The following is a 115343-nucleotide window of genomic DNA, read 5'->3' as shown; positions in this document are numbered from 1 at the left end:
CGGCTTATTATTGCGATATCTACAATTGGATTCCTGTCATGAACGACCCTTCAAAATATTTTGCAACACCGCCAGTGAACTTGATTTATGCCTATAATGAAGGAATGAGACTCGTTCACGCAGAAGGCTTGTCGACAAGAATTATTCGCCATACGGCATTCGGCAAAGCGGTGCGAGCCGCGCTTTCTGAATATGGCATGAAAGCAATTGCCGATGAAAATGTAGCAGCATCAACATTGAGCTGTATCCTCTATCCTGAGGGTGTCGGCGACTCGGAATTCCGCGCAACGCTTGGTAAAAAAGGTGTGATTGTAGCAGGATCACTTGCTCATTTAGCAGGAAAAGCGTTCCGAATTGGGCATATGGGGAACACAACAGAGGAAATGTTGGAACAAGCGATTGAATTAATTGGTGACACGTTGAATGAAATGGGTCATTCAGTTGATTCGGCGAAGGCAGTTCAGCGGTTTAAGCAAGAAGTGCGTGTGGGTGTTTGAGATGGGGCTATCCTTTAACGGGTAGCCTTTTTTTATTGGAAAAAGGGGTGAGCGATTATATAACCCGGTAAGCAATCATATCCGCGTGCGACGCGATCATATCATCAGACACCCGATCATATCCGAGTGCGAACCGATCATATAACCCGGCACCCGATCATATCCGCGAGCGACCCGATCATATAACCCGGCAACCAATCATATCGGAGTGCGACCCGATCATATAACCCGGTAATCGATCATATCCGTATGTGGCCCGATCATATAACCCGGCACCCGATCAAATCCGAGTGCGTCCCGATCCTATCATCAGACACCCAATCAAATCCGAGTGCGGCCCGATCCTATAACCAGGTAATCGATCATATCCGCGTCCGCCCCGATCATATAACCCGACAACCGATCATATCCGCGTGCGCCCCGATCATAAAACCCGGCAACCGATCATATCCGCGTGCGCCCCAATCATATCCCCCGGCCACCGATCATATCCAACATCTAACTCTATTAATAAATTTCCTTACCCCCACTTGCCATTAACGTTAACGTCAATGTTAAACTACTCATATAGTTGAAAATTCCAACACTTCAAAGGGGGAGCTAAAGTGAAGGATATTACTGAAGTTGCCCAGGCATATGATGTGTCGACCCGTACAATCCGGTACTATGAGGAACTTGGTTTGTTGAAACCCGACAGGACCGCGGGAAATAGAAGGATTTACACGAAAGCAGAGGTCGTAAAGCTGCGACTGATTTTGCGCGGAAAAAGGTACGGATTCACGCTGGATGAAATAAAGGAGATGATTTTACTTTTTGACAAAGATCGGACTGGGATAAAACAATTGGAGCGGACAATCGATTTTGGCAATGAAAAAATCGGACAAGTGGAAGACAAAATTCAGGAGCTCACGGAAATGAAGATGGAAATGGAACAGCTGCTTATGCAATTCGCCGAAAAACTAACCAATTTAAAGGGGGATTAAGGAAATGAACAGTTCACAATTGTTGGAACGTAATGCAAGGAAATATCCTAAGACTGAAGCGGTTATTGGAATGGGGAAACGCTATACGTATAAGGAACTTGATCAGCTTGTGAATCGTTTTGCGCACGGCCTCAAGCTTCTTGGAATTGGGCGAGGAGATAAAGCTGTTCTATATATGCCAAACGTTCCGGAATTTGTTATCGCCTATTTTGCAGTTCAGCGGCTTGGGGCAATCATTGTCCCGATAAATGCCAAGATGACGCTGTCAGAAGTCGAATATGTACTTGAGAATTCTGATGCAAAAGCCTTCATCGCACATGACTTGCTGTTTGAATCAGTGAAAAACCTGGATAGCAATTTAGTGTTAATCAAAACAGGAGCTCCCCTAGACGATAAGTGGATCAGTTTTGAAACAGTATTCAATGACAATGATTCCTCAATCGAGTGCAATTTACCAGATTCCAGTGAATCGACCATTTTATATACTTCCGGCACAACAGGTAAACCGAAAGGCGTGTTATTCAGTTATAAAAACATCCTAACAGTTGCGCAAATGATTTGTGTTGAGATGGAAATTAAACCGGAGAGCCGCTTGCTCATCATGATGCCGCTTAGTCATTCTGCACCGCTCCATCTGTTTTTCATGGCGGGGTTAATAGTTGGTGCGACTAGCGTATTAACGCCAACATTCACACCTGATCTTTTAATTGATACTATTGAACAAGAAAAAACAACACACTTCTTCGGGGCACCCGTCGTTTATTTATTGACAGCGAAGAATCCGAAGATGGAAACAGCTGATTTGTCTTCAATGAAATGGTGGATTTACGGCAGCGCGCCTTTATCGCAACCGGAAGTTGAATTTGTGCAGAAAAAGTTCAAATCGGATAACTTCATCTGTGTCTATGGACTGACAGAAGCGGGTCCAAACGGCACGTTATTGAGCGCAAGTGAACATAAAACGAAAGCAGGCAGTATTGGAAAACGGGCGGCGCTTCACGCAGAGTTTAGGATTGTTAATCCGAACGGGGAAGACGTGCAACAAGGCGAAGTAGGGGAAATTCTTTTACGTGGGGAAGGCAATATGCTTGGCTACTATAACAATATAGAAGCAACGGCTGAAACATTCATAGGGGACTGGTTGAAAACAGGTGACTTGGCGAAAATAGATGAAGACGGTTACATTTGGGTTGTCGACCGGAAAAAAGATCTGATCATTTCCGGTGGAGTCAATATTTACCCGAAAGAAGTTGAAGAAGTACTAATTACACATTCGGCAATTAATGAAGTGGCAGTAGTTGGCGTGCCGCATCCGGAATGGGGCGAAACGGTTAAGGCTTATTTTGCGGCAAGTGAAGTGCTTAATCTAGAAGAGGTTAAACAATTTGCGCAAGAACAGCTTGCGCAGTATAAAGTACCGCGTTTGTATGAACAAGTTGAGGCTCTACCGCGTAATGCATCCGGCAAGATATTAAAACAACCATTGAGAGAAGGCGAAGTAAATGGTCTTACAGCAAAGGTCGGAAATTGAAACACCATTGAATTTCTTTGAGCACGATGAGACATTACAAACACTATTAAAAGAATCCTTGTCTCCTAAATTTTACGATTATGCCCATTCAGAATTAACGAAATTTGGTTCACTAGTTGCCAATGAAATCGATGAACGTGCCAAACATACTGACCGTGAAGGGCAACCCCGTCTTGAAATCTATGACAAGTACGGAGATGATCGTTCACATGTCTGGGTCAATGAAGGCTATAAAAAGACAGTGGAAGAAACGTATCGGACAGGGATTGTGGGCTATGTTCATAAAGATATCCCGGAACTCGGCCATAAAGGAAACTACCTCTACAGTTTTGCGCAAGGCTACTTATTATCACAAGCAGAACCGGGATTCCATTGTCCTGTGACGTTGACGCAAGCCACAGCTTATTTGCTAGATCATTATGCTAATGAAGAAGTGAAGGAGAAGTTCCTGTCGCATGTTTGTGCAACGGGTGATACGGAGTTATTTGAAGGTGCGACATTTTTAACGGAGCGACAAGGAGGTTCAGACGTAGGTGCTAATGTCGTGAAGGCAGTGGAAGACGGTGAAAACTATCGTTTATCCGGAGAGAAGTATTTTGCATCCAATGCTGGAATGGCAGGCGTCGCTATGGTTCTTGCTAGAATGGAAGGTTCAGCAGAAGGCTCGCGCGGACTAAGTTTATTTGCGGTGCCTTGGAGAAAAGACGACGGTTCACTAAATGGTATTAAGATTCGGAGATTGAAAGATAAGCTTGGCGTGCGGGCAGTACCATCGGGTGAAGTGGAGTTTGATGGTGCTCTAGCTTATGTCGTGGGTGATCCGAAAAAGGGCTTCTATTATATGATGGAAGCGTTAAATTTATCACGAATTTGTAATGCCGTCGCGTCACTTGGCATCATGCGCCGTGCGTTCAACGAGGCCTTGATGTATGCAGAAAGACGCAATGCATTTGGCAAAAAGTTGACTGACTTTCCGATGATTCAGGAAAGTTTAGCGACCATGAAATCGAAGCTCGAAGTCGAACTGGCAACAACATTCGATCTGGTTAAGCTCTTTGATAAAGTAACTTCTGGGAATGCATCCGACGAAGAAACTGCATTGAACCGCCTGAAGATTGCGCTCGTTAAAAAAGAAACCGCAGAACAGGCAATCCATTTCGCTCATGAAGCAATTGAAATGCATGGTGGAAATGGCTATATCGAAGACTTCGTCACACCGCGGTTACTTCGCGATGCACAAGTATTAACGGTTTGGGAGGGGACCGCGAATATTTTAGGATTGGAGCTCCTCAGGCTCGTCAATAAATTCAGTGCACACTTGCTATTTATCGACGAAATGACAGAGAGACTAGATTCTGTTCCCGAAAGTTCATGGAAACTACGGATATCCAATGCAGTGGAGACACTAGCAAAAGACCTCACGATATTTGCAAGTTTGAACCCTGACAATCAAACAATCGAAGCAAAGGGATTAATGCGTACTATGGCTTTACTCTATGAAGGGGTCGTTGCGCTTGAATGGGCGGAACAACATGGAGGTCGACATGAAAAGTTGATGGAGATTTTCATCGAAACGAATTGGCCTGAACGAACGATTGGGGAGGTGAAGAGGAGTGTGAAATATTTTAGTGATGTACTGTAACACGTGTTGATTAACCAAAAACAACCCGTAAATAACATGATCACCTACTTGTCGCTACATATTTGTTTCGGTAATCGTATGGTGGTCCTTCATCCGTCGCTCTCCAAAGGCATAGGTACACGAAGTGCTAAGGGTTTTGGGAACTAAAGAATAGCTAGCTTCTTACCTGGATAAAAGCCGCCAAAGATGCAATTTTGGCGGCTGTAAATTTCTATAAGGCATCACATGATTAGATGCATACTCTTTGCTAAAAGTAAGAAAGGAACGCATTGTAAAACGTGCAAGAGTGCCCGAAATTGCATCTTCGGGCACTTACTATCTGTATAGAATGTCATCTACTCATTACTTCCAAAGCAACCGCATTTTTCACTCAAACAGTGCAGCTACGCGACAGGCAACTATTCGTAACAGTATTACTGAAAAGAGTATGGCTAGAAGTGACAAAGTAACTTCTAGCCATACGGGGTCCCCTCAGAAAATCTGTCATGAATAGTTCGCCGAAAGCGGGACGGAAATGATCAAGTGAAAACGGAGTTTACCTATCCCTTTTTGTTTATTCGATCTCCCGTGATTTCTTTAAGACAACTAACTCGTATGCATCAACAGAAGTAAATTCACCTTTTACTTCCTGTTGCGCTGTGTTCTTATTAAAATTATTATTCGCCATCACTCTCCATATTGCCGATGAAGGTAAGCGCAACTCATAGGATTTTTTTGTTGGATTAATATAGATTGCAAAATCTTCGTTATCTCCAAGTAATGTGAAGCCAAAAACAGGAGCGGGCGTGTCTAATATATATAATCTTCTCCTAATATCTTGGTTAGAAGTAAGGCGAAATACATCATATTTTTTTCGAAGCGCAATCAGCGTTTTAATAAATTCAACATAGTCATTTTCTACTTCTCTTTTCCGCCAATCTAATTGATTGATCCAATCACTGGAAATATAGCTATTCTCATCGCCCTGTTTAGTTCTAAACCACTCTTGACCGGCATGGATAAACGGAATCCCTTGGCTTAATAACGTGATTCCGGAAGCAAGTTGGTGCATTTTCTTACGCGTCAAATCGCTGTCTTGATCATTGCTAAGTAGAAGCCGATCCCATAGTGTGTGGTTATCGTGACATTCGACGTAGTTAATTGTTTGGTTCACCTCGGACACAAATGGTGCACCAAATTCTTCTAAAGTGGTTCCAGATACGAGGTGGGGCAGCCTTTCGATGAAACGACCTTGACCATTTACATAACCAGTATCGTGTTTGTTAAATAACTGACCTTTGAGTGAATCGCGGAAGTAGTCATTGAAAAATTTGATATCTGTTAATTGATTGGAGTGCATGGAAGTAGCTTTTTTTTCGGAAGCTAATGCTGTTGGAAGATCCCAACCTTCTCCTAAAAGCATAATTGGCACTGATTCTTCTTTACAGCGCTCATGAATTTGGTTCATTGTCTCGATATCGATGGCCCCCATTAAATCGAACCGGAATCCATCTACATGATAGTCATTCAGCCAAAAATCAATTGTATCTAAAATGAATTTCCGGGCCATTGCTCGCTCTGTTGCAAAATCATTACCTACCCCAGTTCCGTTGCTAAGGCTTCCATCACTGTGATAACGGAAGTAATAGCCTGGAACAAGTTTTTCAAATGGTGATTCTTCCATGATAAAAACATGATTATAAACGACATCAAGGATGACCGCGATTTCTTCCTGATGAAACGCTTGAATCATCTTTTTACATTCAATGATTCTTGCCACGGGGTCATTAGGTGTTACGGAATAACTGCCTTCTGGTACTTGAAAGTATAATGGATCGTACCCCCAATTATAGCCATCGTTCGGACTAGTCTCATCTATGCGTGCAAAATCATTAATTGGTAAAAGTTGAACATGCGTGCAACCTAATTCTTTCATATAAGTGAGCGCTGTTGAAAAACCATTTTTTGTCGTTGTAGCTGTTTCTGTCAAACCTAAATATTTACCTCGATTAACGACACCGCTTTCTTCTTGATTGGTCGCGTCTCTTACATGTAATTCATAGATAATTGCATCTTGTAAATTCTGAAGTTTTGGCCTGTTTCGTTTGTTAAAGTTAGGTGGGTCAGTTCTAGCAGGGTCTATAATCACGCTTTTTTCACTGTTAGCAAGCATAGCTTTTGCATAGGGGTCATTCAAACGTGTCGTTTGTCCATTGACAATAACCTTATAATCATAAGAAAAACCATGCCAATCACCATCCATTTTTAGTTGCCATAGACCACTTTTTTGTCGATTTAATAAAAAATCACGATTATCTAAATTTAACTTTACAGAAGTAGCCGTCGGGGCCCAAATAGAGAATGTGGTTGCGGAGTGTTCATAGTCAGTCCCTAATTTAGTAGTCAAATCAGCATAGTGCTGATCAAACCAATCCGTTCGGACGATTGCTCTAGGGTAAACAGGGACCTTCGCTGTGCCCCATAAGAGCACAAGACTTTCTCCGATTGGCAGTTCTTCTAAAAGAATAATCCTTACGGTGGAATCGGCGTTTACTTTTTCAACCTTTGTCGAAAAATACTTCTCTTTTGCTGCCCAATAAATGACGGGAGGTTCTTCCGTGTGCAGCAATATAGATATATCGTTCACGATAACGGTTAACACGTGAACATCATCGATCCAAGCTACATGAGTTTCCACAAAAGCAACCCCTTTTCTTGTTTGAATCTAACATACAAGACGTATGGACGCCGAGTTCTCTATTGCCAATACCTAAAACCTACCTCCGCTTTTGCCATTCATACTTGCTTATTCCTAGTATATGTTCTACCCCTATTTTAAGAAACTTACTTGAATTTTAACCAGGAATTAATATATTTCCCTAAAAAATAGTTGTCACATTATTCTAAAACTAAGTAATGGAATTGATTTCTATATGGATGTGGAGTCAGAGTTAAGTCATTCATTCGACATTAATTTACATTAAATTTACCAATAAAAGAAATTTGTAGAACGATTTAACATTCATTTACATAATAATCTGCTAACATAGAATTTGGTATAACCCTTAGCAATAAGGTTTCTACGTAGCGTTTGTAGCTGCTTTAGATTGTGAAAGTTGATTCTTTTTATATCGAGCTATTACAAAGAAGTGAATAATAAAAGATCCACGACAAAGAAGAACTAGTCATATTCGTATACCATCCTGAATATAATCTTAATTGGCTCAAGAAAGGAGTCAGCACGATGTATTACAATATTTCAGAACAAGAACTATTTTTATTTCACCAAGGTACTAATTATCATAGTCACCAATTATTAGGTTGCCATACGATTGAATGGGAAGGTACTCAAGGCTATCGATTTGTAGTGTGGGCACCTAACGCTAAAGAAATTCATGTAGTCGGTGATTTTAATCAATGGAAAGGCAATTTACACCCATTAAAGAGAGTCACGAACGAAGGGTTATGGATTGGTTTTTATACGGATATTCCCGAAAACATCCCTTATAAATATGAAATTGAATCGGACAATGGTCAAGTGCTACTGAAAGCAGATCCATATGCTCTTCAATCTGAGCTTCGACCTAAAACGGCATCTTTAACCCCGATTCTATCCGGATATGAGTGGAGTGATGATGATTGGCAAGAAGAAAAGAAAACGTTTGATGTTTATTCATCACCCGTATCGATTTATGAAGTTCATCTAGGCTCTTGGAAAACAAATGTAGACGGTGAATTTTATTCATATCGCGAACTTGCTGATCAATTGGTTCCTTATGTAAAATCGCTAGGTTATACACATATTGAATTACTCCCACTTGCGGAGCATCCATTTGATCTGTCGTGGGGTTATCAAATAACTGGTTATTTTTCTGTCACGTCTCGTTATGGTCCACGTGATGAATTTAAATACTTTGTTGATCAGTGCCATCAACAGAACATCGGTGTAATTATGGACTGGGTTCCTGGTCACTTTTGTAAGGATGATTTTGCACTTCGTCAATTTGATGGGGAGGCATTATATGAATATGCCGATCCTCGTAAAGCTGAAAAAAAGTTGTGGGGAACATTAACCTTCGACTTTGGACGACCTGAAGTACAAAGCTTTTTAATCTCTAATGCACTTTTTTGGTTGGAAGAATATCATATCGATGGAATTCGTGTAGATGCAGTAGCTAGCATGCTCTATCTTAACTTTGATAAATCGGAAGACAAGGATAAAATCTACAATTCATACGGTGGAGATGAAAATCTTGAAGCATATGCCTTTATCCGCAAATTAAATGAAGTTATTTTTTCATATGAGCCTGGGGCAATGATGATGGCTGAAGACAGTTCAGATTTACCACTTGTTACGGCACCTACACATGTAGGAGGGCTTGGTTTTAATTTCAAATGGAATATGGGCTGGATGAACGACACGCTTACCTATATGGAAGCAGATCCAGTTTACCGAAAATGGCATCACAATCTACTAACTTTCCCATTTATGTATACACATACAGAAAACTTTCTACTACCGCTGTCACACGATGAAGTCGTTCATGGTAAAAAATCATTGCTCGATAAAATGCCTGGTGACCAGTGGCGGCAGTTTGCAAACCTGAGATTGCTTTATGGCTATATGATGGCGCACCCTGGTAAAAAGTTATTATTTATGGGAGGTGAGCTAGCACAGTATGCTGAATGGAAGGATCAAGAACAATTGGATTGGCAACTTTTAGATTATCCACTTCATAAAGCGATTTTTAACTATGTTAAAGCGCTCAATCATTTCTACTTGGAATATCCTGAACTTTATGAATTAGACCATAATACTGAAGGGTTTGAGTGGATTGATCCTCATAATATCGATCAAAGTGTGATTGCTTTTCGTAGACGTAGTACAAGCCCAGGGGAAGAACTAATCGTTGTCTGCAATTTCACACCGGAAGTCCTTTTTGACTATAAAATTGGTGTGCCAACTCCTGGAACTTATCAAGAAATTTTTAATTCAGATGCTAGTCAATTCGGGGGATCTGGACAGGTAAACGATGCTGACCATTTTAGTATTCCGCAAGAATGGCACAGATTATTACAGCATATAAAAATAAAGGTACCACCTTTAGCTATCACAATTTTTAAGTGCAAAAAAGTACCTGAATTTATTGAGGAGGCTAATTAATGAAAAATTGTGTAGGCATGTTGTTGGCTGGTGGAGAAGGGAAACGTTTAGGCAAATTAACGAACAACTTAGCGAAACCAGCAGTGCACTTCGGAGGTAAGTATCGAATTATTGACTTCACGTTAAGTAATTGTGCCAACTCAGGACTTCAGACATTGGGCGTGATGACTCAATATTCACCACTTGAATTAAATAAACATATTGGAAATGGAAAACCGTGGAACTTGAATCGGCAAAACACTGGTGTGACGATACTTTCCCCTTATACAGCGAAAGACGGAGGAGACTGGTATTCTGGTACGGCTGATGCAATCTATCAAAACATTCATTTTATCGACCGGCATGACCCAGAATATGTCCTTGTCATTTCGGGTGATCATATTTATCAAATGGATTACGCAGCAATGTTGGAAGAACATAAACAAACGGGCGCTGATGTCACCATTTCCGCAATTCCAGTGGTTTGGGAAGAAGCATCGCGGTTTGGAATTTTGAATACAACTGATGATATGCGCATCTACGAATTTGATGAAAAACCGCAAAATCCAAAAAGTAATTTAGCGTCTATGGGCGTTTATATATTTTCATGGGCAACACTAAGATCCTATTTGTTGGAGGATGCTGAAAATGGTCAATCCAGTCATGATTTCGGAAAGGATATTATTCCATCGATGGTTAATAATAATCTTCGTTTGTATGCATATCGTTTCGAAGGTTATTGGAAGGATGTCGGTACAATCGAAAGTTATTGGGAAGCCAATATGGACCTGCTGGATAAAGATTGGAGTCTCTTGTTAAATAATGAAAACTGGAGAATATACACCAACGAAACGAACATTCCCCCAGAGTATATCGGGGAAACTGCAGTTGTGAAGCAGTCATTGATCAATTCTGGGTGTTGGGTGTGTGGAACAGTTGATAGTTCTGTATTGTTTGAGAATGTAGTGATTCACCCTGATAGCATGGTTAAACAATCCATCTTGTATCCAGGCGTAGAAGTAGGGAAGAACTCGATTCTAGAACGAGTAATTGTAATGGAAAATACAAAGATTCCTGAAGGCACACATATTAGCATTGGACTTACTGAAGAGCCGCTCGTGATCAATCAAGATACATTGAGTGGGATTTTAGCGTTAAGTTATATCGGATAAGCAATAGAAGTATGATGGCTTGTTGGACTCTCTGTTGAAGTAATGTTGTGTATATTAGAACCATATATTCGGCACTACTTATTTGAAGTTAACTAGGTGGTATACCTCGCCAGTATAACGCGTAAATCTAGCGAAGGAGCGACAAGCGTGAGGCCATCACCAAGCGACAAAGCGATGTTGGAAGGACAATCTATTTGTTAAGTACCGACTATCTATACAATTTAAGGGGGAAAATAGATGAACACAATGATGGGCCTTATTAATCTGGAACACGAGCATCATTACTTTCATGAATTAACTTATTTTCGTAGTGGTGCCACAATTCCTTTTGCGGGTCGTTATCGTTTGATTGATTTTCCGCTTTCGAATATGGGGAATTCTAATGTAGAGTCAGTAGCGATTTTTACCCGCAATAAATATAGATCCTTAATGGATCATCTTCAAACAGGTGGTAGCTGGGAGATGGATGAGCGCAATGGTGGCTTGTTTATTCTTCCACCGGATTGGAACGATCCATCTGATATTTCAAAAGGCGATTTGAGTTTTTTTCATAATAACCGTGATTATTTTGCTCGTGGAAAATCTTCCTATGTACTGATTAGCGGAAGTCAATTTATATCAAATACGGATTATCAAGATGCATTTAAAAGTCATCTTGCTAATAAAGCAGATGTCACGCTGATTACTACTCATGTTGAGACGTTAAATACTGAACATGATTCTGCTTTTCGAATTGAAGCAGACGAAGATGGCTGGGTCACTACTATCACGAATGATAAGCAAGAAAACGACCTTTTCACGGGTGTTTATATAATCAATAAAGACTTATTAATGACGTTAGTTGATCAATGTATTGCACACCACCAAGATCATTTTTTTGTCCATGGCATTAAAGAGAATCTTGCTACGTTAAAGGTTCAAACGTATAAAAACAATGGCTACGGTGTGTTTATCAATTCGATCGAGAGTTATTATCGGCATAATATGAATCTATTATCAGAGGAGAATTATAAAGCATTATTTTATAAACTACCATTTATTCGGACGAAGGTTGGGAATCAGCCACCTACGAAATATCGTAATGAAGCGAGTGTCAAAAAATCAATTCTGGCAAATGGTTGCATTATTGCTGGCGAGGTAGAGGGCAGTGTATTGTTTCGAGGTGTAACCGTAGAAGAAGGTGCAACGGTAAAAAACTCGATTATCATGCAGCGTTGTAAAATTGAAGCAGGTGTCCATTTGGAGAATGTGATATTAGATAAAGACGTTCATGTGACCGCAAATCAACAATTAATCGGATCAAAGGATAAACCCTATGTCGTTGCAAAAAGACAAGTCATGTAAAAAAAGAAATCGTTGGTTGGAAAGGGAAGATTTCATATGAGAAATGTATTATTTGTAGCTTCGGAATGCACACCTTTTATTAAAACCGGTGGATTAGCAGATGTGATCGGGTCACTTCCACAAGCATTGAAAGAGAATGAAGGAGTCGAGGTGCGAGTGATTCTTCCACTTTATGATGAAATACCGCTAGAATGGCGAGATAAAATGGAGTATGTCATGAGCTTTAATGTACCGCTTGGCTGGCGTAATTCGGAAGCAAGTATGTATTCATTAGAACATAACAATATCATTTATTACTTCGTTTCAAATGAGTATTATTTCACCCGTAAAGGGGTATACGGGTATTACGATGACGGTGAACGATTTTTGTTTTTTAGTCGTGCTGTTATTGAAGCATTAGCCCATCTAGATTTTAAACCGGACGTACTCCATGCACATGATTGGCAAGCGGGTATGGCTGTTGCTCTTGCTAAAATTATTCAGCCAATATTCGATATGAAAACGGTCATGACAATTCATAATATTAAGTACCAAGGGCTGATGCCAATCGACATATTTGAGGATTTCTTTGATATGTCACGGGAGCATATCGGTGGTTTTGAATGGAATGGAATGCTGAACTGTTTGAAAAGCGGCTTGTTTCATGCAGATAAAATCACAACCGTTAGTCCGAGTTATGGAGAAGAAATAAAAGATCCTTACTATGGGGAAGAACTTCACCCATTTCTTTTGGAACGGTCCGCTGATTTAATCGGTGTGCTTAATGGTATTGATACTAAAGATTATAATCCTCAAACGGATCCGGCAATTGCAGTTAACTACCGTTCTTCAAGAGCTAAAAAGAAGGAGAATAAACTTATACTTCAAGAAAAACTAGGATTGCCAATCATAGCTGAAAAGCCGCTCTACATTATTATTACTCGGCTTGTTGAACAAAAAGGCTTGCATCTTGTTCAACATATTTTAGATGATTTTCTCCACGAAGATGTTCAATTCATAGTCTTAGGAACCGGGGATGAAGAATTTGAAACGTATTTTGCGGAAGCCGCTGAGAGTCATCCCAATAAACTTGTGACCTTGTTGGCTTTTGATGAAGGAGTAGCGCGACAATTATATGCAAGTGCCGATTTCTTTGTCATGCCTTCAAAGTTTGAACCTTGTGGATTAGCCCAACTCATTGCCTTACAATACAAAACGGTACCAATTGTGCGGGAGACAGGGGGATTGAGGGATACAGTTCTACCGTTTAACGAACTAACTGGTGAAGGAAATGGATTTAGTTTTACAAATTACAATGCTGATGATTTATTGGCTACCTTACGCTATTCTTTAAGAATTTATCATGATCCTATTCAGTGGCCGGTAGTGGTGAAAAATGTGAATAAAAGTCAGTTCAGTTGGAAGAGTTCAGCTCGAGATTATGCAACCATTTATGACCAGTTAACGACAATAAGTGTATAGGGGGCAGAATCTTGCTTGAACTAACTGTGGATGAGTTTAAAGAGCGGATCATAAGCAAATTACAAACAAACAAAAGTAAAGAAGTAGCAGGTGCGACCAATAAAGAAATTTATTATGTGATTGCTTCAATTGTCAATGAGGAGATCCTACCGCATTGGCAATCGACTAAAAAAAGATATAACGAGAAAAGCTGTAAACAAGTTTATTATTTATCGATGGAGTTTTTAGTGGGCAGTTTAATTGAAAGTAACCTGCTTAATTGTGGAATGCTTGAACAATCGAATGAGGCGCTGAAGCAGTTAGGGTTCGACCCTGATAACATCTATGCCCAAGAGCATGATGCTGGTTTAGGGAATGGCGGGTTAGGCCGATTAGCGGCTTGCTTTCTCGATTCATTAGCCTCACTTAAATATCCTGGACATGGTTTTGGAATACGTTATCGTTACGGGTTATTCGAACAGCGAATTATCCATGGTAACCAGGTTGAGCTTCCGGATTATTGGTTAAAGGATCAGTACGCTTGGGAAACACGAAAAGAAGACGAAGTTATTTGCATTCATTATCACGGAAACGTACATATGTTTCAGCGGAATGATGGAAATATTGAATTTAAACATGAAAATACAGATAAGGTAATGGCGATACCTTATGATATTCCTATTGTTGGCTATAAAAATGAAGTGATCAATACACTTCGTCTTTGGAGTGCAGAATCAGTTGGTAGAGATCGGGACGGCTCATCAGAAGAAGGAATGCATTATTACCATGATCTTGATCATAAGCATTCGATTGAACAAATTTCAGGATATTTATACCCTGACGATTCGAAGTATGAAGGAAAAGAGTTGCGCTTAAAGCAACAGTATTTCCTTGTTTCTTCCAGTATACAAAATATCATTAAGGACTTTAAAAAGAACCATCAAAAATCGTTGAAGTATTTACCTGAAAAAGTGGTTATTCAAGTGAACGATACGCACCCAACTTTAGCAATCCCTGAACTAATGAGAATACTTATGGATGAAGAGCACTTCAGTTGGGACAGTGCTTGGGAAGTAACGACGAAAGTAATTGCCTACACGAATCATACAACATTGAGTGAAGCGCTTGAAACCTGGCCTAAAGGCATGATGGAGCATCTACTTCCGCGTATTTATATGATTATTGATGAAATCAATGAGCGTTTTTGCAAAGGACTCTGGTTTGATCATCAGGAGCTTAGAGAGAAAATTCCGGAGCTAGCCATTATCGCTGATGAGCAAATCCACATGGCACGGCTCGCAATTGTTGGGAGCTTCAGTGTGAATGGTGTCGCGCAAATTCATACGGATATTTTAAAGGAAAAGGAAATGAAGAATTTTTATGAACTATTCCCGGATCGTTTTAACAATAAGACGAACGGAATCACCCATCGCCGTTGGCTGTTGCAAGCAAATCCTAAATTATCGGGACTTATAACAGAGTCAATTGGTCCACAGTGGATACAACGCCCCAAACAGCTTATTAGCTTATTAAAATATTCGAAGGATGCTTCATTTTTAGAGAAATTTCATCAAGTGAAGCATGAAAATAAGCAAATATTAGCGAACCTCATTCATGAGCGCACGGGTATTTTAGTGGATGATCAATCAATTTTTGATGTACAAATTAAACGGCTTCATGAATATAAACGTCAGTTACTTAATATTTTCCACATTATTTATTTATACAATGAATTAAAAGAAAATCCAAATCTAGATATGATTCCTCGCACATTTATTTTCGGAGCAAAGGCCGCACCTAGTTACCATTTAGCGAAAGAAGTAATCAAGCTTATTAATAAGGTCGCCTCGATTGTGAACCACGATGCGGCTATTCAGGGTAAACTAAAAGTTGTTTTTTTAGAAAACTATAATGTTAGCCTTGCTGAAAAAATTATACCAGCAGCCGATGTTAGTGAACAGATATCAACTGCGAGTAAGGAAGCATCAGGTACGGGCAACATGAAAATGATGATGAACGGCGCTTTAACAATTGGTACACTAGATGGTGCAAATGTTGAAATTAAAGAGGCTGTTGGCAATGAAAATATTTTCATTTTCGGTTTAAAAGCGGATGAAGTATTGAATTACCATCAACATGGCGGTTATAATGCTACGGATATTTACAATACGGATGACAGGATTAGCCGGATTTTAGATCAATTAAATCAGGGTGAATTTGGATCGCATGAAATTGAGTTCAAAGACATTTATTACAATATTCTATCCCAAAATGATCCTTATTTTGTCTTAAAAGATTTTGAACCTTATCTTGAAACTCATGAACTAGTGGAGCAAACGTACCGTGATAAATTATCCTGGCTCCATAAGAGTGTAACGAATGTCGCTCACTCAGGAAAATTTTCCAGCGACCGAACAATCCAAGATTATGCGACAGAGATCTGGAAGTTGAAAAAACAGGTTTGAATCAAATGGAAAGAAACCTTATCAAACACTAGGCGTTCAGTGTACAGTTGCTTTTAGATCACTTTGGATTGAACGACTCTTATCCGATTACCGAGATATTTTGATCTATGGGGATGCGACGCAGTCGCATCCCCATAGATCTTGTTTTTCGATAATCGCATGGTGGTCGTTCATCCGTCGTTCTCCAAAGGTATAAGTACACGAAGTTCTAAAGCTTTTTGGGATGAAAGAATAGTTAGCTTCTTAGTTGGATAAAGGCAGTCAAAAATACAATTTTGGCTGCTTACTCCTTCTCTATGGTTTTTCTTTTTTATTTTAAGGAAATGTTAATTTCTACAGGATATCACGTAATAACAAGTGTGATTTTGCTGAAAGATAAGTAAGGAACGCATTGTAGAAAATGCAAAAGTGCCCGAAATTGTATCTTCGGGCACTTATAACTTCTGTGAAAAGTAATCGATTCTTAATTTTTAAACAACTGCAGTTTTCACTTAAACGTTGTAGATACGCGACAGGCAACCCTCCTCTTCTCCTCAGTAAAACTGTCGTGATTAATTTAGCCGAAAGCGAGCAGAAAACGTACTAGTCCAAATGAAGAATTTTGCGCCTACCTTACAAGTAACTTATGCAATAAAAGTGGTTAATCAACAGATGTGAAAAAAGCTGACTCACAAGAGTTCAGCTTTTTTTATTGTGTGAAGAGGTAACCGACCGTATACAATCGTATCCAGAAAATGTGAATAAATAAATATTGAAAGACTATTGCGAAGTGGCGGAATTATAGTTACAATGTTAAGAATCAGATAAATGAAACTGCGTTTCAAATAATGAAACCATTGAGGGGTGTATTAATGGTTCGAACATTAATGGAAGTAGATAAATTACAAGTTGGTATTCAAGATGATGGAATAAAGACTGCGATTGTCAATGGAATTAGTTTTCAATTGAATGAAGGTGAGACGCTTGGAATCGTAGGTGAATCAGGTTGTGGAAAAAGTATGACAGCGCTTTCACTTATGGGATTGCTGCCACCGGGAGTTGAATGGCAAAGTGGGGATATCCATTTGAATGATCTTCATTTTAAAGACTTCAGTAAAAAGGACTGGCGTAAAGTTAGAGGGAAGAAAGTATCGATGATTTTCCAAGAACCGATGAGTTCCTTGAATCCGGTCTATACAGTCGGAAAGCAAATAATAGAAATGATTTTAAATCACGAAAATATCGATAAAAAGCAAGCGAGAGCCCGTGCGCTTGAAATGTTGCAATTAGTGGGAATACCGAGACCTGAACAAGTGCTGGATGAATATCCACACCAGTTGTCAGGTGGGATGCGTCAGCGTGTAATGATTGCGATTGCCATGTCTTGTAATCCGGAAATTTTAATTGCGGATGAACCTACGACCGCATTGGACGTTACGATTCAAGCACAGATTTTGGAACTGATGAAAAAACTGCAGCAACAGTTGAATATGTCAATTGTGCTAATTACACATGACTTGGGCGTTGTTGCTGAAATGTGTGACCGTGTCATCGTTATGTATGCGGGAGAAATTATAGAAGAGGCAAAAATTGTCGATTTATTTGATCAGCCGAAGCATCCCTATACGAAAGGGTTGCTTGCATCATTGCCTGATATTAATGAACAACAAGAATATCTATCTTCTATTCCAGGAATGGTGCCTGCACCAGGTAGTATGCCGAGTGGGTGTCGTTTTGCACCACGCTGCTCAATGGTCCATGAAAGATGTACACAAAGCCCACCGCTAATTGAAACTGAAAATAAAAACAAAGTGAGATGCTGGTTATATGATGAAGCAAAACTGGAGGTGATGACCAAATGATTGAACGGGAAGAACTACTCCGAGTTGAAAACTTGAAGAAATACTTCCCCATTAAAGGGGGAGTATTTGGCAACACGACGACACAACATGTAAAAGCGGTAGATGGAATTACATTCAACGTGAAGAAGGGTGAAACATTCGGAATTGTTGGTGAGTCGGGTTGTGGTAAAAGTACAGCTGGCCGAACAATCATGCGAATGATGGAACCGACAGAAGGGAAAATTTTTTTCCAAGGACAAGATATTACGAATATTAATAAAGATGAAATGCGAAAGTTGCGGAAAGATATCCAAATTGTTTTTCAAGATCCGTATGCATCATTAAATCCAAGAATGCGTGTCTATAAGATTATTGAAGAACCGTTAATCAATTTTGGTATAACGGATAAAGCAGAAAGGCATAGACGCGTGCTTGAAGTTGCTGACCAAGTCGGGTTATCACAGGCACAATTGAAAAGATTACCGCATGAATTTTCGGGTGGTCAGCGTCAACGAATTGGAATTGCACGTGCTTTAATTTCAAAACCAAAACTCATTATAGCGGATGAACCGGTTTCCGCATTGGACGTTTCTATCCAGTCACAAGTATTGAATCTTATGAAAGACTTACAAAAAGAATTTGGCTTGACTTATATTTTCATATCCCATGATTTAAGCGTCATTAAGCATTTTTGTGATCGTATTGGTGTTATGTATTTAGGTAAGATGGTGGAAGTTTCAGAGAAGAATAAGTTATACGACGATCCACTGCATCCTTATTCAAAAGCTTTGTTATCAGCGCTTCCTAGTCCGCACCCACTTCAGAAAAAAGAACGAATTATTTTAAGGGGGGATGTTCCGAGTCCAGCGAGTCCACCGAATGGCTGCACATTCCATCCAAGATGTTTTTCTTGTATGGAGGTCTGTAAAACGGTGAAGCCGGAACTTCAACTTATGGATGAAAATCATTCAGTTTCTTGTCATTTATACAAGACTGCCGAGGTAGAGCATGTATGAGTAAAACGATGGAAAAAGGGTTGCAATTGCTTGATTTATTTACAGAAGATCATCCCTACTGGCGGTTAGATGAAATTTCAGCTTATACAGAAATTCCGAAACCAACAGCACTAAGACTTTTGAGGACATTGGTAGAGGCAGGTTTCTTACAGCGGACACCTGTTGAAAGGAACGGCGCCATAATAGATGGTGACAGCTATTCGCTTGGTTTGAAGTTACTACAGCTAGGCGAACGTGTGGCAAGCGGTTTGGAAATAAGAAATATTGCACTTCCTTTTATGCGGCAATTGCAAATGCAGTTCAATGAGGCTGTTCAACTGATTACACGGGAAAATAATAATGGCGTTTACATTGAAAAAGTGGAAAGCACTCGGCCAGTTAGATTGTACACGCGTGTCGGCAGACATGCCCCGCTTTATGCAGGAGCATGCACGAGGACATTACTATCATTTTTGCCAGATGAAGAAATAGACGCGATATTATCAATGCCTCTTACGAATTATGCCAGCCAGACTCCAAAGTCGGCAGAAGAAGTATGGTCCTTGATTAAGCAAGTTAGAAGTGAAGGATACGCTTATAGTCTGTCGGAGCTTGAAGAAGGAACTGTTTCGATTGCAGTTCCAATATTTAATCGTCATGGCGAGGTAGAATACTCAATCAGTATTGCAGGGTTTCCTGTATCCCTGCCTAAAGAGAACGCGAATCACTTCTTACAATCTCTTTGGGATGCAGCGGCAAATATATCGGAGAAAATAGGCTATACCGATCTGTATCCGTATAGAAATGCACTTAAAAAATCATAGTATGGGGGAGAAATTATGACGAAGAATAAAAATCTAGTTGTTTCATTGTTATTGGTAGTAATGCTTGTGTTAGCAGCTTGTTCAGGCGGCGGAAATGACAAAACAGAAGGAACTAAGAAAGAAGCTAATGGGAAGAATCCCGCGGCTGATCGCGGAAATGAAATAGTCGTTGGTATTAATAGCGATCCACAAAGTTGGGATCCTATCGATACGTTCTTGCTAGACTGGAGTACTGTTGCAATATCAGTATTCGAAGGACTAGTAGAAAGGGATCTTGATTTGGAGTTGCAACCGGGACTTGCAGAAAGCTGGGAATACTTAGATGACAGTACGCTAGAGTTCAAATTACGTCAAGGCGTTGTGTTTCATAATGGAGAACCATTCAATGCAGAAGCAGTGAAGTTTACGTTCGATCGTTTACTGGGTGAAGAGGGACAAAAAGGGCCTCAGTATTCAAACTATACCTCTATTGACTCTGTCGAAGTAAAAGATGAATACACAATTACAATGAAGTTGAATTCCCCAGATCCAGTTTTGCTTACCAAACTAGCCGGATATGGAGCAGTCATTGTACCACCAGGTTATGTGACAGAAGTTTCAGATGAAGAGTTTAATGATAAACCGGTAGGTACAGGTCCATTTAAAATGACAGGTTATAAGCGTGATCAAGAAGTAGTTCTGGAGAAAAATGAAGACTATTGGAAAGAAGGACTTCCAAAACTTGATAAAGTAACCTTCAAAATTATACCTGAAGCTTCTACACGACTTGCAGAACTGCAAACAGGAAAAATTGATATTATGAAACGTGTTGAAGTTGCGCAAACAAAAACAGTGAAAGACACAAACTTTTTAAAGCTTGAAGAAGTTGGAACACCGACTGTATTCTCTTTACGTTTTGATACAGCAAATGCACCTCTTGATAAAAAAGAAGTAAGACAAGCGATTAACTACGCAATTAACAAAGATGAAATTATTGAAGAAATTCTAGGTGGCTATGGTATTCCAATCAGTACGTATCAAAGTGAATTGTCATTTGGTAATAATCCAGATTTGAAACCGTATGCATATGACCCTGAAAAAGCAAAAGAAATGTTAAAAGCAGCTGGAGTTGCTGAAGGAACAGAACTAGATGTATTCATTCCTGGGAATGATGGAAACTTTAAAGAAATCACACAGGCAGTTGCATTTTATCTGGAAGAAGTCGGATTGAAAATGAATATAAACAGTGTAGATAATACAACATTAATTTCAGATTTAATTCCAAACGGTAAAGCTGGCCATATGTACCGCCAAGGCTGGGGTGGTTGGACATTGGACTTCGATAATACAGCGTACTTAATGTACCACGAAGGCGAACAATGGAACCCATCTTTTAAAGATGAAAAAGTAGAAGAATTATTGGCTGCACAGCGAGCAACAGTTGACCAAGATGAGAGACATAAAATTTTCATGGAATTGACAACACTCTTGTATGATTTAGCACCTGAAGTGAACTTGTATCAAGCAGTAGATTTATATGCAGTAAACGAGCGTTTGGAAAACTTCCAACCACCGCATGAAGATCGTATGCGTCTTGAAGAAGTTACTGTCAAATAAGCTGGTTACCGCTAGGCAATAACCAATTCATATAGAGATAGTATGGTCCTCATACTATCTCTTTCTTTTAAAGAGGACGGAGGAAAGAAAATGATTGCATACCTTACCCGGAGGCTATTTCATACAGTTCTAGTCGTTTTAGCTATTTCCATTATTATATTTTTCTCAATACGATTGACCGGGGATCCTGTGTCCGTCATGTTTTCAGCAGGTGAACCATCTAAAGAAGCGATAGCCGAAGTCAGAACTGCACTCGGATTGGATAAACCATTGTACGTGCAATATGGTATTTTTCTTAAAGGTATAGTCACATTGGACTTTGGTGAATCATTCCGAAGCGGCACACCGGTTATAGGATTAATCTTTGAAAGGCTTGGGGCTACACTAGTGTTAGCACTTGGTGGAATAATTGTTGCGGTTTTGATTGCGTTTCCAGTTGGAATAATATCGGCTGTTAAACGTGGAACACCTGTTGATTTCTTTGGAAGAATATTTTCATTAATAGGTATATCTTTCCCTAACTTTTGGCTTGGGATAATGTTGATTTTGATATTTGCTGTAAATTTAAAATGGTTGCCGTCTTCAGGATTCGATGGTCTTTCATCACTTATCCTGCCGTCAATTACACTCGGAATGATTTTATCGGGTATTTTGGCTAGATTAATCCGATCATCAATGTTGGAAGTGATGAATCAGCAATATATGTCAACTGCGAGGTCGAAAGGAATTAGTGAATGGTCCGTCATTATCAAACACGGATTCCGGAATGCTTTATTGCCGACAATTACATTTTTAGGGTTACAGTTCGGTTCATTACTTGGTGGAACGGTTATTGTTGAACAAGTATTTTCGTGGCCAGGCATCGGACGTTTAATCATTGATGCCATCAATCAACGAGATTATCCGGTCATTCAAGGTGGAGTGATTTTCCTTGCGATTATCATGGTTGTTGTTAATTTAATTGTAGATTTAAGTTATACATTGATAGACCCTCGGATTAAAGCTGGAAGGGGTGGTAAATCATGACAAAGTTGCAAATCGAAGAAGTTGAAACGCGTCCAGAGAAAACAATATTGCAACGTTTTTTCCGTTTTGTTAAGAAAAACCCTGCTGGCTTTGTTGGAATGATTCTAGTGTTTCTAGCGGTCGGTTCGGCACTATTCGCTCCGTGGATTGTATCGTTCGATCCGTCTAAAGCAAGTCTGACCTCTCGATTAGATCCTCCATTTTGGGCCGATCCTTCAGGAGAATCAACGTTTTTCCTTGGAGCTGATCAGCTTGGCCGGGATTTATTTAGCCGCATCATTTATGGTGCACGAATTTCATTGATGGTTGGATTTTTTGGGGTCTTAATATCCCTTGTTATCGGTACAATAATGGGGCTAATTTCAGGATTCTTTGGTAAATGGTTGGATGATTTAATTATGCGTGTTGCAGATATTCAACTCGCATTCCCATTCATTTTGTTTGCTATCGTAATTATGAGTGTTCTTGGGACGGGCGTTTGGAAGATTATTATTATTTTAGGAATAACATATTGGGTAGGTTTTGCTCGACTAATTAGGGGTCAAGTTATTTCGTTGAAAGAGCAGGAATTCGTTCATGCAGCAAAGGCAATTGGAGGAACAAACTTTACAATAATACGGAAACATATTTTACCGAACGTTATGTCCTCTATCTTAGTACTGGGAACAATGTATATTGCAGAGTTCATTTTACTCGAGGCATCGCTTACGTTTCTTGGTCTAGGTGTAGATCCAACGATTCCGTCATGGGGCGGTATGCTTGCAGATAGCCGAAACTACATAACATCGGCATGGTGGACATCCGTATTTCCAGGTATAGCAATTATGCTAACAGTGCTTGGCTTTAATTTACTTGGAGATTGGCTTCGCGATAAGTATGATCCGAATATGAAAATGTAGGGGATGAGCAAATGAGTCAGATTTCCGCACTATGGTCACTAGAGGGCATGCTTGTTGATAAAAATAGAGACGGCGTCGTGGATGGTATATCTTTGTTCATTGATTTACCCGAAGGCTTATTGCCAGAAGGACTTATCGATTTTTGCGCAAGAGCGGGGTTTGAAACAACAGCGCTGTCATTTACGTTTTTTGAAGAAGTTGGACAGAAAGTGACGATGTCATTTGAGCATTCAGAAGAAACGACAACGGCTACATTTTTGGATGGAAAACTGGTCTTAACCTTTAAAAATGAACAGGAACTGTCGTCATTGTTACGAGAGTTAGCATTTGGTGAGTTTGATTTAACGGATAAAAAGAACGAACATTTTTATACTGATGTTGAAAGCATAAGTGACATCTGGAGTTTCTCAGGTTTTGGTCAACATACAGAAGCCTCACCAACTAGGACACTTAGCTTACAAATCACAGTAGAAGAGCAGATGATGACAACATTATTGTTGAAAGAATTGTGTCATTTTGCGGCAAGAACTGCTTTACATAGCACTGAAATCCAACACGCTTTAACTGGACAGGATGGGGCACATATCCAGTTTACAGTTGCATCCGGAGAGCAATCAGTATTGACGTTGGAAGAAAAGAATCGAATTCGATTGGCGGGTACGAAAACAGATGTACCGAATGCCCTTCGCACATTGGCAGAAAGCAACCATTGGAGTGAGGGCGGTGCATTTGGTCACTGGGAGCAACACGTTATTGATGACAAGCCACAGTCCCCATTATTAATAGAAGAAAGTTGGTCGGATGAAGGGGAGATTGAACGTGTGATACGTGCAATGCAATCTTCAGCAAACTTAGAACATGCGGATGTTGAAGTGTATCTATCTGAGCCGCGTGAAATCCGTGAACAGTTGGCTGTACAATTGAAGTCGGATTATCCTGCAATGAACTCAATCCGAGTTAGATCGTCATTTAAAACGGGGTTTCATTGGATACAGGAAGAACTGATTTCGGAACTAGCTGAGGACATCCGAGAACTGGTCATTGAAGTACAAAAAGAAGAGCGTGCACAAGCTTTGGAGTTACCAATACGTTGGATTCAAGAAATCTATCCGATTGATAGATACATCGAAGAAATAACGGCTATCCGTGCTGATGATGTTACATTTACCTTAAATAGCGAATTAGAAGGTACTTACGCCGTGTACGGTATGTTACAGAATAACGTAAAAAAACTACTTGGCAAGCTGCAAGTACCTGTATCGAAAATGAACTATGTTGATGGTGAACATGTTGTTTATCCATCAACAAGTGCGGTCCGTATCATTCGTCATGGTGAGGTAATTGAAGAACAAATCATCGAAACAGATCGGGCACAATTTTACCGCTATTATACGGAAGAAATTTTACCGAAACTACGAAAATCTGTTGAACTCTACAATGAAGGACAAGGGCATGTACGACCGTTATTTGATCGGATTGAACTTGACGTCTGGATGAGTGAAGAAGAACAGAAACTTCCGGTTGATGAAGAACGGATTTCATCACTTGAAGCATTACATGAGGATTTGTATTTTAATACGCTCGACTATTTTGCGCAAATGGGTATTGAAGTAGAAGGTAAACCGTTTAATGCACCCGGTGGCGTCCATCCCTATATGCATGTACGCATAGGGGAGAAACCGGAAGCGAGGATTCGTATCTATCAATGGGATGATAAACATACCGTAGATGTAACCACTTCCAGTGTAACATTTACTGCTGATGGTGCCTTTGACCAAGCGTCAATGAATGTAGATAACAAAGTGATTTGCAAGCGAATTGAACAATTTAATTTACCGACTAAACATATTCACGAAGAGGTAAATATGTGGTTAAAAGAACAAAAAAGTTACAAGGTAGTTTATCCGGCTCATTCTTATAATGGACATGCCATTCCAGTCATCGAGTGTTATGAGCCGACAGGTGAAGTATTTGAATCCACATTGAAAATGACATTAATGAAAAAGACAATATTTATAGAAGCAGGCCATCATGCGAATGAAATTTCGAGTATACCTGCCATCTTGGAATTAGTAGACAATTTGGATCTTCAATTTAAAGATCTTTATAAGGAAATGAATGTTGTTGTAATACCATTGGCTAACCCGGATGGTTATGAACTGGTTAAAGAGTTAATGTATGAACACCCCGAATGGAAGCACCACGCAGCAAGGTATAATGCAGTCGGTTTGGAGTTTGCGCATATTCGTTTTCAAAAAACAATGTTTGGTGAAGCGAATGTTTACCCCGAAATTATGCGGAAATGGGCACCGGACATTATCGTTGATGATCACGGAATACCAGCACATGAATGGGTTCAACCTTTTGCAGGTTACAATAGTCCACCTAGATTTCCAGTATCCTATTTTCTCCCGAGCGCTAAGATTTACGGCATTGGCCGCACTTCTCCGGAGGTAAACCATTTACTGCACCAAAGGAATTTGGATAAAATCGTTAGCAATGTAAGTGGATTTATAAAAGATACCAAAATCGCAGTGGAGAATGACTATTGGCAACAACGTTTTATTAAATATGGAAATCAGTGGCTTCCTGAGATCTTCCCAATTGAAGAAGCGGAAGGAATCCATTTCTATACAGAAAAAACTGTGACACCAACGTATAAATCTGTTGGGATTATGCGTTATCCTGAATGGGTTGCGGCAGATATTATTTCAGAAGCAGCCGATGAAATCGTCAATGGAGAAGCGCTTTTGGACTGTATCAATGCGCATAAAGTTTTTGATTTGGCGATTATCGATACCTTATTCCAAGCGCAGGTGCAGATAGAAAGGGCAGGTCTCAAAATGAGTCGTCAACGTCCTATCCAATTATAAGAAAGCAGGTCATCATGATGAAAACACTTTTACTTACAGGGTTTGAGCCCTTTTTAAAATTCACTGTTAATCCGACGATGAAAATCGTAGAAGAACTGCATGGCAAAGTGATCGGCAATTACAAAATTCACAGTGAAGTATTGACGGTAGACTTCCAATCATCCGGCGAGCAACTTCTTACTCATATTGAAGCGCTAAAACCAGATGCAGTGATTTCACTGGGGCTTGCGGGAGGCCGTTTTAAAATGACGCCTGAACGGATTGCAATTAATGTGAAAGACGGCGAGCCTGATAATAATGGTAATACGCCTGTTGATGAACAAATTCAAGCGCAAGGTGAAGCGGGATATATGTCAACACTACCAGTTCGCGCAATGGTGAATCGATTACTAGAAGAAGGGCTGCCGGCTGAAGTTTCAAATACTGCAGGCACATATCTATGCAACAACGTCATGTATGAAGGACTGTATTATGCAGCAACACAACGCCCAACGTTGAAATCGGGTTTTCTTCATATACCTGCTTCACATGAATTGGCGATTGAACATGGCAAAATTCCAAGCTGGTCACATGAAGATTTGAAAAAAGGCGTCGCCGTATGCATCGAAGTGCTATCTGCTGATGAATCCTAACAAGCAAATTATCCCCCGTGCAATGGTGATGAACGAACAAACAATACGTTTCGACTTTGGCCCGGAGACGAGCCGAGAAATCTATCACACAATCCAGCAATTTTGTCAGGTTGTTGAAAGTGACAGGAATCATTTACTTGAAGAGGTCGTACCGAGTAATAAAACGGTAACTGTTTTTTATCGTAAAGAACTTGTAAACCCTAGTGTAATCATTGAACAATTACTGAAAAAGTGGGTGAACAGAACTGACAGTATATTGAGTGTAAACACGCGTACCATTGAAATACCAGTCTGTTATGACACCTTGTTTAGTGAAGATATACCGCGGATTTGCAACCATACAGGGCTGACACGTGAAGAGGTAATCGCCATACATACAGGCACAAGCTATAAGGTGTATATGATTGGTTTTTTACCAGGATTTCCGTACCTCGGGGAATTGCCGGAGGTACTCCATGTCCCGCGTTTGAAAAAGCCACGATTAAGCGTACCTAAAGGGACCGTAGGAATTGGAGGCACGCAGACAGGTATTTACCCAATAGAGTCTCCTGGAGGTTGGAATATAATTGGGCGGACACCACTCGATCTATACTGTTTGAAACGCATTGAACCGTTTTTAATACGTGCCGGTGATCAATTGAAATTTCGTTCTATATCTCTTGAAACCTTTAATGAGATGAAAGAAGAGTTAGCGCGTGAACCTGAAATGATAATGCAGTTTGTAAAGGAGGGATTATAATGCGAATTGATCTAAATGCAGATGTCGGTGAAAGTTTTGGTCAATTTAAGGTTGGGGAAGATGAAGCCCTTTTCAGCTCGATAACATCTGCCAATGTTGCGTGCGGATTTCATGCCGGTGACTTTAATGTTATGCAGAAAACGGTAGAACAAGCGGCTAGACAAAAGGTTTCAATTGGCGCACATCCCGGATATCCTGATTTACAGGGATTTGGAAGAAGAGAGCTGATGATGTCCCCCCGTGAAATTTACAATGCAGTTGTCTATCAAATCGGTGCACTCAAACAATTTTGCGACATACAAGGTGTTACGTTGAACCATGTGAAGCCGCATGGTGCCCTTTATAATACTGCTTCGATTAACCGGACTGTTGCTGATGCAATTGCAGAAGCCGTTTATGATGCTGTACCGAATGCGTATTTATATGGGCTTTGTAATAGTGAGTTATTGCAGGCTGGGAATAAAATCGGCCTAAAAACGGCGGGTGAAGCATTTGCAGATCGCAGGTATACGGCAGAAGGTACATTGTGCTCCAGGTTATTGCCGGAAGCTGTCCTCCATACATATGAAGAAATTGAAAAACAAGTGATGGATATTGTGTTAAACAAGCAGGTGCAAACAATAACTGGAGAAATGATTTCATTACAAGCAGATACAATTTGTTTCCATGGCGATGGACAGGGTGTGGCGTCCCATGCCCGTCAAATTCGTCGAGCGTTGGCGTCTGTTAATGTTCGTGTTAGTGCACTAGGAGACGCGATATGATTCCGTTATTTCGGGTCGTAAAATCTGGCGTCTATGCTACGATACAGGACCAAGGTAGATTCGGTTTCCGGCGTTTCGGTATGCCAGTTGCTGGACCAATGGATAGAGAGGCATTCCAGTTAGGCCAAGATATTATTGGGAATGATGAAGGCACAAATGCGCTAGAACTTTTCTTAGGCGGCTTAATGATAGAGGTATTAACCGATCATAAAATTGTCATTGCAGGAGCAGATTTAGGTGCAATGATTGACGGAGAAACGCCAGCACCACTTTGGAAAACGTTTCAGATTTGGAAAGGGCAAACGATGTCATTTACTAAACCGATTAGCGGTGCAATTGCGTACATCATTCCGGATGGTGGGTATGCTGTTAAGGAGATTTTGGGTAGCAGTTCCAGTTATCCGAGGGGGTTAATTGGTGAGACCGTCAAAAAAGAGACTCTCCTTTATGCGAATTCATTAAAACAAAAGCGCTTGAACCGTGGTTTACTTGTTGATAAAATCCCGAATTATACTGAAGACATTACGATTGAATTGTTCAAAAGTCCGCATATGGACCTATTTGAAAAATCGAGTGTGAATACATTTCTAAACTCCAACTATACGTATCGCGGGGGAGATCGAATGGGGTATTATTTCAACGGGCCCCCACTTGAGTTTATTGAGAGTGGAGACATTGTCAGCGAAGCGACTCAGTTTGGGACTGTGCAGGTCCCGACGAATGGTCAGCCAATTATTCTAATGGCAGATGCTCAAACGACGGGAGGATATGCGACAATCGGTACGGTTGCGAAAGCTGATTTGCCGAAAGTGGCCCAATTGAAAAACGGTGGTACCATTCGGTTTGTGTATCGAATGCATGATTTAGTGTAAATAAATAACCCTATAAAAAATCCTGTAAGAAGTGAAATAACTTCTTACAGGATTTTTTCAATTCATGTCTTGTTCTAAGCTTTTTGACCGAAATTGACGAATCAACACAAGTAACATGATTTCGACAATAAAGGACACAATCGCTAGTACGAGTATGATTGGCAACAAAGCCACTTCGGGTAAGATAAATATAAAAAGTGGAATAATTTGCGAGCTGACTGTCAGAATGATATAGAAACGCAACAAATGGTCCGTTTTCTTCTCAAGTGGTTGGAATGAGACTTCTTGTGTGATTTCTAGTAGCCCGCGCATAAGGTGATAGACGAATCCCAAGTGGATAAGCGTGATGACTGTAAACATGCCCATTAGCAAAAAAGTAGTTGTCGTCAGTTGCGGCTGTCCCACAAAAGTTTCTTCGAATTTGTAGATTAACGGAACAGACACTACTGCGAGTAGTAATACATAAAGTTTAGCTTTCGAAAAGTGGTTCGAATAGGAGACTAATCCTGCTAAACCTAGGTAGATGAATAGATAACCAAGGAAATCAGGAAAGATATCGAAATGATTAATATGAAAATCTAGAAAAACGAGGAGTGTCCCCCAAAATATTTTATTTAGCGCAGATGCCACTCTTATCGCCCCTTTCTGTTTCTATATATATTGAGCATAGATTACAGGTGAAAACAAAGCGAAGACATCCCCAAGCACCGAAGCGGACTTTAAGGGAATCTTTATCTCCGCTCATGTAGTCGTATTCATAATGAAATCAGGCTATTACTATCCTATAATACATTTTCAACATACTAAAGGATTTGTACTTACTACCAATTATCTTGCATTAAGGTGTTTTACTATTTATAATTATCTAATAATTATCAAGGGACATTAAAGGGGGCTTGGCGATGTTTATTGCAGAGAAACTGAAGATTATTTCCGAGGCATATCCAGAAAGAGTTATTACATCATTTAATGGAAAAGAACTTTCTTACGGGGAATTCTATCGTAAAGCTGAGAATCTAGCAGGGCATTTTCAAGATTTAGGTTATGTGAAAGATGACATTTTAGCATTTTGTCTCATGAATTCGGATTCCTTTTTAATAGGCTACTATGCATGCCAAATAGGCGGATTTACAGCGCTACCCATCAATACAAAGTTAACTGCACCGGAAATGAACTACATTTTAGCGCATTCAGAAGCGAAAGGACTCATTTATGATGAGCGGCTGGCATCTGTGTTTGATTTACTCGAAGGGAAATTACCCGCGTTACAACATAAAATGGTTACCAATCGTGAATTCGAAGCGATTATCGACGGTGAACGCCGTCATGCCGAACGACGAGAAGCATTAGATGCTGATACAGCGGTCGTCTTTTACACATCGGGAACAACCGGTCGGCCAAAAGGCGTTATGCTAACCAATAGAAACGTTGCTGCAATCGCTGAAATATGGAGTGAATCGATGGAAATGGATCAGGATGATCGTATGCATATTGTGGCTCCGCTTTTCCATTGTGCGGCAAGTCATGTATTTAGCATACCCGTCATTTACCAAGGTGGAATGGTCATCATTGAGGAAGCATTTTCTCCAGAAGCAACAATTCGTACGATGGAGCAACAACGCGCGACGATATTCTTTGGCGTGCCGGCAATGTACAGTATTCTTCTGAATACGCCGTTGCTGGAAAAAGCGGATCTATCCAATTTGCGACTGCTCTGCTATGGAGCAGCGCCGATGCCTTATGAACTTGTGAAAAAAGTGAAAGCATTATTCCCAGACGTCAACGTACAAAACTTGTATGGGCAGACGGAAAATTCACCGGGTGCGACGACGTTAAAAGATCAACATGCATTGTCAAAAATCGGTTCTGTAGGCGAACCATTGCCACAAACCGAAGTACAGGTAATGGATGAGTTTGGTAAACCGCTTCCGACGGGTCAGGTGGGTGAGATCGCTGTGAAAGGCCCTCAAGTGATGAAAGGCTATTTGAAAAATGAAGAAGAAACTGCACGAACGATAAAAGATGGCTGGATGTACAGTGGTGATCTCGGTCGTTTTGATGAAGACGGACTGCTTTATATTGTGGATCGTAAAAAGGATATGATCATCCGCGGGGGAGAAAACGTATATCCGGTAGAAGTGGAAGAAGTGTTATATGCCATTCGAGAGGTACTCGAGGCAGCAGTCGTTGGTATTCCTCATGAAATATACGGAGAGGTGGCGAAAGCGTACATCGTATTAAAAGAAGGGAATAAGCTTACTGAACAAGCAGTTATCGATTTTTGTAAAAGCCAGCTGGCCTCCTTTAAAATACCAGCTGCTATCGAATTTCTCGATATACTCCCGCGGAATGCCAGCGGAAAAGTCTTGAAAACAATACTTAGAGACCCAGTCAACATATAATATGAAAAGCAGTTTGGACCCTAGTCGGCATCCAAACTGCTTTCTTCATTTTTTACACGAACGGCGATATCAGGTTTATCTGTGAACACACCATCTGCTCCAAGTTTTATAAGTTTACGGATTGTTTTTTCGTCGTTGACGGTGAAAGGATGGACGTCCAATCCTTCTTTATGCATCGCGTCTATAAATTTCTTTGTCACTGAATCCACGTTCAAACCTACACCTGATGCATACTTTAGTAGCTGCCGTACTTTCTTTTTTGAAAGATGTGCTTCCTTGTCGAATGAATATAATTTGATAAGCGGAATAGATGGTTCCATGTCGAATATGTTCTTCAAACTATTTTCACTAAATGATTGAATGACTACTTTTGGTATACCATCATCACTTGAGAGAAGATTATTAGCTCGAAGTTGCCTTAGGAGTTCTTTTTCGATACCTGGATACTTATTGGGCGATTTCATTTCAATATAGTAATTGACCGAGTCACCGAAATGGAGAAAGATATCCTCTAATTCAACAATGCGCAATTGCTTATAAATAGGTGAAGCATACCGAGGGTTCGTTTCATTAAATTCCTCACCCGGCAAATAGAGTTGAAGTTCATTAAATGTCACATCAGCAACAGCTTGTTCAGTATCCTGAAACATTAAATAGGAGTCATGTAAGGCAACGAGTTTTCCGTCCTTTGTCATGTGTAAATCAAGTTCGATATAGTCTGAACCCATTTGCACAGCTAACTCATAGGCGGCTAACGTGTGAGGTGGTGCATATGCGGATGCACCGCGATGGGCGATGACAAGGAATTCATCATCGGGTAAAGACGCACGTTCAACAGTGGGCTTCGTAGAACCAGATGACAGTAAAAGCAATAGAAGCACCACCATTACTCTTTTCATCGCAATCACTCCTTATTTGAATGGCAAATGTAAATGTAAATGTTTGTAAAGATTCAGTTAATAATGAAGGGAATAGCGCCTTTTTATCGAAAGGTATACCAGAGAGCTGAACTTATCGCCTTTTAAAAAGATAAGAAAGTATCTGTTTTTTGATTTAGAACAGTGTCTAGCTCTAGGCGCCAACCCCTCGGGTCATAAGCCGTTTTGCTGTGGGGGCTGAAGTACGCCTCCTCGCAAACCGTCTTATGCCTGTCGGGGCTGGACGGCGCCTTGCGCTTTTCTTAATTGGTTTTTCTGATGGAAAGGGATTGAATTTATGAAAAAAGTGGAGCTTATTAATTTATCAAAGTCATACGATAAACAAGTGGATGTTATCTCCAATATAAACGTAACCATTGAGCCTGGCGAGTTTTTTGTCCTTGTCGGTCCTTCCGGTTGTGGGAAAAGCACGATGCTCCGGATGATTGCGGGTCTTGAGAATATTACGAGTGGCACGCTTAAAATCGGTGATCAGGTTGCCAACCACTTATCACCCGATAAGCGTGACCTTTCAATGGTATTCCAAAACTATGCGCTTTATCCACATTTGACAGTTCAACAAAATATTACGTTTGGGCTCGATGTGAAAAAAGTGAAGAAAGCTGTACAGCGAGAACGGGCAACTGAAGTGGCGAAGATGTTGGGGCTCACCGATTACTTAAAAAGGAAGCCACGTGAACTATCAGGTGGTCAGCGGCAGCGAGTTGCGCTTGCCCGGGCAATTGTGAGTGAATCGCCGATTTGCCTGATGGATGAACCGTTATCTAATTTGGATGCGAAGTTGCGGGCTCATATGCGTACGGAAATCAGACGGATCCAGCGGAAGCTAGGTATTACAATGATTTATGTGACGCATGACCAAGTTGAGGCAATGACGATGGGGGACCGTATTATGATCCTTCATGAAGGGAAGATCCAACAAGTCGGAAAACCGATTGATATTTACAACAATCCGGCCAATCCATTTGTCGCCACGTTCATCGGTTCACCACCAATGAATTTAGCATATTCCGATGTCGATAAAAAAGCTTCAGCAATCGTCATTGGAGATATACTGCGTTTGCCCGTACCGTCTGAGGAAGTTATTGGTATCCCTGAGTATCAACTTGTTGCGGGCATCCGACCGGAACATTTACGACCAGCCTTAAAAGATACGCCAGAAAAGGATAAGCTGTATGTCGTCGTAACGAACGTTGAGATTTTGGGCAATGAAACCGTGTTTTCATTTAAATTGGGTACCAATGAATGGATGGCCAAATGGAGTGGACAATGGCATATCGACATTGGAGATTCAATTCCAATCCTTATTGACTACGGCGCATTCTGTCTCTTTGAAGCTAGAACTGGTGATTTAATCAAAAAGCCGACGGACCTTGGAAACTTCGTATTCGGCAAAGAGGTGCTTGTATGACTTCGCTTGAAAAGCCGGGAATCTGGAAAAAGACGACGAATGGCAGAACAGCGCTTCTTTATTTACTGCCATCGATAGTCCTTTTTTCAGTGTTTGTCTTTTATCCGATGTTTAGAACAATTTACTTAAGTTTTTTCTTAACAGACCAAAATGGAAACGCCGCGATATGGGTAGGTTTTGAAAACTATACGTATTTACTAGAGTCCACTGCATTTCTCAATAGTATGAAAGCAACCGGGTTGTTTGTCTTATACACAGTTCCTATTGGCATCATCTTAGCGTTATTTTTTGCCTTGTTAGCGAATGAAAAACTGAAAGGGATAGGATTCTTTCGAACAGTATATTCGTCAACAATGGGAATTTCTGTTGCAGCGTCATCCGTGATTTGGTTATTCATGTTTAATCCCAGTATGGGGATGTTCAATCGGATGTTGAGCATGCTGAATTTGCCACAAATACAGTGGCTGCTTGATCCGGAGTGGGCACTTCTATCCGTCTCCATTTCGACGATTTGGATGAACATCGGCTTTTCGTTTCTCATTTTACTCGGAGGGTTACAAAATATTGATGAACATCTCTATGAGAGTTCCAGGATCGATGGAGCAGGCTATTTTTACAGATTGCGTCGGATTACGCTTCCGATGTTGTCACCAACTTTATTTTTCATCATTACTATTTCACTCATTAATGCGTTCCAATCGTTTGGACAGATTGATATTTTGACGCAAGGCGGTCCGTCGGCATCGACGAATCTAATTGTTTACTCCATTTACCGTGAAGCCTTTATCAATTACCAGTTTGGAACGGCGAGTGCACAGGCAGTCACATTGTTTATCATTATTCTGATTGTGACTATTCTTCAATTTAAACTAGGGGAAAGGAGGGTTCATTACCAATGACAACAAGCCTTCCTAAAAAGATTTGGATCTATTTCCTGCTAATTACTACATCTTTTCTTGTATTCTTTCCAGTTATGTATGCGTTTTTGATTTCATTTATGACAGGACCCGAACTATTGCAGGGGAAGTTTCTACCACAGTCATTTAGTTTGGATAACTATATTAAAGTGTTTGATAGGTTGCCATTGTTGAATTACTTATTGAACAGTTTCATCGTTTCCGTAAGCGTGATGCTTGGGCAACTGGCGGTGTGTAGTCTTGCTGCTTATGCCTTCGTTTTCATCCAGTTCAAAGGGCGCGATTTCATCTTCTTCCTGTTCATATCGACAATGATGATCCCATGGGAAGCAACAATGATTCCAAATAAATTCACAATCCAAAAACTCGATTGGCTCAATACGTATCAAGGGCTGACGTTACCCTTTTTTGCACTGGCATTTGGGACATTCCTGCTACGGCAACATTTCAAAACAATTCCGAAAGAGTTGCACGAAGCCTCTCAAATTGCTGGTTTAAGTAAATTCGCCTTTTTCCGACGTGTGATTTTGCCTGTCTCAAAAACGAGTCTTGTCACGCTTGGTGCATATGGCTTTTTAACGACTTGGAATATGTATTTATGGCCGTTACTTATCACGACAAATACATCTGTGCGAACCGTTCAAATCGGTTTAAAGCAATTACAATCCCAAGAAACGGGAACTGAATGGGGGGTGGTTATGGCAGGTGTTATCGTAGTAATTATTCCGACATTATTATTGTTATTTATCGGGCAGAAGCAATTGCAGAAAGGTTTATCTCAAGGTGCTTTAAAATAATGATTACTATTATGACAAAGGGGTGCTCAGTAGGATGAAAATGTTGAAATTATCGTTCGTTTGGCTTCTTATTTTGAGTTTGGCCGTTCTCGCAGCGTGTACGAACAGTGATAGTAGTACAAAAGATGATGAGACCGAAACGTCCAAACCTGCTACTAGCGAAGGAACAGAAACGGAAGAAAGCGATGAAAAAGTGTCCATTGAATTTTGGCATGCAATGTCCGGTACAGGACAGGAGTCACTCGATTCAATCGTCAAAGGTTTTAATGACTCACAAGATAAGTATGAAGTGGTAGCCGAATTCCAAGGTACCTATGAAGAATCGCTGACAAAGTTACGTGGTGTCGGTGGGACAAAAGATGCTCCAGCTATTACGCAAGTATTCGAAGTCGGTACAAAATACATGATCGACAGCGGATATATTGAGCCAATGCAGAAGTTCATCGACAAAGATAATTATGATTTATCTCAGCTTGAAGAGAATATTTTAAATTACTATAAAGTTGACGGTGAGCTCTATTCGATGCCATTCAACTCATCGACGCCGGTAATGGTCTATAACAAAGATGCGTTCAAGGAAGCTGGACTTGATCCTGAAAAAGCACCCGAAACGTTTTCAGAAGTAATTGATGCGGCAGCAAAACTGAAAAAGGGTGAGATGTATGGATTCTCCATGTTGACGTATGGTTGGTTCTTTGAACAGCTTGTTGCAACGCAAGGCGGATTATATGTCGATGAAGACAATGGTCGTTCAGGTGACGCAACGGAAGCGCTCTTTAACGGGCCAGAAGGACTTAATGTCTTTAGCTTCTTGGATACTATGAACAAAGCTGGTACATTCGGTAACTTCGGAACGAACTGGGATGATATTCGCGCAGCATTCGCATCCGGAAAAGTTGCTATGTACATGGATTCATCAGCAGGAGTAGCAGGAGCCATTACCAATGCGCCATTTGACGTAGGTGTTGCCTATATTCCGCATGCGGATGAAGTGAAGCGAAACGGTGTTGTTATTGGCGGTGCTTCACTTTGGATGTCCAAAGGCATCGCTGAAAAAGACCAGGAAGCGGCATGGGAGTTCATGAAATACTTAACAACGCCAGAAGTGCAGGCACAATGGCATTTGGATACAGGCTATTTCGCCATTAACCCAAAAGCTTATGATGAAGAGAACGTAAAAGAGAAGTGGGCGGAATTTCCGCAGTACAAAGTAACGGTAGATCAGTTGCAAGACACAGTGCCGGGCCTCGCGACACAAGGAGCGCTTATTTCAGTCTTCCCGGAATCACGCCAGCAGATTGTCACTGCATTGGAAGATCTTTATCAAGGAAAGGACCCACAAGAAGTACTTGATAAAGCAGCTGAAGGAACAAACCGAGCAATGGAGATTGCCAATAAAACGAAGAAATAGAACTATAGATAATAAGCCCCTATTTGAACAAAATAAAATAGGGGCTTATTTCGTATTATTCGAAAAAGTGAGTGTAATCAGTGCGGGATATTTCGGATTCCGTGATATGCTAGAAAGTGAGTTGGCTAGCTTACTAGAACAACTTTGTCATTCCGTGTATTCGCACGGAAATGAATACAAAATAAGGGAGATGGACGAATGTCTTTATTAAAAAAGACGGGGTTGTGGATTGTTATTTTGGCACTCACATTCAGTGGGTTATTGTTTACACCTCAAGCGAATGCAGCTACGAAAACGCAAGATGTGACCCGGGGTGAATATATCACAGCAATCGTTAAAGCACTTGAATTTGAATTAAGTGACGGCGAGACGCTCGAATTTACAGATGTAGATGCACAATTGGCGCCTTACGTGGAAGCCGCACAGAAAATGGGCATCATAAAAGGAGCTACTTCAACAACTTTCAAGCCGAGTCAAAAGCTGACACGTGAGCACGCCTTTCTGATTGCGTCCCGGGCGATCAAGTCAGAAGAAGTTTTTTCTACTGATTTGCTTGATAAATTCAAAGACAAAAGTTCATTTAAGACAAACGAATTTGTGGAGCTTTCAAGAAGTGTCGGACTCGGGTTGTTACAAGGGTTTGAAGACGGCACGGCAAAACCTCAGAAGCTCGTAACAAAAGTACAAGTTACTAAAATTATTGATCGATTGTTACGTGCATATAATGTGGAACCGCCAACGAATTCAGTTTCACTGCGCATTTTAGGAACATCTGATTTGCATACGAACTTTGTTAACTATGATTATTATCAGGATAAAGTATCGAATGAAGTAGGACTTGCGAAAACAGCGGTCTTAATTGAAGAAGCGCGTGCAGAAAAGCCAAACAATCTCCTGTTTGATAACGGAGATTTAATCCAAGGAACGCCACTTGGTGGTTATAAAGTAACCGTAGACAAGCTTGAAAAAGGTGAACTTCATCCGGCACTGGCTGCCCTCGAGTCACTTAATTATGATGCAAGTACATTAGGCAATCATGAGTTCAACTATGGTTTGGATTATTTGGATTCGGTATTGGAGGAAGCGCCATTCCCGGTATTGAACGCCAATGTCTATGATGCAAAAACGAAGAATAATCGGTACACACCTTATGCTATTTTCGATAAAGAAGTTGTCGATGGGATAGGCGAAACGCATACGTTGAAAGTTGGCGTTATCGGTGTTGTTGCACCGGGAATCGTTCGTTGGGACCGTGCACTGCTTGACGGTAAAGTGACTGTAGAAGATGCAGCGAATACAGTTGAGAAATTCATCCCCGAGATGAAGGGGCAAGGCGCTGATATTATCGTGGTCTTGTCACACTCAGGAATGGGAGATGAAATCCATACTGTTGATGAAGATGATGTAACGTATCAAATTTCACAACTCGATGGTGTAGATGCAATTTTGACAGGTCATAACCATGCAGTATTCCCTGGAGATTTTGGGGATCTTAAAAATATTGATATGGAACAGGGAACAGTGAACGGAACACCTGTCGTGATGCCGGGTAAATTTGGTAGTCACTTGGGCGTCATTGATCTTGAACTAAAAAAATCAGGCGATCAATGGGCTGTTATCAAAGGCAAAGGTGCAGTGCGGGAAATTGATAAAAAATCAGATAAAGTTGTTCAAAAAGTAATCGATGCAGTAAAAGAAGCACATGAGGGAACAATCGAGTATGTGCGCAGTCCAGTAGGTAAAACTACGGCACCAATTAATAGTTACTTTGCTCTTGTGAAAGACGATCCTTCAATTCAAATTGTGACAAATGCACAAAAATGGTTCGTTGAAGATAAGATTAAGGGCACTGAATACGAGAAACTGCCTGTCCTATCATCGGGCGCCCCATTTAAAGCAGGTGGTCGTAATGGAGCAAACTATTACACTGAAATTCCAACAGGTGAAATTGCTATTAAAAACGTGGCAGACCTTTACGTATTCGACAATACAGTGTTCGCACTTGTTATGACAGGCGCAGATGTTAAAGAATGGCTTGAAATGTCGGCAGGCCAATTTAACCAAATCGACCCGTCATCTAAAGAACAACAAAACTTAATTAACGAAGAGTTCCGTACGTATAACTTCGATGTTATCGATGGAGTCACATATGATTTTGACGTCACTCAACCTGCTAAATATGATTACGATGGAAAAACGATTAATGACTCAGCTAATCGAGTTGTCAATTTGCAGTATGATGGAAAACCGATTGATTCAAAACAAAAATTCCTCGTAGTGACGAATAACTATCGTGCAAGCGGAGATTTCCCAGGTGTACGCAATGCTACAGATTCAATCGATTACGCTTATGAAAATCGCCAGGCAATCATGGACTACATGATTGAAGTAGGTACAATTGACCCGTCTGCAGACAGCAACTGGGCATTCGCACCATTGAATGAAAGTATCAATGTTACATTTGAAACGTCTGGAAAAGCGAAAGAAATCATCCCACAAGGAAGCGGTATTGAATATCTGTCTCCAACTGATGAAGGTTTCGCGAAGTATTCATTGAAACAGAAATAATGTACTGAATGAAAACGTACAAAGGGAGAAAATTCCTTTGTACGTTTTTTATTGCCTAGGAAATTATCAAATTTCGTACTGGTGATAAGTTGTAACGTCGAGATTTACATCTGGTCCCCCAACCCGCAACCCCTGTATCCACGCGAATTCATGAATTTAGAACGTCTTCCTTTACCTTAAGGCCCCCAGAATTTTTCGGGTCTAGAAAGCCGCTCGCGCTTTTGTTAATTAGCGAATGGTTGGCTGAGACGGATACTGGGAAAACAATATAATTGCGAATGAAGACAACGTATTTCGCAAAGTAAACTGCGTTTAGGAGCTAGTATATATGTATAATTCACTGTAACAAGTAGTGGTGTTAAATTAATCTGAAAAGATAGTAGGTATATTATTCTAATTATTCCGAATTAGTATATAAGTAATGCTATTATCCGTCAATAGTTATATAATTTGAATAGGCTAAAAGATCGTGGGGGGAAATGATGAAATTTACTGTAGCGAAAAAATTATGGATGGGTTTTGCAACGATATTGACATTACTTGTAATTGTGGGGGGCCTGAGTTTATGGTCAACAATTCGGATTGGCTCAGATTATACTTTTTTATTGGATGATCGTGTAAAAAAAGTAGAATTGGTAGATGAATTCATCTTGAAACACAATCAAATCCAAGATGATGTGCGAGGGTTTATGCTTTTCAAAGACGATAAGCATTTGGAATCGCGGACGGAAAATGTTAACCGTTTCAACGAATTGTATCAAGAATTAACCGTCTTATTTAAGACTGGAAAACATAAAGCCTTACTGGAAGATCTTGAGGTAGCACGTACGAAATATTTAAACCTGCAAGATGAGATTGTACTGAATGTCCAAGAAGGAAAAGATCGTAAAGCGACGGAACTTGGACGAGCTTCGGCAAATGTGGGCGCTCTTGTTCTGGAAAATGCAAAAATCATCAAAGCGGATCAATTTGAGGAGCAAAAGAAAACTCGTGCTGAGTTGGAAAGCTTCATGATGGGCACAATTATCTTTGTAATTGGAATTATTATTTTTGCAACGCTTCTAGGTATTGTCATTTCTACATTCATCAGCCGGGGTATCGCGCGTCCTGTCCGTGTAGTAACGGATGGGTTGAATGAAATTGCATCAGGAAACTTAACAATTGATTTACTAAAAGTTAAAAACAAAGATGAAATTGGGGATATGGCGGCTGCATTCAACAAAATGGGGACAGATGTAGCAAATATGGTACGTAAAATCAATCTTTCTGCTACACAGTTAGCGGTTCAGTCAGAAGAATTGTCCGCAAGCTCAGAAGAAAGTTTAGCATCTTCTGAAATGGTTGCTAAGACGGCCGAGAATCAGTTAATGGGCAGTGAAAAGCAGCAGAGAATTATTGAACAATCCAGTTCTTCCATGGAAGAACTATCATTAGGGGTTGCAGAAATTGCAAGCAATAATGAAGAGATGTTGCAATCAACGGAAACTGTATCGAAACTTGTTACTACGGGTTCAAGTGTAGTCGGGGAAGTATCAGTTCAAATGACAACAATTCATACGACAATCCAGGAATCTTCTGTAATCATGGAGGAAATGGCGCAGCATTCAAATGAAATACAGAAAATTACGACTCTCATCACTTCTATTGCCGAGCAGACGAATTTGCTTGCACTCAATGCGGCAATCGAAGCCGCGCGTGCAGGAGAATACGGCAAAGGCTTTGCAGTTGTAGCAGAGGAAGTCCGAAAACTGGCAGAACAATCGAAGACCTCTGCTACAGAAATCGGCACAATGGTAAGCATGATCCAAAACGCGTCCAAACGGGCAGTCACTTCCATTAACGCTGGCAGCGAGCGCGTAGATATCGGTATCGCTGCAACTGAACAGTCGCGTCTGGTCTTTGAGGAAATTCAGAACGCTGTCGGCGATGTGGCAACAAAAGTCGAGACAGTATCTGCCGCAATTGAAGAAATCCAGGCGATGGCAGACGAAGTTAGCTATGGTGCTGGCGAAATCGCACAGTTGAGTGGCGAGGCGGCTGCGTCTGCGGGTGATACAAGCGCAGCAACAGAAGAACAGTTGGCGGTCAATGAAGAGATTTCATCTAGCGCGCAAGCACTGGCAAAACTTGCCGAAGATCTCCAATTGGAAATGAAGCATTTTAAGGTGTGAATAACAACAAAGAGGCAAAGCGAACAACAAGTCTTCGAACATGTTGTTCGCTTTTTTTATATATCTTAGTTTCAAGTATCTTTTAACAGAGACTTTTTATTTAGAATAGTTTCAAATAAAGATGCGAAAGTCACGGTTATTTAATTATGTTTAAAAAACTAGTGCAATTAGAATGGTTTTTAATTGAAAAATAAATAAAATTCACTAAAAATAAGTGATTCATTTAAACAATAGTTGAGAAAGTCTAAATGCCTATGGTCTATTTAATCATTTTCTTCGGCGACATAATAAAATATTTTTGACAATTTAATAGTGAAATGATAATTATAGAGTAGTTGGTTGGATAAATGTGGATAAAAAGGAAACTTGATTTACATAGGTAGGTTTTTGGGAGGTTAGACAAATTGTGAGGACGTTATTGTTTATAATAATAGACTGATTTATTTTTGTACTTGCTGGTTGCAGCGAGAAAGAAGCACAGTCTGAAAAGAATGAGAACAAGCTTCAATAGAAAAGGTCAATACATAACTGTTCCAAACAAATCAGTCAGTGCAATTCTTCCGTTCAAATTGGCTCACCGAAGGTAGTAACGAATACTTGTCCCTGAGAAATTCCAATGGCTTTGTTAGTAGGGGGAGATGGGAAGATGATCTTTCTACAAATAATGGCATGGTTTTATTAACTGAAAAAAGGAGAAATTAAATATGGAGTTTTCAACGGCAAAATGGACTGCAGGTATATTAGGTTTAATAAGCGTGATTACAATAGCGATATATTTCGTATTACAAGAGAAGGAGATTACAATTCCTGTGTTTTCTGCAAGTTTCATGACGATTGTTACTATCACGCTCCTTCCAGCAGTATTCTTGCTTGGCGCTATGATGATGGCTGAAGCGAAAAAAGAAGATAAGATATCGGGTAAGAGCCTTCAGCGGGCATTGGTTCTTATTGTAGGCTTACTTATTTTTAGGTTGCTGACCGGATACTTTTCATGAACTACATCCAGGAATAACTAGCTATTTCCCGTTCTTTTTGATGCGAATATAATGTCGTGGATGACTTCGGTAATTAGTGAGTTGTTTAGTTTTAGTTGATCTGAGAGGGTGTGAACAAATTTGGAGCATAGGTGCATTACTTGCGGTTTTCATAACATTACTCTTTTCAAATTTTTTAATACTATAAGAGGTGCTTCTCTTTACCTTAGTAAAGTGGAGCTACGTCAATATTATAGTCACAAAAAAGTTAAGTCCGCTTAAGAATGGTATCCATTTATTGGCATGCCGAAAAAGTGTATAGGTAGGGAAAACTGGAAATCAAAATGCCTTTTCACTATTTCAGCTTGAAAGAAGGGCTTTTAGGGTATTAATAATACTATCGATAAAAAGGAGTGTTTTTAATGTCTGAAAAAAAGCAGCAAGATTTGAAAAAAGAAAATGACACTGGATTTACGGGAATGCCAGAAGGGAAGCCGTATCCAGACTTCGAACCAAAAACGAGTGAAAAACAGCAAGTTGAACAATTTAAGGATAGTGCAGAAAATGGTAAGAAAGATAAGTAATATAATTAATGAGACACTCCCCCAAAGTGTCTCATTTTTCTTTACCATAGTCTTTTAATTTCTACGAAACGCTATTCAGCGCTAACTTCCGGTCTATAATGAGTTAGATATATATGTTGAATTAAAGAATCCCATTGAATTTGCTGTGGTGCACCATAATGAGAGAGGTGTAATTCGGAGTGTGGATTGAAGAACGCTTGGCGCTTTGGGGATGCCTTTCGCCATAAGCCTGGATTTGCGCTTCGCATCCAGTCTTACGGCTTCGGCGACCCCTTTGCCGCGCCTGCGCTAGGTTGTTCATTATCGAGAGAAATGTAATTTCGAGATGTATATGCTGAGATTATAAGGTGATTACTTTTTGATACTACTTATTTTCAAGAAAGACGTGCTCCAACTTGCAGATTTCATCACAGATAATGAAAAGCTCTTTCACACATAGACCATCCAGCGCAGGCGCGTCTTCGTGGTATCGCGGGAGGCATCCACAAAGCGTCGAAGCGGTATTAGTGGGAATCCTAATTGATTCCAATTACAAGGGCTTTTTCAGTGGCCTCCCAAAATCCCTTGTAAAGCGTATACGCCGTATTCATTTGTTCAACATAGATAGTAGTGAAAATCTAAAATTAGCAAGACAGGGGATAGTTTAGTGAAAAGGAAAGTATTTGTGCTAATGATTATAATGTTTATTCTAAGCGGGTTTAGCCTACGTGATTATATGGGGGAGAAGTCCACTGAGATTACCGTACCTGCCGATTTTGCAGAACGTAGTATACCGGTCACGCTAGATATAAAGATTGATATGAAGACGGTAACCATTGGTATGATTGGCGATATTCTTCTTCATAATCCGCTCTATACTTACAATAATTATGATTTTGCATTTGCGGCCGTGAAAGACCGACTGACAGGTATTGATTTCTTGCTGGCTAACCAGGAGTCAATGCCTGGTGGTGTGGAGCTAGGACTATCTGGTTATCCGAGCTTTAACAGTCCAAAACATATTATCCGAGATTTGAAAAAGACCGGCGTTGACATGGTATCGATCGCGAATAATCATACAATTGACTTGAAAGAAGCAGGTCTGCGGAAAGCAATCAGCAATATTAAAGAGTATGGCATGCCCTATGTTGGCGCATATACATCTAGTGAAGACAAGGAGAAAGATCGAATTGTGGAAGTTGATGGCGTTCGGATTGGCGTTCTAAGCTATACGCACAACACGAATGGCAACCCAATTCCGCAAGGGAAAGAATATTTAGTCTCCGTCACTGAGCAGCAACAGATGCGCGAGGAAATTGTCCAACTTAGAAGCCTGGTGGACGTGTTGGTTGTTTCCATGCATTGGGGGACAGAATATCAATTAACAATATCGGAAGCGCAAGAGGAGTTTGCGGGGCTCATTGCTGATGCTGGTGCGGATATAATTTTCGGCCATCATCCACATGTGTTGCAAAAATACGATGAGGTAGAGAAAACGAAAGTGTTTTATTCACTTGGTAATTTTTATTCAGCGCAGCAGTTTGACTCGACGAATGTAGGTGGTATCGCAAGAGTTTCTGTGGATCATACGAAGTTCGCAGGGAAGCAATACATAGGAATAGGGGAGGCTGAATTTTTCCCTACTGCCGTGATAAGAGATAGCAACAGAAAGTACATTGTTGTTCCATTAAAAGATGCGGAATTGGATGGAATGTATAACGAGGGATGGGTCGAATCACAAGTAGGTCTTCCATCATTTTAATGAAAAGAAAAAGCGTTCTTGCACACTATGAGAAGTGTACAAGAACGCTTTTGGCCAATAATTAAAAGACAGTATAATTTTTTGAACCTCGAGCAGTACCTAGACTTCAGGCGCTAACCCCTCCGAGGCTGAATGTCGCTTTTTTTATTCAGCCTTCTTCGCTTGTTTTACATTGTAAATGAAGTTCGAGACAATTTTCGCTGCATGTTCCCGTGATGTAGATTGACCAGGCATAAATTTACCGTCAGACCCAGTAGTGATTCCGAGTTCGTGAAGCATAGAGATAGCGTTCACTGCTTCCGAGCCATAGTTACCGAAATCTGCATATGGTGCTTTTGCAGCTGCTGTGTATTTTTTACCTGTGTAATTTTCATACGCGCGTTCTAGCATCAACGCGAATTGTGCACGCGTCACTTTTTCACTAGGCATGAACTTGCCGTTAACGCCTTTAATCAATCCATTTTCGTATGCTGCAACAATTTCTGCTTTTGTATCAGCAGCATAGTTTTCGATGTCGTTAAATGGTGCCGAACCTTCAGCTTTCAGGTCAAGTGCGCGGACAATCCAAGAAGCAGCTTGTGCACGTGTCATTTCTTTTTCCGGACCATATGTCGCATCTGTACCTTTCAAAATTCCGCGGTAATATAGATCTGATACATAAGGATAAGCCCAGCTATCATAGGCAACATCACTATAAGGAACTTTTGCTAGGATACGGCCTTCAATTCCAGAGTTGATTGTGCCGATGGATTTCATATGATCTGCGAAATTCTCCCAGTCGGAGAAGCCTGGTTCACTGGCACGTCCATCTGCATATGCTTTTTTTAGAACTTCATAGTTGTCGCCACCTTGAGCAGTGAAGACGTTAGTTGTGATTTTATATGTTTTGTCAGCTTCTATTTCCTTGCCATCGATTGCCATTGAGATGACTCGATTGCCGATTTCAGCTGCGGGATTGAAAATCAGTTTCATTCCAGAAACGTGAAGGAAGCCACCATCCTCCTCTGGGTACTTCTCGACAGATCTTTCAAAAACAGATTTCAATTCTGCACCGCTTAGTTCCATCAATGCAAGTGTATTACCAAATGGCAGTACAGAAATTGCCTGACCGTATGTAATCGGACCTTGTGGAATTGAAGTCCGGATACCGCCGCCATTTTGGAATGCGATAACAGTCGAAGGATCGATTTCTTTCGCCTTAGCGAGCATACCGTCCGTGATGATATTCCCTAGATTGGTTTCACCTGCACGAACACCGCCAAGATCACGGAGACCGCTAAGGAATACGCCAGCCGTGGCGCCAGTTGGTTTTTCCATAGTCTCTTTTACTTTATCAGAAAAAGGTTTAATAAGTTCTGCTGCGCCTGCGTCAACTGCGGCATTTTCACCGCCGACAGCATGAAGGACACCGCTATAATCTTTAATGACACCTTTATCATCGAATGTGATGTCAAGTTGACCTAAGAATTTATTGTACTCATTCGCTTGAACGATAAGCACAGGTTCAGTATCCTTATTAACTACGAAAGGTTCGTCAAGTTTAACATGCGTGTGCCCCCCGACGATAATGTCGATACCTGGCACGTTTTTAGCAAGAAGAAGATCGTTGTCGACATTGTCAGAGTCATTATATCCTATATGAGTAAGTGCGATAATTTTGTTCACACCGGCTTTTTCAAATGCAGCAACCGCTTCTTTCGCTTCCACAATATAGTTCGTAAATATCACTTTTTCAGGGCTCGAAATGTCTTTTGTTTCTTCAGTCGTTAGTCCGAAAATACCGACTTTCTCACCATTCACTTCTTTAATAATTCCGTTATAGATTTTACCGTCTTCGGCTTTTGCTTCGACTGTTTTAGATTGAAGACCATCGAAAAGCGGGTCTGCCGAGAAATCAGTATTCGCACTAATGAATGGGAATTTCGCACCTTTGATGAAATCTACTAGCGCTTTGTGCCCTTCTGCAGAGGAGCCAAGGTCGAACTCGTGGTTGCCGAATGTCATGGCATCGTACCCAAGATAATTCATAACAGCGAGGTCAGCTTGTCCTTCAAATTCGTTGAAGTAAAGTGTTCCAGAAAAAACATCGCCTGCATCAAGCAGGACATTGTAAGGCTTTTCTTCACGAATTTTTTTGACGAGTGCTGCACGTTCCGCAGTCGTAGCAAGGTTTGCGTGCGTGTCATTCGTGTGGAGAACCGTCATCGAGAAGTCCCCAGTTGCAGCAACGGGTGTTTCGGCAGCCATGACAGGCGTAATAGCAATTGAGCTTAATAGAAGCATAGCTGCTGTAGCACTTTTAGAGTATTTAATAGACAAAGTACAACCCTCTTTTCCTTTTTTTATACTATTTTATCATCATATAAATATATGAACTAATGACGAAATAGTCTGTAATCCAATTGTACCATTAGGCTCAGTAATGGACAAAACAATTTTGTGTAAATTCACAAAAAAATACCGAAGAGAGTAGTTTCACTCTCTTCGGTATATATTATTATTGAGCTGAATAGTATTGTACTAGACCTTGATAGATTGATTCAGCATATATTTCCAGATAGGCATCACTCGTCAGCTTTTTAAAGTCATCTGCATTTGAGATGAAAGCAAGTTCGACGAGGACAGCTGCGATATTGTTGTTCTTAATGACATAAAAACGATTGTCTTTCACACCGCGGTTAACCATATTTGCTCTTTTAACAATATTATTTTGAATGTAAGTTGCTAAAGATTTACTTTCTACTGAGTTAGCATTCGAAGATGAGTCGAAGTACGTTTCAGTTCCTTTTGCTGATGTCGCGGCGGCTGAATTTACATGAATCGATACAAATGTTTCAGCAAAATTTTTCTTGGCAAATTCAGTGCGTTGTTCAAGTGAAAGGAACGTGTCATTTGAACGTGTCATAATTACTTTTGCGCCTGCTTTTTTCAATTTTGCTTCTACAAGTTTACCAACTTTTAACGTGATGGTTTTTTCTGATACCTTATTTTTTGAAGCACCGGGATCATGTGCTCCGTGACCCGGGTCTAAGATGATGATGCGATTAGCAAGTGGATTGCCTTTTTGGTTGAGTAGTTTTAAATATGTTTTACTAACGAACCCTGTTTTAGAATTCACACGAATTTTTGCCCAGTTACCATCGAGTGATAGCACTTCAACTTTTTGCCCTAGTGTTAACGCAGCGATAACAGGGGAGCTAGTGCCAGCAGCTTGTCGCATGTTTAGGCTTTTCACCGTTACTTTTCCGATTAGGTCGCCAGTCACGCTGGGTTCTTCAGGAATTGTCGGTTTTTCAGGTGTAACAACATTGTCATCGGGTGTTTCCGTTCCAGCTTCTACAGTATATTTACCGTTGATATAGCCTTCACCGTCATCCAGAAGGATTAGTAACCAGTCTCCTGTTTTACCGACAACTTCAACGATATCTTTATTATTTAGCTGTGCAACGATATTCCCATTCACTGATGGAAGTGAGCGTACGTTCAGCGTTTCTCCACTTGTTGCCACTCTTGCAAAATACGTACTTGAAGTTTGATCTGGTAGTTTAACGGGTAAAGCATACTTATCATTCATTGCGCGAGCTAGGAATAGAGAGAACTGTGAACGAGTTAAGAAATCGTTAGGCAGGAACTTTCCAGCATCACCTTTTGTTACTCCAGCATAATAAAGTCCATTGATACGCTCAGCGTATTGATGACTCTTCATATCTGTAAGCATCATTGGTTTTTCAGTTGAAATCTTTTCTGAAAGATTGAAAGCAACCGCGAGTGCATTACCCATCTCGCCACGCTTTAAGTTTTCGTTTGGTTTGAAGCTTCCGTTAGATTCCGCTTTAAAATAGCCAAGTGAAACGGCGCGGCTTATATACTCATATTGCTCGGTACCAGGCTTAACGTCTTTGAACTGTAAAGACGGGGCAGGGATGTTCTGCTTTTTTGCAGCAATGACCAGCATTTTAGCGGCCTGGGCACGTGTTAAGTTATTACCCGGTTTAAATTTTGAAACCCCATTTTCTAAGTATCCTTTAATAATATCAAGATCAGCTATGTAATTGACCTGTTCATAGTATTCCTTATCAGTTGTTACGTCCGTGAATTGAGTTTTAGCGAAAGATTGTCCCGGGACCATGGAAACGAGTGTGAAAATCATCATTACCACTGCTGCCCACTTAATTGTTTTCATTGTGTCCTCCCTTGTATTACTAGAGTTGTAGATTCATTTTAACAGTGATGTCCAATTATTGCTATACTAATAAATAACTATAATTGAATTTTTATATAAAAAAACCGAATGTTCCTTTAAGTGGAACATCCGGTGAATGAGAAATTAATTAGTGAGACGATCTGTGAACTTCTTGAACTGACTTGCAGTAACTTTATCGCTTAGACCGTAATTACCATCACCATAACCGGTCGTAATTTCATTGTGATAAAGAATGTTAATATATTCACTTGCCCAATGATCTTTTGGAACATCTTTGAAGGAAGTAACTGTAGATCCTTTAAGATCAAATGCTTCTACAAGTACTTTAGCAAGTTGTGCACGTGTCATTTCACCACTAGGATCAAATTTGCCGTCATTTCCTGAGAAGATACCTGCATCTGATACTGCAATGATAGCATCAAGTTGTGGGTGATTTGTAGCTACGTCAGAAAAAGAAGATTTAGTGCTCGTTTTTTTCAAGCCGAGTTCATCGACAAGTGTTTGTGCAATTTCAGCACGAGAAGCGTATGTAACTGCTTTTTTAACTGCTGTTGGTACGTCAGCCGATGCGACGAGAGAACCTGGTGTGAAATCATTCACTCGTTTAGCGCCGATATAACGGCTACCCCAGTAGGCAGGGTCGTTTATGGAAGAAATCATGACACCCTTGCTTGTAGACGAATGGATGAATTGACCGGACCCAATGTAAATTCCATTATGTGAAACTCCACTGCCGCTTGTATTGAAGAATACAATGTCGCCTGTTTTCAACTCACTTTTTGCAACAGATGTTCCCATAGCATACTGTTGGCTAGCCGTTCTAGGAATGGAAATTCCTTGTTGTTTAAATACATATTGCGTATATCCTGAGCAGTCGAAACCGGAAGTGGTTGTCCCTCCATATGAATAAGGTGTACCTATATATGATCGAGCTGTGTTTACGAGATTAGTTGCAGAATCTGCTGAAGCCATGGACGGGATGGATGTTGAAAATAGTATGCTTGCAAAAATTAATAATAAAAAACGTTTCATTCTTTTCTCAATTTCCCCTTTCGCACATATAATAGCGTGTGCTTTATCTTTCAACATCTTAGCATAGCTAAACCTTTAATTCGGTTACAGTTACATTACAATAGCATTACAAGGCTAGTATTATACTCATAAGTAGTCTTAAAACACCATTTGACGGGATTCTATTCTATCAAATGGTGTTTTTGTTGTGGTTAGTAAATAGTGTTGGATTGCGGTATTGGCTGTCAAGAGGTCGAATGTAAGATGATATGCTATAATTATTGAATCTAAATAAAGGTCTAGCTCGTTAGGTTATTGAAAGATGGGGTTGAGAAATGAAATGAGAAAAATAGTCGTATTCAGCAATATGTATCCGTCAATGCAACATCCAACATACGGTATTTTTGTGAAAAATCAGGTTGGCCTTCTTCAGTCTGCTGGTCTTGATGTCGATGTGGTTGCTATTCAGAATCCTGGAAAAGGGAAAATACAGGCATTGAAAAAATACATGACATGGTTTTTCCGTTCTGTTTTATACATGATGAAAAATCGTAAGAAATTATCCTTAACACATGCGCATTATGCATTTCCAACAGGAATTATTTCATTGATTGGGAAAAAGATGTTTGGTATTCCTTACGTTGTGACTGTTCATGGTGGAGATATCGATAAAATGGCTGCGAGGAGTCAGCGCATTGCCGATATGACAAAAAACATTTTACGACAAGCGGAATCGGTCATCGTTGTTGGCGACAAACTTCGGGAAGATGTGATAAATAACTTCGATGTTCCGGAAGCGAATGTTCATGTCATGAGTATGGGTGTCGATACATCCATTTTTAACTATGTAGCTAAAGTAGAGGCGAGGGAAAAACTATCTCTTCCTATAGAAGAGAAAATATTGATCTTTGTCGGAAATGTGATTCAAGCAAAAGGTCTTCTTGAACTTGTCGAAGCGTTTGATTCACTGAAAATGTCGTTTCCTGATAGTTCGTTGTACGTAATTGGTTCGCAGAAAGACGGTCAATTTGTTGAGGAGTTACGGTCGTTCATCCGAGAAAAGGATGTTGAAGACATTCATTTCAAAGAACCTCTTGGTCAAGCGGATTTGGCAATATGGATGTCGGCGGCTGATGCGCTTGTACTTCCTTCCTATCATGAAGGGTTCGGATTGGTTGCGCTCGAAGCAATGTCGGCTGGAACGAAAGTTGTCGCAACGGACGTTGGAGGGCTTTCTTATTTGTTGAAAGACCGGGCAGGTATTTTGGTTGAACCGAAAAATCCGGATTCATTGGCGAAAGGTTTATGGAGTGCGCTCGATGAGAATTCCAATGTCATTGATGAAACAGTAGTGCAGGCAAAAATTTCACAACATTCATATGAGACGATTTTAGAGGACTTATTGTCGATTTATCGTTCAGCCGAGAAAGGTCAGGTTGATCATAGTGAGTAAAATGATGAAAATTATCGGCGGAGTTGCGATTATTAACATTGTTGCGAGGCTGTTTGGGTTTGCAAGGGAAATGGCGATTAGTAATCAATACGGTGCTTCGGCAACTGCGGATGCGATTATTACAGCCTATACTATCCCGAATTTCATTTACCTAGTGGTTGGAGGTGCGTTGACGACAGCGTTCATATCTGTCTACCATTCTACAAGGACGGATAAAGCATTGTTCGTGCGAAAATCATTTACGACGGTTCTTGTAGCAGCAGTTGCGATTACGGCCATATTGATGATCTTTACAGATTCTATCTTGCATTTGTTTTTCAAAGATATGACTGCTGAAAAATTTGCGCTGACGCGAACTCTTTACCTTTGGATGATGCCGTCTTCTATTATTCTGGTGTTATCGACATGGATGAGTGGAGTAATGAACGTAAACGGTAAATTTAACTTGTCCAGTTTAGCAGTCCTTCTATATAATGCGTCTTTTGTCGGAATCGCTGTTGTTCTAACAAGTTATTTTGGTCCTGAATCGTATGGGATTGGTGCACTGGTTGGTGCGTTATTAATGGGGGTGTTCTTATATGTAGGACTTCGAAAATCAAAACTCTATTCTTTGAAGCCTTCATTTGCCATGTCTGTTGATACGAAACGTTTATGGGTGATTGCATTGCCAATTTTGTTCGGTGGTGCATCACTACAATTTTATGCTGTTATTCACAGAATTGTAGCTGGCGAGTTTGGTGACGGGACAATTGCTGCGGTCAACTATGCCTCGAAATTAACTGGCTTTCCGCAAGCGATAATGATGACTGCCGTAACAACCGTAATCTATCCTCTCCTCAGTAAAAAAGAGGGTGAAGGGGATATGGATACAATCCGTGCCCTCTATAAAAAAGGGATGCTTTATTTAGTTGCTTTGCTTGTGCCGGCAACTATGATAGCTTACTTTTTTGCAGATACACTTGTCCGTCTTGTCTTCGGATATGGAGAAATGACGGAGAAGGATATACTGCTAACGGTATCGCTTTTCCGTGTATTTACACTGTCGATGTTTTTCCTTGCTGCAAACACGTATATTACTCGATTCTATTACGCAAAAGCCAATTCGATGGTGCCTGTCATATTCAGTTTGATAAGTGTCTTTGCGATTAATCTCGGAGTTATTTATTTGATGATTGACTCGCACGGTGCTTCAGCAATTGCATACGGTACGGTCATTAGTGCCGCGGTGAACTTCGTGATGCTCGCTATTTATGCGAGAGTGAAATGGAAATTATAATTTAATAGAGTGACGGAGTTGCCCTGGGATATTTGGGGCAACTTTTTTATTGGTTTTGAGAGAGAGCAATCGAGCATATATGCGTTGACCCGATCATAACGGCGTGCTAACCGAGCATATATTCCGCTAACCGATCATATATTCCGCTGACCGAGCATATATGTTGCTACCCCGATCACATATTCCGCTAACCGGTCATATATGGAGCTGAACCAATCATAACGGCGTGCCGACCGAGCATATATAGCGTTGAACCAATCATACCGGTCTGTTAACCGAGCATAACTATCTCCAACACCCCTTTATATTTTCTAGAAAATAGGTTATTCTGAAAGATGTGAAGTATTTAATAATATAACGGTGAAACATAGAATGATTGGAGTGTTTTAATTGGTAATCAAAGAGCAAATTGGAAAATGGTTTGAACATTTTCATGCCTATCCAGAAGTGAGTTGGAAAGAAGTAGAGACGACTGCAAAACTAGCAGAAATATTAACTGAAATGAATGTAAAACATCATACATTTGACGATGTAACGGGTGTTGTCGCGGAAATCGGTGAAGGAGATCGTATTATCGCGGTACGCGCCGACATTGATGCATTGTGGCAGGAAGTCGGGGGTGTCTATAAGGCGAATCATTCTTGTGGGCATGATGCGAATATATCCATGGTGTTAGGTGCGCTTTGTTATTTGCAACAGGAGGAACTGGGCAGCCGAATCCGATTTATTTTCCAACCAGCAGAAGAAAAGGGCAATGGTGCAAACTCGATGATTGAGCGAGGAGCGGTCGACGACGTTTCATATTTGTTTGGTGTGCATTTGCGTCCACAGGAAGAAATTCCATATGGAAAAGTGACACCGGCTATTCATCACGGGGCAGCTGTATTCCTTGAGGGCAAAATCATTGGCGACGATGCGCATGGTGCACGTCCTCAGCAAGGAAACAATGCACTTGATCCGTTATTTGCAATTGCCCAGTTTGTGAAAACAATCCATTTTTCACCTTACGAAGCGTACTCAGCAAAACTGACAAAAGTGCAGGCGGGCGGAGATAGTCTCAATATCATTCCAGGAACTGCGACGTTTGCAATCGATGCTAGAGCACAATCGAATGTGGTGTTGGGGGAGCTGAAGGAACGTATTTCCCGGGGAATCCAAGCAATTGGACAGATGCACGGTGTGGAAATTGAATTGGCATGGAGTGACTATACACCGGCTGCAGAAGTGTCTGAAGAAGCTACAACTGTTGCACGTGAAGCTATCTTGGCAACAGTTGGGGAAGAGGGATATGCATCTGACATTATTACATCGGGCAGTGATGATTTCCATTTCTATACGATTCATAATCCGAACTTAAAAGCCGCAATGATTGGCATCGGAGCAGATCTTAGTCCGGGGCTTCATCATCCAGATATGACGTTCAACAAAGAAGCGCTTGATATTGGAGCGCGTGTATTGGCGGAAACGTTAAAAAAAGCATCGTATTTGAATAACTAAAAAGACTTTCTTGCACTGTGCCAATTGCGGCAGTGTAAGAAGGTCTTTTTAGTTTGTAATATGTTAATAGTTCATAAAGATACTGGTAGTTAACTATATTAAAATAGTGTTGACTAATTAAAATAATAACCCTATTCTGACTATAGAGATAATTGTATACAGTCGACGGAAAGAGGAATTAGCTTATGACAAAAATTGAGATTAAGAAATCAACTTTAAAATCGCAAGTTTATGAGTATTTAAAAGAAGATATTATTCTCGGGCGCATTAAACCGGGGGAAAGGCTCATAGAAGAAAAAGTTGCTGAAGAACTGCAAGTGAGTCGAAGTCCAATTCGAGAAGCCGTTAGGATGCTCGAAAAAGATGGTCTGTTGTCTGTCAACAAATCAGGTGGAGTTACAGTTGTAGAACCTTCAATTGAAGATTTCAGATACTTGTATGAATGCAGGGTTGAGATGGAGTCACTCGCCGCCTATTACGCGGCAGAGAGGCGCTCATCGGAACAGTTAGAAGAAATCCGTATGAATATATTGAAAATGGAGAAAGTAACGTCCGATAATTCCTTGAAAAATGTGCATGATGTTAACGTCAGTTTTCATGAATCAATCGTCCGTGCAAGTGGTAACCCATTTCTTATCTCAATGACTTCGCAATTAAGAGGTGTGAACAGTTTTTATCGGAAAGCTATACTTGAATTCGATCCGAAGCGCGTGGTAGATGCAAGTGCGGAGCATCGACAAATTTACCAAGCAATTGTTGACCAAGATAACATAAGTGCTAGAAAACTGATGAAACAACATATTGAAGACGATTATACATTATTTATGAAGTCAGCTATGCAATAGTAGGAGGTTCAAAAAATGACTAGAAAACCATTAGATGGAATTAGAATTCTGGAATTAGGAAATATAGTTGCAGCACCATTTGCAGGGAAAATACTTGCAGAGTTTGGAGCGGAAGTAATTAAGGTGGAAGAACCAACGAATGGTGATCCACTTCGAAATTGGCGTGTTATGGATAAGGATACGTCAGTCTGGTGGTACGTCCAAGGTAGAAATAAAAAGTCAATCACTGTAAACATGCGAGAAAAACAGGGACAGGACATCGTGAAAACCCTTATCGGAAAAGTGGATGTAGTTCTCGAAAACTTCAAACCGGGTACGTTGGAAAAATGGGGACTTGGATTCGAGGAAATGCAGAAAATCAATCCTTCCATTATCCTTACACGTATTTCAGGATATGGGCAAACGGGACCATATAAAGAAAAGCCAGGGTTCGGTAGTGTCGCAGAAGCGATTGGAGGTCTCCGGTATTTGACGGGGTATCCGGAACTTCCACCGGTTCGTGTTGGCATCGCACTTGGTGATATGGTGGCTGGTTTGTATGCAGTTATAGGGACGCTAATGTCACTGCGGGCGAGGGATGAAGATTCTGAAAAGAAAGGGCAAGTTGTAGACGTAGCATTATATGAGTCTGTTTTTAGTTTACTTGAAGGGATTCTTCCGGAATACGATCTTACCGGACATGTTCGGGAGAGAACAGGCACTACGTTGCCAGGCATCGCGCCGTCCAATACGTATTTATGTGCTGATGGAAAACACGTAGTGATTGGCGGAAACGGAGATAAGATATTTCAGCGTCTCATGACTGCCATTGGAAGGGAAGACCTTGCCAACGATTCTAACTACGGATCCAATCAAGGACGTGCGGACGATGTAACGTTCATTGATGCGACAATCGAAGAATGGACGAAACAGTACTCGCTAAAAGAAGTGCAAAGAATACTGGATGAAGTGTCAGTGCCTGTTGGACCTATTTATGGAATCCAAGAAATTGTTGAGGATGAACATTATAAAGCTCGTGACATGTTGTGTGAAGTTGAGTTGCCGAATGGAGGAAAAGTTTTAGTACCTGGCATCGTACCGAAATTGTCTGGTACACCAGGTGGAATTGAGTGGAACGGACCCACTCTTGGGGAACATAACGAAGAGATATATACGGAATTCATGAAATTCTCTATTGAAGACTTTAAAAGACTAAAAGAGCAGGGAGTCGTTTAAATGCAGGATGTAACAATAATTGACGTCAGTCCGCGAGACGGTTTACAAATTGATCCGAAGTCTGTATCGACGGAGGAAAAAGCGACTCTTGTACAAATGCTGGTTGAATCCGGAGTTTCAAGAGTCGAAGTAACATCATTTGTTCGCCCAGAAAAAGTTCCGCAAATGGCCGATGCGTCTGCTGTCATAAAGGCAGTATCTTCATTTAAAGGATTAGAACCGATTGCACTTATACCGAATTTAAAAGGGTATGAGCGTGCACGAATCCATCAGCTTTCGGAGATTAACTGGGTGAGTTCCGCAACAGAGACATTCAATAACAAAAATATAGGCATGTCGATAGAGGACAATTTGGATCAGTTTAAGACTGTTGTTAAACAAGCAAAAAGTGATGGAGTAAAAACCTGTTTTTCTATTGCGGTCAGTTTCGGCTGTCCGTATGAAGGAGATGTCTCGGAAGAGCAGGTACTTGCCCTTGTCCAGAAGGCTAAAGAGGCAGGAGCGGATCGCATTAGTATTGCGGATACAATCGGTATCGCCACTCCGGATCAAGTAGAACGTTTAATGGGGAAAGTATTACAGATAGCAAGCGATACACCGGTTGCTATCCACTTGCATGATACAAGAGGGCTCGGTTCGGCCAACGCATACTCAGCTTATCAAGCGGGAATAAGAATATTTGAAACTGCTGCAAGCGGGATTGGTGGATGTCCGTTTGCGCCAGGGGCGGCGGGAAATTTGGCTACTGAGGATCTCGTGTACTTATTTGAAAGAATGAATATTGACACAGGCGTGGATTTTGAGAAATTGTTGGATGCTGCGGATTATGCCGCGAGTTTGTCTTCAAAAAAACCGTTGGGACGTATCAGACACGTTGAAAGAAAAAAGATAAGGGGATGAGAAGATGAAGAAGTGGATGTCAATCATGATTTATTCAATTATTACAGTGTTACTGTTATCGGCATGTAGTGAGTCCGGTAATGAAGCAAACGAAGTCGATGCGGCTACGAAAGGGGATGGATTCGAAGCTACGACAATCCGTCTTGCTTATAACTTGCCCCAGGATCACCATATTTCTATAGGGATTGAAAAGTTTGCAAAAGATGTAACTGAAAAATCGGATGGCAAAGTAGATGTGCAGGTATACCCGGCTGGCCAATTATTAAGTGATAAGGATATGAATCAGTCCTTATTGTCAGGCGGAGTCGAAATGGTCGTGAATTCCTCGACTTTATGGGCATCAACCGTTCCTGCAATGGGGATATTCGACGTTCCTTACGTCTTTAATGATTATTCGGCAGTAGGCGAAGCCGTGAACAGTGAATTTGGAGATAAGTTACGAGGTGCAATGGAAGAAAAAGGCGCGAAAGTGTTAATGTTTGCTGACTATGGTTACGTCCAGTTTGCAAATAATAAACGTCCATTAAAATCACCGGCTGACTTTAAAGGACTGAAAATTAGAAGTATTGGTGATTTGCCATCCGAACTGATAAAAGCTTATGGCGCATCTCCTGTGTTTATGGGTGGCGGAGAAGTGTACATGGCTCTTCAACGCGACACAGTTGACGGTGCAACATCAGGTACTACCGCAATGTTACAGCGTAAATATGATGAAGTAACAAAGTATTTGACAATTAATAATTACGCATACCTCGAATTCTTATTGGCAGTCAATAAAGATTATTGGGATGGTTTACCTGAAAAGACGCAAGCATTAATTGAAGAAACTGCAAAGGAAACTGAAGTTTGGATTCGTGAGCAAGCAGAAAAGGAAGATTCTAAATCAGCTAAAGCGCTAGAAGAGAAGGGGATGGAAGTCTACGTCGTTCCGGAAGAAGATTTGGCGGAATGGAAAGAAGCTGCAGACCCGGTTCGGGAAGCATTCACGAAACACACGGGGGATCTGGGTAAAGAGTTGCTTGAAATGACAGATAAGAAATAAAAGTACTCTTATTTAAAGGAGGAAAGTGCTTGTGAAAAGGGTTTACAACTTTTTTGATCATTTAATTAGATGGGGAGCGTATATTGCCGGGATTTTAATTCTTATTACGACGGTAATGACATTTTATGAAGTAATTTCACGATCGTTTTTTCATAAGCCGACCTCATGGGCAACAGAATTATCAATATATGGAATAATAGGAAGCTGTTTTTTGGGAAGTGCCTTTGCAGTTAGGACCTATTCTCATATAACAGTAGATTTATTGATTAACAATGTGAATGACCGCATGAAAACGGTTCTAGCATATATTTCAAACGCATTAGGATTAGTATTTAGCGTGATTTTTACATTGTATAGCTTTTTCCACGTTGCGAAAACATTCGAACTGGGAGTGACATCTGCATCCTTACTGCGTGTCCCTATGTACCTACCGGAGTTATTTCTCCCGGTAGGAGGGACGCTGCTATGTATTGCATTTATCATGCAAATTATTGATGGCGGCATACATAAAGGGGGGGAGAACATATGAGTTTCTTTTTTACTGGAGGAATGGGTATCCTTCTAGTGCTCGGTCTTCCCGTCGCATTCACCCTTGGATTATTAGCGGTAGCGGGCATGTTTTTCTTTAACGGAGGCACATTCGCTTTTATGCAAGTCCCTATAATCGCCTATAAGTCGTTGGATGACTTTACGCTAACAGCGCTTCCTATGTACGTATTAATGAGCCAAGTATTGGTGATTAGTGGTGTCGGGCGGGATTTATACGAAATGGCAAGTAGATGGTTCCGTCATTTTCCTGGAGGACTCGCAATTGCAACGCTCTTCTGTTGTACGATTTTTTCCGCGATATCCGGCTCAAGTGTCGCAACCGCGGTAACTGTAGGGTCCGTTGCGCTTCCTGAAATGGTGAGGAGAGGCTATAATAAGCGCCATGTATTAGGACTGCTTGCAGCAGGTGGAACACTAGGTATTTTGATTCCACCAAGTATTCCGATGATAATCTATGGATCAGTAACTGGTGAATCCGTTGGAAAACTTTTCATCGCGGGAATCATTCCGGGAATTGTTTTAACGATAGCATTTATGATCTTTTCTGCCTATCAAACGAGACATATTAAAGATGTGCCTGCTACATGGGGGGAACGGCTTGAGGCATCGAGGAAAGCGATATGGGGACTATTGTTGCCTGTCGTCATTATCGGCGGAATTTATGCAGGTATTTTTACACCGACAGAAGCAGCCGCAGTGGGCGTCGTTTTCAGTTTCGCAATTGCTGCGTTTGTTTATAAAAATTTGACGATTAGTAACTTAAAAGAAATCATGTTAGCAACAGTAAAAACAAACACGATGATTTTATTTATCATAATCGGTGCTATGCTCTTAGGATTTATCCTAACGATTTTACAAATACCACAAACGATTGTGAGTTTTGCAACGTCTCAGGATATTAACCCGTGGATAATCTTTATTTTGATCAATATCGTTTTGTTGATTTTGGGAATGTTTCTCGAGACGGTTTCGATTCTTGTTATTACATTGCCGATTCTTTACCCAATCATCATTGCACTCGGTTTCGATCCAATCTGGTTTGCAATCATTATGGTGATTAATATGGAACTGGCATTGATATCTCCTCCAGTAGGGTTGAATCTGTTCGTTTTAAAAGGGTTGGATAAATCGAATACGATTAGTGAAATCGTTAAAGGCGTCATACCCTACGCTGTTATTATGCTAGTCTTCATGGTCGTCCTATCATTTTTCCCTGAAATTGCGACAGTACTCGTCAATAATGTAGAGTAGAAAATATAAGAAGAACCGTCATCTGAGCATTTATGTGCTTGGTTGACGTTTTTTTGTTGGCGATTTATCTGAATTTAAAGATTTGCACTCAAAGTCATATAAACCCATATATGGATTGATGACAATATGAATATTTCAAACGGCTGTTACGTAAAATGAACTTAGCAATCTACGGGTCTAACATCTAATTTGAAAAAGTCCACAAGTTAAATAGAAATTAAACAAGGAGGTTATAAGGTGAGGAAGAAAAAAGTACATGTATTATTTTTCTTGGCTATTGGAATGGTACTAGTCTTATCTGCATGCGGCGGGGGAAGTAAAAATATTGCCATAGGACCAGCGGCGAGTGAAACGAATAATGTGGCGAAGTTGATTCTGCAGGCATATGGGCTTGAAGATGGAGACTATAAGGCATACCAAGAAGGCTTTGGAGATGCAGCGGACGGTGTTCAAGATGGAAATATCGATGTGTCAATTGGTATTCTTGGGCTTCCGGCTGCAAGTATTGAAAGCCTCCAAGCATCTGCAGGCGATGTAAAAATGCTTGGACTGTCGGATAAAGCGATTGAACATATTGAAAAGAATTCAGGTTATCGACGACTTACAATCCCAAAAGAAACGTATGATTTTCTTACGGAAGATATTGAAACTGTGACTGCATACGCGATTCTGATGGGGAGCACGGATACGATTGATGAAGAACTAGGATATGAGATTGCGAAAAGTATGATTGAGAATGCTAGCGAAAATACACATGCTCAAGCGCAACAAATGACATTGGAAAATGCACTGCGCGGGGCGGAAGGGCTTTTAATCCATCCGGGAGCGAAAAGATATTACGAAGAACAAGGGCTAACGGTTGAAAATGAAGTTGCGGAACTTACTGCTGATGCAACGAAGCGAAAGAAAGAATTTATACTTGGAACAGGTAGTCAGGGCGGAACATATTATCCTCTTGGTGGCGAGATGGCCAACCTCTGGAACAAATATATCGATGGCATGCATGTAACGAATACCGAAACGGGTGCTTCGGTGGAGAATTTATCCACAATCCGTGATGGACATATGGATCTTGGTATGTCTGTACATGTTCCGGCACTGCAAGCATTGAACGGGGAAGCTGAGTTTGAAGGGCACGAAGTTAAGAATGCGGCTTTCATCGGCCATATCTACCCTGAAGTTATTCAGATTGTCACAAGAGAAAAGACTAAAATCAAAAATCTTGGCGATTTGAAATGAATTATAGAGACGCGTAATTAAATAGGAAGGGAGTACGCCAATTGAAAGCCACCCAGCAGAATGATGCACAAGAAATCCTAGAGAAGTATGATAAAGAAAATCAGTTTCGCACTCAAATTGGGAAATGGGCATGGGCCGTAACATTTCTTGGCGTTGCACTCACTTTTTTTCATCTATATACGGGCTATTTTGGTACGCTCCCTTCCCAAAAACAAGGGGCGGTACATCTTGGTACTGCTTTAGGGATTATTTATCTTCTCTATCCTGCAAAAAAGGAATGGAGAAATACGCATAAAAAAGTTCCATGGTACGATGTTACGCTAGCTTTTACTGCGATGTATGTGACCTACCATAAAATCATTTTCTTCGATTCGATATTGCAAAGTCGAGTTTCTGGCTATAGTACAATTGACATCATCATTTCCATTCTAGGGATCGCTTTGGTTCTCGAGGCAACAAGGAGGACAGTTGGTTTGCCGATTGTCATTGTAGCAGGTGTGGCTATTATCTATACGCTTGTAGGGAAGTATATCCCGACGCAGATTCTTTCTCATCCTGGATTTTCAATGGATCGGATAACGACAAATCTATGGTACAGAGAGAGTGGCATCTTCGGGACGCCCATACAGATTTCGGCAAAGTTCATTTATCTCTTTCTATTTTTCGGTGTTATTCTTGTTCATACACCAATTGGTAAGTTTTTTAATGACATCGCCTTCGCTTTAACTGGACGATTTACGGGCGGGACTGCCAAGGCTGCGGTTGTGGCAAGTGCGTTGCAAGGGACAGTTTCGGGCAGTTCAGTTGGAAATACAGTCGCCTCGGGATCATTCACGATTCCGATGATGAAAAAAGCTGGTTTCACACCGGAATTTGCAGGGGCCACAGAAGCTGCGGCTTCTACTGGTGGACAGATTATGCCGCCTATGATGGGGGCGGCGGCATTTATAATGATGGAATACTTAGGTGTTTCATACGCCACCATCATGTTAGCGGCAGTTGTTCCAGCGATCCTTTATTTCACGGGTATATTCATAGGAACACATTTCGAAGCGAAGAAATTAAAAATTATTGGATTGCCGAAATCCGAATTGCCTCGATTCAAGGATTTACTTATTAGAGACGGTTATATGCTGATTCCTCTTTTCGTTATTATCGGGACCATCATGTCAGGCTTCACGCCACAACGGGCAGCACTCTTTGGCATTTTATCTGCTTACCTTGTTTCGCTCGTTCGGAAGGATTCTAGGATGAATATACGCCAAATCGTCAATGTCCTTGAACAGGGGGCAAGGGTTGCTTTGCCGGTTATCGCCGCGGTGGCGACTGCAGGAATAATAGCAGGAGTCGTCAGTATTACAGGACTTGGAGCGAAATTTGCTTCTGGCATTATCGCGTTATCAAGTGGTCACTTGATCCTTGCGCTCTTTTTCACGATGATTGCCTGTATCATACTTGGGATGGGGCTTCCAACAACTGCGAACTATGTTGTAACAGCAACAATTGCTGCACCTGCATTGATTAATGATTTCATGGTGGCTCCACTTGCTGCACATATGTTTGTGTTCTACTTTGGTATTGTTGCCGATATCACGCCGCCTGTTTGCCTAGCCGCCTATGCAGGGGCGGGAATAGCAAAAGCCAATCCGTTTAAAACAGGGGTTACTGCGGTGAAACTGGCGATTGCGGCATTCATCATTCCGTATATATTCATTTACAATCCGATGCTGGTTCTTGTAGATGTGGTCGTATGGAAATTGATTATTGGAGTTCTAGCCGCCGTTTTAGGAATGATTGGCGTAAGTAGTGCTGTCATTGGTTTTTTCATCCGTAACTCCAAAATTTGGGAGCGGCTTGTATTACTCGGTGCTGGGTTAATGTTAATAATTCCTGAATTTTTATCTAGCGGAATTGGACTCGTGTTGATTAGCATCATCTGGTTTATTCAGAGGAAAAGACCTGAGGAAGGGGGGAGTACAAAAGTGCTCGCTTAGTAGTGTGAATCTCAAAAAGAAGGCTACCCATAGCGGGGAGCCTTCTCTTTAGGTGTAGATAAATATGCTTTAGTTCACATGGAAAATGTTTTTCCAATTGTGTCATACAATTCGTGATAGCTTCGGTGAACGGGAAATTACGAGGCAACGCAAAATCATCGCTCCAATAAAACTTGTTAACACATTTTATACACTTTATACAAGGAATCTTACACCTTACTACATGAATACTCTGAAATTAATCTTTAATAGTCATTAAGAGTTATAAATTTTTATTAGCACCTTTGTCATAGAGCTCCTTAGTTGTTTGGGTCTGAAATTGTTTAATTCTTAGTTAGAGCCCTGTGATACCAAGGTAGTTATTATTAAGTTTTGTCAGGCTTTCTATCTTGACAGCTTGAAAACCGCATGACAATTTTATATTGAGTTTGCGATAGTCCCCTATCTTTTCAAAACTAGTTTAATTTTGCAATGACAAGAGACGCGTTTACGTTTGTTTGTGTGCCTCCTGCCAAAGTCTGAAGGGTAACTGCTGCGGCAGAAGAATGATTTCGAAGTGTAAGAACATCACCTGCTGCTACGGCAATTATAGCCTGACCGTCGTTTTGCTGGGTGCCTGCACCTGAACCGTAGACTGTACCCGCAACCGGCGCACCATTTAAAAATAGTGCGAATTGGTTGGGTTCTACACCCGACACGGAGAAAGTAACCAGGTAGTCTCCCGGTGTAGTAAATAAAACTTGTGAGGTTCCGGGGGCATGCGTAATTCCAGCCGTGATTATTCCATTTGTATCAAAAATAACATCAGCTTCTATAGCTACCGTCTGAGCACCTAGATTGTAAATATACCCGTATACGGATAATCCACCGGCTGCGCCAGTAGCGCCAGTAGCGCCAGTCGGCCCGATGTCTCCGGTAGCGCCGGTAGCCCCAGCAGGTCCGATGTCTCCGGTAGCGCCGGTAGCGCCAGCAGGTCCGATGTCTCCGGTAGCGCCGGTAGCGCCAGCAGGTCCGATGTCTCCCGTAGCGCCGGTAGCGCCAGCAGGTCCGATGTCTCCGGTAGCACCGATAGCGCCAGTCGGCCCGATGTCTCCGGTAGCGCCGGTAGCCCCAGCAGGTCCGATGTCTCCGGTAGCGCCGGTAGCCCCAGGAGGTCCGATGTCTCCGGTAGCGCCGGTAGCGCCAGTCGGCCCGATGTCTCCGGTAGCACCGGTAGCGCCAGTCGGCCCGATGTCTCCGGTAGCGCCGGTAGCACCAGTCGGCCCGATGTCTCCGGTAGCTCCAGTAGCGCCGGTAGCGCCAGTCGGTCCGATGTCTCCGGTAGCTCCAGTAGCGCCAGTCGGTCCGATGTCCCCGGTAGCACCGATAGCGCCAGTCGGTCCGATGTCTCCGGTAGCGCCGGTAGCCCCAGTCGGCCCGATGTCTCCGGTAGCTCCAGTAGCGCCGGTAGCGCCAGTCGGTCCGATGTCTCCGGTAGCTCCAGTAGCGCCGGTCGGTCCGATGTCTCCGGTCGGTCCGATGTCTCCGGTAGCCCCGATAGCCCCAGTCGGCCCGATGTCCCCGGTAGCACCAGCAGGTCCGATGTCTCCCGTAGCGCCGGTAGCACCGGTCGGTCCGATGTCTCCCGTAGCGCCGGTAGCGCCAGTCGGCCCGATGTCTCCCGTAGCGCCGGTAGCTCCAGTCGGTCCGATGTCTCCAGTAGCACCGTTAGCGCCAGTCGGTCCAATGTCTCCAGTAGCGCCGGTAGCCCCAGTCGGTCCGATGTCTCCGGTAGCTCCAGTAGCGCCGGTCGGTCCAATGTCTCCAGTAGCGCCGTTAGCCCCAGTCGGTCCGATGTCTCCAGTAGCGCCGGTAGCCCCAGCAGGTCCGATGTCTCCGGTAGCCCCGATAGCCCCAGTCGGCCCGATGTCCCCGTTAGCACCCGTAGCGCCGGTAGCCCCAGCAGGTCCGATGTCTCCAGTAGCGCCGGTAGCACCGGTCGGTCCGATGTCTCCAGTAGCCCCAGTCGGCCCGATGTCTCCGTTAGCTCCAGTAGCGCCGGTAGCTCCAGTAGCGCCGGTAGCGCCAGCAGGTCCGATGTCTCCGGTAGCACCGATAGCCCCAGTCGGCCCGATGTCCCCGGTAGCACCCGTAGCGCCGGTAGCCCCAGTCGGTCCGATGTCTCCGGTAGCTCCAGTAGCCCCAGTAGCCCCAGTCGGCCCGATGTCACCTTTGCAACATTTTCTACATTTTTTTTGACAAGAGCAACAATCGCTTTTGCATTTATAACATTCATGATTAATGTCGTTGTAAAATTTCATATTTTCACTGCCTTTCACTAACATTCTATTCGAGCTATGAATTTAGGGACGGGCGTCAAACTAAGTGTTTAAAATAGTTTTTAAACAATAAATTTGAATCGGGGAGTATCGCCCGTAATTGTTCAGAAGAAAAGACCTGAAGAGATAATCCCAAAATGCTCGCCGTTTAGAATCAATAAAAAAAGAGCTATAAACCATAATGGTTTTAGCTCTTTTTTCACATTATCCATTTCTATTTTTATTGGCCTCTTAAAATTTCTCCAAATAGAAAATGATCTTTATTGTAGCGGATTTTCCCTATTTTCCCTTCTTCCGGACAAGTTGCGAGACCCGTTATCTCTGCTTTCATTTTATCGCCACCGTCTTTTTGATACGTGACATGAACGGTAAAGTCATAATCCCGCGGTCTACCATCGACTGGTTCCACATTAATCTTGTCGACGGTGATTTGATAGCCGTTGTCGTCAGCCGGTGAATGTAAAGTTAGGAAGAGAACCTTGCCACTATATCCAAAATCAGTGAAATAAGGCCTGAAATTATCCTCCAGGTAAATCTCGAGTTCATTATCTTCTTCTGGAGCTGACACTAGGCCGTTTTGGTCTACAATTGTCATGTTACTTGGGTCGTTCTTCATTCGAATATACTCTTTATCGGGTGCATTAAATTCATGTTCAAGAACAGTTTGAATCGCAACAACATTTTTATCCACGGATTCAGTTTGAGAACAGCCCGTAACCAACGAACTAAGAAGAATAACAAAGAGAATGACTTCAATTTTCCGTCGGACGCTCTTTTTAACAAGGAATGAAGAATAGTTATTAATAAATCTAAGATTCATAATGATACCTCCCCTTTTTAACTTGTTCTTCGACGTTTAGCCAAAAGTTAAATATGAAACTACTACTACTACTACTACTACTTCTACGACTTCGCATTGATAAAGTTTCGTTAATTGGGAAAATTGGTTTAATTATGTTAAATGATTAAACAAAAAAACATCGCCCAATGCGATGTTTTTGATTTGTGGATAGTTACATGAAAAAATTAGCCTCGCCAATTCGGTTATACAATCCGCTCTTTTTGAACAGGGGCAACTTTTCTTTGGGCAAGCGTTTGATAATAATTTGGATACCCGCTTTATCGGCATCGTCAAGTAGTGCATAGAGCGCTGCTTCACCTGTCGCATCGATAACGGATAGGTGTTCCAAATCGAGAATGATTTTCCTCGCGCCTGTTAGGAAAATTGCAGGATATTTGTCTTCGAATACTTTTGCGGTACCGAAGAAAATAGGGCCGTCCACGGTATATTTTGCTAATGAAGATGTATCGCTATCACTGAACTTAATAATTTCAACATCGGAAAGGGTCGCTTCTTTAATATCGAGTTTACCACTCATTTTACGTAAGAACGACAGGGCAGCAAGCAAAATCCCCACCTGAACGGCAATCGTTAAGTCGATGAAAATCGTCAAAAGGAACGTCGTTAATAAAACCAGAGAATCCCCCGACCGGATCATTAAAATATGCGTGAATGATTTGCGTGCACTCATATTCCAGGCGACGTACATAAGAATCGGCGCCATTGCAGCTAATGGAATGTAAGAGGCATACGGTGCGAAAAGGAGCAAAAAGGCAAGAACGAAAACACTTTGTACGACTCCTGATATTGGGCTGACTGCTCCAGATCGAATATTGGTAGCTGTACGGGCAATGGCTCCTGTAGCAGGGATACCGCCGAATAATGGCGTTATCATATTGGCGATCCCTTGACCGAACAACTCACGTTTCGAATCATGCTTTTCACCGCTTTTCATACCATCTGCAACAACAGCAGATAACAATGATTCAATTGCACCGAGTGCGGCAATAATAAGGGCGGGTTGCCACAAATTGACCAACTTCTCCAATGTGATTTGTGGAAAATGAAAATTCGGGAGTGAGTTGGGAATACCACCGAAGGCTGTCCCGATCGTTTCAACTTTACTCGGAAATAGAAAAATCGAAATGAGGGTCGGAATAAGTAGTGCAATAAGCAGTAATGGGACACGCGGCGCTATTTTAGGCAATATGAATAGTACGATGAGCCCGATTAAGGCGGTGACTATGCTGAAGACGTTCACCGTGTGAAACTGATTGACAAGATCAATCATGTTTTCGTGGAAAAACTCTTTTTTTTCTAAGCCGGTAATTCCAAAGAAATTACCTAGTTGGCCTGTAAAGATAATGACCGCAATCCCCGTAGTAAAGCCTATGGTTACAGATCTTGGGACGAAATGAATTAGATTACTTACACCGAGAAAACTCATAATAACGAGGAAAATACCTGCTAGAAATCCAGCAATAAGCAGATCTTCATAGCCATATTGTAGAACAATTGCGAGCAATATCGGGATGAATGCTCCAGTGGGTCCCGCGATTTGAAAACGAGATCCGCCTAATAATGCAACGATAAGCCCAGCGATAATTGTTGTATAAAGTCCATATTCTGGTTTGACACCTGAAGCAATTGCAAAAGCCATCCCGAGCGGAATGGCTACAATACCAACAGTGATTCCTGCAATCAGATCTTTGCGGAATCCGGCTCCATTGTAATCAAGATATCGGTTATCCTTGAACATTCGATTCACTTCTTTCAGGATCTTAATACAAAAACTTCCTCTTTCTAGTGTATTCCTAAAATGCTGTAGTAACAAGGGTTTGAGATTCGTACAGATGTATTCAATGAAAAGAATGATGTGCAGAATTCAACATACTTACTAAAGCAAATAGATTGCAAGTGGATCTAAAAGGGATTATTGTTTAGACGTTAAACTATATTGAAATGGAGTGGTCATAATGGGTAGATTACAAGATAAAGTTGCATTCGTAACAGGTGGCGCGTCAGGTATGGGCGAAATGATGGTCAAAATGTTTACTGCTGAAGGTGCTACTGTAATTGCAGCAGACATTAATGAAGCAGCACTGGAAGAAAAGTGGGGCAACAATGAAAAAGTTATGACTGTTAAATTGAATGTCACTTCCGATGAAGAGTGGAAAGCGGCCGTTGAAAAAGTGGTTGCTGAACTTGAGAAAATCGATATTTTAATTAACAATGCTGGTATTTCTACGGAAAAAGGAATGAATGAAATTACAATTGAAGACTGGCGCAGGCTGTCGGATATCAATAGTTTCGGTCCATTCCTTGGTATGAAACATGTACTTCCTTATATGAAAGAAGCAACTAAAGGTTCAATCGTCAATATCTCTTCCTATACAGCACTTATCGGAATGGGATTGAACCCTTATTCTGCATCAAAAGGAGCAGTTCGCGCAATTTCACGAGCAGCTGCAGCGGACTTCGGACAATTTGGTGTACGTGTTAACACCATCTTCCCAGGAATCATTGAAACACCGATGACGAAAGGTCTTGAATCGTCAAAAGATGTAGTAACAGCACTTGTGAGAATGACACCACTTGCCCGTCTTGGAAAACCTGAAGACGTTGCAAATGCGGTACTTTTCTTGGCATCAGACGAAGCTGCATACATTACAGGTGCAGAACTTGTTATTGATGGCGGATACTCTGCTAGATAACTTCCCTAATGAAGCGTATGTATATAGGAAATAAAACAGACCGTCATGGATTTAATCCGTGACGGTCTGTTTTTCGTTGTAGTAGGAAATTATAAAGTGCTTGGACAATGGAGAAACATCGGATGCTGAAATTCCGCGATTTTGGGGTGGATATATGATCGTGCGCGCGGCGCTTATGCTTGTTTAGCGAGATATATGATCGTTCGTGCTGTGCTTCTGCTTGTTTAGCGAGATATATGATTGTTTGCGCTGTGCTTCTGCTTGTTTAGCGAGATATATGATCGTTCGTGCAGTGCTTATGCTTGTTTTGAGAGATATATGATCGTTTGCGCTGTGCTTATGCTTGGTTTGAGAGATATATGATTGTTTGCGCTGCGCTTCTGCTTGTTTTGCGAGATATATGATTGTTCGTGCTGTGCTTCTGCTTGTTTAGCGAGATATATGCTCGTTCGGCGTTTACATACAGTAGGTCGCACCACGCTATCGTTCGCTAGTATAGTCTGAAAATATGCAGTTGTAAGACATCAGACGACATTAGCTGTTTTTTATCAACAAATCAAAATTATATCCGATGTAATATAAGGGAAAAGGTAAATGAAAGCGAGTGATAGGGATGAAATTAAAACTACTGATTGTTCTTACGACAGCTTTACTCATACTTACAGGCTGTGGCCTTGAGGAAAAAAATCCGCTTGATGGAAAAGTGAAAGTGGGTGTTATGCTTTCGGAAAATGGTCTTGGAGATCAGTCATTTTCAGATTTGGCATTCAAGGGTTTGACGAAGGCGCGGGATGAAGAGGATATTGTTGTCGAATACTTGGAACTTGCGGAAACAGGGACTTATGAAAAAGGATTTAGAGAACTTGTGGAAAGTGGTAATGATTTAGTATTTGCGCTAGGTTTCACCGGTCAGCAGGAGTTGGAAAAGGTAGCTCTGGACTTTCCGGATCAAAAATTCGTTCTCTTTGATGCGGTTTCGGAAGCTGCGAATATCACATCGATTACATTTAAGGAAGACGAAGGAAGTATGCTTGCTGGAATTGTAGCGGCAACTGTTTCAAATTCACAGGTAATCGGTTTTATCGGTGGTATGGAGGTCCCAGTTATTCAACGGTTTGAGCAAGGGTTCATCCAAGGAGCGAAGTCGGTTAACCCTGATATTGTTATTCTCAATGAATATGCCAATAACTTTGATGACGATGGCTTAGGAGCAGAGATTGCTTCGAAGATGATTGACGACAAGGCGGATGTTCTTTACGCTGCTGCTGGTTTCACAGGAGTGGGCATGCTGGAGGAAGCTGAAAAAAGGGGTATCTACGCAATCGGTGTAGATAGTGATCAATACTTTTATGCAGAACAGGCCGTCATTACATCCATGATGAAAAATATTGATAGTGCGTTGTTTGATATCATCCTTTCCTATAAGGAGTCGGGAGAAATCCAATCCGGTCATGTCGAACTGGGGCTGGCGGAAAACGGAGTAGGTCTTGCTCCATTTCGAGTGCTAGAACTGACGGACGTTGAACAAGGTAAGTTAGATGCGCTCATTGAACAAGCCGCATCAGGACTGAAATGATAGGAGGGAAAGTTGAAATGACAATAAAGAAAAAAATAGTGATCAATTCACTTTTCATGCTTGGCCTATCAATTCTGATGATCGCAGTTATTATTGTCAGAATGCTGGCGATTCAAAATACGAGTAATGATTACTTGAACGTGCTGTTAGCTGTTCATGACGTAAATGCAGAAACCAAAGCGTCAATGCAGAGTTTGAATACACTTGCTTATAACATGACGGACGCCAATAAAGACAATGTTCGTCAACAACTGGAGTCGACCGCTGAAAATTTCTCCGTTGCGGAAAGCCTTGTTAACGAGAAAGAGCCGCGGGCAATTCTTTTGAAGGCGCAAGAGAAATTTCATTTATTGAAAGAGCAAGCACTTACAGCTGTTGAGGAAAATAACTCCGCGGAAATCAATCGACAATCGCTTCGGAACGTAGGGATTGTCAATGACATTTATATGGTAGATCTCTATACATCCGCACACTATGATTATTTACAAGAATCACTAGCTGCTAAAATTAAAGGTATCATTACATTCGCAATAATAGGTAGCGTATTTGTCATAATGGGGACAATGGTAATCATTATCCGACTGGCAAACGCAATTACAAATCCACTTAAGAAGCTGGCGATGAACGCCGAGGAAATTGCAGCGGGCAATTTGGTCGTCGAGCCGATTAAGTATGATAAAAAAGATGAACTCGGGCAATTGAATCACTCATTTACATCCATGACCAATCATCTACGGACATTATTGCAATCCATTGACGGGGCAAGCCGAAAAGTGGATGACTACACAAAAGAGCTAGAGGTAGAAAATCGTTATCTTACAGAAGCGAGCAACCAGGTGACATTATCGACGGAAGAGCTTGCAAAGGGAACCCAAAGTATCTCCGAGGACTTGCAACATTCCGTAGAGCTCATAGAGCAGATGAATGAGGAATTCGAATTTAATGTCGACCGGGCAAGAAATTCGGCTGATTCTGCAGCTATGGCTAACGAGGCAATTGTTGAAGGGCGTCGCGCCATCAATGAACAGCGGGAACTTATCGATAGCAATAATGTAGCATCGGAATCGATTAAAGATGCGACTGAGCAATTTACGCACTATGCAATAAGAATCGAAGATATGGCCAAGGCGGTTTCTAACATTGCTTCGCAGACAAACTTACTTGCGCTAAATGCTGCAATAGAAGCTGCGCGTGCGGGGGAAGCGGGGAAAGGATTTGCAGTAGTTGCATCGGAAGTAAGGAAACTAGCTGATGAATCAACAACCGCAACTGCACAGATATTCGATATGGTTAATCTAATCAAAGGCGGACTTGGCTCAATTTCTGAATCAGTTGGAAAAGGTGTTGAAATTGCCGAAGCGCAAGACGGCAATGTAACCCGAACACTCGATACATTTGCAAACATCGAAAATAGAATGGGGAATATTACGGAAGCGTTGACAGAGCTCGTTACAGGCGTGAATAATTCGAAACAGTTCAATGTTACGGTGCTTGAGAATACCGAAAATATTAGTGCGGTCGTGGAACAAACGGCGGCAGGTAGTGAGGAGATTTCCGCTTCAGCAGAAGAGCAACTAGAGTCTATCGGGAAAGTAGTGGACAAGGTGACAGCACTTCGCGAACTAACCGATGATTTGAACGCAACGATATCAAGATTCCGATTATAAAGTGAAAGACCGCGTGCCTAGTAGTTGGCGACGCGGTCTTTTACTTATTCGTTGATCAATTCATTTTCTTTTAATAAAATCTCATCATAGCCCATCTTATGAGCAAGTTGGGTAATATGGGGCTGTTCAAGACGAGCAGTGTGGAGAATAGCCACTTCTGAAAAAGCAATACGAGTCGGGCCGTCAAATAACAACTGTCCATTACTTACTATAATTGTTCGACCAAATGTTTCAGCGACAAAATCCATATCATGCAAAATACAAAGCACAAGTTTACCTTGCGCATGCAACTCATGGATAATTTCTTTTAGCATCGCCTTACCGCTTGCATCTTGCCCCATTGTCGGTTCATCGAAAATAACGATGTCTGTATCCATTGCAAGAATGGATGCAACAGCAATCATTTTTCGCTCGGCTAGACTTAAATCATATGGATTTTCTTCTGCTTTAGTTAATAGTCCAACGCGATTAAGCATTTTCTCGGCATTCAAGCGTGCAACTTCAGGCGTTTGTCCAACATTGAGCGGACCGAACATTACTTCATCCAAGACATTATTTTTGAAAATCTGGTCATTTGGATTTTGGAAAATGAGTCCGATAGTGCCCGCAAGTTTTGCCGCGGTCGTGTCTATCGTATTCGTGCCATTTATGATGATTTCGCCAGCATTTGGCTTTAATAAAGCTTTCAATAATTTGACGAAAGTGGTTTTTCCTGCACCGTTTTGTCCAATAATGGCTGTAGGTTCACCACTTAACGTCACGCTAATTCCGCGCAAAATGGGGGTATCCTTGTTATAGCTGAACTGGAGATCTTTTACGGAGATTTCAGGACTAGCCATTTTTGTTGAAGTTGAGGATTCGGTGACTGCCCGTATATCCCCAATAGTAATTCCACTTACAGGCATTTCTTCGAGTGAAATCGGATAGAGGCCAGTCAACTCGTTTTTTAAATGAAGCGCTTTTGCGACTGAAGTATAAACAGGTGGTTCGACTCCGAAAGTCTGTAAATCATCACGTGAAAAGATTTCAGCAGACGGTCCAGAATCTATCAATTTACCTTCGTGCATGAGAAAAATACGATCGGAATAGGCGGCAAGTTTCTCCATTTTCTGCTCAACCATTAGTATCGTCATACCTTCTCTCGACAGTTTTTCAACGATGCGGAAAACTTCCTCAGAACCTTGTGGATCGAGCTGTGATGTCGGTTCGTCAAGTATTAAAATATCCGGTTTCATGGCGATAACACTGGCAATTGCGACACGTTGCATTTGCCCGCCAGATAAGGAGAACGGATTTTTATCCCGTAATGCTTCGATATCGAGGAACTGCATACTTTCTTTAATACGCCTATGCATTTCGTCACGAGGGATGCCCAAGTTTTCGAGTCCGAAGGCGATTTCATCGTAAACCGTGAATTTTGCACCTGTCATTTGTGAAAAAGGATTTTCAAAAACGAGTCCAACTTTCGCTGTAATGTCGCTGATTTCATGTGCAAGCACGTCCATGTCGCCAATGAAAACATCCCCACCATACGCACCTTTGAAGAAATGGGGAACCAGGCCACTGAGTGCATAACATAGTGTCGTTTTTCCAGCGGTATTCATGCCTGCTATACCAACGAATTCTCCTTTTTTAACTGTGAATGAAATATCGTCAAGCGCGAAAGTATCGGTGTTCGGGTATTTATATTTTAGATTTTCGACGCGGATACTGTTCATAAGGCAACCCTCCAGACGATAGCGGCGATCAATAGGATGACAAGTATAATTTTCAAGATGAGACCGTATTTATAATGAAAGGATTCATTCAAAAATGTTTTTGTTCCTTTCGCATTGAAGCCGCGTATTTCAAGCGCAATAGACCTTTCACGCGTATCGTTTAATGAATTGAGAACAACTGGACCGAGAAGTGGGATAAATGACTTGATACGCGTAAGTAAATTCCCTTCTGTTTCCATTCCACGTGCCCGCTGAGCATCGGTAATTTTACTAGTCATTGCAATCATTTGCGGGATAATCTGTAAAACTGATAGAAAAACGTAGCCGATTTTAGGAGACATTCCCTTATTGATAAGTGATTCGACCAGGTCATCTGGTTTCGTCGTCAAAATGAGAACACCGAACGCACACACCATATTAATGATACGGAGGGTAAGTAGCAGTGCGAATGCGAATCCTTCCTTATAAATAGGAAGAGGTCCAATTTCAAAAAGGAGTGTAGCACGGTCCGGATGGAAGAAACCTTGAACGATGATGATAGAAATAATCAACAGTAGGCTGACACCAATAACCGGCAAAATGTACGTGAACACTTTGCCTGTAAGTAATAGAAAAAGCGTAAATGCCAAGACACAGATGACGAATAAATGAGTCGGGAGGATATATGTCAATGCGATTGATATGAAGACGAATAAGAGCTTAGTAAGCGGGTCGATGTTGTGGATGAACGAATCCTTATCTACATACAGTGTCATGTTTTTCACGGGAATCCTCCTAACAGTATAATCTAGTGTAAGCGGCCCGGTGAAGCAGGCCGCTTACGTAGTCCTTAAAGACGTTCTATTTCCGAACGGTTGTCGTACATATGCGTCAAATTTTTAGGCAATCCTTTGAAGAGAAGGAAACTGATTAGAACCGTCGCCATTTTATCGGGCACGTCAACGACAATACTGTCTGCGAATGATGCAAACCAAAGCGGCATGTCTTGTGCCATCATTGTTGCAAATAGTGCATCACCCCATACATTCCCGGTTTGCCCACCCCAAAACATGATATTAAGCGGAGTTGAGACTGTGGCGGCGATTAAGCCGACGACAAGTCCGAGGACAAGTGCTTTTCCTACGTTTGCTATCCATCCTTTATACGCCATGATTCCCACGACAAGACCGATGACTGCCGATGTAATTGCATAGACGAATGAAATCGGATCGGCAGTGAAGCCGTAAATAATATTGTTCACAATCCCTGCAATGGCACCGATAATCGGACCTGCTAGCATACTAGCAAGCACTGTGCCAATTGAATCGAGCCATAGCGGCAATTTAAGCAGACCAGCAAACAACTTTCCAAGGTAGTTGATGCCGATAGCTGCTGGAATAAGGACGAGTGCGGCAGTCGTGAAGTTAAGCGACCACATGCTGTTTTTCTTCATGAATTAGTTCCCCCTTTTTTTATCGTATGAGTCATATGCCCAGAACGACACAATGTATAATGGTGTGTCTTGACAGGTGTCAATTCGATTATAACTTACATTTGGCTTAGGGAATAGATAGAATTTTCGATGGGATGAAAAAAGTCGAAGATTGTACAAGAAGAAGGACGAACTGTACGGCAGAAATGTGGAACTTTACGACACTAACGCAATGTAAAAAAACAGCTTCCCCACTAATAGGAAAGCTGTTAACTATCAATTAAGCTGATTAAAACGTTTGAAGCCTGTGAATTTGTCTTTCCAGTAAACTGAATCAATTGAAGAAACTTCAACTTTTTGCGTAGCGGCATGGATGAATTTACCTTCACCTAAATAAATTCCAGCGTGCGAAATGCCACTACGGTATGTATTTGCGAAAAACACCAAATCGCCCGGTATAGGCTTGTCCACATTAAAAGAATTGGTATGCATACCGATTGTATCGAGTCTTGGAATAGTAAGTCCTGCCTCGTTAAATACATAATAAATGAACCCGCTGCAATCGAAGCCTTCTTTAGTTGCGCCAGCCCAAACATACGGTGTATCCAAAAGTGGAAGTGAAACTTCGACGGCATTAAGTAATACCTTTTTAGAGGGAAGATTCAACTCTTTTGGCTTCACAGTTGTTGCAACGGCATTCTTCCATGAGTTAGTGGAAGAAGTCTCCTTTAGTACAGTGGTAACTTTCGTATTTGCTGTTTTTACTGGGGGTGAACTGACTACTCCAGATTTTTGACCAACCGTATTTTTTGCAGAAACGGCCAATTTTTGATTGGTTTTAATCGAATCGGAAGCAAGACTGTTTAGACTTTTAAGTTCGTCCACAGTTAATTTATGCTTTGTAGCAATTTGCCATAGCGTGTCACCGGGCTTGACGGTGTATGATTCAGTTGCTGCATCCGCGCTCCCGACTGAGATAAACGCCGCTAGGGCAAACGCTGCCAGCACCGAAAAAGCTCTCTTTTGCATCTATTTTCCCCTCTCCACGACAAACAGTTCTATATATGTATTCTATCTGATTAATAGAACTAGAACAATAGACTGTTAAATTACATTTGTGTTACAAATAGATTGCGAGAGTATTGCAGGAGGATCGTTATTACAATATTATATATGTCAAAATAAAAAAACTTATGTTGAATAAATGAATAGGGCATAGGTGCTTTACAATGGAATGAATTAGAAATCCTGCTAATACCTCTTCGGCGCTTTGTGGATGCCTCCCGCGATAAGCCAGAAAGGAAGACCACTTTCAGTCTTATCGCTCCGGCTACCACGAAGTCGCGCCTGCGCTGGATGGTCTATATGAGAAAGCGTATTTCGTTTTCGGGGATGAAATCTACAACCTAGAGTGCCATAAATCGATCAAATGTGATCAACGAATGTCCCAATACATGAGGAATGAATTAGAATTCCTGCTAATACCGCTTCGGCGCTTTGTGGATGCCTCCCGCGATAAGCCAGAAAGAAGACCACTTTCGGTCTTATCGCTCCGGCTAGCACGAAGACGCGCCTGCGCTGGATAGTCTATTTGAGAAAGCGCATATCATTATCTGTGATGGAATCTGCAACCTAGAGTGCGTCTTTCTTGAACACAATTAGTATCAAATAGTAATCACCTTGTAATCTCGGCATATACATTTCAAAATTACATTTCTCACAATAATGAACAACCTAGCGCAGGCACGGGGCAAGGCATCCCCGAGCGCCGAAGCGAATTCGGTGGGAAATCTTTATTTCAACATACGTAGTAGCTGAAAATCACGTTAAAGACACCTTCTAAAAAAAGCCTGCCCAGCAAACAATCTTGACTGGGCAGGCAAATCTTATTTAGGTCCTTGATTATGATAATTTAAATCGATCGACGACTTCTTGCAGTTCTTGAGCGATTTTATTCATATGATTGGTCGATTCTGCGACGCGTTCAAGCTCACCCTGTTGCGCGGCGGCTGAGGCGCTGACTTGTTCAGCTGAAGCAGCAGTTTCTTCCGAAATCGCGGAGACACTCTGAATTGCCAACATCGCTTGGTCTTTATGTTCCATCATATCGGCGAGTTTAGTAGCTAACTCCTCTATTGAACCACCCATCTGTTCAGCAAGTTCCGCATTGCGGGTAAAGGAAGATTCTGTACTTGATACAGATTCGTTTTGGCCTTCCATCAATTGAATATTCGCTGTAATAATAGAAACAGTCTGCTGTGACTCTAGTAATATTTCTTGAACCGTTTGTTGAATAACATCTGTTTCTAAGCGAGACTGCTCGGCAAGTTTTCGTACTTCCTCCGCTACGACAGCGAAGCCTTTTCCATGCTCGCCAGCACGTGCAGCTTCAATACTAGCATTGAGCGCAAGCAAATTCGTTTGTGCAGTGATGCCGTGAATCGATGCAATAACTTGATTTATCTCCGCTATTTTAGTGGTCAGTGTTTCAATTTGTTGCTGTACCTTTTCATTCATGTCATTCGTAGCTTCATTATGTTCACGCAGTTTCTTAACTTCTGTCATTCCTTGTATAGTAGATAGACCTGTTTGTTTTGATAATACGTTCATGTTGTTTGATAGAATAGCGAGCGAGTCCATTTGATCTGACAAATCTAAAATTCGATGACTCGTTTCTTCCGTATCTTCCGACTGCTTAGAGGCCCCATGTGCAATTTCATCGGTTGCTAGAGATACTTCTTGACTAGATGCAACAATCTCCTCGAAAACATGGTGGACGTGATTGGAAGATTTGTTTAATTGAGTGGAAGAATCCCAAACTGTATGAATGGCGTCATTTGTTTTACGGAGCATATTGTTATATGCCATAGCTACAGCACCAATTTCATCTGGATGGATATGTTTTTCATCTATACTTCTCGTCAAGTCACCAGCTGCTGCTGTTTCGATTGACTCTCGTAAATAAGCAAGTGGTTTTAATTGTTTGAAAATGAACCACAAGGTAGCTGCAGACATTAAAACAACCATGACAATTGCAGAAATGATTGTTAGAAGTAAGATTGTGTTATATGTTTCTAGTATTTTTGACTTTGGAACAACCGTCTGTACAGACCATGTATCTTTAATATTGTCTAACAGCATCGGGGCGAACGAGTTAAAGGCCTCTTCATTTAGTTGCTTTGAATCAGCATATAAAGTCGATACTTCTCCTTTTCCAAGCGTGTTCTTAATTGTGCTCCAATCATAAGAGTCTTGCACATTTACCCCGTTCAACTCTTCGCTAATACTGTTGGCAGTTAAGTAACCGTCATCGGTAATAATGCTAGCATATCCACCATCCGGCTTGATTGTATTCACGAGTTCATTTAAAAAATCGATGGAAATATCTGTTGTAAGAACACCGAAAAAGGAACCTGAACTTGTAATTAGCGGTACGGAAATGGTGGTCATTAAGACGATTTCACCACCTGCACTGTACTCGTACGGTTCTGTCAAGACAGCTCGCTTTTCTTTTTTCGGTATTAAGTACCAATCTCCTTCGCCCTCTGTTTCATATTCGCTAAGAGCCTCCATAGTAATCTTGTCTCCATCCTTATACAAATAAGGAATAAAACGCTTCTCTGGATCTATTAAATCATTACTAACAGACTCTTCAATAGGAATAGATCCACTTTCAAATATAGCAGCCATTCCAGAAGCATCAGTGTTGTTTTTTAAATTATTCTCTATGACAGTTATGGCTTCGTCCGCAGTTAAATTACCTTGTGCCTGCAGTGTTTCAAATATGTGTTTTGTTGTGTGGAGCATGTCATTCGTTTTCTTAAATCGGTCGCTCATTTTAGCAGCATATAGTTCAGTGTTATCAATTGCAGAACTCTCCGCGTCGTTGGTACTTTGATTATGCAAAATGGTACTTGTAACGACTGTATATGAGATAAATAATACTAAAAAGAGCGTAATAATAAGTGCTGAAAGTTTCCACGCAATGCTTTTCGATTTTTTCATATAAAAGTTGCACCTTCTTTCGAATTTTCTTTCATTTTACATCAATATACCTAATTCGACAATGGGCTCCCTTTATCTGAAGTGGGAAGTATTACTCATAGTTGGCTTCAAACGTGCTCATTTCAATTAATTATGGGGAATCAAAAAACGACTCCCACATTTAATGAGAGCCGCTTTCTTCTATTAAAACGAATACTGTTTTAATAAACCTTCTAATTTTAACGCAAGACCAATATTTCCTTTAACTTTGAGTTTACCCATCATAAAGGCAGCGGTCGAATTCAAGTTGCCAGCAAGTAGTTTCTTGAAATCTTTCACTCTCATAGTTAACGCACAATCAACTTCACCGGGATCTCCGGTAATTGTTACGGCTTTGCCATCTGCTAACGTTAAGCCATATAGACCGCCATCATCACCAGATAAATCGAATGAATAGGTCACAGTCATTCCTTTAATTGGACCTGGTTCCCCGTTCAATTTCTCGTCAATTTTAAGCCAAATAGTTGTCATTGTCATGTCATCAAAATTCATCGTCATTGGAAAACCCTCCATAATACTGAATGTTCATTCAGTATAGCTGAAATTGGAGGTAAAAGCATGAACTTTCTGAGAACTAAATCCGTTTCTTAAACAAGGGGCTTAGAACCACACCAAGAAGTGCTCCGACAATCGCTGGTACAAGCCAACCAATCTGCTGTTCATAGAGTGGGAGATGGGCAAGTACATCATTGACAGGCTTAATGTCGATTCCGGCTCCTTTTAAGCCGTCAAAGATACTAACAAAAGCAGTTGCCAGTAGCGCCAGGATATAGACAATTGGCTTTCTACCAAACGATTTGTCGATGAATGACATAAGCATCAGAACAATTGCGAGTGGGTAGATTGTGAGCAAAACCGGTATTGAAATAGAAATAAGTTGTGTCAATCCAACGTTTGCAATAATTGCACTGAATCCCGCGAAAATGAAGACATATGTCTTGTATGAATTCCGCGGAAATACATGTTCGAAATACTGTGCACATGCTGAAACGAGACCAATCGATGTTGTCAGACAAGCAAAAATAATTGTCATTGCCAGAATCATCGTTCCGTATGGTCCGTATAAGACGGTAGATGCGAGTGCGAGAACCGCACCTCCGTTGTCTTGTATCCCGATAACATCGACGCTTGTCGCTCCAATATACCCGAGTGAAATGTAAACGAGCGCTAATCCAGTAGCTGCGACAACACCAGCGAAAACCATTGCTTTCATGACAGCACGGCTTTCTGTCACGCCTTCTGCTTTAAGCGCATTAATAACGACGATGCCGAATACAAGTGCCGCAATGACATCCATCGTTAAATACCCTTCAACAAAGCTACGGAAAAACGCATTGGTTGCAAAATCACCTTGGGCTTGTCCGATATCTCCCATTGGTGACACAATACTCTTCACAGCAAGTGCCCCAATAACTAAAAATAGGACAGGAGTCAACACTTTCCCTATGCGATCGACAAGTTTCGCAGGATTTAGGGCGAGAGCGACCGTAATAGTAAAGAAGACGATCGTAAACAACGCAAGTGGCCAGTTTGAGCCAGAAATGCTATCAGGCAAAAATGGGACGACCCCAATTTCATATGAGACAGTAGCTGTTCGTGGAATGCCGAAAAATGGACCAATTGCCATATAGACAATCATCGTGAAAATAACTCCAAAATAAGGATTGACGCGACTTGCAATGGTTTCTAATCCGCCGCCTGCATTGGCAATTGCTAGAACTGCAATGAGAGGCAACCCGACTCCTGTGATTAGGAATCCAATCATCGCAATGAAAAGTTCATCCCCTGCCATTTGCCCAAGAAGCGGTGGGAAAATAATATTACCAGCACCGAGGAACAAAGCAAAGAGCATAAGCCCAATCACGAAATTTTTCTGTATAGACAAGTAAACTGCAACTCCTTGAAAGAATTATGTAAAAAACTCACCACCTTTCATTATAACCGAAAAGAGGAGCAATTGTCTAACAAATTCAATAGTTTGATGGTTAGAGAATGATTCAAATAGTAATTCGGGAAAAATAGTTCTATTTAACTATGATTCTACATAAAGCGCGCTATAATTATGATAATCGCTTCTTTTTCGACAAACTATGCACTATTTACAATTTTTAAGTGAAATTAATAATAATATAGAAATAGGGGATTCAGAAATGAAGGCGATAACGACCGGATATCGTTCGAAGTTGAAGCGATGAGAGGAACGGCAAATGTGTTATGCACACTTTCTGAAGCGTTGGAAACGTCTGTGAGCCGATTTGCAATCGAAGAACGTAAAGACTCATAATGAAAAAATAGTTTCTAATTCGGCTTGGAACAGTTTTGTTATGGGAAAACCCTCCTTTAATTATGCGTGAAATATGTGAATTCGCGATTAATTATAACCGAAGTCATAAAATGTTTACGACCTGGTCCTATACGTGTAAAATGAGGATTGGCAAGTATAATCAGGGGGTAATACAATGGAACAAGTGCAATTTATGCGTAATCTAATTATCGAAACACCATCAGTGCCGGGCAACTTCGCGAAAGTTGCGTTAGCTATCGGACAATTAAATGGAGATATTGGTGATATCCAAACTATAAAAGTAGGTACATTATCAACGATTCGTGATATTTCAATTCAATGTACAAGTGAAGAGCACTTGTTGCAAATTGTTGAAGCGGTTAATCAAATCGGCGACGGAATTAGTGTCCACGCTATAACGGATGATGTATTGCAAGCACATGAAGGCGGCAAGATTCATATGAAAGGCCGTATGGAAATTCGTTCTTTAGGTGATTTGCGACGTGTCTATACACCAGGCGTTGCGAACGTCTGTGAACTTATCAAGAATGATCCGGAACAGGCGAAATACTTTACTGGAATCTCAAACACGGTCGCAATTGTGACAGATGGCACAGCGATTCTGGGTCTTGGAAATATCGGACCTGTCGCGGGAATGCCTGTAATGGAAGGAAAAGCTGTGTTATTTGATCAATTCGCTGGGATAAGTGGTATTCCTATCTTGCTTAACACGAGTGATCCAGATGAAGTTGTAGAAACAATTAAACATATTCAGCAAGGGTTTGGTGGAATATTGTTGGAGGATATCGGATCTCCACACTGTTTCGAAATTGAAGAGCGATTGAAAGCGGAGCTGTCGATTCCAGTTATGCACGATGATCAGCATGGTACAGCAGTTGTCACGTTGGCATCTGTAATTTCAGCTTGTCAACAGACAGATGTTTTGCTAACGGAAGCGGTTGTGGGCCAAATTGGTCTTGGTGCAGCTGGTCTAGCAATTAGCCGTATGCTTATGAAGTATGGTGTGAAGGAAATGCGTGGAATTGACCGTAATGAAGTCGCACGTCAGAGGCTTGCTGATCATGGCGGCACAGTCATTGATTCACTTGAAGAATTGATGGCAACGTGTGACATTATCGTAGCCACAACGGGCGTTGCAGGACTTATCAAACCAGAAATGATACGAAAAGGGCAAATTATCTTGGCTTTGTCCAATCCAAACGCTGAAATTACCCCGGAAGACGCACTTGCAGCGGGCGCGGCATTTGCGGCAGATGGCCGTCTCGTTAATAATATCTTAGGCTTCCCAGGTATTTTCCGCGGTGCCCTAAATGCACATGCGAAGGAAATTACTTATCCGATGCTAATCGCAGCTGCACTTGCAATTGTCGACAGCACGAAACCGGGCGATCTTGTCCCACATCCACTTGATCCAAACGTCCATCTTAATGTAGCAGCTGCGGTTGAACGAGTTGCGAATAACTTGTAATTGATAAAGGCCTCTTACCTGGGAAGATAAACCAGGTAAGAGGCTTTTTTATATGGAGCAGAGTAGATTATGGATTGCCTTGATGGTATTACTGGAAGTGTTCAACCAATGCGCTGAAGTGTGCAACCAAAAGGGGAGTTTCCAACCAACCTGTCGAAGTGTGCAACCAATCCACTAAAGTGTCCAACAAATATGGTGGAGTCCAACCAACTCGCTGAAGTGTGCAACCAATTCATCGGAGTGTCCAACCAACCTGTCGAAGTGTGCAACCAATCCGCTAAAGTGTCCAACAAATAGGGTGTTGTCCAACCAACTCGCTGAAGTGTGCAACCAATTCATCGGAGTGTCCAACCAATCCGCTAAAGTGTCCAACAAATAGGGCGGTGTTCAACCAACCCGCTGAAGTGTGCAATCAATTCATCGGAGTGTCCAACCAACCTGTCGAAGTGTGCAACCAATACACTAAAGTGTCCAACAAAAATGGCGTTGTCCAACCCCCTCCAACCCATCAATTCCAACAAAATGAAAACAGCCCAGATTTCACGGACAATACCCGGAAATCAGAGCTGCTTCATAATGCAATTATCTACCAATCAGCCAATCAAATGGCGGCGAACCTGGTGGTGAGTGTTTCAGTATATCAATGACTGGAATTGTGTAAGCGAACAGAATCAGTGCAATTGTAATCCCAACCCATAGATACCAGTTTTCAAGAATTTTAGGTGTAGGCTCTGCATCGTCTTCCTCTACGGCAATCGGATATTCTTGAACGCCGCGTGGTGCAAAGAATGTCAGTTGGATGAAAATGTATACCATTAAGAGGATACCGATAAACAAAATCGTTCCTCCAACAGCTTGCGCAATCTGATAATTGATCCACGTAGCGACTTGTTCGCCGCCTGCATATTCGGAGAAGCTTGAACGACGCGGTCCGCCAAGTAATCCTTGAATATGCATAGCACCTGACATAATTGACATACCAATTGTCCAAATAAATGTTTGAATAATCCCGAGTCTATTCAACCTCGGAGTCAGTCGGCGGCCAGTTAAATGCGGTACAAGCCAATACGTAATCCCGAAAAATGTTAGAACGACTGTTGTTGCAGCAGTTAAATGGAAGTGACCTGTAATCCAAATTGTATTATGGACGAGGGCATTCATTTGGTGAGATGCGTTAACGATTCCGCCCACGCCACCTGGAATGAATGCAGCCATACCAATGAATGGTGCTAGGAAACGTACATCTTTCCATGGAAGCTTTTTGAACCAACCAAATAAGCTCTTATAGCCTTTTCGTCGGCCCGTTGTTTCAAATGAAGCGAAAATCGAGAATGCTGTCATTAATGACGGAATAACAACCATGAATGTCAGCACAACTTGAATGAATTTCCAAGTAGGGTCAATACCCGGTTCTGTCAACTGGTGATGGAACCCGACCGGAATCGAGAACATTAGTAATAGAATGAAAGCCATTCTAGCAAGTGCATCACTGAATAATTTTCCGCCGATGATCTTTGGAATAACAACATACCACGCCATATAAGCTGGAAGTAACCAGAAATAAACGAGTGGATGACCGAAATACCAAAATAACGTACGGCTTAGTAAAACATTGATGGTTTCAGCATATCCAAGTGACCAAGGGATGAACAGCACTAGGACAGATGTTGCTACGCCGATTGTAGCGATGAACCACATAAGCATATTGATAATAACCATAAATGCAGGTAATGGTGATTTTTCACCTTTATGTGCTTTCTTCCATACGTAAAGCTGACGGAAGTTAACGAAGGCAGCAATCCAGCTACCGATAATAACGAGTGCTAAACCGAAATAAAATGCCGGGTGAGCTCGTAGTGGTGCATAGAATGTGTATAATACTGAAGCTTCGCCTACAAGAATCGTAATTGCGGCCATGATGGTTCCAATCAGCATTACCCAGAAGGACAGCCATGCGACTTTCAACTGTTTATCCGAAATCCCAACCGTTTTCCCCATAAGTGAAAACTGGAAACCGATAATGAAAAAGGTTGTTAAGACGAGTCCAAGAATGACACCGTGAACAGTCAGGATTGTATAATAATCAATATTAAACGGTAATTTGAATTTCCCAGAGCGGACAAAAGTCTGCAATAAACCCATCAGACCTCCGACAAAAAGCGAGATATAAGTAACCCACATGAATGCCATATATAATCTGGATTCTTTTTTAGAAAGCGGTAATTGAACCTTAGTCATTATTCATACACCTCCACTGTTCCGTACATCTGGTGGTGACCGATGCCGCAGTATTCGTTGCAGACAATCGTGAATTCGCCTGCATTTTTCATGACAGTCTCGTAACGGCTAATGTGGCCAGGTTCAACCATCATGTTGACGTTTGTTCCAGCTACTTGGAAGCCATGGACAACATCTTTTGTTGTGATTTGATAAAGAACGGTGGAACCTTTTGGCACGCGAATCGTTTTAATAGCAGTACCTTCCGTGTCTTTACCGAAATCATAGTTGAACGCAGAAGCAACGATGTTGACTATATATTTGCCGTCAGCTACTTCACGAATGCCAAGATTTTCAGGCTTGAATGCGTCATGTGCTTCAACATTTTGTGGATCGATTGTTTCAATATGGCTCTGCGGATGCGTCCCTTTCCAGAAAGCAGCGAAGCCGATAATTAGTAGGAATAGGACGAGTGAAGCCATTCCGAAAACAAGCCATATCTTTTCATATTTGTGCAAATGCATAAGTAACCCTCCTGATATAATTATTATCTAGATAAAAATAGTGCATAAAACCCGAACCAAGATACTAGAATGACGGCACCCAACAGCATGACGGCTATGAAAGTACCTTTCAAACTATGTGTAGATTCATGCGTATTGGGTTGATGTTTCATTGAATTTCTTTTCCCCATTATTACACCTCCTATTTCCGGCGAAGTGGATTCGCTGTCATACCTTTATCATAGTCTTAAGGTTTAATATGGGAATTAGGGAAAACCCTATGCCTAAGGATATAAGGGAGGGTTTCACAAGTTGTTCACGCATTCTTCATATTTCCGTCAATTACCTATAATAAAGGTCTAGAGATGCATGTGAGAAAAGAAGATGGTATGTTAAGTTCGATTAAAGTTGACCAGACTGTTTAGGGAAATTACAATAAAGCGAGAGCAAAATCTTAATGGAAGTTGGTTGATCTATATGAAAAATCTAAAACTTATAAAAGTTGAAAGCCCTGAACAAGGCGCAGAACAAGTTTACGAAATCATTAAAAACGAAATTGAAAGTGGACGTCTAAACGTACTTGGGCTGGCAACAGGAAGTACAATGATTCCTGTTTACGATAAATGGGTTTCGTCAAATCTTGATTTCTCCAATATTGTCACTTTTAATTTGGATGAGTATATCGGAATACCTGAATCAAGCCCGAACAGTTACGCTTATTTTATGAGTGAGCATCTGTTTGATAAGAAAGAATTTAGAAAAACAAATATTCCGGATGGGATGGCTGAAGATTTGGTTGAAGAATGTGCCGCTTATGAAGATCTTTTAGAAGAGTACCCACTCGACATCCAGCTACTTGGAGTAGGAGAGAATGGCCATATCGCATTCAACGAACCTGGACTTCCTTTTGATTCCGTTACACATGTAGCGCAATTGACGGAATCGACATTGGGTGTGAATAGCCAGTACTTCGAAAATGATGAAAAAATCCCTGAAACAGCTTTATCGATGGGAATTAGTTCGATATTAGGTGCGAAAAAAATTGTTTTACTAGCATTTGGTGAAAAGAAACGAGCAGCTATCGAGAAGTTGCTTGAAGGTAATGTAACGACTGAGTGGCCGATTACAAAATTAGTTGATCACAAAGATGTCATCGTCATTACGGATTTAGAAATTTAATAAGCTAAACAAAAAGGTGAGTGACTACGATTAGTAGCACTCACCTTTTTGTTATTATAGAAAGAAGGGGATTAGTGTCGATCATGATTCAATGTACTGAATATAGTTTGCATATCACCAAGCTGCCCATTTTTGGCAATTAGTGCATCACGTTTTTTTTGAGAGAAACCACGCTCTTTGTTGAATTTCCCAGTCGTTCGGTGTGGGTCTTCTGAATTATGAAAACGGCTATCTTCTTTCAGGGGTTCATAATCACCTGCTGCGTGATCGAGATATGGATTATGAATATAATTTTTTGCGGAATATTTCTTATCGGTTTTTTTGTTACCTAACCAACCATGGGCTTTTTCTTGTGCTTCAAGAAAAGACTCTTGCGTATTATCTGAAATGTCATCTTCGTGTTTCACTTCAAACGCCTCCCAATAAATTAGATGCTACTTTACTAAATTCCCGTTTTAAAAAACTATAAACCCCATAAAAAGACAATAATGTTTCGAAAGTCTCCTTTAATACAAGTAGTGTAATAGACTTGTTACACAATTGTAATGTAGGAGGCGTTTGAAGCGTGTTAAGGTTGTAACAGATCATTATTTCAGATAAATTAATCCTTTGGGGGAACAGATGAAACTTACATTCACATTCAAAAAGTCCATTACAATTATAGCTATGTCATTTCTACTACTCGTCGCACCTTTCGTTGGACAAGCCGAAGCTTCGTCAAAACCTGCTGCAATTTCAAAAACGGCAACAAGCCTAATTGGCGTCAAGTACAGTTACGGTGGTAACACGACGAGTGGGTTTGATTGTTCGGGGTACGTATCATATGTATTCAAGCAACATAATGTCCAAGTGTCGCGTACTGCTGCTAGTATGCATGCATCAGGAACTTCTGTTAGTAAAGCGAATTTAGAAACGGGAGACCTCGTATTCTTCAATACAGCAGGCAAACGAGTTTCACACGTTGGCATATACATAGGTGATGGTAAATTTGCGCACGCATCGACATCAAAAGGTGTACGCGTTGATAAGTTGAATGACCCTTATTATTGGGGTGAACGCTACGTAGGTGCAAAACGCATCTCAGGTGTGAATGCAGTTGCTTCAGCCAATTAAAACAAAACAGACAGCACTGAGTACCCATAATAGGGAACTTGGTGCTGTTTTTCACTATATATGTTCAACATCACGTCTGTTGATTAATTAAAATTTTCCAGTTACTAACTTGATCACCCCCTGGCTGCTACTTGTATAGTCGTGCTTTTGGATCGCTTTGGATTGAATGACTTCTATTACGATTACCGAGATGTTTGTCGCATCCCTACACATTTTTTCGGTAATCGTATGGTGGTCCTTCATCCGTCGCGCTCCAAAAGTATACGTACACAAAGTGATGAAGCTTTTTGAGACGAAAGAATAGCTGGCTTCTTACCAGGAGAAAAGCCTCCAAAGATGCAATTTTGGAGGCTGATGCTGTCTATATGGTTTTTTCTTTTTTAGTAAAGAACTGTCACTTTCTATAAGACATCACATGAATTAGATACATATTCTTTACTAAAAGTAAGCAAGGAACGCATTTTACAATGTGCTAGAGTGCCCGAAATTTCATCTTCGGGCGCTTACACTCTCCATAGAATATCATCTATTCATTTCTTCCAAAACAACTGCATTTTTCACTTGAATAGTGTAGGAACGCGACAGGCAACTATTCACAACAGGATTACTGAAAAAAGTTTGGCTAGAAGTGACTCCGTCACTTCTAGCCAAACTAGGACCTCTCAGTAAATCTGTCATGAATAGTTAGCCGAAAGCGGGCCGAAAATAGTCCAGTGAAAGTGGAGGTTATCAAGCCCCTCCCACCGGTATTTTATGCAAATAAATGGTTAATCAACAGTCGCGATCCGATAAATATAGGCATTCCTTTGTTCAACATAGCAATAAAAAGGGCGGCACATCCGAATCAGAATGTAACTGATTTGAATGTGCCGCCTTTATCTTCAAGCCCTCCAGCGCCTAGCCCCTCGAGTCGCTTCAGTCTTGCTGATAAAGGCAAAAGGACGCCTTTATCAGTAAGCCCTCCAGCGCTTTTCGGGGCTGGACAGGCGCTTGCGCTTTTGTTGTTACGCGTTTTGTTGTGGTACGCGAACTGTCCAGCGAGATAAGTCTGGCTCATCTTTTTGAATCATTTCTTTTGGATAGATGAACGTCCATGGTTTTGAAGTGTTTGCTTTTACTGAAAGTGGATCAAGGGCGAATGAACCGCTAGCTACTAAATCACCAGATGCATCAATCAGTTCTAGTGGAAGCTTTTCGATATTGATTTGTTTCGAGTGACCATTACGGATAAATACAGATGCTGCGATACCGCCGTCATCCTGTTGTTTTACTTGGAATCCGCTAATATTTACTTCACGCGGTTTCAATTTCGGAAGACCTTCGACAACTTTTGTAAGTCCATCCTTTTGTTCTGCCGTTAAACCGTCTTCCCATGTTTGCTCCAACTCTAGTTTGTGAGGCACCATCGATTGGACGTTAAATGCAAGTTTCCAGTTTTCTGTTGGTGGCTGTTCTGCAAAGATATTGTCTTTTGTGAAGACGAATACCCAAGGTCTTGCGCTTCGTGCCGGAATATCGCCGAGCTCTTTCAAATCGAATTCATCGGAAGCGAGTGTTTTACCTTCCTCATCAAGAAGCATCAGTTCGACTGATCCAACTGAAATCTGTTGGTCTAGTGAAGAACGGAAAAACGCTTTAACGAGCCAGCTACCATTAGCAGGTTCAACGTCGATGTCAATGCCTGAAAGGGAGATTTGGTTCGGTTTAAGTGGTTCTAGCTCATTCGAATGGAAGCGGAAAACGTACTCTTGCTCCTGTGGTACATTCCATTCTGGGTGTAGGGATAGCGTAGTCTCGACCTCATCTGTATTTGTCGATGCGTTTAGGCCGTCAATAATTTCTTCGGAACCGATTGTGCTATCTGATCCTGTCTTTTCGGTTTTCTTGAAAAATGAGAAAAGCTTCATTGTTGTACCTCCTGTTGTTGTGTAATAACTTTCATAAAGCTAATAACTTCAGATGCGATGTTGCGGCGTAATTTTTGATAATGACGCCCGAATAATTCGAGTCCTTCACGCTGATAAATCCGCATTGGGTCCTCTTGTCCATATGAACGGAGTCCGATACCTTCTTTTAAGCGTGTCATAACTTCCAAGTGCTTGACCCACATCGTATCAATATGAGACAGCATTACTTGTGGAATCATCTGATTGATCTGTTCATCGTCTGAGAATGATTCGATGAAGTCGAGCAACTCAGTAAGTGGAGCATCATATAGTTTTAGAATGTCAGACGTCTTATCAAGTGTCCGCGGAATTACAACAGGTTCTAACAACAGGCTGTTCATTGTATGTTCAATTCGTTCGAAATCCCAATTGCTTGAAGTCTCTTCATCTGGGCAACTATCGAAAACAACAAATTCTACTGTCTCGGAAAGCATCGATTTTAATTGTTCAAGGATACCTTCGCGGTCTAGGACGTTATTACGAAGCCCATAGATGACTTCACGCTGATCGTTAATGACGTCGTCGAGTTTTAAGTTGTATTCGCGCATTGAATAGTGGGCACCTTCTACGATACGCTGTGTCCGTTCTGTCAGTTCATCTACTTCGGGATTCTGCACTAGACCGTCTTCATTTGTTGTTACTTTTTTGAGGAACTTCTCAAGCTCTTCTTTAGCAAAACGCTTGAACATATCATCTTCGAGAGAAAGGAAGAAGTGACTCTCACCATGGTCACCTTGTCTTCCGGAACGTCCCCGTAGCTGGTTGTCAATACGACGGCTTTCGTGCTTTTCTGTTCCAAGTACGAAAAGACCACCAATTTCTTCAACCTTTTCACCGAGCACGATATCAGTTCCACGTCCAGCCATGTTTGTCGCGACTGTGATTTGACCGAGTTGTCCTGCGAGGGAAATAAGGTCTACTTCCTGTTCTACACTTTTAGCGTTCAATAAGTTATAAGTAAGTTTGTATTCATCTAAATACGCTACTACTTTTTCAGATTGTAAAATGGATGTTGTGCCGACAAGGACGGGTTGTCCTTTTTCATGACGCTTAGCGACTTCTTTCGCCATCGCCTTATATTTCTGGTCAATTGTTTTATATACTTGGTCAGGTGAATCGATACGTGCGCGCGGACGATTTGTTGGAATTTGAACAACTTCCATACCATACACTTCACGGAATTCTTTCTCTTGTGTTTTAGCCGTACCAGTCATTCCGCACAGTTCTTTATACATACGGAAGTAGTTTTGGATTGTAATTTGTGCTTGTGCTTTATTTTCCTCAGTGATTGGTAGTCCTTCTTTTGCTTCAATTGCCTGGTGTAAGCCATCGGAAAGTGTGCGTCCTTCCATGATTCGACCCGTAAACATATCGACAAGTTCAATTTTTTCTTCTTTTACGATATAGTCAACATCACGTTCGAAGATGACATGTGCACGTAATGATTGAATCATATAATGATAAAGTGTTTGGTGCTCCAATTCATATAAATTGTCGATACCAAATGCTTTTTCTACTTTCTCGATTCCAATATCAGTAAGGGAAGTCGCTTTTGTTTCATCATCAAAGTCGAAATCGATCCCTTTTTTGAAGCGTTTTGCGAGACGTGCCGCAATGTGATGAAGATCCGCATCCGCTTGCATTTTACCGGCAACGATTAATGGTGTTTTTGCTTCATCAACAAGAATACTATCAACTTCATCGATAATTGCGAAATGGTAGGGACGTTGAACTTTTTGTGATACTTGGTGCGCCATATTATCACGCAAATAGTCGAAACCGAATTCCGTTCCCACTCCGTATGTAATATCCGCATTGTAAGCAACTTGTTTTGCGGGACCTTGCATCATTGGGACATTCAACCCAACTGTAAGGCCAAGAAAACGATGGATTTGACCAATTTGTTCATAGTCACGCTTCGCAAGATAGTCATTCACGGTAATAACGTGAACTCCTTTTCCTTCAAGTGCACGCACATATGATGGAAGGGAAGCGACTAGCGTTTTACCTTCGCCTGTAGGCATTTCAGCGATATTACCTTCTGTTAGAACGAGTCCGCCGATAAGTTGGACATCGAAATGACGCATGCCAAGGATTCGCTTGGATGCTTCACGAACAACAGCAAAAGCATCTGGAATAATAGATTGGATCTTTTCTCCAGATTGTATTCTCTCCTTGAATATAGTAGTCATACTTGTTAGTTGTTCGTCTGACATTGGTTCGTATGTAGCTTCTAATTTATTTATTTGTTGGACAATCTTCCGATACTTTCGAAGTTGTCTTTCGTTCGTCTGATTTGAACGTTTGAATATTGATAGCATTGGATGAACGCTCCTTTTTTCCGATCCCTTTAAAGGACCCGTCCCCATTTTACCAAAAAGAATGGAAAATGACTACCTTGAGCTGAAATCTACATAATGTAAGGAAAGAAAAGGTGGGGGGATAGCTAGGGGAATGAAAGGGAAAGATAAGATAAACAAAATTGTAAGCACCCGCTACAAATGAATGCAGTTTGAGTACGCCGCTATCTGTGACTATCCGAGCACTAGACGCGGGAATCTTGATGTGGAACATTCGCCTTGCGAAGGTTATCCAAAGTATATTATTCTAAACTGACCTAAACACAAGGAAACAATGATAATTAGAAAAGAGTTTTCTAGTAAAGTGCTTTACTTGTTTAAATATGCTATGATACTGTTGGTATGATAAATTAGCGATTTACTATAGGGAGGAAGGACATGTTATTCCTTGCAATGGCTGCCGCACTACTAGCTTCCATCTTACTTACTCCACTCGTCATTAAATTGGCATTCCGGATAGGAGCGGTCGATCGGCCGAATTACCGGAAAGTCCATGCGTCTGTTATGCCGCGAATCGGCGGTCTTGCGATATTTGGTGCTTTTCTAATTGGCTATGCGGTATTACTACCGAAAGATGAACACGCTGTTGGAATACTTATCGGTGCTGTTATCATCATTGTTATGGGCTTTCTCGATGATATGCTTGAAATTACCGCGAAAGCAAAACTTGCTGGTCAATTGGCTGCGGCTATTGTCGTTGTCGTATGGGGCGGTTTACAAATTGAAGTTATTAATTTACCGTTTATTGGGGAATTTGATTTTGGTTACTTAAGTATTCCAATTACAATTATTTGGATCATCGGCATTACAAATGCTATAAATCTTATAGATGGATTGGATGGACTTGCAGCAGGTGTTTCAACGATTGCACTCATTACAATTGCTGTTATGGCGATGATAATGGGGAATGTATTCGTAGTTGCAACAGCTTCGATTCTTGCGGCAAGCTCGCTTGGCTTCTTGTTTTACAATTTCCATCCGGCAAAAATCTTTATGGGAGACACCGGATCCTTGTTCCTGGGCTTTATGATTTCGGTTCTTGCATTATTAGGATTCAAGAACGTTGCTGTCGTTTCACTGATTATCCCAGTTATTATATTGGGTATTCCAATTTCTGACACATTCTTCGCAATTGTTCGTCGTATACGCACGAAACAGCCTATTATGGCACCGGATAAATCACATTTACACCATTGCTTACTTCGTAGCGGTTTTTCACATAGGCAGACAGTCTTGATCATTTATGCGCTTGCAATACTGTTTGGGGTTGCAGCTGTATTGTTCTCGCAAGCGACAGTATGGGGAGCAATTCTGCTTATTGTAGTCATGCTTATCGCGATTGAACTGTTCGTTGAAGTAATCGGTCTTGCCGGTACAAACTATCGACCGTTGTTAAATCTTGTACGGATGATTGGTAAGTAACACAGCTGTTTGTACACTAGACAATAAGAAAAAATGGCCATGCACCTTTTCATTAAGGTAGCATGGCCATTTTTTATAGAATTATGTGTGGAAAGAAAAAAGAACCAGCTAACTTTCAGCCTGGTTCTTTTGGTATCATTCATTTAAACTATCTTCCAAAGCTTCTTCGGTTGAACCAGTTATGGTCGAACCACTGTCAGTCAGACTAGATGAGTCGGGGATGAGACCGAGATGTGCTTGCAATATGTTCTTCACTTCAGCTAAATAGGTTTCATCAAGTTTCCAGTAATAAATTCCCGTAGACATGTCGTCGTAACCCTTCAAACTTAGTGTATCGACTTGTGGCATACCGCCTTTTACATATTCCAAGAACGATTTCATTTCGTCAAACGTCATGTCGGTTTTCATGTTCTCGCCAACTGCCTCAATAACATCACCGTACTTCGTTATTGATTTTACTGAAGCGGCTTCTTTCATGATTGCCTGTAAGATCATTTGTTGACGTTTTCCGCGTTCGACGTCGGTATCGAGTTTACGTGTCCGTGCAAGCGCAAGGGCGTGTTTGCCGTCAAGATGTTGCAGACCTTTTTTCAGATGAATCGTATATTTATCATTTTCGTCTTTTTCAGTTCGGTTGTATGGAACCTCAACGTCGATTCCGTCAATTGCATCAACAACATCAATGAATGCATTGAAATTCATCCTCACATAGTAGTCGACAGGAATCTCAAACAATTCTTCAACTGTTTCGATTGTTGCACGTGTTCCGCCAAATGCATGGGCATGGGTGATTTTATCACGATATCCGACTTCAGGGATATAGGCGTATGAATCACGCGGAATACTGACCAATTTTACAGATTTACTCGCCGGATTCAATGTAGCAAGTAGAAGTGCATCCGAACGGCTGTTGTTATCTCCTTGGCTGCGCGCTTCACTGTCATCGACACCGATGAATAGAATTGAAACATTGTCGTTTGCTGGCTCGACTTTTACTTCGCGAATTTCGGATTTTGGTCGGTCAGGGACGGCTTCATACGCACTAACTGCCATGTTTTCTGCTTTTTTCTGAAGTGAAGCAGCATATGCAGCAACAACAATAAATAGGGACAAGGTGAGAAGAAGCACAACTTTTACGGCTAAGCGTTTCCCGGACGATTTGTTTCTTTTTTTATAGTCTTTTCTTTTCATTTTTTAGTTCCTCCAGAATCGACTATGTAAGTTTTTCATAGTTGATCATATAATTGACAAATATCGTCAAAAGGTAGAGATAGCATAACGGATCACAAGGTTTTGTGACATAAATACTCATGACCTTTTCTATTATACTATTTTTTTAGTTAGTTGTCGAACTCGAGAAATTCGCTAGAAGTCGACACAATTTCCGCCTGACCATTTGTTAATTCGGCCATCCAAGCAGTGAAAACATTCTCTTCTGTCACTGGAACGTATACGAATAAGTTGACGCCGTCCGCATAGGAAATTTCTTTTAGTGGATAAGCGGACTGCCTTATCTCATTTTCGACTTTTCCGAGCCATGTATAATCAATTGTTACTCTCATTAGATGATGAAGTTTTCTTACGACAGTACCCGTGGCTGTAATGCCCTCAGACGTCGCGCGGCCATACGCACGGATTAACCCACCGCCTCCAAGCTTGATACCCCCAAAATAGCGCGTCACAACGACGACAGTATCTTTTAACCCTTGTTTTTTTAAGACTTCGAGCATTGGCACGCCAGCCGTACCTGTTGGTTCACCATCATCATTCGCTTTTTGGATAGTATCGTGCTCGCCAATCATATATGCCGAACAGTTGTGGTTGGCATTATGATGCTTTTTCTTGATTTCTTGAATGAACTCTAGGGCTTCATCTTCCGTCTCTGCACGTGACACATAGGTGAGAAATCTAGATTTTTGGATGATCAATTCACTTTCACCGTAATCTTTAACTGTATAATAATCTGCTCGCATTTGCGGCACCCCCATCACTTGTAATACAATCTTAATATCCATTTGGTACTATGATGCTATACTATAATGAAGTGCATAAGGAAATCAGTATTCCTGTACCACTTCTTACTTAATAGTATATATGTAATTTTTCAGGCTGTAGGCGGGAGGGAACTTAATATTGAGGGGAAATATAGTTGATATCCAAACGCTTGAAACAATCTTTAGTAGTATGGTCCGTGCTATGGATAACTCAAAGAACGATATCTTTATTATAAGCGAACAAAGCCGTCAAAGCTTTGTCGATATGAAAAAAGAGCTTGCAACGGTCAAAAGTGATATTTCCCAGGCAATAACCGAAGGCGACTATTTGGAGAACATGACTGGGCATTCACGCAAACGTCTCGCCGACGTCTCGAAGAACTTCATGAATTACTCAGAGGAACAAGTGAGAGAGGCTTACGAAGTTGCGAATGACTTACATGTCCGATTATCCATTAACCGGATGGAGGAGAAGCAGCTACGTGCACGTCGGGACGATTTAGACAGACGCCTCGTAGCGCTACTCGATACAATCGAACGGGCGGATCAGCTTGTTAATCAAGTGGCGACCGTTATTAACTATTTGACATCTGATTTAAAAAATGTTGGTGAAGCACTTGAAAATGCAAGACACAAGCAGGATTTCAGCATCAGAATTATTCAGGCACAGGAAGAGGAGCGCAAAAGGCTTTCTCGTGACATTCATGACGGGCCAGCGCAAATGTTGGCGAATGTGATGATCCGTACTGGGTTGATTGAAAAAATCTTTGTAGAAAAAGGTCCTCAACCTGCATTGGGTGAATTAGCAGATCTCAAAGTGATGGTGAGGAATGCACTTTATGAAGTCCGGCGTATCATTTATGATCTTCGACCTATGGCACTTGACGATCTTGGCCTGATTCCGACATTGAGAAAGTATTTGTCGACAATCGAAGAATATGAAAAAAATGTTGAAATTCACTTTCAAAATAGTGGACAAGAGCAGCGTTTTCAAACGAATTTTGAAGTGTCGGTCTTCCGACTTGTACAAGAATCTGTATCAAATGCATTGAAACATGGAAAATCGAAGGACATTTGGGTGAAAACTGAATGGCTTCGCGATATAATGAATATTATCATTAAGGATAATGGACAAGGATTCAACCAGAATGAAGTGAAAGATAAGTCGTTCGGTTTAATTGGGATGCGGGAACGAATTGATTTATTAAAAGGCGATATGACAATCACTTCAACGCCTGGCAATGGTACGATGATCCATTTCCGGATCCCGCTTCGGAATGAAATAATTGACGGCTAGATATATGGGGAGGAAATGACTATGACTGTTACGAAAATATTAATTGTAGATGATCATCAATTATTCCGTGAAGGGGTAAAGAGAATTCTGGACTTTGAAGATTCTTTTGAAGTTGTTGCAGAAGGTGATGACGGTAGCGAAGTAAATGAACTTTATAGACAGTGCGAACCGGATGTTGTTCTTATGGACATTAACATGCCACGTATGAATGGTGTCGATGCGACCGAGAATCTTGTTAAAGAGTTTCCTAATGCGAAGGTAATTATGTTGTCGATTCATGATGACGAGTCATATGTATCGCATGCACTGAAAACGGGTGCGCTTGGCTATATGCTGAAAGAGATGGATGCAGATGCAATCGTTCAAGCGATTAAGGTCGTTGAGATGGGCGGTTCGTATCTTCACCCGAAAGTGACACATAACCTTGTTACGGAATTCCGCAGATTGAGTGAACGGGAGCATAAAGGTTCATTCCAGCAAAATGATATCCGCCGACCATTCCACTTACTTACAAAACGTGAGTGTGAAGTATTGCAACTGTTGACGGATGGGCAAAGTAACCGGACAATCGGAGAAACGTTATTCATTTCTGAAAAGACGGTTAAAAACCACGTTTCAAGTATTTTGCAAAAAATGGCTGTAAATGACCGGACACAAGCAGTTGTAACTGCTATTAAAAATGGTTGGGTTGAAGTGAAGTAATTCGGACTTTGTTCAATAAAAGGAGAAAGGCCATCCAGTTGGAGCGGCCTTTTTACCTGTTCAGGAGGAAAGAAAATGAAAAAAATATTTGTTCCTATAAGTATGTCGGTTCTTTTATTACTTGGCGCGTGCAGTAGCGATGGGGAGAAGTCGACTGGAAGCGGCTCGGTCAATGATGGCGAGGCGGCGAATGAAAACGGTGCAATTGATCATGGTGTGGAAGACAAAAAAGTAGGTTTTAGCTTAGAGGGAGGGGTTATAGAAGAAGCTTCTGGTGTTCCGGCTGAGGAGAAAGAACAAATTTTAGCTGTATATAAGGTGTATATCGATACGCTGAATGAACAAGATATCGATGGCTATTTGAATACACTGTCTCCGGAAGACTATGATTTTGAGGAAGAACGTGCGTTCGTGGAAGAGCAATTTAGTGAATATGAGCTAAATCGCGAAATATCGAACGTAACGATTGTAAAGTATTCTGATAAGGAAGCCCAAGTCTTCTCGAATTTGAATACATCATATAAACAAGTATCTACTGGTCTTGTGACAAAACAAGATGGAAGACAAGTGACCGTATTTACGAAAAATGGTGACGATTGGAAAGCTGCATCGGTGCATTACATCGGTGATGACGGGAAAGAGTAAATGTGGTTAATATGTAAGACTTTCAGCTGTAATAGCCGAAAGTCTTTTTTTGTTTCGTGGCTGTCGTACAGTCCCCTACAAAACCATATAACCTACAAAAAAAATGTAGGTTGTTTTATCAGCGATATGGGTATACAATAATAAGAACGAATGTTCTGTGCGGGGTAGGAGCAGTTAAAATGCATTTAATATCTGCAGAGGCATTGCCGCATTTTGAGAATATGATTTATTTGCCGATGCTTCTTATTATATTGGAAAAGGATCGAGATTCGTTTGAAAAAGGTCCATTCAAACTGAAAGGACCTTATGTCAAACTTGTTGATGAAGCAACAAGAGCTGCACGTGCTGAACTTAGGGAAACCACCATCTACTTACGTCGCCAGAATATGAAAGTCATACGCTACTTTCACTGAGTATATTTTCGTATACGGGGACAATAAGGACCACAGACGTTATTTCAACATCCGCCTACGTAATTGGACGAAGGAACTGTTAAACATTTACTTCGCCATGTTCGAAAGTTAAGTTAATCCTCATCCGGGAAGTCAAATTTATCGAACTTAGATGGCCTGTTCAATTGTCTTTGTTTTTTCAAAAAGTTTTTTTCGAGAAGTGCAGCGACTGCATATTGGCGATACATTGTTGTAGCTGAAATATCGAGCTTGAAGGAAAGACCATTTTCCAAGTAGAGAATACAGCCCATACCATCCGGTTCTATATTATCAATCGCACTATAGGAAACCCAGACATTCTCTTCTGAATTCGGAGACATTGTTGGTAGAAAGATATAAGGTACTCCGAAATCATGAGCTATAATTATAGGCATTTTATGGCGTTTTCCAATTGCTAGTTTTGCTGTATTTGTTGAATTTTGTAAAGAACCGCCATAATAATGACAAGAACTTTTAACAATGTGAACGGGTTTTCGTGAAACGTTCAATTCACCGTTTCGTTCGATTACAAGCGTTGATAGTTTATTTCCTTGGACCACAGGTAGTAACAAAAATGTATTGAAAGAAACAATGTATTTCCCTAACCATTTCTTTTTAACCAATAAAATGCACCCCTTATAGTTTATTGTTGTTGCATAAGTCCTAGTATAAATTAGAAAATTTAAAATGCAACCATTTAATTAAACTATTTGAACTATTTTGTTTCTTAGTGCTATTATCACTCGTATTATACGATTTGACCGAATGAAATTAGTCATTTTTTTGAATGGGCAGAGTTTTGTATCACTTCTGTTGATTAACCGTTTACTTACATGAGAACCTTTGAGTAATGCATGTGTACATTTCCGGTTCGCTTTGGCCGAAATAATCACAACATCCTTTTGCGATTATCTGTCGCGTTCCAAATGCATCAGTACACGAAGTGCTAAAGCCTTTTGGGACGAAAGAATAGAGGGGCATCTACGTGGATAAAAGCCGCCAAAGATGCAATTTTGGCGGCTTAAACATTCTTTAGTGTTATCTCTTTTTGACTAGTAAAGAAGTGTCACTTTCTATAGGCTCTCACATGATTACGTGCATACTCTTTGCTAATAGTAAGCAAGGAACGCATTGTATAACGTGCAAAAGTTCCCGAAATTGTATCTTTGGGAACTTACAAACTCTATAGAAAGTCATCTATTCGTTTCTTTCAAACATAACCGTATTTTTCACTTGAACATTGTAGGTGCGCAACAGGCAACTAGCCACATATGCCTCACGATAAATCTGTCGTGATTAGTTCGTCGAAAGCAAAAGGAAATGGTCCAGTGAAAGTGGATTTTTCCAAGCTCTAGTCACCAGTATTTCATGTAAAAAAAAGGCCTTCTACTCCTAAATTTAAGAGTGAAGACCTTGGTTTTATAAATTTTGGAAATCGATAGCTGCAGAGCCGAGTGTTTTCGCTGCGAGTAGCATCGCATTTTCATCGATGTCGAATTTTGGGTGATGATGTGGATATGGGTTGTCAGGTTTTGCGCCAGTGAAGAAAAATGTACCAGGTACTTTTTCTAAATAATATGCAAAATCTTCGCCGCCCATTTGTGGTGTTGATTCCACGACTGATTCCACGCCAAGAATACCTTCCGCGACAGTCTTCAGAAATTCTGTTTCGGCTTTGTGATTGACAACAGCTGGATAGCCGCGTACATATTCGAAATCGATTGTACAGTCATTTGCAAGCGCAGTCCCGTCAACAACGCGTTTCATTTCGCGTTCCATCAAATGGCGAATGTCGGGGTTGAATGTCCGTACCGTACCGCCCAATTTTGCTGAATCGGCAATGACATTAAATGCGTTTTGTGCAACGAATGAACCGATAGATAACACTGCCGAGTCGATCGGATCGACGCGACGGGAAACAAGTTGCTGTAAATTCATAACGAGCTGTGCGCCAATAACGATAGCGTCTTTCGTTTGATGCGGAGCCGCGCCGTGACCGCCTGCGCCTTGGATTTTAATGTCGAAACGGTCAGCTGCTGCCATTACAGGACCGGTCAAATATTCGATTGTACCTAAAGGTGTCAAAGACCATAGATGCGTTCCAAAAATGACATCAACCCCATCAAGGCAACCGTCTTCAATCATGGAAATTGCACCGCCTGGAGCAAATTCTTCTGCGTGTTGGTGGATGAAAACATAGTCGCCAGCAAGGTCTTCATGCAGTTCATGAATGGCTTTTGCAAGCTGTAGGAGTGTAGCAGTGTGCCCATCGTGACCACAAGCATGCATGACGCCTGGAACAGTTGATTTATACGCTACATCCTTTTCATCTTGAATGGGTAGCGCGTCGAAATCTGCACGTAGTGCAACCGTCTTACCGGGTCTTCCACCCGAAACCCTTGCAACGACACCGTTGCCGCCAACCCCTTTACGTACTTCAATACCAAGATCAGCGTAAAAATCATGTATGTATTGCGCGGTTTTTTCTTCCTTAAAAGATAATTCAGGATTCATGTGAAGGTGGCGGCGAATAACGACCATATCCTCAAAAGCGCTATCGAGCTTTTCATACAATTGTTCTTTCAATGGACTGTTCCTCCTAAAAATTATCTAATTTGAATGTTGCTACTTCTATTATAGCAAACATTTGAGAGGGAACACTAAAACGCAACCCGTAGTTCGGGTCGCGCGTTTTATATTTTATTTTTCGTCGTATAAGTCGTTACATAAGGAGCGCTCGAGAAAATATGAAGCGAAGTATCGACGCCTGTGTCTGCATGATTTGAGGAGTGAGCCTTGTCAAAAGCAGATGAGTTTTCCCATCTTGTATAATGGGTGCTTTCAGACCATTCTGTCATGACGATATACGTGTCTGAATCGAGTGGGCGGAGCAACCGGAATGCGATGAATCCGAGTTCAGATTCAATAGCACCCGTAAGTTCTGTAAAGCGATGCTCAAAAACTGGACGTCCTTCATCCGTGACGGGAATATTGTTGAAAACGAAGTAACCGTTATCTTGAAGTGTACCCGAGGAGCTAATGACTTCGTAACGGCGTGGTGTTTGGAACACAGTTTTACCTACCGTTTCATGCAGTAAAAGAGAATTACCATGACCATGCATGGCAATCAAGCTTTCTGCCGCATATTTTTCTTTTAAACTTTCCATAAATTCAGGTGTACCTGATGTCATATAAATATTCATTTTCAAAAAAACCTCCTTGTAGTTCTTATTTATCTATTTTCCCCTATTTGAGAACTTAAAACAAACTTTGACAAAATGATGGCGAAAAAAGTAAGAAGTTAGCACAATTGTATGAATAACGGGGCTAAAAGCTATACTTTGCAAAGGGAAACGTCTATATTGAGTACGGATATGTAACACGGAAATAGTTAATTAAGAAAGTGGGAATAAACCAAATGACAAAATTCAATGATACACTTTTACGCGCTGCAAGAGGCGAGAAAATTGATCATACACCGGCTTGGTACATGAGGCAGGCAGGGCGTTCACAACCGGAATACCTAAAAATCAAGGAGAAATATTCTCTTGAAGAGATTACACACCAACCTGAACTTTGCGCATATGTAACAAAGCTTCCAGTTGATCAGTATAATGTCGACGCGGCAATTCTTTACAAAGACATCGTTACACCACTGCCGGGAATTGGTATTGATGTGAAAATAAAAGCGGGCATTGGTCCAGTTATCTCAAATCCAATCCGTTCAGTTCAAGATGTCCATAATCTTGGCGATCTATCACCACAAGATGATATTCCTTTCGTACTTGAAACGATTAAAATATTGACGAAGGAACAATTGAATGTTCCGCTTATCGGCTTTGCGGGGGCACCATTTACGCTTGCGAGCTATATGATTGAAGGCGGTCCATCGAAAAGCTACAACTTGACGAAATCATTCATGGTATCTGAGCCTGAAGCATGGTTTGCACTGATGGACAAATTGGCAGATATGACGATTACGTATATTACTGCACAAGTTAATGCGGGTGCAAAAGCAATTCAGATCTTTGATTCGTGGGTAGGGGCATTAAATGTATCTGATTACCGAATCTTCATTAAACCAGTTATGACACGTATTTTCACTGAACTGCGTAAATTGAACGTTCCGCTAATCACATTTGGTGTCGGCGCAAGCCACTTGGCAAACGAATGGCATGACTTGCCTGTAGACGTTGTTGGTCTCGACTGGCGCTTATCTGTAAAAGAAGCAGGAGAGCGCGGTCTAACGAAGCCGCTGCAAGGGAATCTTGACCCATCACTGCTACTTGCAGATTGGAACATTATCGAAGAACGTGCGAAAGTAATCATCGAACAAGGCGTAGAGCATGGTAACCACATTTTCAACCTTGGTCATGGCGTGTTCCCTGATGTGAAACCAGCAACATTGAAAAGATTAACTGAATTTGTTCATGAATATAGTGCACAGCTGCGTAAATAACGTGCTGATCCAAACGAAGAGGTGAATATTATGACAAAGAAACAAATGGGACTTTTAGTGATGGCTTATGGGACTCCGAATAAGGAAGAGGATATTGAATCGTATTATACGCATATCCGGCACGGTCGCCCGCCTGCACCCGAACAATTGGAGGACCTTCGCAATCGGTATGAGGCAATTGGCGGGATTTCTCCGCTTGCGCGAATTACTGAAGACCAAGCAAACGCGCTTTGCAACCGTCTGAATGAAGTGCAGGATGACATTGAATTCAAGGTCTATATTGGATTGAAACATATTGCACCATTTATTGAGGATGCGGTAGAAAAAATGCATGAAGACGGGATAACAGAAGCGGTCTCAATCGTACTGGCACCGCATTTCTCGACGTTTTCCGTCAAGTCATACAATGGCCGCACGAAAGAAGAGGCTGACAAGCATGGTATCACAATTACTTCTGTCGAAAGCTGGTACAAACAGCCGAAGTTTATTGAATTCTGGACTGATAAAGTGCGCGGTACATTCGACAGCATGAGCGAAGAAGAGAGAGCGAAAGCATGTCTGATTGTTTCAGCGCATTCGTTGCCGGAAAAAATCATCGCGAATGGTGATCCATATCCAGATCAGTTGAAAGAAACAGCCGAATTGATTGCAAAAGCTGCTGGTGTGAAAAACTATGAACTAGGCTGGCAAAGTGCAGGGCAAACGCCTGAACCATGGCTTGGTCCCGACGTTCAAGATTTGACACGCGATTTGCATAATGAAAAAGGATATACAACATTTGTTTATACGCCAGTCGGATTTGTTTCCGATCATCTCGAAGTACTATTTGACAATGATTATGAGTGTAAAGTTGTATGTGATGAAATCGGTGCATCCTACTACCGTCCGGCAATGCCGAACATCGACCCGCTATTCATCGATGCGATGGTGGACGCGGTATTTGCCAAGATGAAAGAAGCTTAATATGGTTGAAAGAAAGTGATGATGGACATGAGCGGACAGAACAAGAAAGTCGTTATTGTCGGCGGAGGGATTACGGGCCTCTCCGCGGCATTTTATATGCAGAAAGAAGCGCGTGAAAAAGGCTTACCTCTAGATGTCATACTTGTCGAGGCGTCAAATCGACTTGGCGGCAAAATCCAGACAGTCCGGCGTAACGGTTTTATCATCGAGCGTGGTCCGGATTCATTTCTTATACGGAAAAAAAGCATGGGAATCCTTGCACAAGACCTCGGAATCGAAGGGGAGCTTGTGAAAAACGCGACAGGGCAAGCATACGTGCTTGTCGGTGGTGAGTTACATCCGATTCCAGGCGGTTCTGTTATGGGTATCCCGACAGAAATTGGTCCATTCTTGAAAACGGGACTGTTTTCGTTGTCAGGAAAATTGCGTGCAGCGGGCGATTTCGTCCTCCCACGCTCAAACATCAAAGGGGATCAGTCACTCGGTGGATTTTTCCGCAGACGTTTTGGCGGGGAAATTGTTGAGAACTTGATTGAACCGTTGTTATCTGGCGTTTACGCAGGCGATATTGACCACATGAGTTTGGAATCTACATTCCCGCAGTTCTACGCAGTGGAAAAGAAACATCGAAGTCTGATTCTCGGGATGAAAAAAACGACACCGAAACAACTACCGCAGAAAGACGGACATGGCGCTAAGAAAGAAGGCGTTTTCCACACGTTCCGTAACGGACTTGAAACAATTGTTGAAGCAATTGAACAACAACTTGAACCAGGTTCCGTCATGAAAGGTGTTCGGATCGATGCAATTGAGGCGCCAGGAATGGTCGGAGAAAAGACTATACTTGAAATGAATGACGGCCGTAAAATCGAAGCAGATACAGTTATACTTACAACTGGGCATGAGATGGCGGGTCGCTTATTTGCTCCGCACGGATTATTGCAAGATTTAAGAGAAATACCAACAACGTCTGTTGCGACAGTGGCACTTGCTTTTCCGGAGGAACATGTCGTACAGGACAAAGAAGGAACCGGTTTTCTTGTCTCAAGAAGCAGCGATTATTCAATCACGGCGTGCACGTGGACACACCGGAAATGGCCGACGACAACACCTGCTGGAAAAGTACTTATCCGGGCCTTCGTAGGTCGCGTAGGCGATGAAGCGATTGTTGATTTACCAGATGCTGAAATTGAGAAAATCGTTCTTGATGATCTTGGCAGGGTTATGAATATAACAGGGAAACCGGATTTCACGGTTATTACCCGTTGGAAAAAAGACCGCCCGCAATACCGGGTTGGTCACAAACAGCGGATTGCAGCAGCCCGCGCAGAACTGGAATCGAAGTTCCCACAAGTAAAACTCGCCGGTGCCTCTTATAATGGAGTCGGATTACCCGATTGTATTGATCAGGGAAGAGCGGCAGTGAAAGAAGTATTGGAAGATTTATTTGACTGAAAAGATTCGCCCTCGGGTGGATTTTTTTTGTTGGAAAAAGGGTATAGAAGAAACATAGAAAGTTAACGAAAAGAGGAAGCAAAATGAAAAAGTATACATGGGGAATATTGTGTGCGGTGCTGTTATTGACGGGCTGTAGCAAAGGCGAGGCGGAAAACGGACCAATGCCAAGCGAAGATTTCCTCATTATCGCACATCGCGGCGCGTCAGCTTACGTGCCGGAAAACACACTTGCTTCTTTTGATTTGGCAGAAGAACTTGCTGCCGACTATATTGAACTTGATATTCATCTGACCAAAGACGGTCAACTTGCGGTTATGCATGACGCGGATGTATCTGGTACAACCGAAGCTAATGGCAAAATCGGTGGATTGACACTTAGTGAGCTGAAGGAGTTATCCGTTAACTTTCGGCACAAGGATGAAGACAAGAAAGCTGTAAATGGCCCATCAGAAGAATATGCAGTTCCTACACTGGGTGAAGTATTCGGTCAATTTGGGGACAATATGAATTTCATCATTGAGTTGAAAGATCCAGAAGACTATCCTGGGATCGAAGAAAAACTGGTTGATACATTGAAGCAATACGACATGATTGGGTTTGATAAAGATAGACATCCTAAAGTAGCAATCCAGTCATTCAGTAAAAAAGGATTAAAACGCGTTTACGAATTAAATCAAGATATCCCGCTTCTAAAACTCATTTCATTTGATGATGATGAAGAGGCGAAACTGTCAAAAAAAGAATTGGATGAGCTTTTGACATATGCATCTGGACTGGGAGTTAGTTATGAAGCACTAACGGTCCCATTTATAAAGAAAATGCATGAAAAAGGACTATCCGTTTATGCGTATACTATTATTGATGCTGAAACTGCATTAAAAATGATGGCCATCGGTGCAAATGGCATTCACACAGATCGTCCCGACATACTAGACAAATAAAAAGGTATATCTTTCTACAATCAAAAAACAGCCGAAGGAGTCTCTACGGCTGTTTAAAAAAGATAAGTAAACGTTATTCACCTGGAGCAGCGCTTTTCTAATTCATAGGATATTGCAGTCGTCACATTTATTGCCGTAGCATTCATGCTGCTCTTCGATTTCTTTCCCGCAAACTGTGCAAACTTTAGCGGGTAGGTTTTTGAAAAACTCAATTACATTTTCAAGCATATTTTATTCTCCCCTTCCTTATTTGTATTAGTACTAGGCTTAATATTAACGTTGTGATAGTACAGTATATGCAAAAGGTTATACGGTATTGCAGGCATCGCATTTATTGCCGTAACACTCATGTTGTTCTTCGATTTCATTGCCGCATGACGTACAAACTTTAGCAGGCAGGTTCTTAAAAAACTCAATTACGTTTTCAATCATCGCTAACATCCCCTTTTTACTGTATTAGTGTTTGGTTTATTTTTTAATGTGTAATAGTACAGACTCTGCAAAAAAATTACAAGATGTTGCAGTTATCACATTTGTTACCGTAGCATTCGTGTTGCTCGTCGATTTCACTCCCGCATGATGTACAAGTTTTAGCAGGTAGATTTTTGAAAAACTCGATGACATTCTCAATCATATTTTCATTCTCCCCTTCCTAATTTGTACTACAACTAAATCTGTTATTAGTAGTGTATTATAACAGTGTACTAGATGTCAACACATTTCACGATTTATTCTGAAAATTGTAGAAGGGGGTCTTCTCTTCTTAAAGATGATAAAATGGGTGAGAAGCTATTAATGAGGAGCGATAAACTATGTATTTCATTGATAATAAAGGAATTACAGATCCGCATATCAACTTGGCGATAGAGGAATACGTCCTCAAGAATATGGATATCGACAAAGATTCGTTTTTGCTGTTCTATATTAACGAACCTTCTATCATCATCGGTAAAAATCAGAACACGATTGAAGAGATTGATACAGAATATGTGGAAGCAAATGGTATTCATGTTGTTAGACGTTTGTCCGGCGGGGGAGCAGTCTACCACGATTTAGGCAACTTGAATTACAGTTTCCTAACAAAAGACGATGGCGAATCGTTCCGCAACTTCAAAAAGGTGACAGAGCCTGTCGTTCAGGCATTGGCAGAAATGGGTGTCAAAGCAGAGTTACTCGGCCGCAATGACATTCTTGTTGAGGGTCGTAAAGTTTCAGGGAACGCACAGTTTTCAACGAATGGTCGTATGTTTAGCCACGGAACACTGATGTTCGATACAGAAATAGAACGTGTTGTTTCAGCATTAAAAGTACGTAAAGATAAAATTGAATCAAAAGGGATTAAATCAATCCGTAGTCGTGTCGCGAATATTTCCGAATTTCTGAATGACTCAATGACAATTGAACAGTTCCGAATGGAAATACTGAAATCGATTTTTGGTGGAGAAGAAAACATTCAGTATCTAGAGTTGACGGATGAAGATTGGACGAATATCCATAAACTTTCTGCGGAGCGTTATGCAAACTGGGATTGGAATTACGGCAAATCACCGAAGTTCAATATGCAGCATTCACACAGATTCCCAGTAGGCGGCATCGATGTCCGTATCCAAGTGAAAAAAGGAATCATGGAAGACGTCAACATTTTCGGCGACTTTTTCGGTGTCGGAGAAGTGACAGTTATCGAGGAAAGCTTGAAAGGTATTCAGTATGAGCGACAGGCAATTAGCGAAGCGCTCGCATCAATTGATATTCCGACATATCTAGGTGGCATTACGAAAGAAGAGTTCCTTCAATTGATTTATTGATGAAATTAGAAGCCTGACGATATGTCGGGCTTTTTCTTTTTGGATTAATTCTTCAAAGTGGAAGGATTGATCATATAGCTAGGCAAAGCGATCATATAGCTTGTCCGCCCGATCAAATAAACCGCCAAGCGATCATATAGCTTGTCCGCCCGATCAAATAAACCGCCAAGCGATCATATAGCTTGTCCGCCCGATCATATAAACCGCCGAACTGATCATAAGCCTACCTAACCAATCATATAGCCTGTCCAACCAATCATATAACCCAGCCAACCAATCATACCCCCCACAAAAAACAACAACATTCCCAAAAACCTTCCAACCGCCGGGCCTGTTTTTACGCTATAATAAAGGGAAGTGTGAAAGGGGACTGACCTATGGAAAACCATCGTATATTCATAGTTGAAGATGATAAGAAAATCGCACAACTGTTAGCAGACACGCTCCGGAAATACCAATACGACGTTGCAATCGTCGAAGATTTTGACCAAGTTACTAAGGAAAGCCTCGCGTTTGATCCACATCTCATTTTGCTTGATATCAATCTGCCTTCTTATGACGGCTATTATTGGTGCCGTCAGCTTCGTCAACATACGACGTGTCCTATCTTATTTATTTCTGCACGTTCTGGCGACATGGATCAAGTATTTGCGCTAGAAAATGGTGGAGATGATTTCATCACGAAACCATTCCATTATGAAATCGTCCTTGCTAAGATAAGAAGCCATTTACGTAGAACATTTGGCGAATACGCTCCTAACCAATCAGAACGGACCGTGAAAATTGGTGCACTTCATTTATATATCGAACGGATGGAACTGCATATTCGTGAAAATAGTGTACCCCTTCAGAAAAAAGAATGCGTCATCCTTGAGTTGCTGATGGACGCGGCGCCGAAAGTTGTGTCGCGGGAAAAACTGCTTGAAGAACTCTGGGATGATCAGTCATTTGTTGATGAAAATACATTAAATGTCAATATGACTAGAGTGCGTAAGAAACTGGCTGATTATGATATTAAATCTTCAATCGAAACCGTGCGTGGCGCGGGATATCGCTTCTTATTAGCGCCGGAAGAATCATGAAAAAACTAAGCCTTTTTCTAAGAGAACATCTATCTTTCCTCGCTTTTCAACTAATTCTTATATTGTTCATTATGTTGCTGTATTGGTTGGATGGTTTCCGCAATTTCAACACGGCTATCTATTCAATCAGTATGAGTATGTTGTTGACCAGCGGCTATTTATTAGGGAAGTTTATTATGAGGCGTTCATTTTACGACGCAATCACGCGTAAGCCAGAAAAGATGGAAGATGCACTGATCCGATTTGCACAAGCGCCAGAGCATCGGCAAACGACTGAGTTTACACGTGAATTGTATCGACTGTATCAAAACGAAGTGCAACGCTTATATGCAGCCCAACATCGGCAACTCCATTTTATGAACCAGTGGGTCCATCAGATGAAAACACCGATTTCCGTTATGGGACTTTTACTGCAGGAAAAAGATGATCTCGACCGTGACAGTATCACTGAAGAGGTTGAGAAAATACGGCGTGGGCTCGATTCGGTACTTGTCAATGCACGGCTCGAAACGTTTGAACAAGATATGCAGATCGAGCGCATTGATTTGAAAAAACTAGTACAAGAAATCGTGACGGAACATAAGCGGCTGTTCATCACCAATGGCGTATTCCCAGTTATTTCAATCGATGACAACTTCGTTGTTGCCACGGATGTGAAGTGGATGAAAATCGTCATCGGGCAGTTCATTACGAATGCGGTGAAATATACGTTCGACGAGGGAAAGAAAGTCCATTTAATAGCGTCTTGTACAGGGAATGGACTGAAATTGCAGATTCGAGATGAAGGGATTGGTATCCCATCTTCGGATTTGAAGCGAGTTACCAAGGCTTTCTTCACTGGTGAAAATGGTCGACTAACTGGCGAATCAACAGGAATGGGACTTTATATTGCATCAGAAGTATGCAATCGGTTAGGTCATCCACTGTCAATTGAATCTGAAAAAGGAATCGGGACAACGGTGACAGTACTATTTGAAAATGGAGAGGCAGGTGAGACGGGTGAATCGGAACACAATCGTGGAACTGACGGAAGTGACGAAAATTTATGAAGGAAAAGTGATGCACCGAGCGTTGAACCGTCTTGATTTTGAAGTGGAGGAAGGCGAGTTCGTCGCAGTCATGGGCCCTTCTGGAAGCGGAAAAACAACGTTGCTGAACTTGATTTCGACGATTACTTTACCGACGTATGGACGCCTGATGATAAATGGAATCGAGCCAGAAGCGCTCAAGCAAAACGACCTAGCATTATTTAGGCGACGCAATCTCGGCTTCGTTTTTCAAGATATTAATCTGCTTCAAATGCTGACAGTAGAAGAGAATCTCGTTTTACCGTTGACCCTTGATGGCTTATCAGTTCCTGAAATGGAAAGACGTATTGCAGAAACTGCAGCACGTCTTGATTTGACAGATATTCTGAAACGTAGGCCCGACGAATTATCGGGGGGACAAGCGCAACGAACGGCGATTGGGCGGGCACTTATTCATAAACCCAAAATCATTCTTGCTGATGAACCAACTGGTAATCTCGATTCGAAGTCCGCGAAAGATGTGCTCGAATTGCTAAGCCATATTAATAAAAGTGAAAAAACAACTGTAGTTATGGTGACGCATGATCCGATTGCCGCCAGTTATTGTGACCGTGTGCTATTCATCAAGGACGGCGAATTTTTCAATGAAATCTATAAAGATGAAAGACGTCAAACATTTTTCCAGCGTATTTTGAACGTCTTGTCTCTTCTCGGGGGGAATGTCCATGACCTTTCGTCAATTCGCTTACCGTAATGTTATTCGAAATAGACGTGTTTACACTGCATTTTTCATGGCAAGCGTTTTCTCCGTTATGGTTTTTTTCCTTTATTCCATGTTGTTGTTTCATCCATCCATAGAAAATCGATTTGTTCAAGAAATTGCCATAATGGGTATGGGAATCGCAGAAATTATTTTGTATATTTTCACTGTGTTTTTCCTGTTTTATTCAATGCGGGCATTTCTTCAGGCAAGGTCGAAGGAATTCGGCATTTTGCTGCATTTAGGGATGGCGAAGCGACAATTGAACCGCCTTATATTCATTGAGACGATGATTATAGGAACGGCATCTATTGTTGCAGGGACTATTCTTGGATTTATGTTTTCAAAATTCTTTTTTATGATTATTCGGGAAATCGTTCTGTTGCCAGCTTTGCCCCTCTATTTATCATGGGAACCATTTGCGCTGACAATTGGTGCCTTCATGAGTCTGTTTATAATCATTTCATACGTCGCTCCGGTGTTCATTCGGACTGGTGAGGTGGCCGATCTCATACAAGGAGATGCAGGAAGTCGAGGGGCGTATGGCTATTCAAAAGCACGTGGCTATCTGGGATTACTGATTCTTGCATTGTCCTATATCCTGGCTGCATCGACAACGAATTCCGTCGTAACCGGCCTGATCTTTTTCTTGCCACCGCTTGCAACAATAGGGACTTTTTACTTTTTCACGGATTCCTTACCTTTGCTCCTTCATAAGCTTCGCAATCGAAAACGATTGTATTGGCATCATTTTTGGTTGCTGTCAATATCTGAAGGTGTCGTGAGGCTGCGTGAAAATGCGCGCATGTTTTTCATCGTGACAATCGTATCGACTGTAGCGTTCATGTCAGTTGGCATACTTGCATCGCTTACTTCGTTTGCTTCCCAGTACCATGAAATGCATCCGTTAGGTCTTGTTTACAAAAGTGAATCTAAAAATGAACTTGAAAGGAAGCATATTACACAGCTCGTCGACGAACTGAAAGCAGAGCAGATCGATTATTCACTTGTTCGGTTCCAGGTGTTGGAACAGACGTCGACGTTCACCAAGAACCCCGTTGCGATACTGAAGCTATCCAATGTGAATATACTTGCTCAGTCGTTTGGTTATCAAGTTATTGACATGGAAAAGGGCGAAGCCGTTTTCTTACCACCTTCCGCTTCATCGTATGACCAGCTGAAGGATCGAACTGTGACAACGCTACTCAAAGAAAGTGATGTCCACGTTAAGATAGATGGGGCGTACCCTTATCATTTATTTTCTTCGTACTCGATTGCAATGAATGCGATCGTATTGAATGATGCGGATTATGAATTGGTACTCGAAAAGGGATTAACACAGGGGGATAAGTCATTTTCCTACTATGCATTCCATGTTCCCGATTGGCAAAAAACACAGGAAATTGGCTTGTCCATCGATGCCAAGGTTTCGGAATCATTTCTTGCGGGGGGATCCGATAATTTACTATATTCATTTGAAAATCCGGGCTTGAATTATTCGGTCATTCGCACGACATTTTCACTGTTATTGTTCATCGGATTACTTTTGGCGGCCGTATTTTTCCTGGCGGCAGGAAGTTTCATCTACTTCAGACTGTATACATCGCTCGAAAGTGATCGTAAACAGTTCGATGTTTTACGACGTATGGGAATCACGGATCGCGAGTTCAAGAAAATTGTCAATCGGCAATTAATCCCGCAGTTTTTCTTCCCATGGGGAGTTGCATTTGTTCATAGTTCATTTGCATTTCTGTCTTTACAAGTGATTTGGGATGCACTGGCGGAAATTTCAATTGTAAAAGAACTTGTTCTCGTTCTTGTCGGATTTACGCTAATGCAAATCTTTTATTTCTATTTAATCCGCTGGCGCTATCTTGCGCATATTAAAGCATCGGCTTGACAAGTCTGCATGATGCAAATCATACAACGGAGAGGGGTGAACTACATCCCTCTTTATTGGCGTATCCGCTTTTTGATTGTCTAGCTCCAGCGCCTAGGGGTCCGGAGGCTCACAGGATGTGAGTTATGCAACCATTGCCGCAGGAAGCGGCGAACTTAGGTTGCGCTCCCTAAGAGTCAGCCCAGCTATTCGGCAAAAAACGCCGTATAGCGGGTCCGCCTTATGCCTGTCGCATCTGAGCGGCGCCTTCCGCTTTTCATGTCTAGCTCCAGCGGCCAGATGCTCGGGACACAAGTCATTTTGCTGTGGGGGCTGAGGTACGCCTCCTCGCAAACTGTCTTGTGCCTGTCGCGGGCCTGCAGGATGCAGGTCATGCAGCCATTGCCACAGGAAGTGGCGAACTTAGGCTGCGTTCCCCTAAACGGCCGCCTCCGCTTTTCGTGTCTTGATTTATCAGAACTTTTCTTATATAATGATTATAGTGGGAATGAATGATCATTCATTTAATCAAAAGGGGATGAACTTATGAATCTAGTTACGCGAGTACACGAAACTGCGATGACACAGCCTGAAAAAGCGGCTTATCACTTTATGGGGAAAGATACATCATATGCAGAATTCGATCAATCGGTATCCATGTTCGCATCTGCACTGCAAGACCTTGGCGTTGGCAAAGGGGATCACGTCGCATTTCTGCTAGGTAATACACCTCATTTCCTTATATCGCTTTACGCGACAATGCGAATTGGTGCAACAGCAATTCCGGTCAATCCAATTTACACGCCAGACGAAATTTCGTATATCATACATAACAGTGATGCGAAAGCAGTTATCGCGCTTGACCTTCTGCTGCCACTTGTTGAACAGGCTGCGGGCGCATTCCCAACTGTTGAGCATTATGTAATTTGCGAAACGGTTCCGGAAACACCAGAGAAAATCGCTGCACTTCCGGCTGCAGTGAAGTCGAAAGTCCGTTCATTCACACAACTAATTGCTACAGGAAGACCTAATCAGGAACCCGTTGTTGTTGATGAAAATGAAACCGCTATCATTCTGTATACATCGGGTACGACGGGGCAACCAAAAGGCGCGATGCTGACACATGGTAACCTGTATTCAAACGCGCGTGATGTGGCGGATTACTTGGATTTCACGGAAGATGACCGCGTTGTAGCGACGCTGCCGGTATTCCATGTCTTCGCGCTTACAGTCGTTGTCAATGCGCCACTAGTGAAAGGGGCAACGATTTTACTGCTGCCGCGCTTCAGTCCGGCAGAGGTATTTAAAGTCGTGAAAGAACAGCAGGCGACTATTTTCGCGGCTGTGCCAACAATGTACAATTTCTTATACCAGTTCCCAGACGCTGATCCGAGCGATTTCAAATCTGTTCGAACTACAATTTCTGGGGGATCATCATTACCGGTCGCATTGCTGCATAATTTCGAAGAGA

Annotated in this window: 92 protein-coding genes (2 of these 92 cut by a window edge); 62 read left to right on the top strand and 30 right to left on the bottom strand. The window is 41.4% G+C overall.

Features of this window, described 5'->3' with window-relative positions:
• The 4 genes from ACGLYD_RS14780 to ACGLYD_RS14765 form a co-directional block, all read left to right on the top strand.
• On the top strand, positions 1-497 hold the final stretch of the coding sequence (locus ACGLYD_RS14780) for a pyridoxal-phosphate-dependent aminotransferase family protein (protein ID WP_399628791.1). The gene continues 670 nt to the left of window position 1, outside the view; the window shows 497 of its 1167 coding nt (coding positions 671-1167); the start codon falls outside the window, past its left edge; the stop codon is at positions 495-497.
• Between the two features lie 605 nt (positions 498-1102).
• A complete protein-coding gene (locus tag ACGLYD_RS14775) occupies positions 1103-1480 on the top strand; it encodes a MerR family DNA-binding transcriptional regulator (protein WP_399628788.1) in 378 nt (125 codons plus the stop codon).
• 4 nt (positions 1481-1484) lie between these two features.
• Positions 1485-3011: a class I adenylate-forming enzyme family protein gene (locus ACGLYD_RS14770; protein WP_399628785.1), complete on the top strand. Its 1527-nt coding sequence runs from the start codon at positions 1485-1487 to the stop codon at positions 3009-3011.
• On the top strand, positions 2983-4653 hold the full coding sequence (locus ACGLYD_RS14765) for an acyl-CoA dehydrogenase family protein (RefSeq protein WP_399628783.1): 1671 nt from the start codon (positions 2983-2985) through the stop codon (positions 4651-4653). Before ACGLYD_RS14770 ends, ACGLYD_RS14765 begins: the two co-directional genes overlap by 29 nt.
• Before the next feature lie 553 nt (positions 4654-5206).
• Here ACGLYD_RS14765 and pulA read toward each other — a convergent pair.
• Positions 5207-7330: a type I pullulanase gene (gene pulA / locus ACGLYD_RS14760; protein ID WP_399628781.1), complete on the bottom strand. Its 2124-nt coding sequence runs from the start codon at positions 7328-7330 to the stop codon at positions 5207-5209.
• 546 nt (positions 7331-7876) lie between these two features.
• On the opposite strand from pulA, the gene glgB reads away from it, so the two are divergent.
• The 16 genes from glgB to ACGLYD_RS14680 all read left to right on the top strand — a co-directional run bounded on the left by glgB (position 7877) and on the right by ACGLYD_RS14680 (position 29236).
• Positions 7877-9796: a 1,4-alpha-glucan branching protein GlgB gene (gene glgB, locus ACGLYD_RS14755; protein WP_340740615.1), complete on the top strand. Its 1920-nt coding sequence runs from the start codon at positions 7877-7879 to the stop codon at positions 9794-9796.
• Positions 9796-10947, top strand: coding sequence for a glucose-1-phosphate adenylyltransferase (locus tag ACGLYD_RS14750; RefSeq protein ID WP_399628777.1), 1152 nt, complete (start codon positions 9796-9798; stop codon positions 10945-10947). The genes glgB and ACGLYD_RS14750 overlap by 1 nt, the downstream gene beginning before the upstream one ends.
• 237 nt (positions 10948-11184) lie before the next feature.
• Positions 11185-12291 carry a glucose-1-phosphate adenylyltransferase subunit GlgD gene (gene glgD, locus ACGLYD_RS14745; RefSeq protein ID WP_342538933.1) on the top strand — a complete coding sequence of 369 codons (1107 nt, stop codon included), beginning with the start codon at positions 11185-11187 and terminating at the stop codon, positions 12289-12291.
• A gap of 36 nt (positions 12292-12327) precedes the next feature.
• Positions 12328-13752: a glycogen synthase gene (locus tag ACGLYD_RS14740; RefSeq protein WP_399628774.1), complete on the top strand. Its 1425-nt coding sequence runs from the start codon at positions 12328-12330 to the stop codon at positions 13750-13752.
• An 11-nt stretch (positions 13753-13763) separates the two neighbouring features.
• Positions 13764-16196 (top strand): glycogen/starch/alpha-glucan phosphorylase, encoded by a 2433-nt coding sequence (locus ACGLYD_RS14735; RefSeq protein ID WP_067212224.1) that lies wholly within the window; start codon positions 13764-13766, stop codon positions 16194-16196.
• Between the two features lie 851 nt (positions 16197-17047).
• Positions 17048-18037 carry an ABC transporter ATP-binding protein gene (locus ACGLYD_RS14730; RefSeq protein WP_338655409.1) on the top strand — a complete coding sequence of 330 codons (990 nt, stop codon included), beginning with the start codon at positions 17048-17050 and terminating at the stop codon, positions 18035-18037.
• Positions 18034-19032: a dipeptide ABC transporter ATP-binding protein gene (locus ACGLYD_RS14725; RefSeq protein WP_338655410.1), complete on the top strand. Its 999-nt coding sequence runs from the start codon at positions 18034-18036 to the stop codon at positions 19030-19032. Before ACGLYD_RS14730 ends, ACGLYD_RS14725 begins: the two co-directional genes overlap by 4 nt.
• Positions 19029-19835 (top strand): IclR family transcriptional regulator, encoded by an 807-nt coding sequence (locus tag ACGLYD_RS14720; protein ID WP_338655411.1) that lies wholly within the window; start codon positions 19029-19031, stop codon positions 19833-19835. Before ACGLYD_RS14725 ends, ACGLYD_RS14720 begins: the two co-directional genes overlap by 4 nt.
• Positions 19836-19850: 15 nt before the next feature.
• The gene (locus tag ACGLYD_RS14715; protein ID WP_399628769.1) at positions 19851-21431 is read left to right on the top strand and encodes an ABC transporter substrate-binding protein; all 1581 of its coding nucleotides are present in this window, start codon (positions 19851-19853) and stop codon (positions 21429-21431) included.
• 90 nt (positions 21432-21521) lie between these two features.
• Positions 21522-22457: a nickel ABC transporter permease gene (gene nikB, locus ACGLYD_RS14710; protein WP_399628766.1), complete on the top strand. Its 936-nt coding sequence runs from the start codon at positions 21522-21524 to the stop codon at positions 22455-22457.
• Entirely contained in the window at positions 22454-23356 is a 903-nt protein-coding gene (locus tag ACGLYD_RS14705) for an ABC transporter permease (RefSeq protein ID WP_187045653.1), read from the top strand. The genes nikB and ACGLYD_RS14705 overlap by 4 nt, the downstream gene beginning before the upstream one ends.
• 11 nt (positions 23357-23367) lie before the next feature.
• Positions 23368-26229 (top strand): M14 family metallopeptidase, encoded by a 2862-nt coding sequence (locus tag ACGLYD_RS14700; protein WP_399628762.1) that lies wholly within the window; start codon positions 23368-23370, stop codon positions 26227-26229.
• A 17-nt stretch (positions 26230-26246) separates the two neighbouring features.
• Positions 26247-26861: a pyroglutamyl-peptidase I gene (locus tag ACGLYD_RS14695; RefSeq protein ID WP_187045651.1), complete on the top strand. Its 615-nt coding sequence runs from the start codon at positions 26247-26249 to the stop codon at positions 26859-26861.
• Positions 26851-27600 (top strand): 5-oxoprolinase subunit PxpB, encoded by a 750-nt coding sequence (gene pxpB, locus ACGLYD_RS14690; RefSeq protein WP_399628759.1) that lies wholly within the window; start codon positions 26851-26853, stop codon positions 27598-27600. Before ACGLYD_RS14695 ends, pxpB begins: the two co-directional genes overlap by 11 nt.
• Positions 27597-28364 carry a 5-oxoprolinase subunit PxpA gene (locus tag ACGLYD_RS14685; protein ID WP_342539701.1) on the top strand — a complete coding sequence of 256 codons (768 nt, stop codon included), beginning with the start codon at positions 27597-27599 and terminating at the stop codon, positions 28362-28364. The genes pxpB and ACGLYD_RS14685 overlap by 4 nt, the downstream gene beginning before the upstream one ends.
• The gene (locus ACGLYD_RS14680) at positions 28361-29236 is read left to right on the top strand and encodes a biotin-dependent carboxyltransferase family protein (RefSeq protein WP_399628757.1); all 876 of its coding nucleotides are present in this window, start codon (positions 28361-28363) and stop codon (positions 29234-29236) included. Before ACGLYD_RS14685 ends, ACGLYD_RS14680 begins: the two co-directional genes overlap by 4 nt.
• Before the next feature lie 57 nt (positions 29237-29293).
• Here ACGLYD_RS14680 and ACGLYD_RS14675 read toward each other — a convergent pair whose 3' ends face one another.
• Complete coding sequence (locus ACGLYD_RS14675; protein ID WP_187045648.1) at positions 29294-29866, bottom strand: hypothetical protein; 573 nt, start codon at positions 29864-29866, stop codon at positions 29294-29296.
• 272 nt (positions 29867-30138) lie between these two features.
• On the opposite strand from ACGLYD_RS14675, the gene ACGLYD_RS14670 reads away from it, so the two are divergent.
• Positions 30139-31638, top strand: a complete 1500-nt coding sequence (locus tag ACGLYD_RS14670; protein ID WP_399628754.1) for a class I adenylate-forming enzyme family protein — start codon at positions 30139-30141, stop codon at positions 31636-31638.
• A 20-nt stretch (positions 31639-31658) separates the two neighbouring features.
• Here the strand turns inward: ACGLYD_RS14670 and ACGLYD_RS14665 are convergent, their stop codons facing one another.
• On the bottom strand, positions 31659-32537 hold the full coding sequence (locus ACGLYD_RS14665) for a glycerophosphodiester phosphodiesterase family protein (protein WP_399628751.1): 879 nt from the start codon (positions 32535-32537) through the stop codon (positions 31659-31661).
• Positions 32538-32853: 316 nt separating this feature from the next.
• Between ACGLYD_RS14665 and ACGLYD_RS14660 the strand changes: the two genes are divergently transcribed.
• From ACGLYD_RS14660 to ACGLYD_RS14620, 9 genes are all read left to right on the top strand, one after another.
• Entirely contained in the window at positions 32854-33987 is a 1134-nt protein-coding gene (locus ACGLYD_RS14660; RefSeq protein ID WP_187045645.1) for an ABC transporter ATP-binding protein, read from the top strand.
• Positions 33984-34886 carry a carbohydrate ABC transporter permease gene (locus ACGLYD_RS14655; protein WP_067212202.1) on the top strand — a complete coding sequence of 301 codons (903 nt, stop codon included), beginning with the start codon at positions 33984-33986 and terminating at the stop codon, positions 34884-34886. Before ACGLYD_RS14660 ends, ACGLYD_RS14655 begins: the two co-directional genes overlap by 4 nt.
• Positions 34883-35701 (top strand): carbohydrate ABC transporter permease, encoded by an 819-nt coding sequence (locus ACGLYD_RS14650; protein WP_067212201.1) that lies wholly within the window; start codon positions 34883-34885, stop codon positions 35699-35701. The genes ACGLYD_RS14655 and ACGLYD_RS14650 overlap by 4 nt, the downstream gene beginning before the upstream one ends.
• Positions 35702-35735: 34 nt before the next feature.
• Positions 35736-37112 carry an ABC transporter substrate-binding protein gene (locus ACGLYD_RS14645; protein WP_370569909.1) on the top strand — a complete coding sequence of 459 codons (1377 nt, stop codon included), beginning with the start codon at positions 35736-35738 and terminating at the stop codon, positions 37110-37112.
• Between the two features lie 198 nt (positions 37113-37310).
• Complete coding sequence (locus tag ACGLYD_RS14640) at positions 37311-39680, top strand: bifunctional 2',3'-cyclic-nucleotide 2'-phosphodiesterase/3'-nucleotidase (RefSeq protein ID WP_399628746.1); 2370 nt, start codon at positions 37311-37313, stop codon at positions 39678-39680.
• A gap of 479 nt (positions 39681-40159) precedes the next feature.
• Complete coding sequence (locus ACGLYD_RS14635) at positions 40160-41851, top strand: methyl-accepting chemotaxis protein (protein ID WP_399628744.1); 1692 nt, start codon at positions 40160-40162, stop codon at positions 41849-41851.
• Positions 41852-42555: 704 nt separating this feature from the next.
• On the top strand, positions 42556-42846 hold the full coding sequence (locus tag ACGLYD_RS14630) for a hypothetical protein (RefSeq protein WP_187045642.1): 291 nt from the start codon (positions 42556-42558) through the stop codon (positions 42844-42846).
• A 401-nt stretch (positions 42847-43247) separates the two neighbouring features.
• Complete coding sequence (locus ACGLYD_RS14625) at positions 43248-43409, top strand: hypothetical protein (RefSeq protein ID WP_399628742.1); 162 nt, start codon at positions 43248-43250, stop codon at positions 43407-43409.
• Between the two features lie 646 nt (positions 43410-44055).
• Positions 44056-45150, top strand: a complete 1095-nt coding sequence (locus ACGLYD_RS14620; protein WP_067212189.1) for a CapA family protein — start codon at positions 44056-44058, stop codon at positions 45148-45150.
• A 144-nt stretch (positions 45151-45294) separates the two neighbouring features.
• On the opposite strand, the gene ACGLYD_RS14615 is transcribed toward ACGLYD_RS14620, so the two are convergent.
• The 3 genes from ACGLYD_RS14615 to ACGLYD_RS14605 all read right to left on the bottom strand — a co-directional run bounded on the left by ACGLYD_RS14615 (position 45295) and on the right by ACGLYD_RS14605 (position 50386).
• Positions 45295-47469 (bottom strand): 5'-nucleotidase C-terminal domain-containing protein, encoded by a 2175-nt coding sequence (locus ACGLYD_RS14615; RefSeq protein WP_399628740.1) that lies wholly within the window; start codon positions 47467-47469, stop codon positions 45295-45297.
• A 178-nt stretch (positions 47470-47647) separates the two neighbouring features.
• Complete coding sequence (locus tag ACGLYD_RS14610) at positions 47648-49333, bottom strand: N-acetylmuramoyl-L-alanine amidase (RefSeq protein ID WP_067212187.1); 1686 nt, start codon at positions 49331-49333, stop codon at positions 47648-47650.
• A 144-nt stretch (positions 49334-49477) separates the two neighbouring features.
• Positions 49478-50386 carry a C40 family peptidase gene (locus tag ACGLYD_RS14605; protein WP_067214046.1) on the bottom strand — a complete coding sequence of 303 codons (909 nt, stop codon included), beginning with the start codon at positions 50384-50386 and terminating at the stop codon, positions 49478-49480.
• Between the two features lie 319 nt (positions 50387-50705).
• Between ACGLYD_RS14605 and ACGLYD_RS14600 the strand changes: the two genes are divergently transcribed.
• The 11 genes from ACGLYD_RS14600 (at position 50706) to ACGLYD_RS14550 (ending at position 63626) form a co-directional block, all read left to right on the top strand.
• Entirely contained in the window at positions 50706-51818 is a 1113-nt protein-coding gene (locus tag ACGLYD_RS14600; protein WP_399628736.1) for a glycosyltransferase, read from the top strand.
• A gap of 1 nt (position 51819) precedes the next feature.
• Positions 51820-53094, top strand: a complete 1275-nt coding sequence (gene murJ / locus ACGLYD_RS14595) for a murein biosynthesis integral membrane protein MurJ (protein WP_399633256.1) — start codon at positions 51820-51822, stop codon at positions 53092-53094.
• A gap of 390 nt (positions 53095-53484) precedes the next feature.
• Positions 53485-54591: an amidohydrolase gene (locus tag ACGLYD_RS14590; RefSeq protein WP_399628733.1), complete on the top strand. Its 1107-nt coding sequence runs from the start codon at positions 53485-53487 to the stop codon at positions 54589-54591.
• A gap of 185 nt (positions 54592-54776) precedes the next feature.
• Positions 54777-55436: a GntR family transcriptional regulator gene (locus ACGLYD_RS14585; protein WP_187045636.1), complete on the top strand. Its 660-nt coding sequence runs from the start codon at positions 54777-54779 to the stop codon at positions 55434-55436.
• Positions 55437-55451: 15 nt separating this feature from the next.
• Positions 55452-56651, top strand: a complete 1200-nt coding sequence (locus ACGLYD_RS14580) for a CaiB/BaiF CoA transferase family protein (protein WP_399628730.1) — start codon at positions 55452-55454, stop codon at positions 56649-56651.
• Positions 56652-57551, top strand: coding sequence for a hydroxymethylglutaryl-CoA lyase (locus ACGLYD_RS14575; RefSeq protein ID WP_399628727.1), 900 nt, complete (start codon positions 56652-56654; stop codon positions 57549-57551). It abuts the gene before it with no gap.
• A gap of 4 nt (positions 57552-57555) precedes the next feature.
• Positions 57556-58593 carry a DctP family TRAP transporter solute-binding subunit gene (locus ACGLYD_RS14570; protein WP_187045633.1) on the top strand — a complete coding sequence of 346 codons (1038 nt, stop codon included), beginning with the start codon at positions 57556-57558 and terminating at the stop codon, positions 58591-58593.
• A gap of 31 nt (positions 58594-58624) precedes the next feature.
• Positions 58625-59122 carry a TRAP transporter small permease gene (locus ACGLYD_RS14565; RefSeq protein ID WP_399628725.1) on the top strand — a complete coding sequence of 166 codons (498 nt, stop codon included), beginning with the start codon at positions 58625-58627 and terminating at the stop codon, positions 59120-59122.
• Complete coding sequence (locus ACGLYD_RS14560) at positions 59119-60393, top strand: TRAP transporter large permease (protein ID WP_399628723.1); 1275 nt, start codon at positions 59119-59121, stop codon at positions 60391-60393. Before ACGLYD_RS14565 ends, ACGLYD_RS14560 begins: the two co-directional genes overlap by 4 nt.
• A 237-nt stretch (positions 60394-60630) precedes the next feature.
• Positions 60631-61632 (top strand): TAXI family TRAP transporter solute-binding subunit, encoded by a 1002-nt coding sequence (locus tag ACGLYD_RS14555; protein ID WP_338655435.1) that lies wholly within the window; start codon positions 60631-60633, stop codon positions 61630-61632.
• A gap of 41 nt (positions 61633-61673) precedes the next feature.
• Positions 61674-63626, top strand: a complete 1953-nt coding sequence (locus ACGLYD_RS14550; protein WP_399628720.1) for a TRAP transporter permease — start codon at positions 61674-61676, stop codon at positions 63624-63626.
• Between the two features lie 455 nt (positions 63627-64081).
• Here the strand turns inward: ACGLYD_RS14550 and ACGLYD_RS14545 are convergent, their stop codons facing one another.
• From ACGLYD_RS14545 to ACGLYD_RS14535, 3 genes are all read right to left on the bottom strand, one after another.
• Positions 64082-65926 carry a BclA C-terminal domain-containing protein gene (locus ACGLYD_RS14545; protein WP_399628717.1) on the bottom strand — a complete coding sequence of 615 codons (1845 nt, stop codon included), beginning with the start codon at positions 65924-65926 and terminating at the stop codon, positions 64082-64084.
• A 238-nt stretch (positions 65927-66164) separates the two neighbouring features.
• Complete coding sequence (locus ACGLYD_RS14540) at positions 66165-66764, bottom strand: hypothetical protein (protein ID WP_067212175.1); 600 nt, start codon at positions 66762-66764, stop codon at positions 66165-66167.
• 193 nt (positions 66765-66957) lie between these two features.
• Positions 66958-68544 carry a SulP family inorganic anion transporter gene (locus ACGLYD_RS14535; RefSeq protein ID WP_187045628.1) on the bottom strand — a complete coding sequence of 529 codons (1587 nt, stop codon included), beginning with the start codon at positions 68542-68544 and terminating at the stop codon, positions 66958-66960.
• A 217-nt stretch (positions 68545-68761) separates the two neighbouring features.
• Between ACGLYD_RS14535 and ACGLYD_RS14530 the strand changes: the two genes are divergently transcribed.
• The 3 genes from ACGLYD_RS14530 to ACGLYD_RS14520 all read left to right on the top strand — a co-directional run bounded on the left by ACGLYD_RS14530 (position 68762) and on the right by ACGLYD_RS14520 (position 72742).
• On the top strand, positions 68762-69499 hold the full coding sequence (locus ACGLYD_RS14530) for an SDR family NAD(P)-dependent oxidoreductase (protein WP_399628714.1): 738 nt from the start codon (positions 68762-68764) through the stop codon (positions 69497-69499).
• 613 nt (positions 69500-70112) lie between these two features.
• Positions 70113-71075: a BMP family protein gene (locus ACGLYD_RS14525; RefSeq protein ID WP_187045627.1), complete on the top strand. Its 963-nt coding sequence runs from the start codon at positions 70113-70115 to the stop codon at positions 71073-71075.
• A gap of 17 nt (positions 71076-71092) precedes the next feature.
• Positions 71093-72742 carry a methyl-accepting chemotaxis protein gene (locus ACGLYD_RS14520; RefSeq protein ID WP_399628710.1) on the top strand — a complete coding sequence of 550 codons (1650 nt, stop codon included), beginning with the start codon at positions 71093-71095 and terminating at the stop codon, positions 72740-72742.
• A gap of 44 nt (positions 72743-72786) precedes the next feature.
• Here ACGLYD_RS14520 and ACGLYD_RS14515 read toward each other — a convergent pair whose 3' ends face one another.
• The 7 genes from ACGLYD_RS14515 to brnQ all read right to left on the bottom strand — a co-directional run bounded on the left by ACGLYD_RS14515 (position 72787) and on the right by brnQ (position 81767).
• Positions 72787-74460: an ABC transporter ATP-binding protein gene (locus ACGLYD_RS14515; protein WP_399628707.1), complete on the bottom strand. Its 1674-nt coding sequence runs from the start codon at positions 74458-74460 to the stop codon at positions 72787-72789.
• Complete coding sequence (locus ACGLYD_RS14510) at positions 74457-75215, bottom strand: energy-coupling factor transporter transmembrane component T family protein (protein ID WP_399633254.1); 759 nt, start codon at positions 75213-75215, stop codon at positions 74457-74459. Before ACGLYD_RS14510 ends, ACGLYD_RS14515 begins: the two co-directional genes overlap by 4 nt.
• 74 nt (positions 75216-75289) lie before the next feature.
• Positions 75290-75892 (bottom strand): ECF transporter S component, encoded by a 603-nt coding sequence (locus ACGLYD_RS14505; RefSeq protein ID WP_067212160.1) that lies wholly within the window; start codon positions 75890-75892, stop codon positions 75290-75292.
• Between the two features lie 255 nt (positions 75893-76147).
• The gene (locus ACGLYD_RS14500; protein WP_354312232.1) at positions 76148-76900 is read right to left on the bottom strand and encodes an NlpC/P60 family protein; all 753 of its coding nucleotides are present in this window, start codon (positions 76898-76900) and stop codon (positions 76148-76150) included.
• Between the two features lie 873 nt (positions 76901-77773).
• Positions 77774-79876 carry a methyl-accepting chemotaxis protein gene (locus ACGLYD_RS14495; protein ID WP_399628704.1) on the bottom strand — a complete coding sequence of 701 codons (2103 nt, stop codon included), beginning with the start codon at positions 79874-79876 and terminating at the stop codon, positions 77774-77776.
• A gap of 183 nt (positions 79877-80059) precedes the next feature.
• Entirely contained in the window at positions 80060-80413 is a 354-nt protein-coding gene (locus ACGLYD_RS14490; RefSeq protein ID WP_399628701.1) for an SCP2 sterol-binding domain-containing protein, read from the bottom strand.
• Between the two features lie 76 nt (positions 80414-80489).
• On the bottom strand, positions 80490-81767 hold the full coding sequence (brnQ, locus tag ACGLYD_RS14485; protein WP_399633251.1) for a branched-chain amino acid transport system II carrier protein: 1278 nt from the start codon (positions 81765-81767) through the stop codon (positions 80490-80492).
• Positions 81768-82374: 607 nt separating this feature from the next.
• On the opposite strand from brnQ, the gene ACGLYD_RS14480 reads away from it, so the two are divergent.
• Complete coding sequence (locus tag ACGLYD_RS14480; RefSeq protein ID WP_342538911.1) at positions 82375-83688, top strand: malic enzyme-like NAD(P)-binding protein; 1314 nt, start codon at positions 82375-82377, stop codon at positions 83686-83688.
• 582 nt (positions 83689-84270) lie between these two features.
• Here the strand turns inward: ACGLYD_RS14480 and ACGLYD_RS14475 are convergent.
• From ACGLYD_RS14475 to ACGLYD_RS14465, 3 genes are read right to left on the bottom strand one after another with little or no spacing between them, the layout of a single operon-like run.
• Positions 84271-85926, bottom strand: a complete 1656-nt coding sequence (locus ACGLYD_RS14475; protein WP_399628697.1) for a b(o/a)3-type cytochrome-c oxidase subunit 1 — start codon at positions 85924-85926, stop codon at positions 84271-84273.
• Entirely contained in the window at positions 85926-86429 is a 504-nt protein-coding gene (locus tag ACGLYD_RS14470; RefSeq protein ID WP_067212141.1) for a cytochrome c oxidase subunit II, read from the bottom strand. Before ACGLYD_RS14470 ends, ACGLYD_RS14475 begins: the two co-directional genes overlap by 1 nt.
• A gap of 23 nt (positions 86430-86452) precedes the next feature.
• On the bottom strand, positions 86453-86599 hold the full coding sequence (locus ACGLYD_RS14465) for a cytochrome c oxidase subunit 2A (protein ID WP_082786682.1): 147 nt from the start codon (positions 86597-86599) through the stop codon (positions 86453-86455).
• A 286-nt stretch (positions 86600-86885) separates the two neighbouring features.
• Between ACGLYD_RS14465 and ACGLYD_RS14460 the strand changes: the two genes are divergently transcribed.
• Positions 86886-87587 carry a glucosamine-6-phosphate deaminase gene (locus ACGLYD_RS14460; RefSeq protein ID WP_187045617.1) on the top strand — a complete coding sequence of 234 codons (702 nt, stop codon included), beginning with the start codon at positions 86886-86888 and terminating at the stop codon, positions 87585-87587.
• Positions 87588-87658: 71 nt separating this feature from the next.
• Here the strand turns inward: ACGLYD_RS14460 and ACGLYD_RS14455 are convergent, their stop codons facing one another.
• Positions 87659-87994, bottom strand: coding sequence for a hypothetical protein (locus ACGLYD_RS14455; protein ID WP_399628694.1), 336 nt, complete (start codon positions 87992-87994; stop codon positions 87659-87661).
• 214 nt (positions 87995-88208) lie between these two features.
• Between ACGLYD_RS14455 and ACGLYD_RS14450 the strand changes: the two genes are divergently transcribed.
• Positions 88209-88700, top strand: coding sequence for a C40 family peptidase (locus ACGLYD_RS14450; protein WP_067212133.1), 492 nt, complete (start codon positions 88209-88211; stop codon positions 88698-88700).
• Between the two features lie 1004 nt (positions 88701-89704).
• Here ACGLYD_RS14450 and ACGLYD_RS14445 read toward each other — a convergent pair.
• Together ACGLYD_RS14445 and secA2 are read right to left on the bottom strand one after the other, a co-directional pair.
• On the bottom strand, positions 89705-90607 hold the full coding sequence (locus tag ACGLYD_RS14445) for an accessory Sec system S-layer assembly protein (protein WP_067212129.1): 903 nt from the start codon (positions 90605-90607) through the stop codon (positions 89705-89707).
• Complete coding sequence (gene secA2 / locus ACGLYD_RS14440; RefSeq protein WP_067212125.1) at positions 90604-92967, bottom strand: accessory Sec system translocase SecA2; 2364 nt, start codon at positions 92965-92967, stop codon at positions 90604-90606. The genes ACGLYD_RS14445 and secA2 overlap by 4 nt, the downstream gene beginning before the upstream one ends.
• Positions 92968-93384: 417 nt before the next feature.
• Here secA2 and ACGLYD_RS14435 point away from each other — a divergent pair, with 417 nt between their 5' ends.
• The gene (locus ACGLYD_RS14435) at positions 93385-94428 is read left to right on the top strand and encodes a glycosyltransferase family 4 protein (protein WP_399628691.1); all 1044 of its coding nucleotides are present in this window, start codon (positions 93385-93387) and stop codon (positions 94426-94428) included.
• Between the two features lie 135 nt (positions 94429-94563).
• Here the strand turns inward: ACGLYD_RS14435 and ACGLYD_RS14430 are convergent, their stop codons facing one another.
• The gene (locus ACGLYD_RS14430) at positions 94564-95619 is read right to left on the bottom strand and encodes an LCP family protein (RefSeq protein WP_067212119.1); all 1056 of its coding nucleotides are present in this window, start codon (positions 95617-95619) and stop codon (positions 94564-94566) included.
• Between the two features lie 149 nt (positions 95620-95768).
• Positions 95769-96401, bottom strand: coding sequence for a YigZ family protein (locus tag ACGLYD_RS14425; protein ID WP_067212114.1), 633 nt, complete (start codon positions 96399-96401; stop codon positions 95769-95771).
• 157 nt (positions 96402-96558) lie between these two features.
• Here ACGLYD_RS14425 and ACGLYD_RS14420 point away from each other — a divergent pair, with 157 nt between their 5' ends.
• From ACGLYD_RS14420 to ACGLYD_RS14405, 4 genes are all read left to right on the top strand, one after another.
• Complete coding sequence (locus ACGLYD_RS14420; protein WP_399633249.1) at positions 96559-97719, top strand: sensor histidine kinase; 1161 nt, start codon at positions 96559-96561, stop codon at positions 97717-97719.
• Between the two features lie 21 nt (positions 97720-97740).
• Complete coding sequence (locus tag ACGLYD_RS14415) at positions 97741-98421, top strand: response regulator transcription factor (RefSeq protein WP_067212111.1); 681 nt, start codon at positions 97741-97743, stop codon at positions 98419-98421.
• Positions 98422-98496: 75 nt separating this feature from the next.
• Positions 98497-99066 (top strand): nuclear transport factor 2 family protein, encoded by a 570-nt coding sequence (locus ACGLYD_RS14410; protein ID WP_399628687.1) that lies wholly within the window; start codon positions 98497-98499, stop codon positions 99064-99066.
• A 179-nt stretch (positions 99067-99245) separates the two neighbouring features.
• Positions 99246-99479 carry a hypothetical protein gene (locus ACGLYD_RS14405; RefSeq protein WP_231885706.1) on the top strand — a complete coding sequence of 78 codons (234 nt, stop codon included), beginning with the start codon at positions 99246-99248 and terminating at the stop codon, positions 99477-99479.
• 113 nt (positions 99480-99592) lie between these two features.
• Here ACGLYD_RS14405 and ACGLYD_RS14400 read toward each other — a convergent pair whose 3' ends face one another.
• The 3 genes from ACGLYD_RS14400 to ACGLYD_RS14390 all read right to left on the bottom strand — a co-directional run bounded on the left by ACGLYD_RS14400 (position 99593) and on the right by ACGLYD_RS14390 (position 102700).
• A complete protein-coding gene (locus tag ACGLYD_RS14400) occupies positions 99593-100120 on the bottom strand; it encodes a competence protein ComK (protein ID WP_067212108.1) in 528 nt (175 codons plus the stop codon).
• A gap of 796 nt (positions 100121-100916) precedes the next feature.
• Entirely contained in the window at positions 100917-102083 is a 1167-nt protein-coding gene (locus ACGLYD_RS14395; RefSeq protein ID WP_399628683.1) for a M20 family metallopeptidase, read from the bottom strand.
• A 107-nt stretch (positions 102084-102190) separates the two neighbouring features.
• Positions 102191-102700, bottom strand: a complete 510-nt coding sequence (locus tag ACGLYD_RS14390) for an antibiotic biosynthesis monooxygenase family protein (RefSeq protein ID WP_399628680.1) — start codon at positions 102698-102700, stop codon at positions 102191-102193.
• Positions 102701-102915: 215 nt separating this feature from the next.
• Between ACGLYD_RS14390 and hemE the strand changes: the two genes are divergently transcribed.
• The 4 genes from hemE (at position 102916) to ACGLYD_RS14370 (ending at position 107318) form a co-directional block, all read left to right on the top strand.
• Complete coding sequence (hemE, locus tag ACGLYD_RS14385; protein ID WP_399628678.1) at positions 102916-103956, top strand: uroporphyrinogen decarboxylase; 1041 nt, start codon at positions 102916-102918, stop codon at positions 103954-103956.
• A gap of 30 nt (positions 103957-103986) precedes the next feature.
• Positions 103987-104919 carry a ferrochelatase gene (hemH, locus tag ACGLYD_RS14380; protein ID WP_399628675.1) on the top strand — a complete coding sequence of 311 codons (933 nt, stop codon included), beginning with the start codon at positions 103987-103989 and terminating at the stop codon, positions 104917-104919.
• 27 nt (positions 104920-104946) lie between these two features.
• On the top strand, positions 104947-106374 hold the full coding sequence (gene hemY, locus ACGLYD_RS14375) for a protoporphyrinogen oxidase (protein ID WP_399628672.1): 1428 nt from the start codon (positions 104947-104949) through the stop codon (positions 106372-106374).
• Between the two features lie 83 nt (positions 106375-106457).
• Positions 106458-107318, top strand: a complete 861-nt coding sequence (locus ACGLYD_RS14370; protein WP_354312246.1) for a glycerophosphodiester phosphodiesterase family protein — start codon at positions 106458-106460, stop codon at positions 107316-107318.
• Positions 107319-107420: 102 nt separating this feature from the next.
• Here ACGLYD_RS14370 and yhfH (ACGLYD_RS14365) read toward each other — a convergent pair whose 3' ends face one another.
• The 3 genes from yhfH (ACGLYD_RS14365) to yhfH (ACGLYD_RS14355) form a co-directional block, all read right to left on the bottom strand.
• A complete protein-coding gene (gene yhfH / locus ACGLYD_RS14365) occupies positions 107421-107546 on the bottom strand; it encodes a protein YhfH (protein ID WP_082786678.1) in 126 nt (41 codons plus the stop codon).
• Between the two features lie 78 nt (positions 107547-107624).
• Entirely contained in the window at positions 107625-107750 is a 126-nt protein-coding gene (gene yhfH / locus ACGLYD_RS14360; protein WP_187045606.1) for a protein YhfH, read from the bottom strand.
• A gap of 76 nt (positions 107751-107826) precedes the next feature.
• The gene (gene yhfH, locus ACGLYD_RS14355; protein ID WP_342538903.1) at positions 107827-107952 is read right to left on the bottom strand and encodes a protein YhfH; all 126 of its coding nucleotides are present in this window, start codon (positions 107950-107952) and stop codon (positions 107827-107829) included.
• Positions 107953-108130: 178 nt separating this feature from the next.
• On the opposite strand from yhfH (ACGLYD_RS14355), the gene ACGLYD_RS14350 reads away from it, so the two are divergent.
• The 6 genes from ACGLYD_RS14350 to ACGLYD_RS14325 form a co-directional block, all read left to right on the top strand.
• A complete protein-coding gene (locus ACGLYD_RS14350) occupies positions 108131-109123 on the top strand; it encodes a lipoate--protein ligase (protein ID WP_399628667.1) in 993 nt (330 codons plus the stop codon).
• 377 nt (positions 109124-109500) lie between these two features.
• Complete coding sequence (locus ACGLYD_RS14345; protein ID WP_187045604.1) at positions 109501-110205, top strand: response regulator transcription factor; 705 nt, start codon at positions 109501-109503, stop codon at positions 110203-110205.
• The gene (locus tag ACGLYD_RS14340; protein WP_338655483.1) at positions 110202-111254 is read left to right on the top strand and encodes a sensor histidine kinase; all 1053 of its coding nucleotides are present in this window, start codon (positions 110202-110204) and stop codon (positions 111252-111254) included. Before ACGLYD_RS14345 ends, ACGLYD_RS14340 begins: the two co-directional genes overlap by 4 nt.
• A gap of 10 nt (positions 111255-111264) precedes the next feature.
• Positions 111265-111987, top strand: a complete 723-nt coding sequence (locus tag ACGLYD_RS14335) for an ABC transporter ATP-binding protein (RefSeq protein ID WP_255428711.1) — start codon at positions 111265-111267, stop codon at positions 111985-111987.
• On the top strand, positions 111959-113893 hold the full coding sequence (locus ACGLYD_RS14330) for an FtsX-like permease family protein (protein ID WP_399628664.1): 1935 nt from the start codon (positions 111959-111961) through the stop codon (positions 113891-113893). The genes ACGLYD_RS14335 and ACGLYD_RS14330 overlap by 29 nt, the downstream gene beginning before the upstream one ends.
• A 525-nt stretch (positions 113894-114418) precedes the next feature.
• Positions 114419-115343, top strand: partial view of a fatty acid--CoA ligase family protein gene (locus ACGLYD_RS14325; protein WP_354312247.1) — the 5' portion only. The gene runs 629 nt beyond the window's last position; the window shows 925 of its 1554 coding nt (coding positions 1-925); the start codon lies at positions 114419-114421; its stop codon lies beyond the right edge, outside the window.

It is taken from the genome of Sporosarcina sp. SG10008 (genome assembly GCF_044569405.1).
GTDB lineage: Bacteria > Bacillota > Bacilli > Bacillales_A > Planococcaceae > Sporosarcina > Sporosarcina psychrophila.
This window is presented reverse-complemented; position numbering and strand designations above follow the sequence as displayed.

What these genes read in the sequence shown, in the direction of transcription:
- ACGLYD_RS14770 (WP_399628785.1), top strand. Translation starts at nt 1,485, where the DNA reads ATGAACAGTTCACAATTGTTGGAACGTAATGCAAGGAAATATCCTAAG.
- ACGLYD_RS14765 (WP_399628783.1), top strand. Translation starts at nt 2,983, where the DNA reads ATGGTCTTACAGCAAAGGTCGGAAATTGAAACACCATTGAATTTCTTT.
- glgB (WP_340740615.1), top strand. Translation starts at nt 7,877, where the DNA reads ATGTATTACAATATTTCAGAACAAGAACTATTTTTATTTCACCAAGGT.
- ACGLYD_RS14750 (WP_399628777.1), top strand. Translation starts at nt 9,796, where the DNA reads ATGAAAAATTGTGTAGGCATGTTGTTGGCTGGTGGAGAAGGGAAACGT.
- glgD (WP_342538933.1), top strand. Translation starts at nt 11,185, where the DNA reads ATGAACACAATGATGGGCCTTATTAATCTGGAACACGAGCATCATTAC.
- ACGLYD_RS14740 (WP_399628774.1), top strand. Translation starts at nt 12,328, where the DNA reads ATGAGAAATGTATTATTTGTAGCTTCGGAATGCACACCTTTTATTAAA.
- ACGLYD_RS14730 (WP_338655409.1), top strand. Translation starts at nt 17,048, where the DNA reads ATGGTTCGAACATTAATGGAAGTAGATAAATTACAAGTTGGTATTCAA.
- ACGLYD_RS14725 (WP_338655410.1), top strand. Translation starts at nt 18,034, where the DNA reads ATGATTGAACGGGAAGAACTACTCCGAGTTGAAAACTTGAAGAAATAC.
- ACGLYD_RS14720 (WP_338655411.1), top strand. Translation starts at nt 19,029, where the DNA reads ATGAGTAAAACGATGGAAAAAGGGTTGCAATTGCTTGATTTATTTACA.
- ACGLYD_RS14715 (WP_399628769.1), top strand. Translation starts at nt 19,851, where the DNA reads ATGACGAAGAATAAAAATCTAGTTGTTTCATTGTTATTGGTAGTAATG.
- nikB (WP_399628766.1), top strand. Translation starts at nt 21,522, where the DNA reads ATGATTGCATACCTTACCCGGAGGCTATTTCATACAGTTCTAGTCGTT.
- ACGLYD_RS14705 (WP_187045653.1), top strand. Translation starts at nt 22,454, where the DNA reads ATGACAAAGTTGCAAATCGAAGAAGTTGAAACGCGTCCAGAGAAAACA.
- ACGLYD_RS14700 (WP_399628762.1), top strand. Translation starts at nt 23,368, where the DNA reads ATGAGTCAGATTTCCGCACTATGGTCACTAGAGGGCATGCTTGTTGAT.
- ACGLYD_RS14695 (WP_187045651.1), top strand. Translation starts at nt 26,247, where the DNA reads ATGAAAACACTTTTACTTACAGGGTTTGAGCCCTTTTTAAAATTCACT.
- pxpB (WP_399628759.1), top strand. Translation starts at nt 26,851, where the DNA reads ATGAATCCTAACAAGCAAATTATCCCCCGTGCAATGGTGATGAACGAA.
- ACGLYD_RS14680 (WP_399628757.1), top strand. Translation starts at nt 28,361, where the DNA reads ATGATTCCGTTATTTCGGGTCGTAAAATCTGGCGTCTATGCTACGATA.
- ACGLYD_RS14670 (WP_399628754.1), top strand. Translation starts at nt 30,139, where the DNA reads ATGTTTATTGCAGAGAAACTGAAGATTATTTCCGAGGCATATCCAGAA.
- ACGLYD_RS14665 (WP_399628751.1), bottom strand. Translation starts at nt 32,537, where the DNA reads ATGAAAAGAGTAATGGTGGTGCTTCTATTGCTTTTACTGTCATCTGGT.
- ACGLYD_RS14660 (WP_187045645.1), top strand. Translation starts at nt 32,854, where the DNA reads ATGAAAAAAGTGGAGCTTATTAATTTATCAAAGTCATACGATAAACAA.
- ACGLYD_RS14655 (WP_067212202.1), top strand. Translation starts at nt 33,984, where the DNA reads ATGACTTCGCTTGAAAAGCCGGGAATCTGGAAAAAGACGACGAATGGC.
- ACGLYD_RS14650 (WP_067212201.1), top strand. Translation starts at nt 34,883, where the DNA reads ATGACAACAAGCCTTCCTAAAAAGATTTGGATCTATTTCCTGCTAATT.
- ACGLYD_RS14645 (WP_370569909.1), top strand. Translation starts at nt 35,736, where the DNA reads ATGAAAATGTTGAAATTATCGTTCGTTTGGCTTCTTATTTTGAGTTTG.
- ACGLYD_RS14640 (WP_399628746.1), top strand. Translation starts at nt 37,311, where the DNA reads ATGTCTTTATTAAAAAAGACGGGGTTGTGGATTGTTATTTTGGCACTC.
- ACGLYD_RS14635 (WP_399628744.1), top strand. Translation starts at nt 40,160, where the DNA reads ATGATGAAATTTACTGTAGCGAAAAAATTATGGATGGGTTTTGCAACG.
- ACGLYD_RS14630 (WP_187045642.1), top strand. Translation starts at nt 42,556, where the DNA reads ATGGAGTTTTCAACGGCAAAATGGACTGCAGGTATATTAGGTTTAATA.
- ACGLYD_RS14625 (WP_399628742.1), top strand. Translation starts at nt 43,248, where the DNA reads ATGTCTGAAAAAAAGCAGCAAGATTTGAAAAAAGAAAATGACACTGGA.
- ACGLYD_RS14610 (WP_067212187.1), bottom strand. Translation starts at nt 49,333, where the DNA reads ATGAAAACAATTAAGTGGGCAGCAGTGGTAATGATGATTTTCACACTC.
- ACGLYD_RS14605 (WP_067214046.1), bottom strand. Translation starts at nt 50,386, where the DNA reads ATGAAACGTTTTTTATTATTAATTTTTGCAAGCATACTATTTTCAACA.
- ACGLYD_RS14600 (WP_399628736.1), top strand. Translation starts at nt 50,706, where the DNA reads ATGAGAAAAATAGTCGTATTCAGCAATATGTATCCGTCAATGCAACAT.
- murJ (WP_399633256.1), top strand. Translation starts at nt 51,820, where the DNA reads ATGATGAAAATTATCGGCGGAGTTGCGATTATTAACATTGTTGCGAGG.
- ACGLYD_RS14585 (WP_187045636.1), top strand. Translation starts at nt 54,777, where the DNA reads ATGACAAAAATTGAGATTAAGAAATCAACTTTAAAATCGCAAGTTTAT.
- ACGLYD_RS14580 (WP_399628730.1), top strand. Translation starts at nt 55,452, where the DNA reads ATGACTAGAAAACCATTAGATGGAATTAGAATTCTGGAATTAGGAAAT.
- ACGLYD_RS14575 (WP_399628727.1), top strand. Translation starts at nt 56,652, where the DNA reads ATGCAGGATGTAACAATAATTGACGTCAGTCCGCGAGACGGTTTACAA.
- ACGLYD_RS14570 (WP_187045633.1), top strand. Translation starts at nt 57,556, where the DNA reads ATGAAGAAGTGGATGTCAATCATGATTTATTCAATTATTACAGTGTTA.
- ACGLYD_RS14560 (WP_399628723.1), top strand. Translation starts at nt 59,119, where the DNA reads ATGAGTTTCTTTTTTACTGGAGGAATGGGTATCCTTCTAGTGCTCGGT.
- ACGLYD_RS14545 (WP_399628717.1), bottom strand. Translation starts at nt 65,926, where the DNA reads ATGAAATTTTACAACGACATTAATCATGAATGTTATAAATGCAAAAGC.
- ACGLYD_RS14540 (WP_067212175.1), bottom strand. Translation starts at nt 66,764, where the DNA reads ATGAATCTTAGATTTATTAATAACTATTCTTCATTCCTTGTTAAAAAG.
- ACGLYD_RS14535 (WP_187045628.1), bottom strand. Translation starts at nt 68,544, where the DNA reads ATGTTCAAGGATAACCGATATCTTGATTACAATGGAGCCGGATTCCGC.
- ACGLYD_RS14530 (WP_399628714.1), top strand. Translation starts at nt 68,762, where the DNA reads ATGGGTAGATTACAAGATAAAGTTGCATTCGTAACAGGTGGCGCGTCA.
- ACGLYD_RS14525 (WP_187045627.1), top strand. Translation starts at nt 70,113, where the DNA reads ATGAAATTAAAACTACTGATTGTTCTTACGACAGCTTTACTCATACTT.
- ACGLYD_RS14520 (WP_399628710.1), top strand. Translation starts at nt 71,093, where the DNA reads ATGACAATAAAGAAAAAAATAGTGATCAATTCACTTTTCATGCTTGGC.
- ACGLYD_RS14515 (WP_399628707.1), bottom strand. Translation starts at nt 74,460, where the DNA reads ATGAACAGTATCCGCGTCGAAAATCTAAAATATAAATACCCGAACACC.
- ACGLYD_RS14510 (WP_399633254.1), bottom strand. Translation starts at nt 75,215, where the DNA reads ATGACACTGTATGTAGATAAGGATTCGTTCATCCACAACATCGACCCG.
- ACGLYD_RS14505 (WP_067212160.1), bottom strand. Translation starts at nt 75,892, where the DNA reads ATGAAGAAAAACAGCATGTGGTCGCTTAACTTCACGACTGCCGCACTC.
- ACGLYD_RS14500 (WP_354312232.1), bottom strand. Translation starts at nt 76,900, where the DNA reads ATGCAAAAGAGAGCTTTTTCGGTGCTGGCAGCGTTTGCCCTAGCGGCG.
- ACGLYD_RS14495 (WP_399628704.1), bottom strand. Translation starts at nt 79,876, where the DNA reads ATGAAAAAATCGAAAAGCATTGCGTGGAAACTTTCAGCACTTATTATT.
- ACGLYD_RS14490 (WP_399628701.1), bottom strand. Translation starts at nt 80,413, where the DNA reads ATGACGATGAATTTTGATGACATGACAATGACAACTATTTGGCTTAAA.
- brnQ (WP_399633251.1), bottom strand. Translation starts at nt 81,767, where the DNA reads ATGCTCTTTGCTTTGTTCCTCGGTGCTGGTAATATTATTTTCCCACCG.
- ACGLYD_RS14480 (WP_342538911.1), top strand. Translation starts at nt 82,375, where the DNA reads ATGGAACAAGTGCAATTTATGCGTAATCTAATTATCGAAACACCATCA.
- ACGLYD_RS14475 (WP_399628697.1), bottom strand. Translation starts at nt 85,926, where the DNA reads ATGACTAAGGTTCAATTACCGCTTTCTAAAAAAGAATCCAGATTATAT.
- ACGLYD_RS14470 (WP_067212141.1), bottom strand. Translation starts at nt 86,429, where the DNA reads ATGCATTTGCACAAATATGAAAAGATATGGCTTGTTTTCGGAATGGCT.
- ACGLYD_RS14465 (WP_082786682.1), bottom strand. Translation starts at nt 86,599, where the DNA reads ATGGGGAAAAGAAATTCAATGAAACATCAACCCAATACGCATGAATCT.
- ACGLYD_RS14460 (WP_187045617.1), top strand. Translation starts at nt 86,886, where the DNA reads ATGAAAAATCTAAAACTTATAAAAGTTGAAAGCCCTGAACAAGGCGCA.
- ACGLYD_RS14450 (WP_067212133.1), top strand. Translation starts at nt 88,209, where the DNA reads ATGAAACTTACATTCACATTCAAAAAGTCCATTACAATTATAGCTATG.
- ACGLYD_RS14445 (WP_067212129.1), bottom strand. Translation starts at nt 90,607, where the DNA reads ATGAAGCTTTTCTCATTTTTCAAGAAAACCGAAAAGACAGGATCAGAT.
- secA2 (WP_067212125.1), bottom strand. Translation starts at nt 92,967, where the DNA reads ATGCTATCAATATTCAAACGTTCAAATCAGACGAACGAAAGACAACTT.
- ACGLYD_RS14435 (WP_399628691.1), top strand. Translation starts at nt 93,385, where the DNA reads ATGTTATTCCTTGCAATGGCTGCCGCACTACTAGCTTCCATCTTACTT.
- ACGLYD_RS14430 (WP_067212119.1), bottom strand. Translation starts at nt 95,619, where the DNA reads ATGAAAAGAAAAGACTATAAAAAAAGAAACAAATCGTCCGGGAAACGC.
- ACGLYD_RS14425 (WP_067212114.1), bottom strand. Translation starts at nt 96,401, where the DNA reads ATGCGAGCAGATTATTATACAGTTAAAGATTACGGTGAAAGTGAATTG.
- ACGLYD_RS14415 (WP_067212111.1), top strand. Translation starts at nt 97,741, where the DNA reads ATGACTGTTACGAAAATATTAATTGTAGATGATCATCAATTATTCCGT.
- ACGLYD_RS14410 (WP_399628687.1), top strand. Translation starts at nt 98,497, where the DNA reads ATGAAAAAAATATTTGTTCCTATAAGTATGTCGGTTCTTTTATTACTT.
- ACGLYD_RS14405 (WP_231885706.1), top strand. Translation starts at nt 99,246, where the DNA reads ATGCATTTAATATCTGCAGAGGCATTGCCGCATTTTGAGAATATGATT.
- ACGLYD_RS14390 (WP_399628680.1), bottom strand. Translation starts at nt 102,700, where the DNA reads ATGAATATTTATATGACATCAGGTACACCTGAATTTATGGAAAGTTTA.
- hemE (WP_399628678.1), top strand. Translation starts at nt 102,916, where the DNA reads ATGACAAAATTCAATGATACACTTTTACGCGCTGCAAGAGGCGAGAAA.
- hemH (WP_399628675.1), top strand. Translation starts at nt 103,987, where the DNA reads ATGACAAAGAAACAAATGGGACTTTTAGTGATGGCTTATGGGACTCCG.
- hemY (WP_399628672.1), top strand. Translation starts at nt 104,947, where the DNA reads ATGAGCGGACAGAACAAGAAAGTCGTTATTGTCGGCGGAGGGATTACG.
- ACGLYD_RS14370 (WP_354312246.1), top strand. Translation starts at nt 106,458, where the DNA reads ATGAAAAAGTATACATGGGGAATATTGTGTGCGGTGCTGTTATTGACG.
- yhfH (WP_082786678.1), bottom strand. Translation starts at nt 107,546, where the DNA reads ATGCTTGAAAATGTAATTGAGTTTTTCAAAAACCTACCCGCTAAAGTT.
- yhfH (WP_187045606.1), bottom strand. Translation starts at nt 107,750, where the DNA reads ATGATTGAAAACGTAATTGAGTTTTTTAAGAACCTGCCTGCTAAAGTT.
- yhfH (WP_342538903.1), bottom strand. Translation starts at nt 107,952, where the DNA reads ATGATTGAGAATGTCATCGAGTTTTTCAAAAATCTACCTGCTAAAACT.
- ACGLYD_RS14350 (WP_399628667.1), top strand. Translation starts at nt 108,131, where the DNA reads ATGTATTTCATTGATAATAAAGGAATTACAGATCCGCATATCAACTTG.
- ACGLYD_RS14345 (WP_187045604.1), top strand. Translation starts at nt 109,501, where the DNA reads ATGGAAAACCATCGTATATTCATAGTTGAAGATGATAAGAAAATCGCA.
- ACGLYD_RS14340 (WP_338655483.1), top strand. Translation starts at nt 110,202, where the DNA reads ATGAAAAAACTAAGCCTTTTTCTAAGAGAACATCTATCTTTCCTCGCT.
- ACGLYD_RS14335 (WP_255428711.1), top strand. Translation starts at nt 111,265, where the DNA reads ATGCACCGAGCGTTGAACCGTCTTGATTTTGAAGTGGAGGAAGGCGAG.
- ACGLYD_RS14330 (WP_399628664.1), top strand. Translation starts at nt 111,959, where the DNA reads ATGACCTTTCGTCAATTCGCTTACCGTAATGTTATTCGAAATAGACGT.